113 protein-coding genes (1 of these 113 running past the window's edge) are annotated in these 115,343 nt (G+C 37.2%); 13 read left to right on the top strand and 100 right to left on the bottom strand.

The window, feature by feature from the left end:
• From smc to IGK21_RS00510, 12 genes are all read right to left on the bottom strand, one after another.
• Positions 1 to 2,981, bottom strand: partial view of a chromosome segregation protein SMC gene (gene smc, locus IGK21_RS00565; RefSeq protein ID WP_181914746.1) — the 5' portion only. 598 nt of this gene lie to the left of the window's left edge; 2,981 of the gene's 3,579 nt are visible here — the first part of the coding sequence; the start codon lies at positions 2,979 to 2,981; the stop codon falls past the left edge of the window.
• Positions 2,982 to 3,002: 21 nt separating this feature from the next.
• Positions 3,003 to 3,689, bottom strand: coding sequence for a ribonuclease III (gene rnc / locus IGK21_RS00560; RefSeq protein WP_010720414.1), 687 nt, complete (start codon positions 3,687 to 3,689; stop codon positions 3,003 to 3,005).
• A gap of 291 nt (positions 3,690 to 3,980) precedes the next feature.
• Complete coding sequence (locus IGK21_RS00555; RefSeq protein ID WP_010720415.1) at positions 3,981 to 5,759, bottom strand: oligopeptide ABC transporter substrate-binding protein; 1,779 nt, start codon at positions 5,757 to 5,759, stop codon at positions 3,981 to 3,983.
• A 27-nt stretch (positions 5,760 to 5,786) separates the two neighbouring features.
• Positions 5,787 to 6,701, bottom strand: coding sequence for an ABC transporter permease (locus IGK21_RS00550; RefSeq protein ID WP_010720416.1), 915 nt, complete (start codon positions 6,699 to 6,701; stop codon positions 5,787 to 5,789).
• A 27-nt stretch (positions 6,702 to 6,728) separates the two neighbouring features.
• Positions 6,729 to 7,691, bottom strand: a complete 963-nt coding sequence (opp4B, locus tag IGK21_RS00545; protein ID WP_010720417.1) for an oligopeptide ABC transporter permease — start codon at positions 7,689 to 7,691, stop codon at positions 6,729 to 6,731.
• Positions 7,691 to 8,635: an ABC transporter ATP-binding protein gene (locus IGK21_RS00540; RefSeq protein ID WP_010720418.1), complete on the bottom strand. Its 945-nt coding sequence runs from the start codon at positions 8,633 to 8,635 to the stop codon at positions 7,691 to 7,693. Before IGK21_RS00540 ends, opp4B begins: the two co-directional genes overlap by 1 nt.
• The gene (locus IGK21_RS00535; RefSeq protein ID WP_010736807.1) at positions 8,636 to 9,640 is read right to left on the bottom strand and encodes an ABC transporter ATP-binding protein; all 1,005 of its coding nucleotides are present in this window, start codon (positions 9,638 to 9,640) and stop codon (positions 8,636 to 8,638) included.
• A gap of 270 nt (positions 9,641 to 9,910) precedes the next feature.
• Positions 9,911 to 10,153, bottom strand: coding sequence for an acyl carrier protein (gene acpP, locus IGK21_RS00530; RefSeq protein WP_010720420.1), 243 nt, complete (start codon positions 10,151 to 10,153; stop codon positions 9,911 to 9,913).
• 121 nt (positions 10,154 to 10,274) lie between these two features.
• Positions 10,275 to 11,276 carry a phosphate acyltransferase PlsX gene (plsX, locus tag IGK21_RS00525; RefSeq protein WP_181918517.1) on the bottom strand — a complete coding sequence of 334 codons (1,002 nt, stop codon included), beginning with the start codon at positions 11,274 to 11,276 and terminating at the stop codon, positions 10,275 to 10,277.
• A gap of 47 nt (positions 11,277 to 11,323) precedes the next feature.
• The gene (gene recG, locus IGK21_RS00520) at positions 11,324 to 13,360 is read right to left on the bottom strand and encodes an ATP-dependent DNA helicase RecG (protein WP_034698627.1); all 2,037 of its coding nucleotides are present in this window, start codon (positions 13,358 to 13,360) and stop codon (positions 11,324 to 11,326) included.
• A gap of 123 nt (positions 13,361 to 13,483) precedes the next feature.
• Entirely contained in the window at positions 13,484 to 15,157 is a 1,674-nt protein-coding gene (locus IGK21_RS00515; RefSeq protein ID WP_034698624.1) for a DAK2 domain-containing protein, read from the bottom strand.
• A gap of 52 nt (positions 15,158 to 15,209) precedes the next feature.
• A complete protein-coding gene (locus IGK21_RS00510; protein WP_010720424.1) occupies positions 15,210 to 15,572 on the bottom strand; it encodes an Asp23/Gls24 family envelope stress response protein in 363 nt (120 codons plus the stop codon).
• A 270-nt stretch (positions 15,573 to 15,842) separates the two neighbouring features.
• Here IGK21_RS00510 and rpmB point away from each other — a divergent pair, with 270 nt between their 5' ends.
• Positions 15,843 to 16,031 (top strand): 50S ribosomal protein L28, encoded by a 189-nt coding sequence (gene rpmB / locus IGK21_RS00505; RefSeq protein WP_010720425.1) that lies wholly within the window; start codon positions 15,843 to 15,845, stop codon positions 16,029 to 16,031.
• A gap of 359 nt (positions 16,032 to 16,390) precedes the next feature.
• A complete protein-coding gene (locus tag IGK21_RS00500) occupies positions 16,391 to 19,015 on the top strand; it encodes a YfhO family protein (protein ID WP_181914744.1) in 2,625 nt (874 codons plus the stop codon).
• Between the two features lie 482 nt (positions 19,016 to 19,497).
• Here the strand turns inward: IGK21_RS00500 and IGK21_RS00495 are convergent, their stop codons facing one another.
• From IGK21_RS00495 to rpsL, 49 genes are all read right to left on the bottom strand, one after another.
• Complete coding sequence (locus IGK21_RS00495; protein WP_252703148.1) at positions 19,498 to 22,128, bottom strand: hypothetical protein; 2,631 nt, start codon at positions 22,126 to 22,128, stop codon at positions 19,498 to 19,500.
• A 345-nt stretch (positions 22,129 to 22,473) separates the two neighbouring features.
• On the bottom strand, positions 22,474 to 22,776 hold the full coding sequence (locus IGK21_RS00490; RefSeq protein WP_034698620.1) for a hypothetical protein: 303 nt from the start codon (positions 22,774 to 22,776) through the stop codon (positions 22,474 to 22,476).
• 348 nt (positions 22,777 to 23,124) lie between these two features.
• Positions 23,125 to 25,812, bottom strand: a complete 2,688-nt coding sequence (locus IGK21_RS00485; protein ID WP_181914743.1) for a hypothetical protein — start codon at positions 25,810 to 25,812, stop codon at positions 23,125 to 23,127.
• A 361-nt stretch (positions 25,813 to 26,173) separates the two neighbouring features.
• Complete coding sequence (locus tag IGK21_RS00480; protein ID WP_252703149.1) at positions 26,174 to 27,631, bottom strand: hypothetical protein; 1,458 nt, start codon at positions 27,629 to 27,631, stop codon at positions 26,174 to 26,176.
• Between the two features lie 285 nt (positions 27,632 to 27,916).
• Positions 27,917 to 28,663, bottom strand: coding sequence for a tRNA pseudouridine(38-40) synthase TruA (truA, locus tag IGK21_RS00475; protein WP_010720434.1), 747 nt, complete (start codon positions 28,661 to 28,663; stop codon positions 27,917 to 27,919).
• A gap of 15 nt (positions 28,664 to 28,678) precedes the next feature.
• Positions 28,679 to 29,476, bottom strand: coding sequence for an energy-coupling factor transporter transmembrane component T family protein (locus IGK21_RS00470; protein ID WP_010720435.1), 798 nt, complete (start codon positions 29,474 to 29,476; stop codon positions 28,679 to 28,681).
• The gene (locus IGK21_RS00465; RefSeq protein ID WP_034697740.1) at positions 29,466 to 30,335 is read right to left on the bottom strand and encodes an energy-coupling factor ABC transporter ATP-binding protein; all 870 of its coding nucleotides are present in this window, start codon (positions 30,333 to 30,335) and stop codon (positions 29,466 to 29,468) included. Before IGK21_RS00465 ends, IGK21_RS00470 begins: the two co-directional genes overlap by 11 nt.
• Positions 30,311 to 31,150 (bottom strand): energy-coupling factor ABC transporter ATP-binding protein, encoded by an 840-nt coding sequence (locus IGK21_RS00460; protein ID WP_034697737.1) that lies wholly within the window; start codon positions 31,148 to 31,150, stop codon positions 30,311 to 30,313. Before IGK21_RS00460 ends, IGK21_RS00465 begins: the two co-directional genes overlap by 25 nt.
• A 272-nt stretch (positions 31,151 to 31,422) precedes the next feature.
• On the bottom strand, positions 31,423 to 31,803 hold the full coding sequence (gene rplQ / locus IGK21_RS00455) for a 50S ribosomal protein L17 (protein ID WP_005880733.1): 381 nt from the start codon (positions 31,801 to 31,803) through the stop codon (positions 31,423 to 31,425).
• A 27-nt stretch (positions 31,804 to 31,830) separates the two neighbouring features.
• Complete coding sequence (locus IGK21_RS00450) at positions 31,831 to 32,769, bottom strand: DNA-directed RNA polymerase subunit alpha (RefSeq protein WP_005880735.1); 939 nt, start codon at positions 32,767 to 32,769, stop codon at positions 31,831 to 31,833.
• Between the two features lie 79 nt (positions 32,770 to 32,848).
• The gene (gene rpsK, locus IGK21_RS00445) at positions 32,849 to 33,238 is read right to left on the bottom strand and encodes a 30S ribosomal protein S11 (protein WP_002288714.1); all 390 of its coding nucleotides are present in this window, start codon (positions 33,236 to 33,238) and stop codon (positions 32,849 to 32,851) included.
• Between the two features lie 27 nt (positions 33,239 to 33,265).
• Positions 33,266 to 33,631 carry a 30S ribosomal protein S13 gene (rpsM, locus tag IGK21_RS00440; protein WP_002288713.1) on the bottom strand — a complete coding sequence of 122 codons (366 nt, stop codon included), beginning with the start codon at positions 33,629 to 33,631 and terminating at the stop codon, positions 33,266 to 33,268.
• A 17-nt stretch (positions 33,632 to 33,648) separates the two neighbouring features.
• Positions 33,649 to 33,765 carry a 50S ribosomal protein L36 gene (gene rpmJ / locus IGK21_RS00435; protein ID WP_002288710.1) on the bottom strand — a complete coding sequence of 39 codons (117 nt, stop codon included), beginning with the start codon at positions 33,763 to 33,765 and terminating at the stop codon, positions 33,649 to 33,651.
• A gap of 32 nt (positions 33,766 to 33,797) precedes the next feature.
• Positions 33,798 to 34,016 (bottom strand): translation initiation factor IF-1, encoded by a 219-nt coding sequence (gene infA, locus IGK21_RS00430; protein ID WP_002288695.1) that lies wholly within the window; start codon positions 34,014 to 34,016, stop codon positions 33,798 to 33,800.
• A 191-nt stretch (positions 34,017 to 34,207) separates the two neighbouring features.
• Positions 34,208 to 34,855, bottom strand: coding sequence for an adenylate kinase (locus IGK21_RS00425; RefSeq protein ID WP_010720438.1), 648 nt, complete (start codon positions 34,853 to 34,855; stop codon positions 34,208 to 34,210).
• Between the two features lie 59 nt (positions 34,856 to 34,914).
• Positions 34,915 to 36,210: a preprotein translocase subunit SecY gene (secY, locus tag IGK21_RS00420; protein ID WP_010720439.1), complete on the bottom strand. Its 1,296-nt coding sequence runs from the start codon at positions 36,208 to 36,210 to the stop codon at positions 34,915 to 34,917.
• The gene (gene rplO, locus IGK21_RS00415; RefSeq protein ID WP_010720440.1) at positions 36,210 to 36,650 is read right to left on the bottom strand and encodes a 50S ribosomal protein L15; all 441 of its coding nucleotides are present in this window, start codon (positions 36,648 to 36,650) and stop codon (positions 36,210 to 36,212) included. The genes secY and rplO overlap by 1 nt, the downstream gene beginning before the upstream one ends.
• Positions 36,651 to 36,711: 61 nt before the next feature.
• Complete coding sequence (gene rpmD, locus IGK21_RS00410; protein WP_010720441.1) at positions 36,712 to 36,891, bottom strand: 50S ribosomal protein L30; 180 nt, start codon at positions 36,889 to 36,891, stop codon at positions 36,712 to 36,714.
• 14 nt (positions 36,892 to 36,905) lie between these two features.
• Entirely contained in the window at positions 36,906 to 37,406 is a 501-nt protein-coding gene (gene rpsE / locus IGK21_RS00405; protein ID WP_002288681.1) for a 30S ribosomal protein S5, read from the bottom strand.
• Positions 37,407 to 37,426: 20 nt separating this feature from the next.
• Positions 37,427 to 37,783, bottom strand: coding sequence for a 50S ribosomal protein L18 (rplR, locus tag IGK21_RS00400; RefSeq protein WP_005880747.1), 357 nt, complete (start codon positions 37,781 to 37,783; stop codon positions 37,427 to 37,429).
• Between the two features lie 158 nt (positions 37,784 to 37,941).
• Positions 37,942 to 38,478 (bottom strand): 50S ribosomal protein L6, encoded by a 537-nt coding sequence (gene rplF, locus IGK21_RS00395; protein ID WP_010720442.1) that lies wholly within the window; start codon positions 38,476 to 38,478, stop codon positions 37,942 to 37,944.
• Positions 38,479 to 38,509: 31 nt separating this feature from the next.
• Positions 38,510 to 38,908, bottom strand: a complete 399-nt coding sequence (rpsH, locus tag IGK21_RS00390) for a 30S ribosomal protein S8 (RefSeq protein ID WP_002288675.1) — start codon at positions 38,906 to 38,908, stop codon at positions 38,510 to 38,512.
• Positions 38,909 to 38,944: 36 nt separating this feature from the next.
• Positions 38,945 to 39,130, bottom strand: a complete 186-nt coding sequence (locus IGK21_RS00385; RefSeq protein ID WP_002356214.1) for a type Z 30S ribosomal protein S14 — start codon at positions 39,128 to 39,130, stop codon at positions 38,945 to 38,947.
• Between the two features lie 18 nt (positions 39,131 to 39,148).
• Positions 39,149 to 39,688 carry a 50S ribosomal protein L5 gene (rplE, locus tag IGK21_RS00380; protein WP_002288671.1) on the bottom strand — a complete coding sequence of 180 codons (540 nt, stop codon included), beginning with the start codon at positions 39,686 to 39,688 and terminating at the stop codon, positions 39,149 to 39,151.
• Positions 39,689 to 39,713: 25 nt separating this feature from the next.
• A complete protein-coding gene (gene rplX / locus IGK21_RS00375; RefSeq protein ID WP_010720443.1) occupies positions 39,714 to 40,025 on the bottom strand; it encodes a 50S ribosomal protein L24 in 312 nt (103 codons plus the stop codon).
• A 36-nt stretch (positions 40,026 to 40,061) separates the two neighbouring features.
• Entirely contained in the window at positions 40,062 to 40,430 is a 369-nt protein-coding gene (rplN, locus tag IGK21_RS00370) for a 50S ribosomal protein L14 (RefSeq protein ID WP_002288669.1), read from the bottom strand.
• Between the two features lie 57 nt (positions 40,431 to 40,487).
• Positions 40,488 to 40,754 (bottom strand): 30S ribosomal protein S17, encoded by a 267-nt coding sequence (gene rpsQ / locus IGK21_RS00365; protein WP_010720444.1) that lies wholly within the window; start codon positions 40,752 to 40,754, stop codon positions 40,488 to 40,490.
• A 24-nt stretch (positions 40,755 to 40,778) separates the two neighbouring features.
• Positions 40,779 to 40,967: a 50S ribosomal protein L29 gene (gene rpmC, locus IGK21_RS00360; RefSeq protein ID WP_002288664.1), complete on the bottom strand. Its 189-nt coding sequence runs from the start codon at positions 40,965 to 40,967 to the stop codon at positions 40,779 to 40,781.
• Positions 40,957 to 41,391, bottom strand: a complete 435-nt coding sequence (gene rplP, locus IGK21_RS00355) for a 50S ribosomal protein L16 (RefSeq protein ID WP_010720445.1) — start codon at positions 41,389 to 41,391, stop codon at positions 40,957 to 40,959. Before rplP ends, rpmC begins: the two co-directional genes overlap by 11 nt.
• A 2-nt stretch (positions 41,392 to 41,393) precedes the next feature.
• Positions 41,394 to 42,050: a 30S ribosomal protein S3 gene (gene rpsC / locus IGK21_RS00350; protein WP_010720446.1), complete on the bottom strand. Its 657-nt coding sequence runs from the start codon at positions 42,048 to 42,050 to the stop codon at positions 41,394 to 41,396.
• Positions 42,051 to 42,063: 13 nt separating this feature from the next.
• The gene (rplV, locus tag IGK21_RS00345; RefSeq protein WP_002288657.1) at positions 42,064 to 42,411 is read right to left on the bottom strand and encodes a 50S ribosomal protein L22; all 348 of its coding nucleotides are present in this window, start codon (positions 42,409 to 42,411) and stop codon (positions 42,064 to 42,066) included.
• Positions 42,412 to 42,432: 21 nt separating this feature from the next.
• Positions 42,433 to 42,711, bottom strand: a complete 279-nt coding sequence (gene rpsS / locus IGK21_RS00340) for a 30S ribosomal protein S19 (protein WP_010720447.1) — start codon at positions 42,709 to 42,711, stop codon at positions 42,433 to 42,435.
• A 42-nt stretch (positions 42,712 to 42,753) separates the two neighbouring features.
• Positions 42,754 to 43,587 (bottom strand): 50S ribosomal protein L2, encoded by an 834-nt coding sequence (rplB, locus tag IGK21_RS00335; protein ID WP_010720448.1) that lies wholly within the window; start codon positions 43,585 to 43,587, stop codon positions 42,754 to 42,756.
• 39 nt (positions 43,588 to 43,626) lie between these two features.
• Complete coding sequence (rplW, locus tag IGK21_RS00330) at positions 43,627 to 43,917, bottom strand: 50S ribosomal protein L23 (protein WP_002290449.1); 291 nt, start codon at positions 43,915 to 43,917, stop codon at positions 43,627 to 43,629.
• Complete coding sequence (gene rplD, locus IGK21_RS00325) at positions 43,917 to 44,540, bottom strand: 50S ribosomal protein L4 (protein WP_010720449.1); 624 nt, start codon at positions 44,538 to 44,540, stop codon at positions 43,917 to 43,919. The genes rplW and rplD overlap by 1 nt, the downstream gene beginning before the upstream one ends.
• 27 nt (positions 44,541 to 44,567) lie before the next feature.
• Entirely contained in the window at positions 44,568 to 45,197 is a 630-nt protein-coding gene (gene rplC, locus IGK21_RS00320) for a 50S ribosomal protein L3 (protein ID WP_002290445.1), read from the bottom strand.
• A 30-nt stretch (positions 45,198 to 45,227) separates the two neighbouring features.
• Positions 45,228 to 45,536: a 30S ribosomal protein S10 gene (rpsJ, locus tag IGK21_RS00315; RefSeq protein ID WP_010720450.1), complete on the bottom strand. Its 309-nt coding sequence runs from the start codon at positions 45,534 to 45,536 to the stop codon at positions 45,228 to 45,230.
• 459 nt (positions 45,537 to 45,995) lie between these two features.
• A complete protein-coding gene (locus tag IGK21_RS00310) occupies positions 45,996 to 46,895 on the bottom strand; it encodes a ketose-bisphosphate aldolase (protein WP_010720451.1) in 900 nt (299 codons plus the stop codon).
• A gap of 18 nt (positions 46,896 to 46,913) precedes the next feature.
• Positions 46,914 to 47,765 carry a class II fructose-bisphosphate aldolase gene (locus IGK21_RS00305; RefSeq protein WP_010720452.1) on the bottom strand — a complete coding sequence of 284 codons (852 nt, stop codon included), beginning with the start codon at positions 47,763 to 47,765 and terminating at the stop codon, positions 46,914 to 46,916.
• Between the two features lie 24 nt (positions 47,766 to 47,789).
• A complete protein-coding gene (locus IGK21_RS00300; protein WP_010720453.1) occupies positions 47,790 to 48,872 on the bottom strand; it encodes a PTS fructose transporter subunit IIC in 1,083 nt (360 codons plus the stop codon).
• A gap of 15 nt (positions 48,873 to 48,887) precedes the next feature.
• Positions 48,888 to 49,202, bottom strand: a complete 315-nt coding sequence (locus IGK21_RS00295) for a PTS fructose transporter subunit IIB (protein WP_010736797.1) — start codon at positions 49,200 to 49,202, stop codon at positions 48,888 to 48,890.
• A 20-nt stretch (positions 49,203 to 49,222) separates the two neighbouring features.
• Positions 49,223 to 49,711: a PTS sugar transporter subunit IIA gene (locus tag IGK21_RS00290; RefSeq protein WP_010720455.1), complete on the bottom strand. Its 489-nt coding sequence runs from the start codon at positions 49,709 to 49,711 to the stop codon at positions 49,223 to 49,225.
• Position 49,712: 1 nt separating this feature from the next.
• Entirely contained in the window at positions 49,713 to 51,182 is a 1,470-nt protein-coding gene (locus IGK21_RS00285) for a BglG family transcription antiterminator (protein ID WP_063626396.1), read from the bottom strand.
• Between the two features lie 240 nt (positions 51,183 to 51,422).
• The gene (gene nagE, locus IGK21_RS00280) at positions 51,423 to 53,399 is read right to left on the bottom strand and encodes an N-acetylglucosamine-specific PTS transporter subunit IIBC (RefSeq protein WP_081128374.1); all 1,977 of its coding nucleotides are present in this window, start codon (positions 53,397 to 53,399) and stop codon (positions 51,423 to 51,425) included.
• 9 nt (positions 53,400 to 53,408) lie between these two features.
• Entirely contained in the window at positions 53,409 to 54,245 is an 837-nt protein-coding gene (locus IGK21_RS00275; protein WP_010736794.1) for a PRD domain-containing protein, read from the bottom strand.
• A 353-nt stretch (positions 54,246 to 54,598) separates the two neighbouring features.
• On the bottom strand, positions 54,599 to 55,786 hold the full coding sequence (tuf, locus tag IGK21_RS00270) for an elongation factor Tu (RefSeq protein WP_010720459.1): 1,188 nt from the start codon (positions 55,784 to 55,786) through the stop codon (positions 54,599 to 54,601).
• A 171-nt stretch (positions 55,787 to 55,957) separates the two neighbouring features.
• Positions 55,958 to 58,042, bottom strand: coding sequence for an elongation factor G (gene fusA, locus IGK21_RS00265; protein WP_010720460.1), 2,085 nt, complete (start codon positions 58,040 to 58,042; stop codon positions 55,958 to 55,960).
• A 78-nt stretch (positions 58,043 to 58,120) separates the two neighbouring features.
• Positions 58,121 to 58,591 (bottom strand): 30S ribosomal protein S7, encoded by a 471-nt coding sequence (rpsG, locus tag IGK21_RS00260; RefSeq protein ID WP_010720461.1) that lies wholly within the window; start codon positions 58,589 to 58,591, stop codon positions 58,121 to 58,123.
• 91 nt (positions 58,592 to 58,682) lie between these two features.
• Positions 58,683 to 59,096: a 30S ribosomal protein S12 gene (gene rpsL / locus IGK21_RS00255; protein WP_002294318.1), complete on the bottom strand. Its 414-nt coding sequence runs from the start codon at positions 59,094 to 59,096 to the stop codon at positions 58,683 to 58,685.
• A 308-nt stretch (positions 59,097 to 59,404) separates the two neighbouring features.
• Here rpsL and rpiA point away from each other — a divergent pair, with 308 nt between their 5' ends.
• The 3 genes from rpiA (at position 59,405) to gpmA (ending at position 61,801) form a co-directional block, all read left to right on the top strand.
• Positions 59,405 to 60,088, top strand: a complete 684-nt coding sequence (rpiA, locus tag IGK21_RS00250) for a ribose-5-phosphate isomerase RpiA (protein ID WP_010736793.1) — start codon at positions 59,405 to 59,407, stop codon at positions 60,086 to 60,088.
• 136 nt (positions 60,089 to 60,224) lie between these two features.
• Complete coding sequence (locus tag IGK21_RS00245) at positions 60,225 to 60,806, top strand: recombinase family protein (protein ID WP_010720463.1); 582 nt, start codon at positions 60,225 to 60,227, stop codon at positions 60,804 to 60,806.
• 308 nt (positions 60,807 to 61,114) lie between these two features.
• Positions 61,115 to 61,801: a 2,3-diphosphoglycerate-dependent phosphoglycerate mutase gene (gpmA, locus tag IGK21_RS00240; protein ID WP_010720464.1), complete on the top strand. Its 687-nt coding sequence runs from the start codon at positions 61,115 to 61,117 to the stop codon at positions 61,799 to 61,801.
• Between the two features lie 54 nt (positions 61,802 to 61,855).
• Here the strand turns inward: gpmA and deoD are convergent, their stop codons facing one another.
• From deoD to IGK21_RS00175, 13 genes are all read right to left on the bottom strand, one after another.
• On the bottom strand, positions 61,856 to 62,563 hold the full coding sequence (gene deoD / locus IGK21_RS00235; protein WP_181914742.1) for a purine-nucleoside phosphorylase: 708 nt from the start codon (positions 62,561 to 62,563) through the stop codon (positions 61,856 to 61,858).
• 21 nt (positions 62,564 to 62,584) lie between these two features.
• Positions 62,585 to 63,403, bottom strand: a complete 819-nt coding sequence (locus tag IGK21_RS00230; protein WP_010736792.1) for a purine-nucleoside phosphorylase — start codon at positions 63,401 to 63,403, stop codon at positions 62,585 to 62,587.
• 212 nt (positions 63,404 to 63,615) lie between these two features.
• Positions 63,616 to 64,782, bottom strand: coding sequence for a phosphopentomutase (gene deoB / locus IGK21_RS00225; protein WP_010720467.1), 1,167 nt, complete (start codon positions 64,780 to 64,782; stop codon positions 63,616 to 63,618).
• Positions 64,783 to 64,879: 97 nt separating this feature from the next.
• On the bottom strand, positions 64,880 to 65,836 hold the full coding sequence (locus IGK21_RS00220) for an ABC transporter permease (RefSeq protein ID WP_010720468.1): 957 nt from the start codon (positions 65,834 to 65,836) through the stop codon (positions 64,880 to 64,882).
• Positions 65,836 to 66,969, bottom strand: a complete 1,134-nt coding sequence (locus tag IGK21_RS00215; protein WP_010720469.1) for an ABC transporter permease — start codon at positions 66,967 to 66,969, stop codon at positions 65,836 to 65,838. The genes IGK21_RS00220 and IGK21_RS00215 overlap by 1 nt, the downstream gene beginning before the upstream one ends.
• Positions 66,962 to 68,524: an ABC transporter ATP-binding protein gene (locus IGK21_RS00210; RefSeq protein WP_010720470.1), complete on the bottom strand. Its 1,563-nt coding sequence runs from the start codon at positions 68,522 to 68,524 to the stop codon at positions 66,962 to 66,964. The genes IGK21_RS00215 and IGK21_RS00210 overlap by 8 nt, the downstream gene beginning before the upstream one ends.
• 259 nt (positions 68,525 to 68,783) lie before the next feature.
• Complete coding sequence (locus IGK21_RS00205) at positions 68,784 to 69,866, bottom strand: BMP family lipoprotein (protein WP_010720471.1); 1,083 nt, start codon at positions 69,864 to 69,866, stop codon at positions 68,784 to 68,786.
• A gap of 73 nt (positions 69,867 to 69,939) precedes the next feature.
• Positions 69,940 to 70,338, bottom strand: coding sequence for a cytidine deaminase (locus IGK21_RS00200; RefSeq protein ID WP_010720472.1), 399 nt, complete (start codon positions 70,336 to 70,338; stop codon positions 69,940 to 69,942).
• Positions 70,339 to 70,355: 17 nt separating this feature from the next.
• A complete protein-coding gene (gene deoC, locus IGK21_RS00195) occupies positions 70,356 to 71,018 on the bottom strand; it encodes a deoxyribose-phosphate aldolase (protein WP_010720473.1) in 663 nt (220 codons plus the stop codon).
• 14 nt (positions 71,019 to 71,032) lie between these two features.
• Entirely contained in the window at positions 71,033 to 72,334 is a 1,302-nt protein-coding gene (locus tag IGK21_RS00190) for a pyrimidine-nucleoside phosphorylase (RefSeq protein ID WP_034697695.1), read from the bottom strand.
• Between the two features lie 140 nt (positions 72,335 to 72,474).
• Complete coding sequence (locus tag IGK21_RS00185; RefSeq protein WP_010720475.1) at positions 72,475 to 73,491, bottom strand: LacI family DNA-binding transcriptional regulator; 1,017 nt, start codon at positions 73,489 to 73,491, stop codon at positions 72,475 to 72,477.
• A gap of 168 nt (positions 73,492 to 73,659) precedes the next feature.
• Positions 73,660 to 75,981, bottom strand: coding sequence for a hypothetical protein (locus IGK21_RS00180; protein ID WP_252703150.1), 2,322 nt, complete (start codon positions 75,979 to 75,981; stop codon positions 73,660 to 73,662).
• 353 nt (positions 75,982 to 76,334) lie between these two features.
• The gene (locus tag IGK21_RS00175; RefSeq protein WP_010736788.1) at positions 76,335 to 76,940 is read right to left on the bottom strand and encodes a class I SAM-dependent methyltransferase; all 606 of its coding nucleotides are present in this window, start codon (positions 76,938 to 76,940) and stop codon (positions 76,335 to 76,337) included.
• A gap of 265 nt (positions 76,941 to 77,205) precedes the next feature.
• Here IGK21_RS00175 and coaA point away from each other — a divergent pair, with 265 nt between their 5' ends.
• The gene (gene coaA, locus IGK21_RS00170; RefSeq protein WP_010720479.1) at positions 77,206 to 78,129 is read left to right on the top strand and encodes a type I pantothenate kinase; all 924 of its coding nucleotides are present in this window, start codon (positions 77,206 to 77,208) and stop codon (positions 78,127 to 78,129) included.
• Between the two features lie 59 nt (positions 78,130 to 78,188).
• Entirely contained in the window at positions 78,189 to 79,754 is a 1,566-nt protein-coding gene (guaA, locus tag IGK21_RS00165) for a glutamine-hydrolyzing GMP synthase (RefSeq protein ID WP_010720480.1), read from the top strand.
• A gap of 81 nt (positions 79,755 to 79,835) precedes the next feature.
• Here the strand turns inward: guaA and IGK21_RS00160 are convergent, their stop codons facing one another.
• The 5 genes from IGK21_RS00160 to IGK21_RS00140 all read right to left on the bottom strand — a co-directional run bounded on the left by IGK21_RS00160 (position 79,836) and on the right by IGK21_RS00140 (position 86,336).
• Entirely contained in the window at positions 79,836 to 80,966 is a 1,131-nt protein-coding gene (locus IGK21_RS00160) for a hypothetical protein (protein ID WP_181914741.1), read from the bottom strand.
• A gap of 484 nt (positions 80,967 to 81,450) precedes the next feature.
• The gene (locus IGK21_RS00155) at positions 81,451 to 82,617 is read right to left on the bottom strand and encodes a helix-turn-helix domain-containing protein (RefSeq protein WP_096708617.1); all 1,167 of its coding nucleotides are present in this window, start codon (positions 82,615 to 82,617) and stop codon (positions 81,451 to 81,453) included.
• Positions 82,618 to 82,653: 36 nt separating this feature from the next.
• The gene (locus tag IGK21_RS00150; protein WP_053766563.1) at positions 82,654 to 83,373 is read right to left on the bottom strand and encodes a hypothetical protein; all 720 of its coding nucleotides are present in this window, start codon (positions 83,371 to 83,373) and stop codon (positions 82,654 to 82,656) included.
• A gap of 587 nt (positions 83,374 to 83,960) precedes the next feature.
• Positions 83,961 to 84,512, bottom strand: coding sequence for a hypothetical protein (locus tag IGK21_RS00145; protein WP_181914740.1), 552 nt, complete (start codon positions 84,510 to 84,512; stop codon positions 83,961 to 83,963).
• 375 nt (positions 84,513 to 84,887) lie between these two features.
• On the bottom strand, positions 84,888 to 86,336 hold the full coding sequence (locus tag IGK21_RS00140) for a helix-turn-helix domain-containing protein (protein ID WP_034697678.1): 1,449 nt from the start codon (positions 86,334 to 86,336) through the stop codon (positions 84,888 to 84,890).
• 531 nt (positions 86,337 to 86,867) lie between these two features.
• Between IGK21_RS00140 and IGK21_RS00135 the strand changes: the two genes are divergently transcribed.
• Positions 86,868 to 87,317, top strand: a complete 450-nt coding sequence (locus IGK21_RS00135) for a hypothetical protein (RefSeq protein ID WP_010720483.1) — start codon at positions 86,868 to 86,870, stop codon at positions 87,315 to 87,317.
• 512 nt (positions 87,318 to 87,829) lie between these two features.
• On the opposite strand, the gene IGK21_RS00130 is transcribed toward IGK21_RS00135, so the two are convergent.
• Positions 87,830 to 87,970 carry a hypothetical protein gene (locus IGK21_RS00130; protein WP_164885437.1) on the bottom strand — a complete coding sequence of 47 codons (141 nt, stop codon included), beginning with the start codon at positions 87,968 to 87,970 and terminating at the stop codon, positions 87,830 to 87,832.
• A gap of 90 nt (positions 87,971 to 88,060) precedes the next feature.
• Positions 88,061 to 88,642, bottom strand: a complete 582-nt coding sequence (locus IGK21_RS00125; RefSeq protein ID WP_010720484.1) for a TMEM175 family protein — start codon at positions 88,640 to 88,642, stop codon at positions 88,061 to 88,063.
• Between the two features lie 217 nt (positions 88,643 to 88,859).
• Between IGK21_RS00125 and IGK21_RS00120 the strand changes: the two genes are divergently transcribed.
• Entirely contained in the window at positions 88,860 to 89,051 is a 192-nt protein-coding gene (locus IGK21_RS00120) for a hypothetical protein (RefSeq protein WP_063626391.1), read from the top strand.
• Between the two features lie 99 nt (positions 89,052 to 89,150).
• On the opposite strand, the gene IGK21_RS00115 is transcribed toward IGK21_RS00120, so the two are convergent.
• Positions 89,151 to 89,969: a ZIP family metal transporter gene (locus tag IGK21_RS00115; protein WP_010720486.1), complete on the bottom strand. Its 819-nt coding sequence runs from the start codon at positions 89,967 to 89,969 to the stop codon at positions 89,151 to 89,153.
• Positions 89,970 to 90,136: 167 nt separating this feature from the next.
• Between IGK21_RS00115 and spxB the strand changes: the two genes are divergently transcribed.
• Positions 90,137 to 91,867 carry a pyruvate oxidase gene (gene spxB, locus IGK21_RS00110; RefSeq protein WP_034697673.1) on the top strand — a complete coding sequence of 577 codons (1,731 nt, stop codon included), beginning with the start codon at positions 90,137 to 90,139 and terminating at the stop codon, positions 91,865 to 91,867.
• A 99-nt stretch (positions 91,868 to 91,966) separates the two neighbouring features.
• Here spxB and IGK21_RS00105 read toward each other — a convergent pair whose 3' ends face one another.
• A complete protein-coding gene (locus IGK21_RS00105) occupies positions 91,967 to 92,488 on the bottom strand; it encodes an HdeD family acid-resistance protein (RefSeq protein ID WP_010720488.1) in 522 nt (173 codons plus the stop codon).
• A 408-nt stretch (positions 92,489 to 92,896) separates the two neighbouring features.
• Between IGK21_RS00105 and IGK21_RS00100 the strand changes: the two genes are divergently transcribed.
• Positions 92,897 to 94,519 carry an ABC-F family ATP-binding cassette domain-containing protein gene (locus IGK21_RS00100; RefSeq protein ID WP_010720489.1) on the top strand — a complete coding sequence of 541 codons (1,623 nt, stop codon included), beginning with the start codon at positions 92,897 to 92,899 and terminating at the stop codon, positions 94,517 to 94,519.
• Positions 94,520 to 94,833: 314 nt separating this feature from the next.
• On the opposite strand, the gene IGK21_RS00095 is transcribed toward IGK21_RS00100, so the two are convergent.
• The 6 genes from IGK21_RS00095 to dnaB form a co-directional block, all read right to left on the bottom strand.
• On the bottom strand, positions 94,834 to 94,920 hold the full coding sequence (locus IGK21_RS00095; protein WP_223603319.1) for a putative holin-like toxin: 87 nt from the start codon (positions 94,918 to 94,920) through the stop codon (positions 94,834 to 94,836).
• A 371-nt stretch (positions 94,921 to 95,291) separates the two neighbouring features.
• Positions 95,292 to 95,378: a putative holin-like toxin gene (locus IGK21_RS00090; RefSeq protein ID WP_223603319.1), complete on the bottom strand. Its 87-nt coding sequence runs from the start codon at positions 95,376 to 95,378 to the stop codon at positions 95,292 to 95,294.
• A gap of 349 nt (positions 95,379 to 95,727) precedes the next feature.
• On the bottom strand, positions 95,728 to 95,832 hold the full coding sequence (locus IGK21_RS00085; protein WP_191984885.1) for a putative holin-like toxin: 105 nt from the start codon (positions 95,830 to 95,832) through the stop codon (positions 95,728 to 95,730).
• Between the two features lie 256 nt (positions 95,833 to 96,088).
• Positions 96,089 to 96,952, bottom strand: a complete 864-nt coding sequence (locus IGK21_RS00080; protein WP_010736781.1) for a DegV family protein — start codon at positions 96,950 to 96,952, stop codon at positions 96,089 to 96,091.
• A 336-nt stretch (positions 96,953 to 97,288) separates the two neighbouring features.
• Positions 97,289 to 98,581, bottom strand: coding sequence for an adenylosuccinate synthase (locus tag IGK21_RS00075; protein WP_010720491.1), 1,293 nt, complete (start codon positions 98,579 to 98,581; stop codon positions 97,289 to 97,291).
• Positions 98,582 to 99,018: 437 nt separating this feature from the next.
• Complete coding sequence (gene dnaB / locus IGK21_RS00070) at positions 99,019 to 100,386, bottom strand: replicative DNA helicase (RefSeq protein ID WP_010720492.1); 1,368 nt, start codon at positions 100,384 to 100,386, stop codon at positions 99,019 to 99,021.
• Between the two features lie 638 nt (positions 100,387 to 101,024).
• Here dnaB and IGK21_RS00065 point away from each other — a divergent pair.
• A complete protein-coding gene (locus IGK21_RS00065) occupies positions 101,025 to 101,516 on the top strand; it encodes a glycine zipper family protein (protein ID WP_053766579.1) in 492 nt (163 codons plus the stop codon).
• A gap of 393 nt (positions 101,517 to 101,909) precedes the next feature.
• On the opposite strand, the gene rplI is transcribed toward IGK21_RS00065, so the two are convergent.
• Entirely contained in the window at positions 101,910 to 102,362 is a 453-nt protein-coding gene (rplI, locus tag IGK21_RS00060) for a 50S ribosomal protein L9 (protein WP_010720494.1), read from the bottom strand.
• A 5-nt stretch (positions 102,363 to 102,367) separates the two neighbouring features.
• Positions 102,368 to 104,341 carry a DHH family phosphoesterase gene (locus tag IGK21_RS00055; RefSeq protein ID WP_063626389.1) on the bottom strand — a complete coding sequence of 658 codons (1,974 nt, stop codon included), beginning with the start codon at positions 104,339 to 104,341 and terminating at the stop codon, positions 102,368 to 102,370.
• 238 nt (positions 104,342 to 104,579) lie between these two features.
• Here IGK21_RS00055 and IGK21_RS00050 point away from each other — a divergent pair, with 238 nt between their 5' ends.
• Complete coding sequence (locus IGK21_RS00050; RefSeq protein WP_010736777.1) at positions 104,580 to 104,987, top strand: hypothetical protein; 408 nt, start codon at positions 104,580 to 104,582, stop codon at positions 104,985 to 104,987.
• Between the two features lie 149 nt (positions 104,988 to 105,136).
• Here the strand turns inward: IGK21_RS00050 and rpsR are convergent, their stop codons facing one another.
• From rpsR to dnaA, 9 genes are all read right to left on the bottom strand, one after another.
• Positions 105,137 to 105,373, bottom strand: a complete 237-nt coding sequence (gene rpsR, locus IGK21_RS00045) for a 30S ribosomal protein S18 (RefSeq protein ID WP_002288370.1) — start codon at positions 105,371 to 105,373, stop codon at positions 105,137 to 105,139.
• A gap of 25 nt (positions 105,374 to 105,398) precedes the next feature.
• Positions 105,399 to 105,911, bottom strand: coding sequence for a single-stranded DNA-binding protein (gene ssb, locus IGK21_RS00040; protein WP_010720497.1), 513 nt, complete (start codon positions 105,909 to 105,911; stop codon positions 105,399 to 105,401).
• Between the two features lie 51 nt (positions 105,912 to 105,962).
• A complete protein-coding gene (gene rpsF, locus IGK21_RS00035; protein ID WP_010720498.1) occupies positions 105,963 to 106,262 on the bottom strand; it encodes a 30S ribosomal protein S6 in 300 nt (99 codons plus the stop codon).
• A 399-nt stretch (positions 106,263 to 106,661) separates the two neighbouring features.
• Complete coding sequence (gene gyrA / locus IGK21_RS00030; RefSeq protein WP_181914738.1) at positions 106,662 to 109,160, bottom strand: DNA gyrase subunit A; 2,499 nt, start codon at positions 109,158 to 109,160, stop codon at positions 106,662 to 106,664.
• Positions 109,161 to 109,179: 19 nt separating this feature from the next.
• Complete coding sequence (gene gyrB / locus IGK21_RS00025) at positions 109,180 to 111,126, bottom strand: DNA topoisomerase (ATP-hydrolyzing) subunit B (protein WP_010736776.1); 1,947 nt, start codon at positions 111,124 to 111,126, stop codon at positions 109,180 to 109,182.
• Positions 111,127 to 112,248, bottom strand: a complete 1,122-nt coding sequence (gene recF, locus IGK21_RS00020; protein ID WP_034697664.1) for a DNA replication/repair protein RecF — start codon at positions 112,246 to 112,248, stop codon at positions 111,127 to 111,129.
• Entirely contained in the window at positions 112,235 to 112,477 is a 243-nt protein-coding gene (yaaA, locus tag IGK21_RS00015) for a S4 domain-containing protein YaaA (RefSeq protein ID WP_010720502.1), read from the bottom strand. The genes recF and yaaA overlap by 14 nt, the downstream gene beginning before the upstream one ends.
• Before the next feature lie 211 nt (positions 112,478 to 112,688).
• Positions 112,689 to 113,819 carry a DNA polymerase III subunit beta gene (gene dnaN / locus IGK21_RS00010; RefSeq protein ID WP_010720503.1) on the bottom strand — a complete coding sequence of 377 codons (1,131 nt, stop codon included), beginning with the start codon at positions 113,817 to 113,819 and terminating at the stop codon, positions 112,689 to 112,691.
• Between the two features lie 189 nt (positions 113,820 to 114,008).
• Positions 114,009 to 115,343: chromosomal replication initiator protein DnaA (gene dnaA, locus IGK21_RS00005; protein WP_010720504.1), on the bottom strand; the 1,335-nt coding region annotated here is incomplete at its 5' end.

Raw genomic sequence — 115,343 nt, 5'->3', positions numbered from 1 at the left:
TGCTCAATCGAACGGATATTCACTGGTCCAAGGTCTGCGATCTGCTCTTTTAAGACTGCTACTTTCGTGCGACTACTTACAATATCGGAAGTTGGCTGGTAATCAGTGACAGCTTTTTCAAAGCTGATTTGGTATTCCGTTTGCAAATAGCTCAGCTGATGATCCAACAACATTTCTGCACGGTCTTTTTGCACTTCCAGTTTCGATTGTTCTGTTAGCTGTTGCTTTTGTTGTTGGTTTTTTTCAGCAAGTACTGTTTCAAGCTGATCGATTTCTTTTTGCGTACGTTCTCGTTGTTCCTTCACTGCCACTAGTTCTGCTTGCAGTTCTTCACGCTGTTGCGCAAGTTCCGTGATTTGGCTCGCTAAACTTTCTTCAGTGATTTCATGATCAGAAAAATCTGCAGTCAATGTTGCTAATTGTTGCTCTAAACTTGTCTGACGTTCAAGTGCTTCATTTTTTTGAACACGTGCTCCACGTAATTGGATCTGTAAATGATTGAATTGCTCTTTCAAGACAGCTAAATCTGCTTGTTCCTGTGCTTTTCGTGCTTGGACTTGTGATCGTTTTTCTTCCATTTGATCACTTTCTTGGTTCAGTGATTTGATCTCTTCATCGATTTGTTGTCGTTGTTGTTCGATTTCCTTTTGTCTTGCCGTTAACTCTGCTTGTTGTTTTTGATATGTTTCGATGAATTGTTGCAATTCTCTCGTTTCAAAGTTTGAGAGTTGCTTTTCTTTTTCAAAGCGTGCTAAGTCATTCGTGATATTTTGCAGTTGATTCGTTATTTCCTGCTCTTCAAACCGCAATTGTTCATTTTGCGTACGCAACTTTTCTTGTTTTTGGCTCAAGTCAGCGACTTTGGTTTGTAGTTCTTGAACAATTTTTTCTTGATTTTGCAACTGCTGATCTGCTTGTTCATATTCTGCTGTCAGCTGTTTCAATTCTTGATTTTGAGAGAAGAGACTGCCTTGATTCCCCCGTTTATTTGCTCCACCCGTCATGGAACCACCAGCATTCATCACGTCTCCTTCCAGAGACACTACTCGGTATTGGTATCGTATGGTCTGAGCAATAGCATTGGCACTAGTTAGATCCTTCGCTAATAAGATCGTTCCCAATAAATTGTGGACCACGGTTTGAATTTCTGCAGGGAATGTCACTTGTTCACTTGCGATACCTAAAAACCCATCTACCGCTGCTGCTTGCGAAAGAACGTGCGCAGGTAACTGTCTAGGTTTAATCGTTGTTAACGGTAAAAAGGTCGCTCTACCCCCTCTTTGCTTTTTCAAATAAGTGATTGCTTGACGTGCATCGTGTTCGTTTTCAACAATGACGTGTTGCGCTGCTCCACCTAGAGCTGTTTCGATTGCAAGGGTAAAAGAGCTAGGTACATCAATCAACTCAGCGACTGCACCTACGATACCAGATAATTGTTGTTTATGTTGTAAAACTAACCGAACGCCCTGGTAGAAACCAAAATAGTTTTCTTGGATTTCTTGTAAACTTTTTTGGCGCGCCTTTAATTGTTGGACTTGGTTCATCAATTGGTACATTTTAGGTTGTTCATTGGTTAATTTAGTTTGTACTGTTTTCCCTTTTGTTTGAACTTCTTCCAACTCATGTTGGTTCTTAACTAAAGCTTGTTGAAGATTTGCTTGTTTTTCAGATAGTTCCTGTTTTTGAGCGGATAACGCCAAGACAGAGGCTTCTACTTCTGATTGCTTCGCTAATGTTTGTTTACTTTTGGACGTTTCTTGTAAATATTGACGTTCAAGATATTTCAATTCATTTCCGACATTCGCTTGTTCTTGCATCAAATCAACATATTGATCTCGTAATTCAGATAATAATTCCTTCGTTGATTTTTGATATTTTTCCAATTCTTGTTGTGTCTTCATCAACTGTTGTTGTGCTTCTTGGATTTCTGTTTCTTTTTCAGTTGTTTCTTTTGTCAATTTTTCCTGAAGTTCCTCAAAATGCGCTACTTTCTTTTGCGCCTCGGCCAAAGAAGCCTGATATTCTTGCGTACTCTTTTGTGTATGCTTTGTCCGCTCTATTAAGACATCTTTTTGCCCTTCTGCTTGTTTTAATCTTTCAGACAATGCCAACAGACTTTGTTGCCCTTTTTCAATTTGACGGTCTTTTTTGGCGTTTTGCTTTCTTTTTTCTGATAGTACGGCTTCTTGCGATTGGATATGTGTCGCTAATTTTGTCAGCTCTTGATTGAATTGTGTCAGCTGAGTTTGTTTTTCTTCCCACTCTTTTTTCGCTACGTTGATCTCTGTAATCATCAACGCTATATCCGTTTGGGTTAATTCTTCTTTTAACTGCAAAAATTTCTTAGCGATTTCACTTTGCTCAGCTAGAGGTGTTAATTGCTCTTGCAACTCGTAAATAATGTCTTGCACTCGACTAAGATTATCTTCTGTTTCAAATAACTTTTGTTCCGCTTTTTTCTTGCGTTGTTTATATTTTAATACACCTGCTGCTTCTTCAAATATTCCTCGACGGTCTTCTGGCTTACTACTAAAAATTGCTTCTACTTTCCCTTGTGAAATGATCGAAAACGATTCTTTTCCTAAACCTGAATCTAAGAACAGTTCTTGTATGTCTTTCAATCGACAAGGTTGTTTATTGATAAAAAAATCACTTTCGCCTGTTCGTCGATAGCGACGAGTCACGCTGATTTCTTGATAATCCAATGGTAAATAATGATCGGAATTATCCAAAAGTACTGTAACTTCTGCCACATTCAAAGGCTTACGAGAGTCTGAACCAGCGAAAATAATATCGGGCATTTTCCCACCTCGAAGGCTCTTAGCAGATTGCTCGCCTAAAACCCAGCGGATTGCTTCAGTGATATTACTTTTGCCACTCCCATTTGGTCCAACGACGGCTGTCACACTATTTTCAAAATCAATCACTGTTTTATCTGCAAAGGATTTAAATCCAGCTATTTCAATTCGTTTTAAATACACGAAGCGTTCCCTCACTTACTTTTACAGTGCTGCCAGTGCATTTTCTGCAGCAGCTTGTTCTGCTAGTTTTTTCGATTTTCCTTGCCCAGTCCCAATCAACTTGTCATCTACATAGACTTCGATCCAAAAAATCCGTTCATGTGCCGGACCTTCCTCTTTTATTAATCGGTATTCAATAAATACATCACCTGATTTTTGCAACACTTCTTGCAACTTCGTTTTATGATCCATCTCATGTGAAAAAGCACCTGCTTTGACTTTTGGAAAGACAACTGTTTGAAGAAAGGCATGGGCTGCTTCAAACCCTTGATCAAGGTACAAAGCACCTAGAAAGGCTTCAAATAAGTCACAAAGAAGAGCTGGTCTGGTTCTTCCCCCAGAATTTTCTTCTCCTTTACCTAACATGATATATTTATCAAATCCACATTCTTTGGCAAACTTGGATAAACTATCTTCACGAACGATCGCCGCACGTGTCTTTGTTAATTTACCTTCTGGGATATCTGGATATAAACGATATAAATATTCTGAAACCATTAATTCTAATACGGCATCTCCTAAAAATTCTAATCGTTCGTTATCTGATAGTTGAAGGTTGCGATGCTCATTCACATAGGATGAATGGGTAAAAGCTTGTTCAAGTAGATTGAGATCGTGAAAAACGATAGTATACTTTTCTTTTAATTCATTTGTCAGCTGATTGTCCATTTTTCACATTCCTTTATGGATATTTTTTCAATACTTCCTTATTATACTGGTTTTTGTCTAAATTTGAAATGGTTCCGACAAAAGGTAAGTAAAGGTTTAATAAACCTCAAGGATCCAATGATTTTTTCGATTAAAGAATTTATTAGCTGATTATTTGATTGATTTGATAAATAGTATTCAAAAGTTGCCAGCTATACGAAAAGACCTCCCAAACCGTTTCCGTGTTTGGGAGGTCTTTCTCATTGCCAGATTCATTCATTACTTTCGCTAAACGGCATGTATGTCCTTATTTTAAGAACGTGATTCTGCTGTTACCGTTACTTTCGCCCATGGATTTGGTGCATCATATGACCAATCCCAATCTTTAGTACGATCGCTTACTGGTAGTACTTCATTACGGAACAATGTTGGAATTGCGAAAGCTTCTTCAAATGCATATGCTTGCCATTTTTTATATGCTTCTTTTTGGTAATCTGCATCAAATGCTTCACTTGAATTGATATCATTGATCAATTTCGTATTTTCTTCTGATTCAAAACGAGTGTAGTTGAATGCTGCATTTGGTCCCCATAGTCCGTTTGGATTTGGATCAGTTCCTGTACTCCAAGCTGCTTGATATACATCAATTTCAGGATCGTCATTTTCTAATTTATCGTAGAATGAGTTAAATTCGATTAAACGTCCAGTCGTGTATTTCACATCTAAGCCGATTTTTTTCCATTGTTGCACATAGTAATCAGATAATGGTTGCGCTGTTTCGCCACCTGACATTGAAGCAAAGTTGATCGTTAATTTATTCCCGTCTTTATCTTCACGTAACCCATCACCATCTACATCTTTATAGCCAGCATCATCCAATAATTTGTTTGCTTTATCGATATCTTGCGTAAATCCTTTTAGATCGTCATCGTGGAATGATTCAAATACAGGAGGAATCAATGAAGTAGCATTGCTTCTTAACCCTGCATAGAAACGTTCCCCTACTGCATCGTTATCTAATGCATAACCCATTGCTTGTCGCAATGATTTATCTGCCATTTTAGAATTTGGATCGTATTCAACACTGCTCTTTTCAGCATTCCATTTACCTAATTTGAAGCCTAAGTAAGTGTATGATGTTTGTTCACGTCCTAAGTTTGTGTAACCTGAGACATCTTTATATGTGTCATACGTATCTGTAGGCATTTGGAAAATCATGTCATAAAGTTTTGAGTTCAAAGCTTCTGTTGCACTAGCAATCGGCAATGATTTCATCGTGATTTTTTTCAATTGTGGTTTGCCATTCCAGTAATATTCATTTGGTAGATACTCTACTGATTCTCCTGCAACGATATTACTCATGTAATATGGACCAAAAGTCACTGGATTTTTACGTACTTGATCACTTGATTCCATGTCTTTGATTGCTACACCTTCAAGTGTGTGTTTTGGAGCTGCATATGCCCAAATCCCACCACCTGATTGAAGCATACTTGGTTCCACTTTTTTATATTCGATTTCAACTGTCTTATTGTCCACTTTTTTGATACCTGAGATTGTCGGAGCGCTACCGCTATGGTATTCTTCCATCCCAACGATGTTTCGGAAGTTATCATCATAACGGATACCTGTATAATCCTTGTTACCGATAATTTCATAAGGGAAAATCACGTCATCTGCGGTTACATCTTTACCATCTGACCATTTTACATTGTCTTTTACTTTGATCGTTGCTTTTTTCGTCTCTTGGTCTAAATCTAAACTCGCTGCACCATCATTTGTGATCTTGAAGTCCGCATCATTTGTAAATAGTGCTTCATGAGAAGGTGCCATAAATGCTGCATCGTAAGAATCTTGATAAAATTCCCATTGGAACAATCCTTTGAATTGACTATCGGTTGCTACTGCAGCCTCCAATTCGCCATCTTTTATTGCATCTTTATCATTTTTCGTTGAGATTGGAAATGTTAATTCCTTCTTCTCACCGTTATTTGCTGAACTCCCAGAAGAGTTAGAACCTCCGCCGCTTCCACAAGCAGCTAATGCCATTACTGAAAAAAGTGTAACAACGCCTAAAATTGATTTCTTCATTCCTTATTTCCCCCTTTGCTTTCTTCTTTATCCTAATCGTTGGCGTGCATCGGCAGAACGCTTAAACGCTTGTCCAACATAGTTTATACTCAACATCAATACTAAAATTAGAATTGACGCAGGTAACCAGATCCATTGTCGATTCACTAAAACCTCACCGTTGCTGGCATAACCGATTAGTGTTCCTAAACTAGGAACATTTGCTGGTAAGCCAAACCCTAAGAAAGTCAAAGTGGTCTCGATCCCAATATTTGCTGCAAAGTTCATCGTTAAGTTGGTAATGATCAATGAACTTAAGTTAGGCATGATTTCACGGAACATGATTTTAAAATCACTTGTTCCCATTGTTTTTGAAGCACTCACATAATCACGCCTTGCTTCTGATAAAGTTTTACTTCTGAATAATCGAGCTTTAGCAACCCAATAAAATGCACTCATAATGAAGATGAACGACCAAACATTATATCTAGAGATAATCGATACAAATACGATAATAATCAACATAATCGGTAAAATCATAATGAAGTCAACGATACGCATCAAAATGTTATCGATGATCCCCCCATAAAACCCAGAAATGATCCCTAGTCCAACCCCGATAATCGAAGTGATGACTGTGATTGCAAAACCAATGGTGACGGAGTTTCTTGCACCGATAATCAGTTGTCCTAAAACATCCCGACCACCTTCATCTGCTCCTAAAATAAATTTTGTCCCCTCGGTAGAAATAGCACCTGGAGCTGCATATTTATCAAAGATGCTGACATACATTACTTTATCTTGGTCTGTAAATAACGCACCGATAAAGATAACTAACAATAAAATAACGAGTAAGCCTAATGAAAAAATAGCGATTTTATCTTTTTTAAATTCACGGGCAATCATTCGTAACCCCATTGGCGGGATACTTTCTTGCACAACGTCTTTCTTTTTATCACTCATTTGTCTTTTCTCCTTTCTGATTGAATTTTATTGGATACGGATACGTGGATCAACAATGCTCATGATGATATCTGAAAGCAAGGTTCCGATCAACGTCGCAATTCCTAAAATCAATACTAAGGAGGTAATAACTGTATAGTCACGTTGTCCAATCGAATCAATAAACAATTTACCGACTCCTGGGTAGCCAAAAATCTTTTCAATAACTACTGAACCAGCAATTAAGGAAGTAATTTCATAACCCATTTGTGAAGCCATCGGCAATGCCGCGTTTCGGAAAATATGACGACTAAATACTTTATTGGTTGGTACCCCTTTTGAACGAGCAGTTCGCACAAAGTCTAAAGATTTTGAATCAATGACTTCGCTACGTAAATACTGGATCGTTACAGCTGTAGCTAAAAAGGCTTGAGTGATCGATGGTAAAATGATGTATTTCATGCGATCAATCAACTGGGTGAAAAAGCCCCCTTGGATTCCTAACGTCTGGGAGCCGCTGGTTGGGAACCAACCTAGACGATAACCAAATACAAATAACATAATCAAACCAAAGATAAATAACGGAACAGCAAAACTAAAGAAATTGTAGATTACAACAGCTTTATCCAAAAATGAGTTTTGGTATCTGCCCGCCAACATACCTAGTGGTACAGCAATCAAATAAGTAATGATAACTGTTAAGATCGACAAGTAAAGAGTATTGACGATACGCTCACCAATCAAATCAGAAACTGAACGTTTGTATAAGAAACTTTGACCGAAGTCTCCTTGTAACGCATTCCCGATCCATCGGAAATACTGGACATACCAAGGATCATTCAAACCAGCTGCCTGTCTCATTTGCTCGATGACTGCTGGATCTTGGTTGGGGTTGATCAACCCGGTAAAAGGATCTCCAGGCATCGCTTTTGCCAACATAAAGATCAAAATACTAAGAATAATAACTTGTGGGATCATTAATAATACACGTCGTAATATCGTTTTCCACATTAGCTGGCACCTCCATCTTTCAACGCTACTTTATGCGTCGGTGTGATCGTACGGAGATCGTACACTCGACCAGTTGCATCGTAGTACTCCTTTTGATTTTGGATGTACTCACGTTCCACTCTTCGTCGATTCTCTTTGTGTAACTCCCGATTTTCGACATCAATCCGAGGGATAGCAGACAGTAAACGTTTCGTATAGATATGACGTGGATCATTATAAATATCTTCTCGTGTACCAATTTCAACGAATCGACCTTTATACATAATTGCGATATTATCACACATATGTTTCACGACTCCCAAGTCATGAGAAATAAATAAATAACTTAAACCAAATTCTTGTTGGATTCGTTTCATGAAATTTAATACTTGCGCCTGAACGGATAAATCCAATGCAGAAACTGGTTCATCTGCTACGATGAGCTTTGGGTTTGTCGCAACTGCACGTGCAACCCCTAAACGTTGACGCTGTCCACCTGAAAACTCATGCGGATATTTATACAGCGCATCTTCCGGCATCCCTACGATATCCAGTAGATTTTTCACTTTTTTCTTTTCCTCTTGATCACTCAAACGTTCAAAGTTACGGATCGGTTCTGCAATAATATCCAATACTCGCTTTTTAGGATTCAAGCTGGACATTGAGTCTTGGAAGATCATTTGAACATCTTTGTTATAGCCAATTTTTTGTCGGTTACTTTTTTTAGTGACATCTTTACCTTCATAAATGATTTGTCCTGAAGTCACTTTTTCTAATCCAACGACTGCTTTCCCTGTCGTTGATTTACCAGAACCAGATTCTCCGACTAAGCCATACGTTTTTCCTTTTTCAATAATGAAGTCGACACCATCTACTGCATATACATGATCCGTTACTCGATTAAAGAATCCACTACGAATAGGATAGTGTACTTTCAAATCGCTGATTGTAATTAATTCTGTCATCTACACCTCTCCTTTTTCGTCTCTAAAGTGGAAATGTTTGTAGCAAGAGCAACGAACCAAATGATTCGGAGCAATTTCATGAAGGACAGGGTTTTCTTCGTGATCACTGGCTGGAATCCAAGGAATCCGAGGAGCAAAACGACAACCAGTTCGTGGCATATTTTTCAAAGAAGGAACAACGCCTTCAATCACATGGAGCTCAGCTTCATGGTTCCCCTCTTGAGGAATAGAGTTCAACAATGAACGGGTATAAGGGTGTTTAGGATTTTCAAAAAGTTCTTTGACCCCAGCTACTTCAACAAATTGACCGCCATACATTACCGCTACCCGATCAGCCATTTCTGCCACGACACCTAAGTCATGCGTGATCAGAATGATTCCTGTTTTGGTTTCTTCTTGTAAGTCTTTTAATAAATCAAGGATTTGCGCTTGAATCGTTACATCTAGCGCTGTCGTTGGCTCATCCGCAATAACAATCGGTGGCTTACACGCAATCGCAATGGCGATGATTACCCGCTGTCTCATCCCCCCAGATAATTCATGGGGATATTGTCGTCCGACTCTGGCAGGATTAGGAATCCCAACTTGCTCCAACAATTCCAAAGCACGAGCTTGCCGTTGTTCAGCGTTCATTTTGGTATGATAAGATAACCCTTCCTTAATTTGATCTTCAATACGCATCAAAGGGTTTAACGCAGATAACGGATCTTGGAAAATCATCCCAATATCATTCCCGCGGATTTTGTTATACAAAGTTTCATTCAATTCAATCAAGTTTAAATCATTATATAAAATTTCGCCTGTGATCTTTGTGTTGTTTGGATCAAGTAACCCCATAATAGTAGTCGCTAATGTACTTTTCCCGCAACCAGATTCTCCAACGATTGCTAAGATCTCGTTTTTATCTAATGTAAAAGAAACGTCATCTACTGCATCGTAATACTCATCTTTAAGACGGAAGCCTGTATGTAGGTTCTGAACATCTAATAGTTGATTATCTGACAATCGAATACCCCTCTCTGCTCCCTGGTTGGAAGTTTTCTTAATAAAAAATGATATCCCACAGAATAAAACGTTTTATAATAAGCGTTATTCTAAGGATAGTGCAATATATTATTAATAATTATATATAAAACCCCTCTACAATGCAAGAAAATTTCAGTCAGTTGCCAGAATTGTCAGAAAAATCTATTTAAAATAAAGATAAATCACTTGAAAAATTAAAAAAAAGTGAGTAAAGATCCGATTGATCTTTACTCACTTTCATGCTGATGATTAGTTAAGATGATTGCTGATGTAGTCAACTGCCCCACCAACTGTTTCAATTTGTTCTGCATCTTCGTCAGAAATTTCTGTTCCAAACTCATCTTCAAGTTCCAAAACAAATTCCATGATGCTGATTGAGTCAGCTTTTAGGTCATCTTTGATATTTAATTCATCAGTTACTTTATCTGTATCAATTTCAAAATGATTTGAAATAATTTTCGCTACTTTATTAAATACTTCTTCACGTGACAATGTTTTCACCTCCAACAATTATCAAAATTGCCGATTTCCTTCACCAAGGCTAATTTTACTGACATTTTCTAAGATTGTCCACCTTTTTTTCTATAGGGTCGTCGACGAGCAACCAGAAACATTATTCTGCAGGTTTTTCGAATTGTTCAACTAACTGCCCTACCACATTGGTTTCCAACATAGTGTGGATTTGTCTGATGGTATGTCTCACTGCATCTGGTCCAGTCGCACCGTGAGTTTTGATGACTGGTGCCTTTAATCCAAAAAGAACTGCTCCGCCATGTTTTGAATAATCCATTTCTGATTTTAATGAACGTAACCCATCTTTCAACAATAGTGCGCCCATTTTTCCTTTAAATCCTTCATTTAAAATGGCAGCTTTCAAAAGGTCCATCAGATTCATTGCTGTTCCCTCAATGGATTTCAATACTGCATTGCCTGTAAATCCATCGGTTACAACAACATCTGCTACCCCGTTCAATAGTTCCCTCGCTTCAACGTTTCCAATAAAATTCAAACTGGTTTCATTTTGAAGTAATTCGAAAGCTTTTTTAGTTAATTCGCTTCCTTTTGTTGCTTCCGTCCCATTATTCAATAAAGCAACTCGAGGTCTACCGATTCCTCGGACTTTTCTTGCATAAAATGAGCCTAAGATTCCATATTGTAATAAATGTTCCGGTTTATTTTCAGCATTTGCACCTAGATCAAGCATATCAAACCCTGCATTGGATTGACCGACTACCGGTAAAGTAGACATCAGACCAGGGCGTTCGATGTTTTTGATACGACCAACAATAAAGAGTCCAGCTGCTAATAATGCGCCAGTGTTCCCCGCTGAAAAAATCGCGTCTGCTTCACCATTTTTGACAGCTTGTGCTGCCAAAACCATCGAAGCATTCTTCTTACGGCGAATGGCTTTAACTGGTTCATCATCACTATCTATTTTTTCATCTGTATGAATGATCGTCACATTGTGTTCTGTTGTTAGATATTTTCTTATTTCATTTTCCTTACCATAAAGGATAAATTCCACATCTGGGAAATCTTTTTGAGCTAAAGCCACACCTTCCACAATGGCTTGTGGTGCGTGATCTCCACCCATTGCATCTACGGCAATTTTCATTATTTCCACTCCTTTTTTATCATCACTATAAAGTATAGCACAGTCTATTAATCAAAATAACGATTATCTTGATTTTCCAAGTCTAAACTGCGGACCAAATGTTGGTATTCTGGCAATAGTTGCCAATCCTTTAACTGCCATAGCTTTTGTGCCTCATCACGAGCTACCTCTAATATATTACTATCTGTTACAAGATCAGCAATTGCAAATTGCGGTAAACCTGATTGGCGAAAACCAAATACTTCTCCTGGTCCACGCAACTCTAAATCTTTCTCACTTAGAATAAAGCCATTGTTCGTTTCTGTCATTATTTTCATTCGCTCAATCCCTAATTCATTTTTAGGATTAGCTACCAATACACAATAAGAAGCATCACTACCACGTCCAACACGTCCACGTAATTGATGTAACTGTGCTAATCCAAAACGATCAGCATCCATGATCAACATGACTGTAGCATTCGGAACATTTACACCCACTTCGATGACCGTCGTTGAAACCAAGATTTGCATCTTGTTTTCTTTAAATGTTTCCATAATTGCTTCTTTTTCCTGGTTCTTCATTTTACCATGTAACAATCCGACTTCATACTGAGGCGCAAAAAGCGCACTTAATTTTTCATAAATTTCAACAGCATTTTTAACGTCTAATGCTTCTGACTCTTCAATCAACGGGCAAATGACATACATTTGATGTCCTTTCGCCAGTTCCTTCCATGTCCAATCTAACACACTATTTAATTGTGGCGTACGAACCCATCTCGTCTCTATTGGAATCCGGCCAGCTGGAAGTTCGTCAATTACCGAAACATCCATTTCTCCGTATGCAGTAATCGCTAAAGTCCGAGGAATTGGTGTGGCTGTCATAAATAAAACATCTGGACGCCAGCCTTTTTCACGGAGTACTTTTCGCTGATTCACACCAAAACGATGTTGTTCATCCGTAATAACTAAACCTAAGTGTTGAAATTCGACTCCTTCTTGAATCAACGCATGGGTACCGACAACGATATCGATTTCTCCTTGTTCCAGCAATTCGAGTAGTTCTCTTCGTTCTTTGGCTTTCGTCGAACCCGTTAACAGAGCAAGTTTAACTTCTTGCGCATCAAATAATTGAAGAAGGCTTTCCATGTGTTGTTGTGCCAAAATTTCAGTTGGTACCATCAATGCGCCTTGAAACCCTGCAGTGACCGCCGCATATAAGGCAATTGCTGCAACAATCGTCTTTCCGCTACCTACATCACCTTGCAATAGGCGTTGCATATGTTGCGGACTTCTTAAGTCACGACAAATTTCATTCGTGACTCTTTTTTGGGCATCCGTCAATTCAAAAGGTAGTTTTTGAATAAATTGTTTCAAGCGCTGGATGTCATATAAAATTTCAATGCCATTTGTTTCTGCTTTTTCCGATTTTTTAAGCCCTTGAAGTCGCATTTGAAATAAAAAGAATTCTTCAAAGACAATTCTTCGTTTTGCTTGATGGTTTTCTTCATGATTTTTCGGAAAATGCATGCTCTTAACAGCTGTTGGCCGATCCAACAGTCGATATTTCTCAACTAATCCATTGGGAAGATTCTCTTCGATCAAATCACCATACTCTTCGAACCCTCTTCGAATCAAATCGACTAAAGTTGTTTGACGGATTGATTTATTGACATGATAGATTGGAGAAAAATCATCCACCGCTTGAGAACCCAAAATTTTCATACCATTTAATGACTTCCGTTTCGCATCCCATTTTCCATAGACAGCAATTTCTTCGGATAAGATCACTTTATCTTTCAAATATGGTTGATTGAAAAAAGAAACATTGAAAACAGCATGATCCTGCATCATACGAAATTGGAGTCGATTCTTTTTGTATCCAAAGCGACTCATTACTGGTGGTGAAACAACCAGGCCTTTTAAAGTCACTTTTTCTTGATCAAGTATTTCATTTAAATTTCTTTCTTGAATGTCTTCATAGCGAAAAGGATAATAGGTCAATAGGTCTTCGATGGTTTGGATTCCCAGACTAGCAAGACTATCCGCCCTTTTTGCTCCCACACCGGCTAACATCGTCACTGGATCATTTAAAGACCTCATATTTCACCCTCCTTTACCGTATGTTTCACTATCAATCCATTCCTTAGAAATAGGGCTGCACCAACAACCTGGTACAGCCCCCGTTCTTTTAACGTTCGTTCAGGCGAAAAGGATTGTCCTTTTCTATTCTGCAGAGAATAAATACGGATAAACCGGTTGATCGCCTTGATGAATTTCAATTTCTAAATCTGGATATTGTTCAACTAATTTAGCTGATAATTCTTCTGCTTGATGAACCGAACCACCTTCACCTGCTAAAATCGTCACAATTTCTGTTTCTTCAGTGATCATTTTTTCTAAGGTAGCGAATGAAGTTGCCATCATGTCAGAATCTGAGATAACGATTTTCCCATCAATCATCCCTAAGAAATCGCCCTCAGTAATTTTCACACCATCAATGGTTGTGTCACGAATCGCATGAGTAATTTGCCCACTAACGACACTTGCAAGCATTTCTGTCATAGTCGCTTTGTTTTCTTCCAACGATACTTGATCATTAAATGAAAGCATCGCAGTTAATCCTTGAGAGATCGTTTTTGATGGTACGACCGCTACTGGGATATCTGCTACTTCAGCCGCTTGATCCGCAGCCATGAAGATATTTTTATTGTTTGGTAATACGATGACTTTATCCGCATTGACTTCCTTGATCGCTTTAACGATATCTTCCGTACTTGGGTTCATCGTTTGTCCACCACTAATGACGTAGTTTGCTCCTAAACTTTCAAATAACTCTTGCACTCCTTTACCGGCTGCAATCGCTACGATCCCATAAGGTGTACGAGCTGCTTTTTGTGGCTTCGCTTGCTCATCGTGTTCTAAAATCGTTTCATGCTGTAAACGCATGTTGTCGACTTTGATTTTTACTAATGAACCAAATTTTTGTCCATAATTTAATACTTCACCTGGATTTTCGGTATGCACGTGGACCTTAATGATCTCATCATCATTAACAACCAATAATGAATCACCGATTCCATCTAAGTAATTACGAAATTCTTCATAGTCAAATTGGCTATCGACGGTTGGTCCTTCACCGATTTTTACCATGATTTCTGTACAGTAACCATAATGGATATCTTCTGTTGCTAATTGACCTTGGACACTGCGATGATGCTCAGCATTGACCATTTCATCCATTTCAGCTGGTGATGGTTCATAGACTTCTGTCATTTTGAACTCACCATTCAAGGCACTTAAGAAGCCTTCATATACAAATAGCAAACCTTGACCGCCACTATCGACGACACCGACTTCTTTTAACACTGGTAACAAATCAGGTGTTTTCGCTAAGGCACGTTTCCCACCTTTTACCACAGCCGTCATCACTTCAACAACGTCGTCACTTGTTTTAGCTTTCTTTTCTCCTGCTTTTGCAGCTTCACGGGCTACTGTCAAAATGGTTCCTTCAACAGGCTTCATGACTGCTTTATAAGCTGTCTCAACGCCATGCGTAAAAGCCGCAGCTAAATCTGCAGCGTTTAACACTGTCACGTCAGGTATTTGCTTTGAAAAGCCTCGGAATAATTGAGACAAAATAACTCCTGAATTTCCTCTGGCTCCCATTAGTAGGCCTTTTGATAACATTGCTGCTAACTCGCCTACTTTTTCAGAAGTAGAATCAGCAACTGCTTTAGCTCCACTTGTCATAGATAAATTCATATTGGTACCTGTATCTCCATCAGGAACTGGGAATACATTTAACGAATTGACATATTCTGCATTTACTTGCAGACGATTCGCGCCCGCCTGAACCATTTCCTGGAATTGGCTTGCACTGATTTCTGTTACACTCACCTAGATAATCCTCCTTCAGATCGACTGCTGAATCATTCAGCAAGCCTTCTGCCTAGTCTGGCAGTACACGAACACCTTGGACGAAAACATTAACAGAATTGGCTGTTACACCTAGTAATGTCTCCAAGTTGTATTTTACTTTTTCTTGGACATTGCGAGAAACTTCTGAAATTTTTGTACCATAACTAATGATCGTATAAACATCTACTGCGATCCCATTAGCTTCTTGGCGAACAACTACTCCTCGAGAATAATTTTCTTTTCGTAGAATTTCAGTAATATTATCTTTTATTTGGTTCTTGCTGGCCATTCCTACAACACCGAACACATCTGTTGCGGCGCCACCAACAACTGTTGCAATCACATCATTGGTAATTTCAATGGTTCCAGCTGACGTTTGAATTTTTACAGCCATGAATGAGCCTCCTTAACGGGCAAAATACTCCCATTTTTCTTCTATCATATTTTATCATAGCGTCACCCGAAATAAAAGGCAGTTACCCTAAAGTACTCAAAAACCGCTGAAAATTTTAAAATTAGTCCTGTATAATTTACAATTATTCCCATGGATTGTCAATTCTTGCTATGAAAAGACACTTGCATATTACCCCTTCATATGATATGTTATTCTGGTATGAGCTGAATTATTCTATCGCTCCAAATCGAGGTAAAGGGGGAAAATTACATGGCAAAAGTTTGTTACTTTACTGGTCGCAAGACAAAAAGTGGAAACAATCGTTCTCATGCGATGAACTCAACAAAACGTACTGTTAAACCTAACTTACAAAAAGTTCGCGTTATGATCGACGGAAAACCTAAAAAAGTTTGGGTGTCAACTCGTGCTTTGAAGTCAGGAAAAGTTGCACGCGTTTAATTGAATGAAGTTTGAACCGTTCGGTGCGTGAACGGTTTTTATTTTTATTATAATGCCTTACTTTTCATAAAAGAAGTTAGTTGAAAAGCCTACAAATGATCTGGATGAACGATCATTTGTAGGCTTTTTAGGTTTTGTCAAATCCTTAATATTAAACATGTATTCTTTTAAAAACTGGTATTTTATTATTTATAAAATCAGTTTATATAAGTTTTTTGCCTTTTATTTTCAAAATAAACGTTATTTATTATTGTTTTTTTATTTTTTTGGAAATGCCAAGTCTTTTCATGTAGTTAAAAATATGAATATGATAAACTAGAGATAACTTCATATTTCATAGAAATTTGGTGAATGAATCAATGAAAACAAAAATCAAACTTTTTTTAAAAGAAAATGGTCGTTATGCTTTTGCTAGTTTTCTGATCCCTTTTTTGATACTTGCGTTAGTTTACTTAAGTATCGGAATTTATCCAGGAAGTAGCCGAAGCATTCTTGCAAGTGATGCATTTTCTCAATTTTCAAATTTCCATGCAAGCTTTCGGAACATGTTATTAGGAAAGCAAAGTATTTTTTATACTTGGAACGCCTCATTAGGTCTGAATTATTTATCTTTAATTTCATATTACTTAGGCGGATTATTTACTCCGCTTGTTCTTTTGTTTCCTAATAATATGATGCCTGATGCTTTATATTTTCTAACTCTGCTTAAAGTTGGGTTTGCTGGATTATCTTTTTGGATCCTTGCGCGGACGTATAAAATTCCACGTTGGGGACAAGTGGCTTTAAGTGTTAGCTATGCTTCGATCTCTTTCATTACCGCTCATTCTGAAATCATTATGTGGTTGGATGCGTTTATTTATCTTCCACTTATTATTTTGGGTATCCATCGGGTCATGGATTATAAACGACCAACATTATTATTTGTTAGTTACTTATTGCTCTTTTTATCCAGTTTTTATATGGGCTTTATGATCGGTATTTTTTCTTTTCTTTATTTTATGGCAAGGCTGTTTACAAAATGGTCACTCTACAAAAAATCGATTGTACCTTATGGGATTACTTCCTTATTAGCTGGTGGAGCATCAATGATCATTATTCTTCCAGCAGTCTTGGATCTCCGATCAAATGGCGAAACATTAACACAGATCACTACACTAAAAACCGAAGCTACCTCATATTTGGATATCGTCATGAAAAACATGATCGGTGTCTATGACACAACCAAATATGGCTCCATTCCTTTTATTTATGCTGGTTTGTTTCCATTAGTTTTATGTCTATTTTATTTTGCTAGTCGAAAAATCAACTTAAAGAACAAACTTTTGTATGGTAGTTTATTTGCTTTATTGATTGCTAGTTTCTATCTTGTACCACTCAACCTCTTTTGGCATGGTATGCATGCGCCTAATATGTTTTTGTTCCGCTATTCCTATTTGTTTTCTTTTCTCGTCCTTTTGTTAGCGGCCAAAGGATGGGAACGAATAACTAAAGAGGATCAAGGCTTACTCCTAAGTATCATCATCATTTTAGCAGCAGTTTTTGCTATCGCATGGGGCCTTAAGCCTAATAATAGTTACTCTTATATTACAACGACATCGTTTGTCTTAACGATTGTTTTCTTGAGTCTTTACGCATTAACAATTGGCTTTTTCCAGCAACCAAAACAGCCCATTAAATACCTTAGCTTATTGTTACTGTTACTGATGACAGGAGAAGCAAGTGTCAATACGAATAGTATGATTCATGGGATATTAGACGATTGGAATTATGCTTCACGAAGCTTATATACTGATCCTGCTCCTAGCATCAAGTCACTTGTTGACCAGACAAAAAAAGAATCGGATACTTTTTATCGATTAGAAAATCTTGATCCGATTTCTCCTAATGATTCCATTAACTATGGCTATAGTGGTATCAGTTTGTTTTCTTCTATTAGAAACAGGAACTCTTCTGCTTATCTAGATTCGTTAGGCTTTCGTTCAAGAGGAACAAATCTTAATATCCGCTACGCAAACAATACGTTATTGATGGATGGGTTTACAGGAATAAAATATAATATTGCTAAAAACGACAGTAGCTTTAGCAAATATGGCTTTGTGAAAGAAAGTCAGAGCGGTGACTATACACTCTATAAAAACCTAAATGCTTTACCGCTAGCTTTTACAGCACCATTAGATATTAATCACGTGGAACAACCATTAACTGACAATCTCACGAGTCAAACCAATTTGATCAATCGGCTGGCTGATTTAAATGAGCGGTATTTTACTTTCTACACACCAACTTTGAAAAGCCAACAAAACGTCACAGTAAACAAGACGTCTACCGGGGTGACTTATTCTGAAACCACGAATAACCAGCCCAAAACGCTCACTTGGGAAGTGCGTGTACCAGCAAACACACAAGCTTATCTCAGTTTGTTCCCTACTAACTATGCCCAATTAGAAAGTTCTACCGCCACGATTACTGTCAACGGTGTGTCACGAAAGACTCAGATCAGTATTTCTGGACAATATTATGATCTAGGATATTATCCTCAAGACACAACAGTTACTTTCTCTGCTAGTTTTTATGGCACAAAAGAGGTTAGCTTTATGGAACCTAAAGTTCTTGGACTTGATGTTGTTGCTTATCAAGCAGCAATGAATCAAATCAAAGAAAATGGTGTTGCTATGAAAACGACCGGCCGAACAGCCACTGGTACTGTCAACACATCCGAAGAAAGAATGCTAGTCACAACGATCCCTTATGATGCTGGCTGGTCCGCAAAAATCGATGGAAAGGCAGTCAAAGTCGAAAACTTCAAAGATGCCTTTGTAATGATCAAACTACCTGCAGGCAAACATACCGTCACTTTTAGTTACTTACCTCAAGGTTTTATCATCGGATCGATTTTGTTCGTTCTTTGTATCGGACTTTTTATCCTATATGTGTGGTATCAAAAGAAAGAGCCCAAAGTAAATAAGCGATATAAACATAGTTAATGATCCACTCAGCGCCATCATTTCTAAAATTGAAATGATGGCGCTGATTTTTACGTTGATGACTCTTATAGTTCTGATTACTTATCTACTACCGTATTCAGTAATTTCATTATGTTCTGTTATCTTCCTTACAGGACTTGTGGAGCCTGCGATCCTTGACGTTGATTGCAGACTCGAACTTGATTCACGCCTTTTCTCCAAAAGCTCTCTTAAGCGTTGAACATCACCCTGTTGATTACATGAACTGCCCTTATTTAAATTCCCACCTCCGGAAAGAGAGTGTGAATTGTCAAGGACCCAACCGCTTATTTTTATTATTTCAACCTACAAAACATGTTCCGTCATGGCAAAACCTACCAAAAAAAGACAGAAAGAAACTTTTCTTCTTTCTGTCCCAATTATTCTATCTCTCATAACCAACATCAATTTCTTATCATTCCTCAACGAAGTTAAAAAGTTAAATGTTCTGGTTTATTGATTACTTATCTGTCGTACCCAACGGCGCCCTTAGGATTATTTATCCGGCTTACAAGATTTGGAGATGCTGTAGAATGCATTTTGACCTCCTGTGTGCCGCAGTTTCCTAAAATTCCTCTCAGTTCTTTTTTCTGACTATTACTCAACCTACCGTTATCTACCTTTCCATTCTCCACTTCTCCGTTATTAAACTTGCCATTATTCCCCACTTCATTACTTAATTGTCTAGCTTTTTTTTGATATATTGGGTTGTTTTGCAAGTCACCGATATTATTCAAATATGTAGGTCTAAACAAAGGCATGCCACCTGTTTTTTTGGTTTGAGAGGTATGTTGATCTAAACTGCCTGTTTTTCCTTCTATCTTGCTGACTAATATAGGATTTATCACTTCTAAATTTAAATTTGTTTCTTCTGGAGTTGCATCATCTTTTTTATCCAATAAACTACTTCTACTTGATTGTCCTTCTTCCACAGATAATCGTGGTTCCTGTAAGTGTTGATTTTCGGTTAACTTATCCGTTTCAAATACATTGTTTATTTTTGAAATAAGGGTGTTTATCTCCCTATTCGCTTTCTTCCAGTATTTTTTTTTATCATCCTGTTTTATGCTCTCGTAGCTCTCAGCAACAAATTTTAATTCTGACTTTGTTTCTTCAACATTTCCATTATACGTTTTTAATGTTTCTACTGCTTTTTTTTGAAACATATAATGTAATTTTCGTGGATCTTCCCCTACTCTTCGAGCATATTTTTCACAAAACTCTTGGAGGTCAATACCAACAAATCCGTTTATATCTCGCAATACACGATGATGAAGAGAAGTGTCCTCTATTTGAGCTGTTAATTCAGCTAATCCCACTTCCATTTGCTTTTTCAGCCGAGGATCTGTTTGTTCACTTGATTGTTTATCAAGTGTATTCTTCAGATTTTTCAAATCAGCTAATTCTTGTTCCAATTCTTGCTCATTTTTTGTAAGATATTCTTGATCTTGTTCATTTAATGTGTATTCATTTTCCTTACTGAGAATCATCTTACTATCTATGTTATGTATACCTGCTTTTTTTAACGTATTGCTTGTGCTGAGATCGTAATAATTATAGCTTTTTGTTGCGACTGAATTTTCCGCTTTTGTCATTAGGATAAAAACATTTCGTTTCAACCCTTTTTTCATTGCAATTTGGTAACGAACTTCTAGTAAATCTCGTAAATTTTCTTTAAAGCTTGGAGTGTCTATATACCCGTTTTGATACGCCGTAATAATCTCATCATATAATTTCTTTTTTGTTTTCCTCAAATCTTTTATTCCTAATTTTACATACTCACTTCGTTCTTTTGAAATTTCAGGAACAGCATTTTCTAAGTCATTTTTGTACTTATAGGCGTTAGCTTCTATCAAGCCATTATGTTCAAGTACCTGAAATATTTTAGAACAGAGTTCGGTTATCTTCTTCTTCGATTCATTCCAGGTTATTTCACTATCCGTTTTCTTTAATTCTTGATATTCTTTATCAATAGATTGCCGTTCACTGAAGTTAGTCCCCGACGTTTTTAAATGATCTGCCAGTGTCAATTGAAACGACCGATAGAGTCGTTGCGGATTTTCCCCTATTCTTGGAGCATATTTTTCACAAAACTCGCGCAGGTCAATACTAGAAACACGATCCACGTTTCTTACGACATAAAGATGAAGACGGACATCACGTAGTCGTCCTATAGTCCATTTAATAGACTCATTCAAACTAGAGGTTTCTTGCTTTCTTGATTGTTTAATCAACGAAGCAAGTGATTTATTGTACTTCTCTTCTAGTTGCTTTAGTTCCTTCTTATTTTTAGTATGAATGTCAAAGTCAAATGTTTTATGATTATAGCTTCTATGAGTTAAACGTTCTTTGCTATTTGTTATAAGTATATTTTTACTATCTATATCGTGTATCCTTGCTTTTTGTAAAGTTTTGCTTCGACTTAGATCGTAATAATCATAGCTATGTCGATCGTTTAGGTATTGTAATATTTTATACATTTCAGGTTGAAGTTTGTTATGCAAAATCTTAACTAAACTCCTTGCTTTTTCTAAATCTTTTGTTTCTAACTTCTTTATTTGCTTATAGAGCTTACCAATTTCTTTTAGATCTTTTTTTGATGGTTTAGCTAAATAATCTACTGATTGTTCTGGAGGGTCTGAGATTCCATTAGAAAGAGCAACTATTTTTTTTTTGTATGTTTGATTCAATGGTTGCCCTTCTACGCTTCGATCATCAAACAAATGATCTTTATGATACAAAGCGTGAACATCAATACCGAATTGTTTTTTAAGCTGATTTCTAGCAAGAATTTGGTATCGTATGTTTAACAAGTTACGTAATTTTTCTTTCGATTGATTGGTATCCAAATCCCCTTCTTCATAAGCTGGGATGATTTCTTTGTACAAATCTTCTTTCTCGTGTTTCAACTCTTTCATTGTTAGCTTACTATAGTCAACGATCATGGCTTGGTTTTCGTTAGCCCCAGCATTCTCCCATGGGTCTGCAGCTTGTTCAAACTCATCCTCAGAATCCGAACTATCGTCAAAAATTTGAGAGTAAGTAATAGGGTTATGGCTTGATGTTCCTAAATATGTATCTTCTTCAGTTTCCATAAAATAACTCTCCTTTCGTTAATAAACCTACTAAGTCCTTCACATTATATACTCAAAACAAGTGGTCCCTAGTCCATTTTTTTCTTTATTTTTAAAATTTAAGTTCTGTGATAGTAACAGAGGATTCAGTAAACTGATTGATCTATTTTAGAATTTACCCGTAGTACGCAAGCTTACCTGAGTCTTCCAATTAGGAACTCCAAAAATAAAATAACACAAATGATACATCCTGGCTGAATGCTTCTGTCACTCTTGATGCTTTATTTATCTATTAGTTAAAAAGAACGATCATTTCTAGTTACAGGTTTCGATCAACTATTAGAAAAACTATTTGTTGATGGTAAATTATACCGAAGGACCTTCTGATGATTGCTGGTTTTTTTGATAAAGTTCAGTCATTTTATTTTTGTAAATTTGATTTAAAGGTTGTATTGATTCTAAAGTTTGCTCCAAACTTGATTCTATAGCTGGTATAGAAAATAAAGACTCTTTTTGATAAAAAATGGAAATATCTACACCAATACTTTGTTCAAATTCTTTTTTTATTGCAAGTTGATATCTTATTTCCAACAAATTAGATAGATTTTCTTTAAATGTTTCGGTATTTACCTCCCCTTTTTTAGATAACGCAATAATAGTTTTATACAATTCTTTTTTTTGTTTGTTGCAATTGTTTTATTGTCATTTGATGATACTTGGTTCGGATCGCATTGCCTGCTCTTTAGGGATACCATCGTTTTTTTTATTTTCCATGGTGCTTACCTTGTCCTATTGATTGCTTATTTTCCATAAATTTTTTCTCCCTTCGCTCTTTCAGTCCCTATGTCATAGGTAAATTATAATGTTGTGGTGTCTTTTTTTTGTCCCTTACTTTTTTGTCTATTTATTCATAAAACTACCGACCCCCAGAAGTTAGTTTTTGAGCTAATCTTTAGGGATCGGTACAAAAATGATTTTAGATTCTTTAACTGTTTGTTTTACATGTTATAATTTAAATTAGACACTAGTCTCTCTTAATAAATCATTACTAGGCTTTCCTTTAGACGGATCAAATTGTTGATTTTGCGCATCCTGCTGTACTTTACTTTGTGCTCCATTTATTCTATTTAATAATCGTCCTTGGTCATTTTCTGGATTCATTCCCTTATTTTTATTCACTTCAGCGTAAAGGGGTTCTATTTTTTTCACAGGATCTGGTAAATACTCACGGCAATCTTTAATTCCTAAGTTCTTTAATGTAGGACACTCATTAATAGGGGTATTAATGTGATAAAATGGTTGTTCGATTAGCGTGTATTGATTAAGTAGCTTATCTATTTCTGGTAGTAGCTTTATGAACTCTTCATTCGCCCTTTTATATGATCCCTCTTTATCCAATCGTTTTATATAATTGACCTTATTAATAATCCAAGCTCTATCTTGAGCATAATCAACCTTTTTGGATTCTAAATAGTTCTTCGCTATTCTAGCCTTATATTGATCCATATTAAAAAATTCATTCAACTTCCCAACTGATACCGGGTCAGCACTCCTTGTCACATCCTGAAATCTTTTGCTAACCTCCTGTGTAAAATCATCCACCAGATCAGGACTTTTATCTTTTAATTGCGTTGCTGCTGTCTCCTGCCATGCATGAATAATTTTTTGGGGATCAACGTTGTTTCGCTCAGCAAATTTGTGACAAAATTTCTCATAGTCCATCCCAAGCATGTGTTCGATCGTTTTTCTAGTCTCAAGTTGATGATGGATGTCACGTAAGTTGCTTAGATTAGTGATGAATTCTTTTTCATGCACATCCTTATTTAGTGAAGTTTTAGCATTTTTAAAAAGCTTATAAAATTTAGTAACTTGTTTATTGAAAACCAATTCAAGTTCCTTTAACTCTTTTTTGCTTTGTTTAACGTACTGCAAGTTTTTAGTATCAGGTGACGGATAATTAAACTTTAATCGATTCGAAGCATCCAATATCTTCTCAACATTTCCCCATTTATGAAGACCGGCCTTTTTCAACGTTTTACTTTTACTCAAATCGTAATAATCATAGGTCGATAGGTTATTAGGTATATTTTTGTTCAATACTTCTACTATAAGTGGATAAATCTGTGCAGCTGATTCTCTTCCAGACAATGTTTGATTGGTATTAAATTGATGTTTCATTTTCTGATATAATTTAGCTCTTTTTTTCTTATTCTCATCTTTAGTATTGTCAGTTGTTACTTGTGGTATATTAGTTTTCGTTTGGTTTATAAAATTACTGATTGCATCATCATATTTGTTTATCATGTCTGGATTGTCTCTACCTAAAAATTTAGAATTATTTAAAATTTTTGTGAAATCAAAACCAACCTTTTGAATCAGTTCTTTTTTTATGGCGATTTTATAGCGAATATCTAGTAATCTCTCTACTTTTTCAGAAAATTCTTTTGTACCTACTTTATGTTCTTTAGATAACTGAATGATCTCTTTATATAGTTTTTGCTTTTCATTTCTTAAAGAGTTCATGGATTGCCAAAGTTCCGGTTTTGGACCTTGATCCCGGTTATTATCTACGACTTCATAATCATTATTAATATCCGCAACTTCATCATAGATGCTAAAAGATATTGAAGACGTGGTAGAAGCATTACTTGGACGAGGAGTTCGCCCCTCAGGATTCCCGTTCTTCCTATAACTGTCTACTTCATAATATTCAACTGGTTCGTCATACCCATTATCCTCAACAGCACTTGAACGAGAAGTTCGCTCCTCAGGATTCTCGTTCTCCCTATTGCCTACTTCACCATATTCAACTGATTCGCCATACACATGAGCAGCAACAGCACTTGAACGAGAAGTTCGCTCCTCAGGATTCTCGTTCTTCCCATAAATGCCTACTTCATCATATTCAACTGGTTCGTCATACCCATTATCCTCAACAGCATGATTTCCGTTTTGTCCTTGACTCGTAAGTTGGGAACTATGTATTGTGTTGTCCTCTGAACTGTTTTTTAGACTCTCTTGTTGTTTCTTTTGGAATTCTTTAAATTTCATTTTAACCACTTCTGCTAAACTAACCGAAGAGTTTTGGCTATTAGCACCAACACTTAAATCTTGCCTTCGAATTTGTTTTAAACCAAGTTGTTCCCTTACTTGATGTATCATGTGATATGTATTTAAAAAATTCTTTCTCTGAAATAATCGAGATTCTATTACTGCAGTGTCAGTCATTCCATCAGGAGCAATACCCTCGTCTTTTTTTAATAGGTTCAAATTGTTCTTAGTAGCTTCCCAACCTTCTTCAATTGAACTAATTAGCTGTTCTCTTTCATGCGGTCTAGCTTTCTTCAGTGATTCCACTCCATCACTAATACTTTTGTTATATGCTAGTATATCTTGTAAAATACCATCTGAATCTTGCTTTTTTTCGCTTACAGCACGTGTAAATAAACGTGCGCTTTTACTTGCTACTAGCCTTTCATCTGCCTTTAGTTTAGTTTTTATAGTATTCGGTATCATTTCAGTTAAGTTCATCACTGCTACTTCTAGTTTTTCTTTGGTTAATTGCTTATTGTCTTTCGATAACGTTTTCTTTGTTTCTTCACTTATTTTTTTATGAAATGTTTCGCTATCATAAAATCCTAGATTGTTAGCTATCGCTATAAGGTCTCCATGTATAGTCTCCAATGTTTCCTGATTATTTTCCATTAAAAAATCTCCCTCCGTTAAGTTAGTCCATATTGTATACTAAAATCCAATCATTCCTTTACCTATTTTTTCTTTTTTTTAAAATTTATGTTTCGCTTAGTAAAAATGTTCGACATTCGTACACATCGTCTAACTTAATATCTAGTCATTATTTTTCATATCTACTCTTCCAATATTTAGCTGAGTACTGAACTCGATTCGCATATTCATAAAACAAAATCATGAATTGAAGCATTCTATCCTACAAAAATGGCTCACCTTGAGTAGCTATGGTACGTTCTCAAATAATTAAACAACAGGTGTACTCACTAGCCGTATAAAATCCATCTGACTTCTTTATTTAAGGGTTGATTATCAGCTATTACCTAGATAAAGATTGTCCATTTGTCACAGTATTTTGGGAAATTCTATTTTTTTCTAACTCCGCACCTTGTTTTGCTCTATCACAAGCTTCGTTTATAGAACTCTTTGTTTCAAAAAACTTAGTTAACGCTTTGACATTTGTTTTTGGTACCAGTTGATTGGTTTTATTGTTATGTTTTTCTTGATCAACTTCTAGTTTCGAAGAAGTGTTTTCCGTAAGATCTGTTCTTGTTGGCTCAGGTTGCTCTAGCTTCTCCTTACTCGGTAATGTCAAACGGATGTTTTCTGTAAATTCTTTTTTTGCTGGCTCGGGTTGTTTTGGTTTCTCTCCGCTCAATAATTTCGAAGGATGATCGTCTGACGAGTTTTCTACTGTTTGTCCTACTGATATTTTCTGTGCCGTTAGTTTATTTAACATTAACTGGTTTAATACATTATCAAAGATTGATCGTTGCAGTTTTTGATCACCTTGTAGTTTTGAAGAATTATTTTCCGTAAGATCTGTTCTTGTTGGCATGGGTTGTTCTGGCTTCTCTCCGCTCAATAGTTTCGAAGGAGTGTTTTCCGTAAGATCTGTTCTTGTTGACTCGGGTTGTCCTGACTTCTCCTCACTCGGTAATATCAAAGAGGTGTTTTCTGTAAATTCTTTTTTTGCAGACTCTGCTGTTCTTTCTTGTGCTACTGGATTATTTAACTTTATTTGGTTTAATACATCAACGAATTTTCTTCTATGCTCTCCTTGATCAGAAGGTTTAGTTTCTGACGATTCCTTTGTTATTGGCACTGGTATTACTGTTGTTTGCTGTATGGGCAGGTTCTGTTGGAATATATTACCCATAGCATTTTTAAAATCTTTTTTCTCAGCTGCTGTCATAGCCATATACGATTTTGAACCGGTTGTTTCTCCCAATATGCTAGTTGAATTTCCCATCTTCGCACTCGATAGTATGGATGGATTATTGTTTGCCGAATTTTTTGCTGGGTCTGGTGTTACTATTTTTTGTTGTATGGGTAGTTTTTGTTGGAATATATTACCCATAGCGTTTTTAAAATTTTCTTTCTCAGCTGCTGTCATAGCCATAAACGATTTTGAACCGGTTGTTTCTCCTAATATGCTAGTTGGATTTTCCATCTTCGCACTCGATGGTATTGATGGATTATTGTTTGCCGAATTTTTTGCTGGATCTGGTGTTACTATTTTTGGCTGTATGGTTAGGGTTTGTTGGAATATATTACCCATAGCGTTTTTAAAAATTTTTTTCTCAGCTGCTGTCATAGCCATAAACGATTTTGAACCGGTTGTTTCTCCCAATATGCTAGTTGAATTTTCCATCTTCGCACTCGATAGTACTGATGGATTATTGTTTGCCGAATTTTTTGCTGGGTCTGGTGTTGCCTCATTTACTTCTCCCAGTATGCTGATTAAAGTATTCTGATCTAATTTTTCATTGCTCATATCATTTATTCTCCTTTCGCTCATTAGGTTCTATTATAAAGAAAAGAATCCTCTCTTTAGCAACAACTTTTTCTTTTTTATATACTTTATATTATTTCGATTGTTATTTTAAATAATAGTTATTTTATATTTCTATAAAATTGATCATTTAGCTACTTAGATACTAGTAATATCTTGTTACTGTTATTATTTTTTAGAGAGTTAAAACTCATAAAAAAATAAAAAAACGTTTCGTTTAGAGAAATATTTTTTCTCTAAACGAAACGTGTGAATGAAAGGTCTTTATTAATCATACACCACTTCATACAGATATAACCCTTCTGGATGAGCTGTGGGTCCTGCAGCATTTCGATCTTTTTTCGCAATGATTTCGGGTATACTATCCTCTGAAAGTCGTCCGTTCCCAATCTTCAGCAACGTACCGACAAGGATCCGAATCATCTTGTACAAGAAACCATTCCCACGAAAAGTAAATAACAACTCATCCCCGGCCTCATTGACTTCCATCTTTGCTTCATAGATCGTTCTTACTTTGTCCTCGATTGAACTTCCAGAAGCACAAAAAGAAGTGAAATCATGGGTACCTATTAAGTCAGGCAATGCTCGTTGAATTTTCGATAAATCAAGTGGATAGGGGAAATAACTTGCGTAATGCCGACGAAACGGACTGCGTGGTTTTCCAATATCGACCCGAAACTGGTAAGTTTTTTCTTTTACTAAATAGCGCGCGTGAAAATCATCTGAAACGATCTCAACGGCTTTAACTGCGATATCTTCTGGCGATTGCGTATCTAATGCAAAACGCATACGTTCTAAAGGTCGTTCTTCAGGGTAATCAAAATGGATCACTTGCCCCATCGCATGGACCCCTGCATCAGTACGGCCAGAACCAAAGACAGTGATCTCTTTTCCATTAGCCATTTTCTTTAGCGTTTTTTCCATTTCCTCTTGGACAGTACGACCATTTGGTTGCTTCTGAAAACCATTAAAATGGGTACCATCATAGGCAATAATTGCTTTATAACGTGTCATACTTTCACCTACTCATCAACTTCTTAAAAAGACTAATGCAATGGTCATCAAGACAAAAACAACAAGGACCATCGTATCTCGTTGATGCCAATGCAGTATGCGGTACTTTGTTCTTCCTTCACCACCTTGGTATCCTCTTGCTTCCATGGCAGTCGCTAAATCTTCTGCCCGGTTAAAACTGCTAACAAACAAAGGAATCAGTAAAGGAATAACTGCTTTCATTTTTTGGACTAGACTTCCTTCACCAAAATCAACCCCACGAGCTCGTTGTGCATTCATGATTTTCTCTGTTTCATCCATCAACGTTGGTACGAATCGTAGAGCAATCGAAAGCATCAACGAAATTTCATGCACCGGAAAGCGAACTGCTTTTAATGGGCGAAGTAAATACTCAATCGCATCAGATAATTCCAAAGGTGGAGTCGTTAATGTTAATAAGGTAGACATAAAAATGATTAGTACAAATCGGCAAAAAATAAACAGCCCATTCATTACACCGAACTCCGTAATATTGAAGATTCCCCAACTCCAGTAGGTAGCACCACCGCTAGTAAATAATACTTGGAGTGCCACTGTAAATAAAATCAACCAGATCAAAGGACGGATGCCTCGGATGAAAAATTTGAAATCTACCTTTGAGAGAAAGACAGCAAGTAAAGTGAAAACAGCTAATAACGCATAAGTCTGCCAATTATTTGCCAAAAAAATAATTCCAATAAAGTAGAAACTTGCTAATAACTTTGCTCGAGGGTCTAATCGATGGATCAAAGAATCTCCAGGCATGTATCGACCAAAAATTAATTTATTCATCATCAGGTTGTCCCCCTACTAATGCTACGAGCTGATCTGCTAATTCATCTGCAGTGATTGGAAGTTCGGAAAAAAGCGCTGTTCGACTATTCAGCTTTTCCGCAAATTCTGTCGCAGTCGGAACACCTAATTGCTTTTCTTTGAGCCAAGATAGATTTTGAAAAACTGCATGAGGTTGACCGCTATTTACAATCCTACCTTTTTCTAAGACATAAACATAATCAGCGTAATTTGCCACATCATCCATTAAATGAGTGACCAATACGATCGTAATTTTTTGTTCTTTGTGCAGTCGCCAGAACATATCCATCATTTCTTTTCGACCTTGAGGATCAAGTCCAGCCGTTGGTTCGTCTAATACTAGTACTTCCGGCTTCATAGCAAGTACACCTGCAATCGCTACTCGACGCATTTGTCCTCCTGATAATTCAAAAGGAGAACGCTCTAAGTAAGTTTCATCTAAACCAACTTGTGCTAATGTTTCTTTAGCTAAATCTCGTGCATCTTCCTCACTGACACCAAAGTTCTTTGGTCCAAAAGCAATATCTTTTGCTACCGTTTCTTCAAATAATTGGGCTTCAGGAAACTGAAAAACAATACCTACTTTTTTACGAATGGGTTTTAAGTTTTTATTATTCGTATCGGGCTTGATTTGTCGATCGCCAATATGTACGATCCCGCTGGTAGGTTTAATCAACGCATTCAAATGTTGCAGTAAGGTTGATTTCCCACTTCCAGTATGCCCGACTAAGGCTGTGTAGCTATTTTCTTTAATCATTAAATCAATATCAAATAATGCACGTTGTTCGAATGGTGTGTTTGGTTGATAGGTGAAATCTACTTTTTCAAAACGGATGTCCATAACCATTCCACCATCCTTTCTTCTGTCATATATTCACTAGGAACATCAATTCCTCGTTGCTTCAAGGCGCTTTTCAATTTTTCAGGAAAAGGAAGATCTAACCCTAAATTGATCAATTCTGGGCCAGCAGAAAAGATTTGTTCTGGTGTGCCTTCATTGACTAATTCTCCTTGTTTCATCACTAATATCCGATTGGCATTTGCTGCCTCATCGATATCATGAGTGATAGATATGACGGTCAAATTACTTTCATCCTTGATTTTTTTAATCGTGGAAATCACTTCTTCACGACCTTCTGGATCAAGCATACTAGTAGCTTCATCTAAGATAATAATATCTGGACGTAGAGCTACGACTCCAGCAATGGCTACTCGTTGTTTTTGTCCACCAGAAAGTCTTGCTGGTTCACGTTTGGCAAAATCGATCATACGTACCTTTTCTAGCGCATCTTGTACACGGATCACCATTTCTTCTCTAGGTATACCTTGGTTCTCAAGACCAAAAGCAACATCATCTTCAACAGTAGATCCAACAAATTGGTTGTCTGGATTTTGGAAAACCATTCCAACCATTCGACGGATCGACCAGATATTTTCTTCATTAAGTGTTTGATTGCCAACTTTCACAATACCAGACTCTGGTAGAAGCAACCCATTGATTGTTTTTGCAAGTGTTGATTTCCCTGATCCATTATGTCCGATGATTGCGATCCACTCACCTTGCTTGATGGTAAATGAAATGTCTTTTAATGCTGGACGAGGGTCATCAGGTTGATATTTGTAATTAATCTTTCCTAATTCAATTATTGGCTCCATAATTACTCCTTCTCCATCCTAAGTTCCTACTAACACTATCAAAAAACACCTGATTTTTCAATTGTTTCCGTTTTAATTAAAGTGTTTTTTTACACCTTCAATTAGATGTCTTGACAGGTAATTGAAGGTACAAAAAAACACTTTATGATGAGTGCATACTCCCCAAACCGATAGATTTGGGGAGTAGCGCTGAGCTAGACTCGGAAGAGTTAACTTCCAACATCATAACACTCTAAAAGAATCATCTATAAAGTGATGTTATTAGTGTGATTTTAGACAAGTTCTAAGACAACCATTGGTGCACCATCACCGCGTCTTGGTTCTGTCTTCAAGATACGAGTGTAGCCACCTTGACGTTCAGCATAACGAGGTGCAATATCATTAAATAGTTTTTGTAAAGCTGATTCAATGACGATGTCCTCATTTTCTTCACGTACGCTAGCAACTTCATTACGTACAAAAGCCGCAGCTTGACGACGTGCATGTAAGTCTCCACGTTTGCCTAAAGTGATCATTTTTTCTGTAGTTGAGCGAACTTCTTTCGCACGAGCTTCAGTAGTCACAATACGTTCGTTAATTAATAAGTCAGTTGTTAAATCACGCAACATCGCTTTACGTTGGCTAGATGTGCGTCCTAGTTTACGATAACTCACGTTGGTTTCCCTCCTTCGTAAAAGGTTTTAATCTTCCTTACGTAAACCTAAACCTAAGTCGTGTAATTTAGCTTTCACTTCTTCTAATGATTTACGTCCTAAGTTACGGACTTTGATCATTTCTGGCTCAGATTTATTTGTAAGTTCTTGTACAGTATTGATTCCTGCACGTTTCAAACAATTATAAGAGCGAACAGACAAGTCTAATTCTTCAATTGTCATTTCTAACATTTTTTCTTTTTGTGTTTCTTCTTTTTCGACCATGATTTCAGCATTTTTAGCTTCATCAGTTAGGTTTACAAAGATGTCTAAATGTTCTGTCATGATTTTTGCAGATAAACTCATTGCTTCCAACGGTTCGATTGAACCATCTGTCCAAATCTCCATCGTCAATTTATCAAAATCTTCACGGTGTCCAACACGAGTGTTTTCTACTTGGTAGTTCACACGACGAACTGGCGTGTAGATTGAATCGACTGGAAGTACACCAATTGGCATATCTTCTTTTTTGTTTTCATCTGCTTGAACATAACCACGTCCTGGCTTCACTGTTAAGCGAGCGTGGAACGTAGCTCCTTCAGAGACGCTACAGATGTACATATCTTTGTTAAGAATTTCTACCTCACTATCAACGATAATATCGCCAGCAGTTACTGTAGCAGGTCCGGTAATATCGATTTCAAGGGTTTTTTCTTCTTGACCATACATTTTAAGTGCTAAGCCTTTAATGTTCAAGATGATTTGAGTGACGTCTTCTCTTACCCCTTTAATGGTAGAGAATTCATGCAGTACACCATCGATTTGAATATTAGTGATGGCAGCACCTGGCAAAGAAGATAATAAAATACGACGTAGGGAATTCCCTAAAGTAGTCCCATATCCTCTTTCAAGAGGTTCAACGATGAACTTGCCATAATCTTTTTCTTCATCAATTTTTGCGATTCTTGGTTTTTCGAACTCAATCATTCTTATCTTTACCCCTTTCAAAACGAAAAGTGTCTTGTTCAATGACGTTACTAATAGAACTCAAAATGAGCGGCACTCATTAAACACGACGGCGTTTTGGAGGGCGGGCACCATTATGAGGAACTGGAGTCACGTCACGAATTGCAGTCACTTCTAAACCTGTAGCTTGTAATGAACGAATTGCTGCTTCACGTCCAGAACCAGGTCCTTTAACTGTTACTTCAACAGTTTTTAATCCGTGTTCCATTGCTGCTTTTGTAGCTGTTTCTGCTGCCATTTGAGCGGCAAAAGGAGTTGATTTTTTGCTTCCTTTGAAGCCTAATGAACCAGCTGATGACCACGCTAATGCATTCCCGTGAGTATCAGTGATCATGATGATAGTGTTGTTGAATGTAGAATGGATATGTGCAATACCTGCTTCTATATTCTTTTTCACACGGCGTTTACGATTCACTTTTTTTGCTGCCATGAAGTTCTAACCTCCTTCACTTAAGAATTATTTTTTCTTGCCAGCGATAGCGCGAGCTGGACCTTTACGAGTACGTGCATTGTTTTTCGTGTTTTGTCCACGAACAGGCAATCCACGACGATGACGGATTCCACGGTATGAACCGATTTCCATCAAACGTTTGATGTTTAAGTTCACTTCACGACGAAGGTCACCTTCAACTTTTAATTTATCTACTTCTGCACGGATAGCATCTGTTTGTTCATTCGTTAATTCACGAACACGAACATCTTCAGATACACCAGCATCAGCTAAGATTTTTTTAGCAGTAGTGTTACCAATACCATAGATATAAGTAAGAGAAACTACTACACGTTTATCACGAGGAATATCTACTCCTGCAATACGAGCCATATTTATTGCACCTCCAATTATCCTTGACGTTGTTTATGTTTTGGATTTGCTGGGCAAATCACCATAACGCGTCCTTTACGACGAATTACTTTACAATGTTCGCACATTGGTTTTACTGATGGTCTTACTTTCATGATAATACCTCCTGTAGTTTTACGGAGTACAATTATTTAAAGCGATAAGTAATACGGCCACGGTTTAAATCATACGGAGACAATTCAACCGTCACTTTGTCACCAGGTAAGATACGGATGTAATGCATACGGATTTTACCTGAAACAGTAGCAAGAACTTGGTGTCCGTTTTCTAGTTCAACTTTAAACATTGCATTCGGCAAAGTTTCGACGACTGTACCTTCGACTTCAATCATATCTTCTTTTGCCACGCACAGTACCTCCTTGTACTTGTTTCGCATTTTCACACGATAAAATGGCGGAAACTGCAGTTCCCACCTCAAAATTCTCAAAATGGATCATCTAGAGGATTTCTCTAGAAGTCGGACTGACATATTCTATCATAATTTATTGAACTTGACAAGAGTAACTGCTTAATGCAAGTCGGCTACGGGCAATCGTGCTATTTTTCAATAATTTTTTGGACATCAGTAAATACAGCATCGATTTCACGATCACCATCGATAGTGTTTAGCAAACCTTGTTCTTTGTAATAGGCCAAGATTGGTTCACTATTTTTGATGTTGATAGCCAGACGATTTTTAACCGTCTCAGGTTTATCATCTTCTCTTTGATAGAATTCATGCCCACCACAACGATCACATGTATCTTCAACTTTTGTAGGGTTAAAAATTTTATGATAAGTTGCTCCACAATTGCTGCAAATGAATCGGCCAGCTAAACGCTCAACCAATACATCTTCACCAACATGGATATCGATGACTGCATCAATTTTTTTGTCTAAGTCTTTTAACATTGCATCTAGCGCTTCCGCTTGCTCAAGTGTACGGGGAAAACCATCTAATAAGAAGCCTTTTTCCGTATCAGGTTCAGCTAAGCGCTCTTTCACGATTCCATTTGTTACTTCATCAGGAACTAATTCACCTTTATCAATATAAGACTTTGCTTCCAAGCCAAGAGCTGTTTCATTTTGCATTGCTGCACGGAACATGTCTCCTGTTGAGATGTGAGGAATATGATAAGCATCAATGATTTTTTCTGCTTGTGTTCCTTTACCTGCGCCTGGTAGCCCCATTAAAATGAGGTTCATTGTTTTCCCTCCTAATAAATGTGAGAACGTGTGTTGAGGAAAAACCTCAACACGCTTTCTTACTCGATAAATCCAACGTACTTACGTTTCAGCATTAAGCCTTCTAACTGTTTCGCAGTTTCTAAAGCTACACCGATGACGATCAGTAAGCTAGTACCACCTAACCCAATGGACTGAGGCAGATTCCAAATCATTTGAGCAATGATCGGTAATAAAGCCACTAAACCAAGGAAAATCGCACCGACTGTACTTAAACGCATCAATAAGCTTGAGACATACTCTTCAGTTCCTTTACCAGGACGTACGCTTGGTATATAGCTTCCTTGTTTTTGTAAGTTTTCCGCTAATTTCTCAGGGTTTACTTGAACAAAAGCATAGAAGAATGTGAATGCGACGATCAAGATCGTATAAATAGTTGCACCAGGTGCAGTATTATAGTTAAAGATCTGCATCATTATTTTATACCAGTTTTCAGCCCCAAATCTTCCACTCAATGCTTGTAAAACCGCATTAGGTGTCGCAATAAACGAACTTGCAAAGATAACCGGGATAACCCCAGCCGCATTGACTTTCAACGGTAGATAACTACTTGTTGGTGCCCCTGCTACACGTTTCGTATATTGAATTGGGATTTTGCGTTCAGCTTGTTGGAAAAATGTAACGCACGTTACGATCAATAAGATTGCAACGATTAAAATAGCAATGAAAATTGCAGATTTCCAGATATCTGATTGATTGATATTTACGAAATAGTCTTCATAAATTTCTTTTACACTTTCAGGAAGTCGAGAAATGATCCCTGCAAAGATGATCATTGATACTCCGTTACCGATTCCTTTTTCTGTGATTTGTTCTCCTAACCAAGTGACAAACATTGTACCCGCAGTCAAAATCAGACCGATAGTAACATAGGTTGAAACGTTAGGGTTATTCACAAAACCTAGTTGAGCATATTGGTTAAATCCAGCAGTGATCCCAACAGATTGGACAAATGCCAATACTAATGTCAGGTATCGAGTTGCTTGATTCAACTTCTTACGACCAACCTCCCCTTGTTTTGACCATTCAACAAAACGTGGCACGATATCCATTTGTAACAATTGGATAACGATCGAAGCTGTAATGTAAGGCGAAACCCCCATTGAGAAGATGGAGAAGTTTTGCATCGCACTACCACTCACCAAGTTCAACATGTTGAAAAAAGGCAAAGAAGAAAGGTTTTGCAATGAACTAGCATTTACTCCGGGCACAGTGATATGTGCACCTAAGCGAAATACAAATAGAACAAAAACAGTAAATAGGATTTTGGATCTAATGTCTTTTACTTTAAAAGCATCTTTTAACAGTTTGAACATTAGATCACCTCAATTGACCCACCAGCAGCAACGATTGCTTCTTCAGCTGCCTTAGAGAATTTTGCGGCTTTCACAGTCAATTTCTTAGTTAACTCACCGTTAGCTAATACTTTGATTCCAGATTTTTCGTTTTTCACGATTCCAGCTTCTACTAAAGCAACTGGAGTTACTTCAGCACCATCTTCAAAACGATTTAGGACATCAAGGTTGATGACTGCATAATCTTTGCGGTTCACGTTTGTGAAACCACGTTTTGGTAAACGACGGAATAATGGAGTTTGACCCCCTTCAAATCCTAGACGTACACCACCGCCTGAACGAGCTTTTTGACCTTTTTGACCACGTCCAGCAGTTTTTCCGTTACCAGAAGAAGTACCACGTCCAACACGGTTACGTACTTGTCGTGAACCTTCTGCAGGTTTTAATTCATGAAGTTTCATAGGTTTGGCACCTCCTTAATATTCTAGTTCATATTTCTTACTATATACTAGGTTTGTTTAATTAGATTTCTTCAACGTCCACCAAGTGAGAAACAGTGTTGATCATGCCTTTGATTGCTTCATTAGCAGGTTTAACCACTGAGCTGTTAATCTTTGTAAGACCTAACGCTTTTACTGTATCACGTTGGTTTTGAGGACGTCCGATAATACTGCGTTTTAAAGTAACTTTTAATTCAGCCATTATTTTTGTCCTCCTTATCCGATTAATTCTTCAACTGATTTGCCGCGAAGTTCTGCAACTTCTTCTGCACGTTTCAATTGTTTCAAACCTTCAACAGTTGCACGAACAACGTTGATTGGTGTATTTGAACCTAAAGATTTAGAAGTGATATCTGCTACCCCTGCTAATTCCAATACGGCACGAACTGGTCCACCAGCAGCAACCCCAGAACCTTCAACAGCAGGTTTCATTAGGATTCTACCACCACTAAAAGCACCGATGACTTCGTGTGGGATTGTTGAACCAACCATAGGTACTTCAACTAAGTTTTTCTTCGCATCTTCAATTGCTTTACGGATTGCTTCAGGTACTTCTTGTGCTTTACCAGTACCAAATCCTACATGTCCGTTTTTGTCACCGACAACAACTAAAGCAGCAAAACGTAGACGACGTCCACCTTTAACAACTTTTGTTACACGGTTAATTGCAACAACGCGGTCTTCTAATTCCAAATGTTTTGGATCGATATAAACCATGAATGGTATTCCTCCTTTTCCTAAAATTCTAGTCCATTTTCGCGAGCAGCTTCAGCTAAAGCTTGCACACGGCCATGGTAAAGGTATCCACCACGGTCAAAGACTACTACTTTAATGCCTTTTTCAGTTGCACGTTCAGCAACTAATTTACCGACAGCTTGTGCTGCTTCTGTTTTTGTTCCACCTGAAATTTCTTTATCCAAGGTAGAGGCACTTGCTAGCGTTACACCCGCTACGTCATCAATAATTTGAGCGTAGATGTTTTTGTTAGAACGAAAAACGTTCAAGCGTGGGCGCTCAGCAGTACCAGAGATATTGTTACGTACACGACGATGTCTTTTCTGACGTGTTTTGTTCTTATCTGGTTTTGTAATCACAATTGTCACCTCTTTAATTTTATTGTACTGCACTTAGGCAGAAACACCAAAGTCTCGAAAAATAGAAGCTGCGGCACAAGTTAAATTTCTTTTGAATGAAGGTAAACTTCTGCAAAATCCTTTTTTCCTGCTGCTGGCTTCTATGCAATTTTTCTAAACTATTTACCAGTTTTACCTTCTTTACGGCGTACATATTCGCCAACATAACGAATACCTTTACCTTTATAAGGTTCTGGAGGACGAGTTCCGCGAATGTTCGCAGCTAATTCGCCAACTTCTTCTTTGTTCGCACCTTTAACAATTACTTGTGTGTTAGCTGGTACTTCAACAGTTACGCCAGCTGGTGGTGTGATTTCTACTGGATGTGAGTAACCTACGTTCAAGACAAGTTTTGATCCTTGTAATTGCGCACGGTACCCAACCCCGATCAATTCTAATGCTTTTTGGAATCCTTCACTAACACCTACAACCATGTTGTTGAAGTTAGCACGAGTTGTTCCATGGATTGTTTTCATTTCTTTACTGTCATTTGGACGAGTGAAAGTCACTTCGTTTCCTTCGATATTCATTTTGATATCAGAAGAGAAAGTACGTGTTAATTCACCTTTAGGTCCTTTAACTGTAATGTTGTTTCCATCTTGAGTAACTGTTACTCCTTCAGGGATCACAACAACTTTATTTCCAATACGGCTCACTTAAAGACACCTCCTTGTAAATTCTAGTTGATTACCATACGTAAGCGATAACTTCGCCGCCGATATTTTTTTCACGAGCTTCTTTATCAGTAACAACACCTTCAGAAGTCGAAATGATTGCGATACCTAAACCGTTCAATACTTTTGGTACTTCGTCAGCTTTGACATAAGCACGCAAACCTGGTTTAGAGATACGTTTTAAGTTAGTGATAACACGTTCGCCGTTTTTACCAAATTTTAGGAAAACACGGATCACGCCTTGTTTGTCATCTTCGATATATTCAACATCACGAACGAAACCTTCACGTTTTAAGATTTCAGCGATGTCACGTTTAATTTTTGATGCAGGAACTTCTAAAGACTCATGTTTAACCATGTTTGCGTTACGGATACGAGTTAGAAAATCTGCAATTGGATCTGTCATGACCATTGATCTTTTACCTCCTTCTTATGCGAATTTACTTTTTTACCAGCTAGCTTTCTTCACGCCGGGAATTTGACCTTTATAGGCAAGTTCGCGGAAGCAAATACGGCAAAGATGGAACTTACGATAAACTGAATGTGGACGTCCGCAACGTTCGCAACGAGTGTAAGCTTGTGTTGAATGTTTTGCAGGGCGTTTGTTTTTAGCAATCATTGATTTTTTAGCCACGTAGTTCGCCTCCTTTAATTATTTTTGGAATGGCATGCCTAATTGTGTCAACAACTCACGAGATTCTTCATCTGAGTTAGCTGTCGTTACAATAACGATGTCCATACCACGTACTTTATCTACTAAATCGTAATCTACTTCTGGGAAGATCAATTGTTCTTTAATACCTAAAGTATAGTTTCCACGACCGTCAAAGGCTTTTTTACTTACACCATGGAAGTCACGTACACGTGGTAGAGAAACTGAAACCAATTTGTCTAGAAATTCGTACATTCTTTCTCCGCGCAAGGTAACTTTTGCCCCAATTGGCATTCCTTCACGTAAACGGAATCCAGCGATTGATTTTTTAGCTTTAGTAATCATTGGTTTTTGTCCAGTGATCAAAGTTAATTCTTCAACTGCTTTATCTAAGTTTTTAGCGTTTGATACCGCATCACCAACACCCATGTTGATGACGATTTTTTCAACTTTAGGTGTTTGCATAACAGAGCTATAGTTAAATTTTTCCATCAATGATGGAGTTACTTCTTTAAGATATTTTTCTTTTAGGCGGTTCATTCAGTAAGCCCCTCCTTCCTTAAACTTATTTATTATCTAAAACTTCACCGGTTTTTTTAGAAACGCGGACTTTTTTGCCATCTACTTCTTTGTAGCCAACTCGGCCAGCTACGCCAGTAGAGTCGATCACCATCACGTTAGAAACATGAATTGGTGCTTCCATCTCAACAATTCCACCTTGAGGAGCAGCTTGAGAAGGTTTTTGGTGTTTTTTAACAACATTCACACCTTCGACAATGACTTTATCTTTTTTCGGAAACGCTGCTAATACAACGCCTTCTTTATTTTTGTCTTTTCCAGTGATAACTTTAACTTTATCGCCTTTTTTAACAAACATAACTGTTTCGCACCTCCTTTGATAAGTGTCTCAAGATTATAAAACTTCTGGTGCTAGTGAAACGATCTTCATGAAGTTGTTTTCACGTAGTTCACGTGCAACCGGCCCAAAGATACGCGTTCCACGAGGGCTTTTATCATCACGAATAATCACTGCAGCATTTTCATCAAATTTAATATATGAACCGTCTGTACGACGAGCTCCTGATTTTGTTCGAACGATAACGGCTTTTACGACGTCACCTTTTTTGACAACCCCACCTGGCGTTGCTTGTTTAACCGTAGCAACGATCACATCACCGATGTTAGCAGTTTTACGACCAGAACCACCAAGGACTTTGATCGTCAAAATTTCACGTGCGCCTGAATTATCAGCGACTTTTAAACGACTTTCTGCTTGGATCACGTTGTGTATCCTCCTTTCAGATTTTGCATTCAATCTATATAGGAAAATCTCGTGTTATTAGATAATAACTGCTTCTTCGACTACTTCCAACAAACGGAAACGTTTTGTAGCTGATAATGGACGAGTTTCCATAATTTTCACGATGTCGCCAACTTTAGCTGTGTTGTTTTCATCATGCACTTTGTATTTCTTAGAATAGTTCATGCGTTTGCCATAGATAGGGTGGTTTTTCTTTGTTTCAACAGAAACTGTAATGGTTTTATCCATTTTGTCAGATACCACGCGACCTTGATAAACTTTGCGTTGATTTCTTTCTTCAGTCATACGCTTAATGGCCTCCTTCCATAATTACTTAGCTTGTTCACGCAATACAGTTTTGATGCGTGCAATCGATTTACGTACTTCTTTAATACGTGCAGTGTTTTCTAATTGACCTGTTGCTAATTGGAATCTAAGATTAAACAATTCTTCTTTTAATTGTTTTTCTTGATCAAGCATTTCGGCAGTGGTTAATTCTCTGATTTCTTTAACCTTCATTCGATTCACCACCCATTTCCTCACGTTTTACGATCTTAGTTTTCATTGGTAATTTGTGAGAAGCTAGACGTAACGCTTCACGAGCCACTTCTTCAGACACGCCTGCAATTTCAAACATGATTTTACCACGTTTTACTGGTGCAACCCATCCTTCAGGTGCCCCTTTACCAGAACCCATACGTACCCCAATTGCTTTGGCAGTATAAGATTTGTGAGGGAAAATTTTAATCCATACTTTCCCACCACGTTTCATGTAACGAGTCATTGCGATACGAGCAGCTTCGATTTGGCGGTTAGTGATCCAATGTGAATCAACAGCTTGCAAACCGTATTCACCGAATGCTACTTCTTTACCACCTTTGGCTTCCCCGCGCATTTTTCCGCGGAATTCACGACGGTGTTTTACACGTTTAGGTACTAACATGATTATTTCCCTCCTTTCTCAGTGTTTTTTTTAGTTGGAAGAATTTCTCCACGATAGATCCACACTTTAACTCCTAGTTTTCCGTATGTTGTATCTGCTTCTTCCCATGCGTAATCAATATCCGCACGTAATGTGTGAAGAGGAACAGTTCCTTCTGAGTATCCTTCTGAACGAGCGATGTCCGCACCGTTTAGACGTCCAGATACTTGAGTTTTGATCCCTTTAGCGCCAGCACGCATTGAACGTTGGATGGCTTGTTTTTGAGCGCGACGGAAAGCAACACGATTTTCTAATTGACGTGCGATTCCTTCACCTACTAATTTTGCATCTAGATCTGGTTTTTTGATTTCCACGATGTTGATATGGATTCTTTTACCAGTTAATTTATTTAATTCTTTTCTTAGGTTTTCGACTTCAGATCCGCCTTTACCAATAACCATACCTGGTTTTGCTGTGTGAATTGAAATGTTAACACGGCCTGTAGCACGTTCGATTTCAATTGTTGATACAGCAGCATCAGCAAGTTTAGTTGAAATAAATTTACGGATTCTTAAATCTTCGTGTAAGAACTCTGCATACTCTTTTTCAGCATACCATTTAGCATCCCAGTCGCGGATGATGCCTACACGCATTCCAATTGGATGTACTTTTTGACCCACTGATTATCCCTCCTTATTTTTCTGATACGACTACCGTGATATGACTTGTACGTTTGTTGATTGGAGAAGCTGATCCTTTTGCACGTGGACGGAAACGTTTCATTGTTGGTCCTTCGTTAACAAATGCTTCAGATACTACCAAGTTTTCAACATCTAAGTCAAAATTGTTTTCTGCATTCGCAACTGCTGACATCAATACTTTTTCAATGATTCCAGCAGATTTGTTTGGTGTGAATTTCAAGATTGAAATTGCATCCGCAACACTTTTACCTCTGATAAGGTCAATTACTAAACGGGCTTTTCGAGGTGAAGTGCGAACTGTTTTTGCAGTTGCTTTAGCTGATGTGATTTGTTCTGCCATTTGGTTTTATCCTCCCCTCAATTAGCGTTTCGTTTTCTTATCGTCTGCAGCATGGCCACGATAAGTTCTTGTTGGTGCGAATTCACCTAGTTTGTGTCCTACCATATCTTCTTGGATGTAAACTGGTACGTGTTTACGTCCATCGTATACTGCGATGGTATATCCAACAAAACTTGGGAAAATGGTCGAACGACGAGACCAAGTTTTGATAACTTTTTTCTTTTCAACCCCTGCTTGAGCTTCAACTTTGTTCATTAAATGCTCATCAACGAAAGGTCCTTTCTTTAAACTACGACCCATGGTGAACCTCCTCTCAAAATGTGCGACACATGGTCAAAGAAATTATTTATTTTTACGACGACGAACAATAAGTTTGTCTGATTTAGCTTTTTTATCACGAGTTTTGTAACCAAGTGCTGGTTGTCCCCAAGGAGAAACTGGTGCTTTACGTCCGATAGGAGCTTTACCTTCACCACCACCGTGTGGGTGATCGTTAGGGTTCATTACGCTACCACGTACAGTTGGGCGTTTACGCATCCAACGAGAGCGTCCAGCTTTACCGATGTTGATCAATTCGTGTTGTTCGTTACCTACTGAACCGATTGTTGCACGGCAAGCAGCTAAGATCATACGAACTTCACCAGAGTTTAAGCGGATCAATACGTATTTGCCTTCTTTACCAAGTACTTGAGCACTTGTACCAGCAGAACGGATTAATTGTCCACCTTTACCAGGTTTCATTTCAATATTGTGGATAACAGTACCAACTGGAATGTTTTCTAAAGGAAGAGCATTTCCGACTTTGATATCTGCATCTGGACCTGAAACAAGTTTCATTCCAACTTGTAGTCCTTTTGGTGCTAAGATGTAAGCTTTCACTCCATCTTCATAGTGTACTAACGCGATGTTAGCTGAACGGTTTGGATCGTATTCGATCGTTTGAACAGTTGCAACAACGTTATCTTTGTTACGTTTGAAGTCGATCACGCGATATTGGCGTTTGTGTCCGCCGCCTTGGTGACGTACAGTGATGCGGCCGTTATTGTTACGTCCAGCATGGTTTTTCAATGGTTGTAACAATGATTTTTCAGGTGTTGATGTTGTGATTTCAGCAAAATCAGAACCTGTCATGTTACGACGACCATTTGAGGTAGGTTTGTACTTTTTAATCGCCACGTTTTTCCCTCCTAATTTAATGAGTTATCTAGTAAGTGCTTATTCAGCAGCTTCGAATAATTGGATTTCTTTTGAATCTTCAGTCAATGTAACGATCGCTTTGCGACGTTTTTTTGTATATCCTGCATATTTGCCCATACGTTTGAATTTCGCACGTACGTTCACGATGTTCACGTTTTTAACTTTTACGTCAAAAGCAGCTTCAACCGCTTGTTTTACTAAAGTTTTGTTTGCACGAGTGTCCACTTCAAAAGTATATTTCTTGTCATCCATGGCAAGCATTGATTTTTCAGTGATCACTGGGCGTTTGATTACGTCTAGTAAGTTCATTATGCAAGCACCTCCTCAATTTGAGTAAGAGCAGTTTGTGTTGCTAACACTTTTGTATTTGAAACAACATCTAGAACACTTACGTTATCAGAAGTTACTACAGTTACGTTTGGTAAGTTACGTGCTGATAAAGCAGCAAAGTCGTTACCATTCTCTAGAACAACCAATACTTTAGAGTCAATAGATAAGTTAGCAAGAACTTGTTTAAATTCTTTTGTTTTTGGTGCATCGAAGCTTAATCCTTCGATTGCTACCAAGTTGTTTTCAGCAACTTTTTCTGACAATACAGATTTCATTGCTAAACGACGAACTTTTTTAGGAAGTTTGTAGCTGTAAGAACGTGGTGTTGGTCCAAAGACTACGCCACCTCCACGCCATTGTGGTGAGCGGATTGATCCTTGACGAGCACGACCAGTTCCTTTTTGACGCCATGGTTTACGTCCACCGCCTCGAACAGCACTACGGTTTTTAACCGCATGTGTTCCTTGTCTTAATGACGCACGTTGCATAACGATTGCATCGTAAACAACACTTTCATTTGGTTCAATTCCGAAGATTTCTTCGTTAAGTGTGATTTCACCGTTTTGGCTTCCATCTTGTTTGAATAATGCTACATTCGGCATTCCTTAGTTCCTCCTTTCTTCCTACTATTATTTAGCTTTCACAGCTGATTTGATAGTGATTAATGATTTTTTAGCTCCAGGAACATTTCCTTTAATTAAGATAACGTTTCTTTCTGCATCAACGCGAACAACTTCCAAGTTTTGGATTGTTACGCGGTTGCCACCCATACGGCCAGCAAGACGTTTGTTTTTGAATACACGGTTAGGTGCAACTGGACCCATTGACCCAGGACGACGATGGTAGCGAGAACCGTGAGCCATTGGTCCGCGGCTTTGGCCGTGACGTTTGATAACCCCTTGGAATCCTTTACCTTTCGTAGTACCTGTTACATCAATAATGTCTCCTGCTTGGAAAACATCTACTGTAATTTCTTTTCCTACTTCATATTCTCCTAGCTCAACATTTTTGAATTCACGAATGAAGCGCTTAGGAGCCGTGTTTGCTTTTGCAACATGACCTTTCGCAGGTTTGTTTGATAAAACTTCACGCATATCTTGGTAACCAACTTGAATAGCTTCGTAGCCATCAGTTTCCATTGTTTTCACTTGTAGCACTACGTTTGGAGTAGCTTCTACAACAGTTACTGGAATTAATTCGCCAGATTCAGTGAAGATTTGTGTCATTCCCACTTTTTTCCCTAAGATTCCTTTGGTCATGAGTACACCTCCATTAATTTTATTTTAATATTATAGTTTGATTTCGATGTTAACACCAGATGGTAAGTCTAGCTTCATCAAAGCATCAACAGTTTTTGGTGTTGGGTTCACAATGTCGATAAGACGTTTGTGTGTACGCATTTCGAATTGTTCGCGTGAATCTTTGTATTTGTGAGTCGCACGAATAACTGTGTAAAGACTGCGTTCAGTTGGTAATGGAATTGGACCAGACACGCTAGCTCCAGTTCTTTTTGCAGTTTCCACGATTTTATCCGCCGCTTGATCTAAAATACGGTGTTCATACGCTTTTAAACGGATACGAATTTTTTGTTTTGCCATCTTGTTCCCTCCTTCGCCTATTTTGAAAAGTAGACATAGCTCCACGAAAATTTCCGTCACGCTCGTTCGTGGCAAAGCGTCCGGGCGTGTCGCAACCTCTCGTTTCTTAGCCGACGAAATCCTATAGATCACGTCTGTGACATTTACGTTTAGGTAAACGCACCTTTGTAATTATAATATATCTAAATCCACAAAGCAAGGCTTTTTTCCTGTAAAAAACAATTTGTTTTCATAAGTTTTCATTTAGATAACTTTAGATGCCTCTTATCCTTAAATGTCACATTTTATTTCTACTAAACTTCCTTCCTATAGTAGTTCGCCTATCTTCAGTTATTCAAAAAAACCGCAGAACCCCCAATCATGTTGGTTTCTACGGTTTTTTATTCTATTAACTATCGGAAGTGATAGACGATCTAAGCCATACACTTTTCTTGAAAAACAAAGTTTGGATTATTATTTTTAGTTCTGTTCTTGTCGCCAAGGTTGAATATTCGCTTGACGATAGACTTTTGCTTGGTTGATTGAATGGAAGAGTTCCATCTTTTGCTTCACCACTTCTTTTGCTGCTGCGATACATTCAGGATAAATGGCATTTGGGTCCCATAGCTCTGTTGTAGCTAAGATCTCACGACACTTTTTATAAAAAGCATATTTATAGTCGGATGAAATATTGACTTTCTGAATACCGATTTGCACTGCTTTTGCAATTTCTTCGTCTGGGTTAGCAGATCCTCCATGTAAAACTAGCGGAATGGCTACTTTTTCTTTAATACTTGTTAAAACATCCATTTTCAATGCTGGCTTGACATCTTTTGGATAGATACCATGAGCGGTTCCGATTGCCACCGCTAACGAATCGATTCCTGTACGTTCCACAAATTCCTGTGCATCTTCCGGCTTCGTATAAATGACTTCCGATACACCGCCTTCTACTGAAGTACCCGTGTTACCAATCGTTCCTAGTTCGCCTTCAACCGAAACCCCGATCTTATGGCAAACATCTACCACTTCTTTTGTTAGTGCAATATTTTCTTCAAATGGCAACAAGGAGCCGTCGATCATAACTGAACTAAACCCACAATGAATCCCTCGCATGATACTTGCTAAGCTATCGCCATGATCCATATGGATAACGAAAGGCACAGCGCTGTTTTTCGCTCGGCTCACTGCATATTGGAAAAACTCATCTTTGGTAAAGTCTAATTCTGTCGGATGGACTGCAATGATTGCGGGTGCATCATTTTCTTCTGCCGCCTCAATGACTACTCGTAAAAAGTTGCTGTCAGCAACGTTAAACGCCCCTACTGCAAAATGATTTTCCTTGGCAATTTCTAACATTTGATTCATATTGATTAACATCGTCTATTTTCTCCATTTCTATGATTTATTGGTTGAACCTGATAGTTGAATGTATTGCTGAACTAACTCTTTTCCTGCTATGACTGTTTGTTGGATGAGAGTTGGGTATTCGATCGTTGGCTCCTGTTGTAGAAGCTGTTGGCATCTTTGTTGTTGCGCCTTCATAAAATCAGAACCAACATTAATCTTATTGATCCCTAACTCAATGGATTGGCGAATGTTGTCTTTTCCCGCTCCTGACCCCCCATGTAAAACTAACGGAAGTTGAGTCTTCTCTTTTATTTCTTGGACAATATCGAAACGAAAACGTGGTTTGTACCCTTTAGGATAATCTCCGTGACTGGAGCCATAGGAAATCGCTAAGCAGTCCACACCCGTTTCATTGATCAATCGGATTGCTTCTGCTGGGTCCGTACACATGGCATCATCTGTAAAATGGTCGCCTGTGACTGCCCCCATATTTCCTACTTCTGCTTCTACGCTCGCATCATACGTTTGGGCAAATTGAACCATCGCTCTCGTTATTTCGATATTCTGATCCAAGGGATACATCGAAGCATCCATCATGACGCTGGAAAATCCTTCTTGTAAGCACTGTTTGACAAATGCGATGTCTTGACCATGATCTAGATTAATCGCTACTTCGACTTTGGCATCCTGTGCCATACGGATGATGGGCTTCGTTAAATAATGATAATTGATGTGTTGCTTTAAGTGATCTTGCAATAAATCTATGATGATCGGCGCATGTAATTCCTCAGCAGCTTGGATCGTTGCTTTTGCTGTTTCTAGATTAAAACAATTGATCGCCATGACAGCATAGTTTTCTTGATTTGCTTTTTTGAGCATCTCTTTCATTGACACATACATATCAAATCCTTCTCCCTACAGTTTTTAAGATAATTTAATAGAAGAAAAATCTACTTCTTCCTCTTCTTCCTCTACGACAGGGTGTTCAGCTGGCGCCTTTTTCAAAACAAACAATAGAATGCCGGTAACTGCAGAACCAATCAATAAGGCAAAGGTAAACTTCAACGGATCCGTCATTGCTGGGATAATAAAGACCCCACCAGAAGGAACTGGTGACCCAATTCCCCACGACATACTCAAACCTCCGCCAATCGCTGCACCAGCTGTACACGAAATGATCACACGAAGCGGATCAACTGCCGCTAAGGGGATAACGCCTTCCGTAATCATGCAAAGTCCCATCGGAAAAGCAATCTTAATGTTGTTTTCTTCTTCTTTTGAATATTTTGTTTGCCGAAATAACTTAGATAAAACCCATGAAATGGTGACACCGAAAGGCGGAACCATTGACGCTAACACTTTCACAGCTTCTGGTTCTTGCACACCTTCCAAAAGCATCCCATCAGCAAACAATGAGGCTACCTTATTGACTGGTCCACCAAAATCAAAGGCAGCCATCCCACCGACAATTGACCCAAAGAGGAATTTTCCAGAACCTTGTAGTCCTTGTAAAAAATCGGTCATCGCTTCTGTTGCCCAAACAATCGGCACACCTACCACGAAAAACATCAATAAACCGATACTAAGGGTCGCTAACAGTGGGATGATCATCATCGGCATCAATCCTTGTGCCCACTTAGGAACTTTGAGATATTTCACCAATAATAGGACAAAGAACCCCACCAAGTAACCGCCTAACATACCACCTAAAAAACCTGCGCCAATGGCATTGGCAATTAACCCCATAAACAAACCTGGACCAATCCCTGGGCGATCGGCAATGGAATAGGCAATCGCTGCAGAAATCACTGGAGCCAATAATCCCATGCCCAAAACCCCTAGAGAAACTAAGGCATCGGGTACAGAATAAGACGCTTGATAATCATTGATGACTTGCCCACCTGTTAAATTCCCAATAGCGATCAAGAGTCCAGCGGTCACAACAACTGGTAACATGTATGAAATAGCTGTCAGTGCATGCTTTTTTAATTGTAGTTGACGAAGCATCCAATTCCTCTCCTTTTATGTTTTACTGAGTTCTTCTTCAATTTTAGTAATCAACCCTTTCGGTGCTTTAATGACCATGTTCGTAGGAATCTCAATCACTTTTTTTCCTTCGAACCGCTCCTTGCCACCAATTTTGATATCTGCTGCAATAATGACGACATCTGCCTGCTTGATCTCCTCCTTCGATAACTCGTCTTCTGTACCAATTGTTCCTTGTGTTTCGATGTGCACTTCATGTCCTAATGCTTTTGCTGCTTTTTCTAATTTTTGTTTGGCAATATACGTATGTGCAATTCCTGAAGTACAGGCTGCTACTCCGACGATCTTCATTTTTCCTTCCTCCTTTTCTTTTAGACAGTTGGTTCTTTTGCTAATAGTTCCATTAATTCTGTTTTACTAGTTGCCTGATTCATTTTTTCGATAATGGTATCTTCTGCTAATAACATTGCTACTTTTTGTAACAATTTGATATGAACGGTATTGGCATCTGTATCTTTTACTGCAAATAAGATAATGACCTTTACAGGCTGCTCATCTAATGATTCCCAAGGGATCGGGGTCTCGACTTTACCCACAACCAAAGAAGTCTGAATGACACTCGCTGATTTTCCGTGGGGAATCGCCACACCGTTTCCAATCCCTGTGATTCCTTCTTTCTCCCGTTGAAAGACATCTGATGAAAAATCATCAACATCTTTGATAATGCCGTTTTCTTTTAGTAATTCACTTAATTCGAGAATCGCTTCTTTTTTTGTTTTCGCTTTCATTTCTAAACGTATCAGTTTTTCTGTAATCACATTTGCGATACTAAATTCTGACATTACCTGTTTTGTAACCATTTCACATCTCTCCTAACATTTGCTTCACACGTTTTTCGTCTTGCTTGGTAAATACTGAGTTTACTAATATCGTGGGAATCTTCGGTGGCTCATTCAAACAAACCGTTGTTAAAATCAAATCGATCTTACTAAATTCCGCTTGGTTTTTCTGGTACTGCCGAGAAGATAAAACAGCAATAATCTCTAATTCAGGAAAGGCTTTTTTTACTTTGACTTTCAATAGTTCTGAAGTTCCAACACCACTACTACACATGATCAATACACGTTTTTTTATTGGGGCTAACTCTTTGTATCTCACAAAGTATAATGTTAAAAATCCAATTTCATCTTTGGATATATGGTTTGTATGAAATTTTTTTTGGACCATTTTACTGACAAATTCTACCAATTGAAACGTTTCCTGGTACTCTAATTCAATGTCGTGCAATAAATCATTTTTGATTGTGATCTCATGTTTTAATCGATACAATAGCGGCTGAATGTGACTATACAAATCATGTCGGTTTCGTTCTTGATCAATCGCCACTCCCATGAGCCGGCTCATCGTAGCAGAAAAAAAACGGGTGATTTCTTCAGCTTCATTTGAAATATTTTGATGTTTAATCGAACCATTTTCGATCCTGGAGGAAATCAAGTATTGAAAAAGATAAAAAGTTTCACTTTCAGGGAGAGTCGTATTTAAATATTGACCTAATTTGAGCATGACTTGCTTTGATAGTTGGTACAGTTCCTGGTTATAATGGATCAGCGCCTGATCTTCTTCATCTAAATCCCACGTATCTTCTTCTAAATACACGACCCCTTCACGGAAGCGTTTGACTAAGATATAAATATGAGAAAAAATATTCATTGCATATGGATAGGCAATTCGACTGACTAGTTTTTGTTCGATAAACTCAACGATCGAAGTAATAAAATTGATATCAAATGAGCTGATCATTGGGTGACTAGGAACCACTTTTTTATCTTCCAATAAATGGATACTTAATAGCATATTCACTACTTTACGAATATGTTTTTCTGTTCCTTCGATACCAATTCGGGTACCTTGTCGTTTAAGTTGGAGGTGGTTTTTCATTAAAAATAAACTGATCTTAGCCAAATCATTACTAATTACCGGATCACTCACATAATACGGATGGAACAATTCATTGATTAATAACTTCTTGGGTGCCTTAAACAACAAATTAAGCAAAATCGCATTTCTTCTTTCCAAAGGTCCTTGACTCGTTCGACTTTCATTATGCGTTGCACTCACATTTAAATATTTATCGTAGTCTAACCGAAATCCTTTGCCTGCCTCTGCCAAAATGATTTCCCCGTTTTCAGACACATCATTTATCTTTTTAATCGTACGGTAGACCGTTTTCGTAGAAACATGGGCAAATTCAGCTAACTCCTGAGCTGTAAGGGATAAGCCATGTTTAACAAAGTATTCGACCATTTCTTTCTCTCTTTTGCTTAGCTGCATTTGTTCAACCTCCTTGTTTATACTATAACGGAATTTTCTGACAACTCATTTTTTGTTCTGTCCATTACTCTGGACATTTTTAAAAGCGTTTACAAAAAGTGGCAAAAAAGACAAAAAACACCGAAGCAGGCAAAAACCTGTCTTCGATGTTTTACACGATACATCAGAGTGCATAAAAGTAATGAATAGACGAAACGATGAAAATAAGCAACTATTGATTGGTGTCAGTAGTTTTCTTCCTTAATTACTCTTAACATGACCAATCACAGCATTTGCTTTAACTACCCCACTAGCATCCATCGTTAGCTTCGCCACTTTTTCACCATTGGTAAAAGCAACGATCAGATCTGATTGTTTGTTTGCCGATTGTAGTGCCACCAAGTCCATGGTTGCAATTAATTGACCACGTGCGACTTTTTGTCCCTCTTCAACGTAGATCGTAAAAGGCGCTCCTTTTAAGTTCACGGTATCGATCCCCATATGCAAGAGAACTTCAATTCCTGATTCCGTTTTGATACCAACTGCATGTTTCGTTGGAAAAATATTGATAATCGTACCAGCGATTGGAGCAAACACTTCGCCATTCGTTGGTAGAACCGCAAACCCGTCTCCCATCATTTTTTGTGAAAAGACATCATCTGCCACTTCTGTGATTGGCATTAGCTTCCCATTTGCTACCGCAAAAATATCTTGGTTTTGTGGATCAACGACTGTTTTGGTTGTCACAGTAGGCGTGGACTGAACAGTTCCTTTGCCGCTACTTCCATGAATTTTTTTCATTTCATCTGCAACAAATTGGACTTCCGTTCCAACGATCACTTGAATATTTTTGGCATCAATTACTTTCAGACCTGGAACGCCAGTCGCTTTGATTTTCCCTTGATCAACTTTTGCCGTATCTTTTACATACAAGCGTAAACGTGTCGTGCAATTGTCAATGGAAACAACGTTCGCTGCACCACCTAATGCTTGATAAAGTTGATTAGCTAGCGTGGCAAATCGATTGTCACCAGTTGGCACTGTTCCTACTTCCCCATTTTCTGCAACTCCAGTATCTTCTTCACGCCCCGGCGTCATCAAATTGAATTTTTTGATGACAAATAAAAATGTAAAGTAATAAATCACACCCATCGCCAAGCCTAATACCAATAGCATTAATGGTTGATTGGCAATAGGTACACGTAAGCTTAAGAAGAAATCAATAAAGCCGGCGCTAAAATTAAAGCCCGCTGTCCAATGGAAGGTTGCTGCGATAAACATCGAAATCCCTGTTAAAGCAGCATGAACGACATACAATGGCCAAGCGACAAACATAAATGAAAATTCTAACGGTTCAGTCACTCCTGTAAAGAAAGAAGCGAAAGCGGCAGCTAACATCAAAGACGCAGTCACTTTTTTCTTTTCTGGTCGCGCACATTGATAGATAGCAAGTGCACCAGCAGGTAACCCAAACATCATGACCGGGAAGAAACCAGCTTGATACATACCAGTGACTCCTTTTACCCCTTCACTTGCCCAGAATTTACCAATATCATCAATTCCAGCCAAATTGAACCAAAAAACATTGTTAAGTGCATGGTGTAAACCAGTTGGAATCAGCAAACGGTTGAAGAAGCCATATAGACCAGCACCTAACGCGCCCATTCCAGAGATCAATTCACCGAAACTAACCAATGTATCATAAACTGGTGGCCAAACAAAAATCAATAAAGCAGAAATAATTGCCATTAAACCAGCTGTTACGATCGGTACTGCTCGTTTTCCACTAAAGAAAGACAACGCCATTGGCAATTTAACTCCGCTGAAGCGATTATACATCGCACCAGCGACTAATCCTGCCAAAATTCCAATAAATACATTTTTATTATTGATTGCATCAAAAGCGATATTCACTTTTTCAACATCCACTTTAGTAAACAATGCAACAGAAGCACTATTGACTAATGTGACTGGTGCTAAAAAGGCGATCAATCCTGCCAATGCTGATGAACCATCTTTGTCTTTAGACATCCCCAATGCTAACCCAACAGCAAAAATGATTCCTAAATTATCTAAGACTGTTCCTCCAGCTTTGATCATAAAAGCGGCAAAAATGTTATTGCCACCCCAACCAGTCGGATCGATCCAATAACCAATCCCCATGAATAAAGCAGCTACTGGTAGGGTTGCTACTGGTAACATCAAGGAACGTCCCATTCGTTGTAAGTATGTTTTCATTTTGTTCTCCTATTCTGTTGTCCCTCGCAAGCGTTCGATATGAATAACTAAATAACCAAGTTCTTCGCTTGTAATAGACATTTGATATTGTTTAGTTAAAAGTACTCGAATTTTTTTTGCGACTGCATAACTTCCTGAATATTTTCGTTTGACTATCTCAATAATCTCCTCGTCTAAGACCGCATACTGCTGATTGTGATACCGTTGGATCAACAACCGAAGATGGTTTGCTAAACGAGAATAATTCAGTGCCATTTGTTCGGAATGGATATCGATCCTCAGCTCTTTTTCAATCAACTGGATAATTTCCGACACGATCGTGACTTCGCGAATGCTACGATGATTACTAGTTTGTCCGCTATGACCACTATGGATATGTATCGCTATATAACCCGCTTCATCATATGTATAAGGAATAGCTAAAGTGTGATTCAAATAATCAACTGCCCATTGCGCAATACTAAATTCTTCGTGGTACAGCGCCTCGATTTCTCGCAGTAATTTATTTCGAATAACAATTCCATTACGAATATTTTCAGCAGCAAAAGCAATATGATCCGTTAATGCAATCAACACATGCTCATTCAGCTTTTTCATTAAAACTGTTTCTGCATGATCAATAATGTGTTCAGCGGCAAAAAGAAACTTTTCGTCAATTTGATTCAGCAAACTTTGTAGTTTCATTTGACTTTCTGGCTCCATCACAAACATCCGCTCAATTTCTCGATGAAAAATCAAGTCATTGCGCTTTTTATCGAATCCAACACCTTTACCAATTGCGACCTTTTCTTGTCCATCGTCATCGACTAAGACCGCATTTTGATTAAAAATCTTTTTGATTTTCATAATAATAACCCTTTTTCTGCAGAATTAAAGTTACTTCATGGACCAATCATCCTTTATCAATCTTAAGCTTGACAACAAAAAAAGCATAGAAAAATTCCACCAAAGTCTCCTTATCGACGGAATCTTCCCATGCCTAGTATGATCTAGTCACATGAAAAATAAATATGTTAACGCTTTAATTTTATCGAGGGAACGTTTTTTTGTCAACATCTTTTTTTCCTTTTGTCAAACAAAATGCTTTCATTTACTCAATAAAGTTTAAAATAAGCCATAAAAAAAGCCATGATGTCTAATGACACCATGACTTTTTATTGTCCGAATACAATGTTGCTTACAATTCAGTTGATCAAAGATTAAGCTTTGATTTCAGTAACGACACCGGCACCAACTGTACGTCCGCCTTCACGGATTGAGAATTTAGTACCGTTTTCGATAGCGATTGGGTGGATTAATTCAACTTCCATTGTTACGTTGTCGCCAGGCATAACCATTTCAGTTCCTTCTGGTAATTCAACAACACCTGTTACGTCAGTTGTACGGAAGTAGAATTGTGGACGGTAGTTAGTGAAGAATGGAGTATGACGTCCACCTTCTTCTTTTGTCAACACGTATACTTCTGCAGAGAATTTTGTATGAGGTGTGATTGTACCTGGTTTAGCTAAAACTTGTCCACGTTGGATGTCTTCACGTGCAACACCACGTAGTAAAGCACCAATGTTGTCTCCAGCTTCAGCGTAGTCTAATAATTTACGGAACATTTCAACACCAGTAACTGTTGTTTGAGCTGTTTCTTCTGCGATACCAACGATATCTACAACGTCACCAACGCGAACTTGTCCACGTTCAACACGACCTGTAGCAACAGTACCACGACCAGTGATTGAGAATACGTCTTCGACTGGCATCATGAATGGTTTGTCGTTGTCACGTTCTGGAGTTGGGATATATTCGTCAACTGCAGCCATCAATTCAAGGATTTTTTCTTCGTATGAAGCGTCGCCTTCTAAAGCTTTCAAAGCTGAACCAGCAACTACAGGAACATCGTCACCAGGGAATTCGTATTCTGTCAATAAGTCACGAACTTCCATTTCAACTAATTCTAGTAATTCTTCGTCGTCAACCATATCTACTTTGTTCAAGAATACAACGATGTATGGAACACCAACTTGACGAGATAATAGGATATGTTCACGAGTTTGAGGCATAGGACCATCAGCAGCAGATACTACTAAGATAGCTCCGTCCATTTGAGCAGCACCAGTGATCATGTTTTTAACGTAGTCCGCGTGTCCTGGGCAGTCAACGTGAGCGTAGTGACGAGTGTCAGTTTCGTACTCAACGTGAGCTGTTGAAATTGTGATTCCGCGTTCGCGTTCTTCTGGAGCACCATCGATTTGATCGTAAGCCATAGCTTGGCCGCCGTTTTTCTTAGATAGTACAGTTGTGATTGCTGCTGTTAAAGTTGTTTTACCGTGGTCAACGTGTCCGATTGTACCAATGTTAACGTGTGGTTTAGAACGGTCAAATTTTTCTTTTGCCATTTTAAAATGTCCTCCTAAAAATACAATATATTTTTTATTTGTCTGATAGGTATGTGATAAACCAAAAGTCTATCACATGCCCATATCATCGATAATTATTTTACACGAAACTATATTAAAAATACAGTCTCTTTAGATAATCTGTCAAACAGACGATCTTGTTTTAAGAAATTATTCAGCTTTACCGCCGTTTTTCTTAATGATTTCTTCTTGGACTGATTTAGGAACATCTTCATAGTGGTCAAATACCATCATAAATGTACCGCGTCCTTGAGTTGCTGAACGCAATGTTGTTGCGTAACCGAACATTTCAGCCAATGGAACAATCGCATTAACGATTTGTGAGTTACCATGTGCTTCCATACCTTCAACGCGACCGCGTCGGCTAGTTACGTGTCCCATGATATCACCTAAGTAATCTTCTGGAACAGTAATCGTTACTTTCATCATTGGTTCTAAAATAACAGGACGTGCGTGTTTTGCAGCAGCTCTTAAAGCCATAGATGCAGCAACACGGAAGGCTGTTTCATTTGAATCGACGTCATGGTATGAACCATCGTAAAGTTTTGCTTTGATATCCACTAATGGATAGCCAGCAAGAACACCGTTATTCATAGATTCTTCTAGTCCTTTTTCAACAGCAGGGATGTATTCACGAGGAACGACCCCACCGACGATTGCATTTTCAAATTCGAAGCCTTTACCTTCTTCGTTTGGTGTAAATTCAACCCATACGTGACCGTATTGACCTTTACCACCAGACTGACGTACGAATTTACCTTCAGCTTTTGTTGCTTCACGGAATGTTTCACGGTATGAAACTTGTGGAGCACCAACGTTTGCTTCAACTTTAAATTCACGTTTCATACGGTCTACTAAAACGTCTAAGTGCAACTCACCCATACCTGAGATAACAGTTTCACCAGTTTCAACGTTTGTTTCAACTCGGAATGAAGGATCTTCTTCAGCAAGTTTTTGCAACGCAACACCCATTTTATCTTGGTCTGCTTTTGATTTAGGTTCAACAGCAACTTGGATAACTGGGTCAGGGAATTCGATTGACTCAAGAATAACCGGTGAGTCTAATGCACATAATGTATCCCCAGTTGTTGTATCTTTCAATCCAACAGCAGCGGCGATATCACCTGAGTACACTTTATCAATTTCTTGACGAGTGTTGGCGTGCATTTGTAGAATACGTCCGATACGTTCTTTTTTGCCTTTAGAAGCGTTCAATACATATGAACCACTTTCAAGGACACCAGAATAAACACGGAAGAAAGTTAGACGACCTACGAATGGGTCAGTCATTACTTTAAACGCTAATGAAGCAAAAGGAGCTTCATCGTCAGCTGGTCGTGTTGTTTCTTCGTCTGTTTTTGTATCGATCCCTTTGATTGCTTCGATATCAACTGGAGAAGGCAAGTAATCAAGAACGGCATCCAACATTAATTGAACCCCTTTGTTCTTGAACGCTGAACCAGCTAATACAGGGAAGAATTCAACATTAATTGTTGCACGGCGGATACCAGCAATCAATTCTTCTTGTGTGATTTCTTCACCTTCAAGATATTTCATCATTAGTTCTTCGTCTGTTTCAGCAACAGCTTCGACTAATTTTTCGCGCCATTCTTGAGCTTGTTCTAAATATTCTTCAGGAATTTCAGTTTCTTGAATATCTGTTCCTAAGTCATTTGTATAGATTTCAGCTTTCATTTTAACCAAGTCGATGATACCAGTGAAGTTTTCTTCAGCACCGATTGGCAATTGGATTGGATGCGCGTTTGCTTGCAAACGATCATGCAATGATTTTACTGAGTACAAGAAGTCCGCACCGATTTTATCCATTTTGTTACAGAATACGATACGAGGCACTCGGTACTCAGTTGCTTGACGCCAAACTGTTTCAGTTTGAGGTTCAACACCTGACTGTGAGTCAAGTACAGTTACCGCACCATCTAATACACGTAGAGAACGTTGAACTTCAATTGTGAAGTCTACGTGTCCTGGTGTGTCGATGATGTTTACACGGTAACCTTTCCACTGCGCTGTAGTCGCAGCAGATGTAATTGTGATACCACGTTCTTGTTCTTGTTCCATCCAGTCCATTTGTGAAGCTCCTTCGTGGGTTTCACCAATTTTATGGATTTTACCAGTATAGTACAAGATACGCTCTGTTGTTGTAGTTTTACCTGCATCAACGTGAGCCATGATACCAATATTACGAGTTTTTTCTAGCGAAAATTCTCTTGCCATTTTCTTACTCCTCTCTTTATTTAAATCGATTGTAAATTGACTTTCTGCTGTCGTTTAACCCAACAGGCAGAGAGGATCTTACCAACGATAATGAGCAAATGCACGGTTGGCATCAGCCATTTTATGAGTGTCTTCACGTTTTTTAACAGAAGCACCAGTGTTGTTTGCAGCATCCATGATTTCTTTTGCTAAGCGTTCTTCCATTGTGTGTTCACCGCGCAGGCGAGCGTAGTTTACTACCCAACGAAGAGCTAAAGTTGTACGACGTTCAGGGCGAACTTCAACTGGTACTTGATAGTTTGAACCCCCAACACGACGTGCTTTAACTTCAAGAACAGGCATAACATTTTTCATAGCTTGTTCAAACACTTCTAATGGATCATTACCTGTAGATTCTTTAATCAAATCAAAGGCGTTATAAATAATACTAGCTGCAACACCGCGTTTTCCGTCAACCATTACACGGTTGATCAAGCGAGTTACTAATTTTGAGTTATAAATAGGATCTGGTAAAACATCACGTTTTGCAACAGGACCTTTACGTGGCATCCGTAACTCCTCCTTCCGAAATATTCTTCATAGTAATTGCCTTACTCTCTTAACATAGTAAGAACAAGTTTCATTTGTTTAATAATTAAAATTAAGCTTTAGGTTTTTTAGTACCGTATTTAGAACGGCTTTGTTTACGGTCGTTTACACCAGCTGTATCAAGTGCACCACGAACGATATGGTAACGTACCCCTGGTAAGTCTTTTACACGTCCACCACGTAGTAATACTACGCTATGTTCTTGTAAGTTGTGACCAATCCCTGGGATATAAGCAGTAACTTCAATTAAGTTTGACAAACGAACACGAGCATATTTACGTAAAGCTGAGTTCGGTTTTTTAGGTGTCATTGTACCCACACGTGTTGCTACCCCACGTTTTTGAGGAGAGTTCACGTTTGTTTGAGTTTTCTTAAAGCTGTTATATCCTTTGTTCAAAGCAGGTGAATTAGATTTTTCCACCTTTGATTTACGAGGTTTACGTACTAATTGGTTAATTGTAGGCATTCCTTGTTTCCTCCTTCCCACGATTCGCGTCTAGTTCCACACATCCAGGTGGTTCTTTTTTTGCGATAAAAAATAAATGCAATTCTGCATCTTTATCAAATATGCTTTGATAAACAGTCAGCACGTCTCTTTACCAGAGACCTGTAGATAAAGCACCTTGGTTAGGATATCATGAATAAAGTACTCTGTCAACCAGTGTTATGTATTTTTTTTAGCCATTTGAAATTAAAAAAAGGACGCTATCTTTTTCCAATCATTCAATATAAAATAGCTATGAATAGAGACGAAAGAAAAGGTGGGAACAACAGATGAATTTGAAACAAGCAGCTGGAATTGAAGCAGCTAAATTTGTGAAGGACGGAATGATCGTTGGTTTGGGTACCGGTTCTACAGCCTATTATATGGTAGAAGAAATCGGTAGAAGAATGCGTGAAGAAGGATTAAACATCACTGGTGTCACTACATCGAATGCCACTAAAGAACAAGCAGAAAAATTAGGTATCCCTCTTAAGAGTATTGATGAAGTACCCGTAGTTGATCTCACGATCGATGGTGCTGATGAAATCAGTAAAGCATTTCAAGGAATTAAAGGTGGTGGCGCAGCATTACTTTTTGAAAAAATTGTTGCTACGTATTCAAAACAAGTCATCTGGATCGTTGATGAATCAAAATTAGTGGAGCAACTTGGGCAGTTCCCTCTTCCAGTAGAAGTGATTCCTTATGGCGCTCAACAATTGATGCGGATCTTTGATGAGAAAGGTTACCAACCTGTTTTACGTCAAACCGAAACAGGTCAGATAGTCAAAACAGACAGTGGTCATTACATTATTGACTTACATTTAGAAGTGATCAATGACCCTGAAGCTTTAGCAACGTACCTTGATCAACTGGTTGGTGTCGTTGAACATGGACTGTTTTTAAATATGGTTTCAAAAGTCGTTGTCGGCTCCGCACAAGGCGTATCAATTATCGACTCACCTCATCAAAAATAACAACCCTGATATTAGTTATAAAAATTAGCAAAAATAGTTCATTTTAAAAACATAAAAAACTATCTTTTCAATGGACTTTATGCTACATTTTTACTGTTATCTATAGACAGAAAATCATTGCTAGAAAGGAATCACCATGAAGATTATTGGTTATGCACGCACAACCATAAATGATGTTGATCTTACAACACAAGTGGAGCAACTCTCTAATTTTGGTTGTCAGGAGATTTTTCACGAGACATACAAGTCTAAAGATGCGGTGTCTAATAATATTTGTTTAGAAAAAGTAATCAAGGAAATGCGACAAGGCGATACTTTAGTTATCTGTCAACTTCATCGTCTAGGGAAGTCTACTCGTCAGCTAACAGAACTCACACAATTATTCAAAGATCGTGGCTTACACCTAGTTAGTATCCAAGAAGAGATCGATACGCGTACACCGATGGGGAAAATCTATTTTCAACTAATGGAAGGATTAGCCATTATGGAGTGCTCTTTAATCAAGGAACGGACACTTGTCGGGTTAGATGAAGCACGTAAAAAAGGTAAAATCGGGGGTCGTCCAAAAATCGATCCAAAAACAATTAAAAAAATTCGTCGGCTTTATTATGAAAAAAAAGAAACGATCCAATTAATTTCTACTAAATGTGGTGTATCAGTCGGAACCTGTTATAAATATATCAATCTTCCAGAAAAAGAGATTCAGCAATTATCTTAAACGACTGCCTACATCTTGATATTCTTTCATTTAAAAATGGATTGGCGCAACAAACGCAGACTGTCTGCTAAAGACGAATCAACTGTATATAATGAATAGGTAGGTGGATCAATGACAGTGCAGCCATTGATCCACCTACCTCTGTTTATCTGTCACTGTAAGAATTATTTTTGTTTTTTTATCTGTCTATCTTCTGATTTTCCCTTTCATTAACTTCATTTTTCAATGGAAATCTAGTCAAAAAAATTGTACAATAAAGCAGAACTGAAATTTTCAGAAATATAACCTATTTTAAAGGAGAGCTAAACATGCCAAAATTAGTTTTTTCTCGTCATGGTCTTAGTGAATGGAATGCATTAAACCAATTTACTGGTTGGGCTGACGTAAACTTAGCACCAGAAGGAATCGAAGAAGCCAAAGAAGGCGGACGCAAAATCAAAGAAGCTGGAATTGAATTTGATGTTGCTTACACTTCAGTTTTAACTCGTGCCATCAAAACATGTAATTTGATTTTAGAACACTCAGATCAACTTTGGGTTCCTCAAATCAAATCATGGCGCTTAAACGAACGTCATTATGGTAAATTACAAGGATTGAACAAAAAAGAAACAGCTGAAAAATATGGAGATGACCAAGTACACATTTGGCGTCGTTCATACGACACTCTTCCTCCATTGATGGACGAAAGTGACGAAGGTTCTGCTGCAAACGATCGTCGTTATGCAATGTTAGACAAACGCGATATTCCTGGTGGCGAAAACTTGAAAGTTACTTTAGAACGTGCTTTACCATTCTGGCAAGACGAAATTGCTCCAGCTTTACTAGACAACAAAACTGTTTTAGTAGCTGCACATGGTAACTCTCTACGTGCTTTAGCAAAACACATCGAAGGAATTTCTGATGAAGATATCATGGATCTTGAAATTCCAACTGGTCAACCACTTGTTTATGAATTAAACGATGACTTGACAGTTGCTAAAAAATACTATTTATAATAAATAAAAAAAGTGGGCAAGCGATTCAATTGAATCACTCGCTCACTTCTTTTATTAATCTGCGATTTCTGTTTCTAATCCGACTTCGATCATTTCGTTAAATGTCGTTTGTCGTTCTTCTGCAGTTGTTTCTTCTCCGGTAAGCAAATGGTCACTCACTGTCATGATTGCTAATGTTTGGACATGATATTTTGCTCCCAAATAGTATAAAGCAGCTGCTTCCATTTCCACACCTAGCACACCTAATTCAGCTAATTTAAACGTTTCTGTTGAATCATCTTTATAAAATGAATCTTCCGAGAGAACATTTCCTACATGTGTGGTAAATCCTTTTTCTTTTGAAATTTCATACGCCTTCAACAATAAATTAAAATCACTGATCGGCGGAAAATGAAAGGCTTGGAAATTTTTCTCGATCATCGAAGAACTAGTAGCTGCTCCTTGAGCTAAAACAAGATCACGAACATGGACATCTTTAGATAATGCACCACATGTACCCACTCGTATCAATTTTTTCACACCGTATGAATGAATCAATTCATGGGCATAGATCGTCGCTGACGGCATCCCCATCCCCGTTCCTTGTACCGAAACACGTTCGCCTTTGTAGGTTCCAGTAAAACCTAACATCCCACGAACTTGGTTGTAACATACTGGATCTTCTAAAAATGTTTCAGCAATATATTTTGCTCGTAAAGGATCGCCTGGAAGTAGTATTTTATCAGCGATCTCTCCTTGTTTTGCTTCAATGTGTACGCTCATCTGACACTCTCCTTGATTCAGTTATAGTAATACTAATACTTCTTTAATCAATGCCTTAAATGATTGTTTGACACGTTGCGTTGTTTCCACCACTTCTTCATGGTTAAGGTTCGCTTGCATGCCTGCTGCTAAATTAGTGATACATGAAATGCCGAGAACTTTCAATCCGCTATGTGCTGCAACGATCACTTCTGGCACAGTGGACATTCCGACTGCATCTGCTCCCATCGTACGTGACATCCGAATCTCTGCAGGTGTTTCGTATGTTGGTCCAGAATAGCCCATATATACCCCTTCTTTAAGAGTCAAATCTAATTGGCTCGCAGCCTCTTTGGCTACTTCACGGTAAGTTAAGGTATACGCCTCGCTCATATCAGGGAAGCGTGGACCGATCTCATCTTCGTTAGGACCAATCAATGGGTTTTGACCTGTGAAGTTGATATGATCAGTAATCAACATCAAATCGCCAGGAACAAATGATTCATTTACCCCACCACTTGCATTCGTGACAATCACCGAATGAGCCTTTAATGCTGCCATTACCCGCACAGGATAAGTGACAGTTTGCATTGAATGACCTTCATAAAAATGGAATCGTCCTTGCATTGCCAGAACTTTTTTACCAGACAAGGTACCATAGACTAATTGACCAGCATGGCCGACAACTGTTGATGTTGGGAAAAATGGGATTTGGTCATAAGGAATCACGATTGCTTCCTCGATTTCTTCCGCTAACTCTCCTAAACCTGAACCTAAGATCAAACCAAAATCAATTTCTTTTACGCCTTTTTCTAGAATAAATTGAGTCGTTTCTTGTAACATTTCGCTTAATTGGGTCATTTACTTTCTCCTATTAACTATTTTTTTCTACAGAAGTCAAGAGGTTAGAAGCCCTGTCGTTCGACTAGCTAAAAAAACAGGTATGCCTGATTAACAAGGCTTTTTCACCTCTTGATTGATACTGTTAAAGCAAGATGGCTCTTTGAACAAAATGATTGACCTATCTTAGTTACGCTTTTTCAGGTCAAATTTTCAAACGCGGTCTGTCATTCCTATTTCAAAAGTTTTAAGAAACTTTCGCCGTTTTCGGTAGCAGGAACATCGAAGTTTTCAGCAATCGTTGCTGCGATATCTGAATAGTAGCCTTGTGGCAAGCTTCCTTGTCCTTGCATTTTTTTGCTGAAAACTAATAATGGTACATATTCACGTGTATGATCTGTTCCAGGGAATGTTGGATCATTTCCATGGTCAGCAGTAATCATCAGTAAGTCGTCCTCTGCCATTGCCTCTAATATTTCAGGAATACGTAAATCAAAATCTTCAATTGCGTGGGCATAACCTACAACATCCCGACGATGTCCAAATAATGCATCAAAATCAACTAAATTAGTAAAACTGATCCCTGTAAACTCTTTTTTCATCACATTTAATAATTGGTCAACGCCATCCATATTGCTTTTCGTACGGACGAACTCTGTAATTCCTTGACCGTTGAAGATATCGTTGATTTTTCCAACAGCGATAACGTCTTTTCCTGCTTCTTTTAATGAATCTAAAACCGTATGCCCGAATGGATCCAATGCGTAATCATGTCGGTTGCTCGTACGAGTAAAATTACCAGGTTCTCCAACGTAAGGTCGCGCAATAATTCGACCAATCATGTATGGGTCGTCTTTAGTAATGTCACGAACGAACTGACAAATCCGATAAAGTTCTTCTAAAGGAATAATTTCTTCATGCGCAGCAATTTGTAGAACCGGATCTGCGGACGTATAGACGATCAAATCACCAGTTTTCATTTGATGTTCACCATAGTCATCTATAACAGCGGTTCCACTATATGGTTGATTGCAAACAATTTTGCGTCCTGAGAAGTCTTCGATTTGTTTGAGTAATTCATCAGGGAAACCGTTAGGAAATACTCGAAATGGTGTCTTGATGTTCAGACCCATGATTTCCCAGTGACCGGTCATTGTATCTTTTCCTACAGATACTTCCTCCAATTTAGTGGCATAGCCTTGGTGGTTTTTAACCGCTTCGACACCTTCTAATGGGCGAATCGTTCCTAATCCTAACTGTTCTAAATGAGGAATTGTCAAACCAGCTTCTTTTGCGATATGCCCTAGTGTATCTGAACCTTTATCACCAAATTTTTCAGCATCTGGCGCTTCACCGATTCCTACTGAATCCATGACAATCAAATGTACGCGTTTAAACATGATTATTCCTTCTTTCTTTTTTATTATTGCTATTAAATCAAAAAGGGCGAGTCGAAAAAACATTTCCCGTAACCCACCCTTTTTATTCACTAAAAGTTTATTTTGATTTTATATAATTTTTACCGTTTGCTTTAGGTCCAGATGCTTTTCCTAAGAACGCTACTAACACAATAACGGTTAATAGGTAAGGTGCAATCTGCAACAATACTGGCGGTATCGAAGAAATCACTGGTAATTGAGCCCCGATGATACTTAAACTTTGCGCAAAGCCAAAGAATAAAGAAGCGCCCATTGCCCCTAGTGGATTCCATTTACCGAAGATCATAGCAGCCATTGAGATAAACCCTTGACCTACGATCGTTCCGGCAGAGAAATTCCCTGAAATCGATTGAGCGAATACTGCGCCACCCATTCCGCCAAGTAAACCAGAGATCAATACCCCAGAATAACGCATCGCGTAAACATTGATTCCCAATGTATCCGCTGCTTGAGGATTTTCACCCACTGAGCGTAAGCGAAGTCCAAACTTTGTCTTAAAGATAATAAACCAAGCAAGAATCGCAATTAAAATGGCACAATAAGCTGGTAAAAATGTATTTTTAAAGAAAATTGGTCCAATCACAGGGATTTTTGATAATCCAGGAAATGAGAAATATCCTAAGTTAACTGAAATATTATCAGTTTGTCCTTTTCCATACCATGTTTTGATCAAAAATACACCCAAAGCTGGTGCCATCAAGTTGATAACTGTCCCGCTGATGATATGGTCTGCACGTAAACTAACAGTTGCTACTGCATGTAATAAAGAGAATAACACACCAACTATCCCACCGACTAAAATAGCAATCCATGGTGTCATGTCTCCTAAGGTAGGACTCATGGTTAGATTAAATACTACCGCACTGAAAGCACCCATAACCATGATGCCTTCTAAACCTACATTGACAATCCCACTTCGTTCAGAAAAAGTTCCACCTAAAGATGTAAGAATTAATGGTGTTGAATAAACCAACGTTGAAGTGAGGATTAAAGCAATTAACTCAGTTGTTGACATTATAATTCTCCTCCTTCTTGACTCTGATTTGTTGGTTTCGATTCAACAGTCTCCACGATCGCTTCTTGTTTTTTACCTTGGAAGAATTTCGCCATAATGAAACGAATCAAGAAGTTGATCCCAACAAAGAAAATAATCAATGCAATCGATACATTTACGATTTCAAATGGTATACCGGCACCTGTTTGCATCCCCAAACCACCGATTTTCAAGATACTGAACAAGAGTGCTGAAAGTAAAATTCCAATCGCTGAACCAGAACCTAACAGTGACACAGCCATTCCGTCAAATCCGATGGCTAATGAAGTTGTTTGGACGAAAAAGTTTTGATACGTTCCTAATCCTTCGACTACTCCACCAAGTCCTGCTAAAGCGCCTGAAATCATCATGGAGAAGACGATCGTACGTTTACTACTCATTCCAGCATACTCAGAAGCAAAAGGATTTAGACCTACCGAACGAATTTCAAAGCCTAACGTCGTTTTCTTCATCAATAGCCAAACAACAACCAGTGCAATCAATGCTAAAAACAAACCAGCATTTACACGAGAACCGCCAAACATTTGTGTCAGCCAAGGTAATCTAAGAGAAGCATTTTGCCCAATCAAATTTGAAGAATCTAAGCTTGAACGATACGTATCTGGCATGATGTCATGTAAAGCAAAAGTACTTAAATAAAGTAAAATATAGTTCATCATAATAGTGACGATTACTTCACTTGTACCGAAAAAGGCTCTTAACACCCCTGGGATAGCCGCAGCCAAGGCTCCTGCCAAAGCACCTAAAATCACACAAGTCGGTAATAAAATGACTTTTGGCAGATCAGGAAAGGCAAGTGCTACCCACACACTAACGATCCAACCACAGAGTGCTTGTCCCGAAAGCCCGATATTGAAGAATCCTGCTGAGTTTGCAACAGAAAAACCTAATGCAGTAAAAATCAACGGTGTTGCTTGCCGTAATGTTTCACCAATACTTCTTTGAGAACCAAGGGACGCATTTAACATTGAAGAGTAACCTTGGCCTGGGTTATAACCAAAAGCTGCCATCAAGATAGCACCTAAAACTAAACCTAGAATTACCGAAAAAATAGGAACTAGGAGATTACGTATCTTTTCATTGCGATCATTCATGTGCGCCACCAACCTTTTCTAACTCTTTTCTTGCTTCTTCTAAAGAATAGCCCGCCATAAGTAATCCTAGTTCATTTTCAGAAGTTTCTTTTGGATCAACGATTCCCACGATTTTTCCTTCGTGGAGTACCGCAATACGATCAGAAACATTCAAAATTTCTTCTAATTCAAAACTAATCAATAAGACCGCTTTGTATTTGTCTCTTTGTTCAATCAAACGTTTATGAATAAACTCGATTGCTCCAACATCTAGCCCACGTGTCGGATTAGCAACGATCAACAAGTCAGGATCACGATCGATTTCCCGAGCAATAATTGCTTTTTGTTGATTCCCACCTGATAATGCTTTCGCTGGCACAAGTTCATTCGTTGTTCGAACATCATACTCTTCGATTAATTCTCGTGCATGTTCATTGATCAACGAATAATTCAATAAGCCATTTCTACTGTAAGGTTTTTGGTAATAATTTTGTAAAGCAATATTCTCCGCTAACGTCATATCCAGCACTAAGCCATACTTATGACGGTCTTCGGGCACATGTCCTACACCAGCCTCCGTAATTTTTCTTGGCTTTTTATTCGTGATATCTTCATCTTTTAAGCGAATCGTTCCACTTTCTGCTTTACGTAAACCGGTTAACGCCTGGATCAATTCTGACTGTCCGTTACCATCAATACCAGCAATTCCTAAAACTTCTCCTGCTCGTACTTCTAAACTTAGGTCTTTGACTGCGTCCAATCCTCGGTTTTCTTTAACCACTAGATTTTCAATCGATAACACAACTTCTTGAGGCTGACTTTCTTTCTTCATTGTCTTAAATGAAACCGTACGTCCAACCATCATATCTGCCAATTGTTGTGAAGAGACATCTTTTACATTTACTGTACCAATCCCTTTACCACGACGGATAACTGTACAACGATCTGCTACAGCTTTAATCTCATCTAACTTATGGGTGATCAAAATGATCGATTTCCCTTCTTTGACCAACTCTTTCATGATTACAATCAGTTCGTCAATCTCTTGTGGCGTTAATACTGCTGTAGGTTCGTCAAAAATCAAGACATCTGCCCCACGATAAAGTGTTTTTAAGATTTCTACCCGTTGTTCCATTCCAACAGAGATATCTCGGACATACGCATCAGGATTGACCGATAAACCATATTGTTCAGAAAGCTTTTGGATTTCTTCACGTGCTTGGCGACGATCAAGTACCCCTGCTCGACTTGGCTCACTTCCCAAAACAATATTTTCAGTAACAGTAAATGCATCCACAAGCATAAAGTGCTGATGGACCATTCCGATACCTAGCTGGTTCGCTTTTGTCGGACTTGTAATTTTCACTTCTTTCCCATGCATCAGTATTTCACCTGATGTTGGCTCTAAAAGGCCTGAGAGCACATTCATCAAGGTTGATTTTCCGGCACCATTTTCCCCAAGTAAAGCGTGGATCTCTCCTGCTTTCACTTGCAAGTTGATGTTGTCATTTGCTTTGAACGTACCAAACTGTTTGGTGATATTCCGCATTTCGATGACAATATTTTCTTGAACCACAATTTTTCACATCCTAACGATTTCTATCTAGGCAACGATTAACAAAGATTTTTCATAAAATCTCAAATTGAAGCAAAAACTTCAGGGGATTATTCCCTTATCAAGAGGCTGTGAGCAGCATGTTCTACTTCAAGAATTAAGAACAAAAAAACGAAAATAGCTTTTCAGCAACATCTTGATAAAGAAACAATCGTTAGTTATTTACTAAACCATAGCCTTGTCAAACAATTGTCCAACAAGGCTATAGAAATTCGTTTGATTATTTTTCAGGAGTTTCTGGTACTTTGATATCTCCTGAGATGATTTTTTCTTTTGCTTCATTCACAGCTTTTTCTGCTTTTTCTGAAAGTTGACCTTTTGTGATACCAACACCGTCTTCTTTCAATCCGTAAACGGTATGTTCTCCACCAGGGAAATCACCGTCAGCTGATTTTTGAGCTAAGTCTTCAACAACAGTTCCTACACCTTTTAGAGTTGATGTCAAAGTAAAGTTTTTCTTTTCACCGTTTAAAGTGTATTCGCCTTCGTCCGATTGGTCACGGTCAACCCCGATAACCCAAACTTTTTTGTCGCCTGATTCGTTTAATGATTTCGCTTCTTGGAATACACCGTTACCAGTACCACCAGATGCGTGGAAAATGATATCTGCATTTTGTGCATACATTCCTTGAGCAATTGAACGTCCTTTATCTGGCGCTGAGAAGTCTCCTGCATATTGATTCAAGACTTTAATTTCTTTGTTTAATGCTTTTGCACCAGCATCTACACCAGCTTTGAATCCTGCGTCAAAACGATCGATTACTTCACCTTTTACCCCACCAATGAAACCAACAGTGTTTGTTTCAGTTGTGTAAGCTGCGGCAATCCCAGCAAGATAAGAAGCTTCGTTATCTTTAAATGTTGCTGAAACCACGTTGTCTTTGCCGTCGATAACGTCATCAATAATAGCAAAGTTTGTTTCAGGATTTGATGCAGCTTGCTCTTCAATAGCTGGCTTCAATTTATAACCAATACCAAAGATTGTTTTAAAACCTGCATTCAAAGCTTGGTCAATATTAGGGATATAATCTGATTCATTTGCTGATTGGAAATATTGGAACCCATCATTTCCACGTGATAGATCATGATCTTTCCCCCAAGCTTGTAGTCCTTCCCAAGCTGACTGGTTGAATGAACGGTCATCAACACCGCCCGTATCTGTGATCAATGCTGCAGTTGCTGTTTTTGAACCGCTGTTTCCACCGGTTGAATCAGTTGAATCTGATCCGCTGCCACATGCGCCCAATAATAACCCAGCAGATAACGCTACAGCACTTAAACCAAATAATTTTGCTTTTTTCATTTCTGTAAAGCCCCCTAAAATAATTGTTTTATTTTTCAACAGTCAGCTGACTGAATGAACATGAGTGATAATTCTATAGATCTTTTTCTGTAAAGGCGTAAGGTAATAGTTCTTTAACCGTCATTGCCTTAGTCACACCGTTATCCCCTACTAAAGTTACCGGCATGTCTGGTACACAAAACTCAGCCATTACTTGACGACAAGCACCACAAGGAGAAATTGGCTCTGGCGTATGACCAGCCACTACTAAATGAGTAAACTCTTTTTCTCCTTCAGAAACAGCTTTGAAAAAAGCCGTGCGCTCCGCACAATTGGTTAAACCAAACGAGGCATTTTCGATGTTGACCCCTTGATACGTTTTTCCAGATTCAGTGACTAAACATGCACCTACTGGAAAATGTGAATATGGTACATATGCTTTATCCAATGCTTCTACTGCAATGTTGATCCATTCTTGCTTCACTTCTGTCATAAGCTTCCCCTTACTACTTAATAGCCTTCGCCAGTAGATCCTGACATAATCGAAACTCCTGCACTGGTGCCAATTCTTGTCGCACCAGCTTCAATCATTGCCAAAGCTTCAGCTTCGTTATGGATACCACCAGATGCTTTCACACCCATTTCAGGTCCAACAGTTTCACGCATTAAACGAACATCTTCGACTTTTGCTCCGCCAGTTGAAAATCCTGTAGAAGTTTTAACAAAGTCTGCCCCAGCAGCTTTTGCCAGCTCACAAGCTTTTACAATTTCCTCATGATTTAATAAAGCTGTTTCGATGATGACTTTGACTAAAGCACGATCTTTGGCCGCTGCAACCACTGCTTCAATATCTTTTTGGACTTTATCAAACTGTTGAGACTTCATTGCCCCAATATTGATGACCATATCCACTTCATCTGCGCCATTTTCAATCGCATTTGTAGTTTCAAAAGCCTTAGTTTCAGCAGTATTAGCTCCTAAAGGAAAGCCAATTACTGTACATACTGCCACTGGTTCGCCTTTTAATTGTTCTTTTGCTAGTGCGACCCATGTTGGGTTGATACAAACAGAATAGAAATGGTATTTCTTTGCTTCTTCAATAATTCGCATAACGTCTTCTTGAGAAGCATCTGCTTTTAAGATGGTGTGATCGATCATTCGGTTCAATTCCATTTTTTTCTCTCCTTTTATTCGGTGATGATATCATGTATCAATGTAGGCTTTTCAGCCGAGTCACTAATTTGGATATTTTGATAGAGCAATTCTTGAACAGAAGAAATCTCTTTTGTATTACTATAGATTGTCAACAATGATTCTCCCTCTTTTACAGGATCACCAATTTTTTTATTTAATTTAAGACCAACTGCGTGATCAATATCATCTTCTTTAGTTTTGCGTCCTGCACCTAACATCATAGCTGCAATCCCCAACTCATTCGCAACGAGTTTTGAGACAATACCACTCGATTTGGCTGGCAACTCAACAACATACTTAGCTGTCAGTAATCGTTCTGGTTGGTCTACGATAGAGTCATCTCCACCTTGATTACGGATCATTTCCTTAAATTTGTCTAAGGCTTTGCCAGATTCTAGTGCTTCTTGCAGTAAACTTCTAGCTTCTTCGATTGTTGCTGCTTGATTGGCTAAGACCACCATCTGACTCCCTAATGCATAACACATTTCCAGCAAGTCTTCTGGTCCATTGCCGTTTAACGTTTCAATTGCTTCCACAACTTCAAGACTATTACCAATTGCTTCACCAAGAGGTTCAGACATATCAGAAATTACGGCTACTGTCTGACGATGAGCTAATTTTCCAATACTAGTCATTGTTTTTGCTAAACGTCTAGCATCTTCAATATTCTTCATAAAGGCGCCATCACCTGTCGTCACGTCTAAAACGATCGCATCTGCTCCTGCGGCAATTTTCTTACTCATGATCGAACTGGCAATCAAAGGAATCGAATCCACTGTCGCAGTCACATCCCGCAAAGCATAAAGTTTTTTATCTGCTGGTGCAAGATTTCCTGATTGTCCAATAACAGCCACTTTACTCTCATTGACAATTCGGATAAACGCTTCATCAGAAAGCTCGATTTGAAATCCAGGAATTGCTTCTAGTTTATCCAGCGTACCACCTGTATACCCCAAACCTCTACCAGACATTTTGGCAACTGTAACACCCACACTTGCGACTAAAGGTGCTAAGATCAACGTTGTCGTATCTCCCACACCACCTGTAGAGTGTTTATCCACTTTGATCCCATCTAAAGGACTTAAATCAATGACATCTCCTGAGTGGGCAATGGCAAGTGTTAAATCCGTGATTTCTCTATCGGTCATATCTTGATAAAAGATCGCCATCAACAATGCGCTGATTTGATAATCTGGAATTTCACCATTCGTGTATTTTGTAATAATATACTCGATTTCTTTTGTCGATAATTCATTTCCGTCTCGCTTTTTTTCAATCAGATCCACCATTCGCATTGCTTGATCCTCCTCGTCTTCATTCGGTATTATACAGGAATTTTCCAAAAGGTAAACCACTTTAGTAAACCAGTTTACTAAGAATACAAAGAGCTACTCACCGCCTTTGTAAACACTTACATAAGCAATATAACGCTGAGTTATCCCTTTGTCAATGTTTTTATGCTCTCACGAATAATTAATTTTGTTTCAAAGACTTTGTTCGGAACTTTGCGTTGTGGGAACTCGATCGTGTCGATCAAAAATCTTGCGGCATAAAATCCAATATCAGAACTTGGCTGTTTCACTGTTGTCAATTGAGGGATCATATACTCGGATAACTTCAACCCATCGAAACCAATAACTGAAATATCATCGGGGATTTTTTTGCCTAATTCATCAATCGCTTGGTAACAACCAATCGCCATTGCATCATTTCCACAAAAAATTGCTGTAAGATCTTTGTGCTTTAAGAGCCGTTTAGACGCCTCGTATCCACCTTGGACCGTCAACTCCCCTTGTTCTACATACTTTCCATTGAAAGGGATTCCATGATCCTTTAGTGCATGACGATACCCGTTGAACCGTTCTTCTAACTGGTAATAGCCTGTTGTTTCTTTGAGCATACCGATTTTGGTATGACCGTTCTTAATAAACAAAGAAACTGCTTGATAAGCCCCCTCATACTCTTTTACGATCAACCGACCATTATCTCTGGTATTCAATCCACGATCAATCAAAATAATCGGCATATTTTTATAAAAACCACTATCTAAAGAATAGTCATCTGGCAAAACATTGGGCGTAGCCAATAAGATTCCATCCACTGAGCGATGAGCCAATTCTTTTAAATACTTGATTTCATTTTCTTGACTATGACGAGAGTTGCAAAGCATGATCACATACCCCAGTGGATTCAAGTAACTCTCGACCCCTTCAATCAATTTAGAAAAGAAGAAGTCAGTGACATCTGGCACGATCATACCAATCGTTTTAGAATGACGATTGATCACATTCGAGGCAAAGTAATCTGGTTTATAATGGTGCTCGTTAACAATATTCAGGACTTTTTTTCGTGTTTTATCACTAAAGCGGCTCCCTTTATTATTTAAAATTTGTGATACAGTGGTGACTGAAACACCTGCCATTTCTGCAATGTCTCGGATCGTTAGTTTCACTTCTTCTCCTCCTTTATGATGTAAATTCTTTTTTAGTTTACCAAAAGCATATAAAAAAGAATAGATAGAAAAAAATAAGAAAAAATCTTTTATTCACTAATAAAAATAAATAGCTTGGAAAGTGCCAATTTCCTAAACTGACTTCTTAAAAACTTCTGTAACTGCCGATCATCTGTCATTGTTCTTCTCTTTCATAGGAGTTTTTTCATTGGCTTGAGTAACTAGCGATTGATCTTTTCTATTATTGATTGCACTAGTTACTTTCTCACTCAAAGAAGACTTCTGACTTTGGGTTACTAAATGATCAGCAGCTATATGTTCAGAATCCCGTTTTTCAATCGCTCCTACCATTCTATCTACCTGCTTGAGAAGTATTTTTTTCTCATCATGAGCTATCTCCTGATCGTTTAAGATTTCATTATGGAGTTCTAGAATCTTTTCTCGAACAGATGAAAAAAGTTGAAGCTCTTTTTGATAACCTGCCGTTCGATCCGTGGCGATCATCGTTGTTAGCTGTTCAAGGAAAGGTTTTTTATTTTCAATAGGAATCTTTGGATCTTGCCTTACTTGTTGCCTAAGATTTAAAAAGTTTAAATCATGTTTATCGACTGCCTGAAAATAGTCTGCCGTATTTCCTTTCATAAGAAGCTCTCCGATATCCATAGCTAGCCTCTGCTCTTCATTCTCTTGCAAATCTTTTTTAGTCAGCGTAGCTTGTTGACTGCCTTTTTCTTGTTCATCCTTGGGAACAGAAATCTTTCCCCCATCCCCTATCAGTTGTTTCTCCTGGCTCTCAAATCTATTTATGGCATCAAAGAGTCCTGTTCTTATCTTTAGAATTTTTTGTAACTTTTGTTCGTATTTAATCATGCGATGATCAATTTGTTGCTCCTTCTTCGTCTTTTGAGAAACCTCTTGTTGGTATCCTAGTTGTATATTTTGAACGTGAGACTTTAGAACAAGAGCAACAAGCGTGGAATCTTGCCGATTTTCTCCACCAACTCGTTGATTTTTTGCTGTTGATTCCTTTAACTCAGATAAAACGATTACTTTCAAATGTGGAGGGATTCGTTCCTCTTGATTGATTCTTTTAATCATTTCCTCTTCCCATTTATTTTCACTTATAAACTTTTGGCACTCTTTGATATCGCTTTGAGCAGTTACATGTTCCTTTTGTTTTTCATTACTATTCGTGACTTTTTCTATTTGTTCAAAAAGCGGCTGATAGGTTTTATCCATTGCCACTCGTTCTTTTAGTACTTCTAACAGTTGCTTTCTAATGAAAAATTCCTGTTTGATAACTGATATTTTTTTGATGTTGTTCTTTTTCGCTTCCTCTGAGGGATTAATTTCAGAAATGAGAGCTTTTTTTATTTCTTCTGAATACTCTTTGCTTTGTTTGATGCTAGCTATCACTTCTCGGGTCAATTGTTTGTCACTCATCAGTGCTTTATATGTATCTAGTTTTTCTTGAGCCACTTGTTTTCTTACTAATTCTTCGGTCAACACATTCTTTGTTAGCCAATCCAAATTTGACTCATCTTTGATTCGTTTGAGCAAGTCAATTCGCTCTTGTGGTACATCTTTTTTGAACATCTTATGTAAATCCTTATTTTTTTCACTTAGATCCGCGACTGCTTCTTCAAACAGTATAGCTTGACTATTAAATTTGGCGATACGTGCATCTAAATCGTTATGAAGTGCCTGTTTTTCTTCTGGAGTCAATCCATCTTGATGATCAATTTGTTCTTTCACATGTTTTACTTTAGAATAATCTGCCACACTTCTAATACTAACAAACTCCCAATAGACTGTTTTATTTCTCTGTGAAAGCTTGTCAAGCGTTGCCGCAGGACGATTTTGAATTTCTTGATTTAAGTTGTCTCGTCGCTGATCGTTGGGAATCGTATGGGTTAGAAATTCTTTTACCAGTTGTTCCCTCTCTGAGCGAGAAAAATCAAGTAGTTCAAACAGCAGCATGTTTCCAACAAATAGGACATCGTTGTTTTTTTGAGAATGGTAGCCTTTTTTGATCTGAGCAAATTTCTTTGGCTTTTTTTGGTAAAGCTTAATCATAGGCTTGTCGTTCATGATTTGAGTGAACCCGTTCTTAGCATCTCGATTCTTAAGTAAGAAATCAAATTTTTCTTGATCTTTCCATATCAATAGATTTTTATACTTAGACACCAGCGTGGGACGATACTGATGCAAACCATGATGTACTAATCCATCTAAGAGATCTAAAAGTTCATTTGTTAAAGCAACATGTTGATCATCTGGCTGAATTTCACTTTTTTCTCTTTTGCTATTTAATTTTTCTCTTTTCGTTTTATTGTTCTGGACGATCCCCTTCGCCTTTTCTTCCCATGCTTTAAATGTTGTAGCCATTTCGATATGGTCTTTTTCTAAATACCTTAATACGTTTTCCTGGTTATACATGGGTAATTCTAAAATAGATTTAGTATCTACTATCATTCTGGTTTGTGTCATCTTTTTATTCTCCTTTCAAGTCACTCAAATTTTTCAATACCATGCTAGTTTTGTTTTCTAAAAAAGGAAGAAACGTTATTCAATTATTAGCTCCTTGAAATACGCCACTTTTCAATAGGAAAAAGTTCCACTAGTTAGCGAAGTGTCTCACTCCTTTCATCAACTTTTTTACGATCTCCATATTCCCATGACCTAGAGTACCTATCGCCTGTTTTTTAATAGAAAGAAAGGGACAAAAATAAACCGAAGGACCCGCAAATAGTTACTTCTATTTTAGGATTCTTCGGTTGCTTTTAGAGTGTGTTATTTTATCATAGCTTTTTATTTAGTCTCAAACACCCACAATCAAACAGTTATTCTTTGATACTTTTGATGATATAGTACCCTTTCTCTTTATGGACGATTTCAGCATTCCCAAAGGTCTCTGCCATTTTGCTTTTTGCACTAGGAGCCCCTTGTTTTTTTTGAATGACAATGGTTAGTGTTCCACCCGATTTTAACCTTGGATATGCTTCGGTTAAAATTTCGTGTACCACTTTTTTACCGGCACGAATTGGCGGATTGCTGACGATTGCTGCATAAGTTTCTTCATGAACTGCTTCATAGATATTCGATTGATGAATATCCACCTGTTTGATCCCATTGCGGTTCGCATTTCCTTGAGCTAATTCTACTGCCCGAGAGTTAATATCGACCATCTCAACAAATCGCTGACTAGCAAAAGCGATCGCCAATCCAATCGGGCCATAGCCACAACCAACATCCAAAATTTTGCCATCAGCTGGCAACTCTTCCCAATTAAAGGTATCAATTAACACTCGTGAACCAAAGTCGACTGTTTCACGTGAAAATACTCCTGAATCTGTTACAAATTGGAAGTTTTTTCCTTTTAATTCAAATGACCATTGTTCAAAGTCATGTTCTGTCGTTGGCTCTTGCGAATAATAATGATTCGTCATATCGTTCATCCTTTTTATATTGTTTCTTGTTTCTTAGTCTATCCTTTTATCAATTGGCATGCAATGTCTATTTTTCCTAGTTTAAATAAATAGTTGATCAGAAACACGAACAGAATGAATTTTGATATGTCATCCTTTTTATTTATTCAGTTAACAGTTATTCACTTAAAAATAAGAGACTTATAACCATTCTCGTTTAGTGGTGGGGTTTAGCCGTGTTTTATGTTAAAATGATTCCATTGATGGGAGAATGCAGGAGGCTATTATGAATGATCCAATGAACTACTACCGTGTGGCAAGAGAAGAATGGCGTGAATTTTATCGTAATGGACAAGCACCTTTGACCCAAGACGAGCTAGATAACATCAAAAGTTTAAATGACCGTATTTCAATGCAAGATGTTCGAGATATCTATGTTCCTCTTGCTCATTTGATTTATCTATATATGAAAGAATTTGAATCTCTTTCATTAAGTAAAGGTCTATTTCTTCATAAATATGTCGAAGTACCGCCATTTATTATTGGAATTGCTGGGAGTGTTGCCGTTGGAAAAAGCACAACAGCTCGCCTGTTACAAACGATCTTATCACGTACATTTAAACGCAGGAATGTTCAGTTGATTACAACTGATGGTTTTTTGTATCCTAATGAAACGTTAAAAGAACGAGGGATCATGAATCGTAAAGGATTCCCAGAAAGTTATGATATGGAGATGTTGATCGATTTTCTTAATCGAGTAAAATCCGGTCAGGAAGAAATAAAAGTACCTGTTTATTCACATGACATTTACAATATCATTCCTGGCGAATATGAATTGATCCAACAACCTGATATTCTGATTGTTGAAGGAATCAACACGCTACAACTGCCTGCTAATCAACAAATCTATGTCAGTGATTTTTTTGATTTTTCTGTTTATGTTGATGCTGATTCATCATTAATTGAAAAATGGTATTTAGATCGATTCGGTGCCTTACTCGACACCGCTTTTCAAAATCCACAAAATTATTACTATCAATTTGCTATTGGCGATCGTGACGATGCATTTAAAATGGCGCAAGAAGTATGGAAAAATGTGAATTTGAAAAATTTAAACGAATATATCTTGCCTACTCGTGGCAGAGCAGATATAATTCTCCATAAAACTGAAAATCATATTATTGATTCGATTTTCATGCGAAAATATTAGCATTTTAAAATAGTTTATTCTATTTTGAGATAAAATTTAAAGGGATAGGGGTAATAAATGTGACAAACGTTGCCGACATGACAAACGTTGAAAAGATTATCGTATTAGACTACGGTAGCCAGTATAACCAATTGATTACACGACGCATCCGTGATTTAGGAGTTTTTTCTGAATTATTGAGCCATCGGGTTTCTGCTGAAGAAGTAAAAGCAATGAATCCAAAAGGAATCATTCTTTCCGGTGGTCCTAACAGTGTGTATGATGAAAATGCTTTTGGAATCGATCCAGAAATCTTTAACTTAGGGATTCCTGTATTGGGTATTTGCTACGGTATGCAATTGATTACGTATAAGCTAGGTGGGAAAGTTGAACCAGCTAAAAACCGTGAATACGGAAAAGCTCAGTTAGAAGTAACCAGTGACGATGCAGTATTGTTCAATGACACACCTAAACAACAAACCGTTTGGATGAGCCACGGGGACTTAGTAACCCAAGTTCCTGAAGGATTTGAAATCGTTGGTACAAGTAAAGACTGCCCGATCGCATCCATCCAAGACACAAAACGTAATTTCTATGGTATCCAATTCCATGCAGAAGTTCGTCATTCTGAATACGGAATCGAATTACTCCGTCATTTTGCTTTTGATGTTTGTCATTGTGAAGGAAACTGGACAATGAATAACTTCATTGATATGCAAATCGAAAAAATTCGTGAACAAGTTGGCGATAAAAAAGTATTGCTTGGACTTTCTGGCGGCGTGGATTCTAGTGTCGTTGGTGTTCTTTTACAAAAAGCAATCGGTGATCAGCTAACTTCCATCTTTGTTGACCATGGTTTATTGCGTAAAGGTGAAGCAGACCAAGTAATGGAAAGTTTAGGCGGGAAATTTGGTCTAAATATTATCAAAGTGGATGCAAGAAAACGTTTCTTAGACAAGTTAGCCGGCGTTTCTGATCCTGAGCAAAAACGTAAAATCATTGGTAATGAATTTGTGTATGTTTTTGATGATGAAGCAACAAAATTAGCGGGAGAAGAAGGAATTGCTTTCTTAGCCCAAGGAACACTTTATACTGATGTGATCGAAAGTGGAACGGAAACTGCTCAAACGATCAAATCTCACCATAACGTGGGTGGTCTACCAGAAGACATGCAATTCCAATTGATCGAACCTTTGAACACATTATTCAAAGATGAAGTCCGTGAATTAGGAACACAACTAGGAATGCCAGATTCAATCGTTTGGCGTCAACCTTTCCCAGGTCCTGGTCTAGGTATCCGTGTCTTGGGAGAAATCAGTGAAGAAAAACTAGAAATCGTCCGTGAATCAGATGCGATCTTACGTGAAGAAATCGCAGCAGCTGGCTTAGACCGTGACATTTGGCAATATTTCACTGTTCTACCAGGAATCCGCTCTGTCGGTGTAATGGGCGATGGCCGTACTTACGACTATACAGTAGGTATCCGTGCAGTCACTTCTATTGATGGGATGACAGCAGACTTTGCCCGTATCCCATGGGATGTTTTACAAAAAATCTCTGTCCGCATCGTAAACGAAGTCGCTCACGTCAACCGTATCGTGTACGACATCACTTCTAAACCACCTGCAACTGTGGAGTGGGAATAGATATTATTTAAGCCTATAAGTTGATTTTTCAACGTTTATAGGCTTTTTTCTTCACTTTGGTACCTTGAATGTACCTGTTACCTAAACCAATGCAGTTATTTCATCCAATATTTCGATCAATTTATTCATATCTCTTTCTATGTTACCAAAAACGCAATTGAAATCTTGTCTAGTTTGAAATTCTATCATGCTGATAAAATAATCATTCTTCATTACCATATGAACATTATCATCAGAAAAGCGATAATGGTATATATTGTTTCTTAAATTGTTGTCCGAAAAAATATTATTAAAGTTAATGAGCAATTTATCTAAGATTTCCATTTTGGTGCTGCTTAGTAGGAGTTTCCCTTTTTTTATTAAGAAATCTATCGTTTTCATGGATTGATAATATACTATAAACTCTACTCTAAATCTTAATGCATGATTCCTATCGATAATTTTGGGTGCTAGTTTTAATGCAAAAGACATTTGACATTTGATATTAAATAGATATAAGGAAAGATTTTTATTTTCAGAATGTAAAAATATATTTCTTTTCCTTTCATCTATAAAAATGAAATCTTTCTCTGAAAAATCATTATCACTAATATCAAGTTTACATTTTTTAGAGTCAATCTTAGGCAAAACTTTCCCTTCAATAGCAGATGCAAAAGTACTAATGCTGTTAGCTTGGCTAGCACTAAAATCTCTGATAATAAAACCTAGTGTATTATTGCCAAGATTATCTATGGCAATTTGCCTAAACATATCTTGATAAATTGATAGTTGACTTGTATTTGAAAAAGCAACGTTTTCAAAAAAATATATCCCCAAATCTGGCTGCCCAAACATTGAAATATAAGCTCTTTGTAATAAATTGTAGTCTCTAACCGAATCTTGATTAAATACTATAAGTTGCTTATCAATTGTTTTTATAGCTCTTGTAATTTTTTTGTCTGTTAGCAACTTTACACTAGCTCGATTTTGATTCATTAGTTTTGTAAAACTCATTCCATAAATTAACCCGTAATTTTCTGAAAACTTAACATCATCCTCACTAAACAAGTTGTCAATTCCTTCACATAAAAGTGAAAGAAATGGCGAAATGGACATAGAAATCAAACTCTGAGATTCAGTGGGCAAATTCAATATTCTATATAGCATTTTCTTAGCTTCATAAATCTCAGTAAGAAGCTGTATTCTAGAAGCCTCTAATATACTTGTTATCATAATATCCCTCCGCAGTTTGACAATTAATTTCTTAAGGTATTATATCATCCTACACTATTTTCTGAATTGACTCCCATTCCAATTTATCAAACTTTTATCCACTATTAATATTAATAATTCCACCCAAGTTTTCTACAACCTCTCTGTCAATAGTTGGATAAAGATGCTAGTAGCCCCTAAAGACATGTCAATTATAATTTGGTACCCTTGATAGTACCAAACCACTATTTTTAACAATAATTCAACTGTTCCGATTCAACCTTAACCCTTCTAAAATAAGATAAATCATCTTAAACATATCTATACAAAAGTCGAGTGGGAATAAGAAACAACCCGCTAGAAAAGCCTATGTCATAGGTTTTCTAGCGGGTTTCTTTTAGTGTGATCACAGTTGGGACACACTTGTGTTTATTATTCTTTTTTTCTGTCACTAAGTGATCCTTAGTTTCTAAAATCAAATCTATCCTTTGATAAAACTTGTAAACTATACAGAACCAAAATTAAGTTTCAAAACATTATTTAAATCTGTAAAATTTTCTTCTTTTGCAAAGGGAACGAAGAAATCAGGTTCAATCGAAAACATTTTTTCTAACAAGCTTCTATTCATCCTAAAATTATTTTCAATGCTTGATAAATCAGTTAACTTATTCGTTAGAACCAAGTTGAAAATACTTCGGATTTTTCCAGGACGCTTAAATACAATTTCCCTATCCAAGGGTTCTTCTAATCTGTAATTTTTTATAGCAATTTGTCGATAAAAATAGCTATGTTGTTTTGGTGTAAGAAATCCTAATTTATAAGCTCGCATTTCAAGAGCTTGAATGGATACATTGTATTTGGCCTTTAAAGAGATATAACTATCTGGATTTGATATCTTCTTTATTTTTTCTAAGTCTTTTTGAATAATTTCTGACGGCAATAAAAAACATGAAGCAAAATAATCTGCTTCTCTTTCTACTTGTTGTCGTTCATTTTTATCTAACAGAGAAAAGTCAACATACGGGTGTAGTAACAAATGTCCTAATTCATGAGCTAAATCAAAATTTCTTCTCACTGCCGATTTTTTTATACCTAATACAATGATTGGGACATCTTCTGTTGACCACGCACTATAAGCATCTGCCTTCCCACCAACATTTTTTTCTAAAACATAAATTCCTGACTTTTCTAATGATAATAATAGGTTACCATTATCAGATTGAATTTCTAAAAACTTTCTAGAAAGAGTAGCAATCTTTTCTATTTTCTCATTTGTTATTTCATCAAATAAAATTTCAGAACTTTTTTGTCTAAAATCTAATAACTTATTAGGTGGTACATTTAGAAAGCTTTCTAAATAATTAATCACTTTAGAAGCCACATTTAAATAGACTATCTCACTATTAGTTTTTTTTCTAGAAGAAATATCTGCTTTTCTATACGCAACATTATTTTCAAAAAAGGTCTTTTCAACACGGAATTCTTCAAAGAAAAAAGTGGATTTCACTTGCAAAATTTCTTTCATTTGTAAGATATTTTCAAATGATGGTTCTATCATTTGTTTTTCAAATTGCCATATCGATTGTTCAGATACTCGTAGTTTTTCTCCAAGTTCCTTACGTGAAAGACCATGCAACATCCTAATTATTTGCAGATTTTTCCCATAAAACATTGTGCTCTTCCTTTCTTAATACACTGCACTGGGAAACTAATTGGAGATTTCTTTTTCCTCTTTAGGAATTGTATAATCATAATCATAGAGATCACCAATTTCTTCTTTTTCACCAACTACAGCAGAATATTCTTCATCTTCTATAATTATAGACGTAGTTTGCAAATACGGTGTTAAATTTTGAATTATATGTAGTTCTTTTGTTTCGTCATCAGGTAAAACAAGTGAAACTGATTCTATCACTTTTGCCGTATTCGTTTTATAAACCACTATGTAAAAATTTTCATATTTTGATAACTCTTGTTCTGAAATCATTGGTTCTTCCAATGGAAGCTCTAATTGAATTGAGGTATTAGGCACTTTCTTTTGACCTTTACGAACTGAATTAAGGATAGGTTTATTTATCTTAGCATAATCAGACAAATATTTACTTACTTTTTTCTTTTTTTCTTTTGAGAAAGTTTGATTTAATCTATAGTCATTTTTTACGATAAAAAGAGAAGGTTTTTCTCCACCAAAGGAAAACTCTAAATATTCCCAACTTTCGCCTGCTTTTTCGCGTTTATTTTCTGCAAAATTAAAAGTTTTTCTAGCAACACCGTCATCAATAAAGTTCCCTTTTGTAAAAGCAAATCCAGCAGAAACTTTCAATCTTCCTTTCATCTCTTTACGAATATCTAGATATTCTTTGTAACCAAGTAATAACCCATCAACAACCAATTGTGCTTCTTCCGCATTTAGAACTTCATTTGCCATCTGTCCAACTCCAATCTACTTATATTTGAAGTAATTATATCCTATATTTTTTTAAAATTAAACAAAAGAATACAAAAAAGCTGATTTTTTTAAAGCGAGATTTAAAAATTAAAAAAATAGAAGTCATTATCAACATGTACTTCTATTCTTATAGTTCTAGACTGAAACAAATACAACAAGGAATTGTTGAAGAAAGAAAAAAGTTTATGGATTAAGTTGCAAGAAACAGCAACAAGTGGCATTAGATAGATTAATTTTAAATAGAAATAAATTTAAAAAGAACCGTGAAGCCTTTGACATCAAAGGTGCTCACGGTTCTTTTTTTCAAACAATGAATCTTTGTAACTCTCTAGCAAAGACAATCTACTTCCTATTTTTTATAAATACTATCAAAGAGTATCATATCGTTCATGTGAAGCCACCCAATCAACAAAATAATGGTAGGCTGCATGTATTTTCTTTATAAAAATTACCTGCAGCCTTTTGATAAAATTCTTTCTATCTCCATTTCCAGTCAATCGTTCTAATTTCTTGCCCCTCTTATCTTTGACAATCAATTGATTATTCGTATAAAACCGGTGTTCTTGCTAAAAATAAAGAACGTAAAAAATCAGAAAAGCTAACTCGATGACCATAAAATTAATAACTTGTTTTTTTCTTATTGCAGTTATCTTTTCGATATCTTCCCTGTCCAACAGAACGATTTTCAATGGATTATCGGGATGTTCATTTAGATAATTCTCCCAAAACTGCGCTTGGTTCTGACTTGACGGAGCGATTATACTAAGAAGTAAAATACAAAAGGTTAATGCAATGATAAATAGGAAACTAGTCGAAAAATCTTGATAAAGCATACTAGTGACCAAAGCGCCTATAATACTTGCAAGTAATGCAACAGTCAATAACATTTGAATACCTCCTTTAAAAGTGGTATTCAAATACATATTTTGATAATTTATAATTGCTGTTTTTCTCAGCTTTAAGTCCTCTTTACTAAGTTCAGGGAATATTTCACTCACTTTATTTTTTTTCTTCTTTTCCATAGCCCTTCTTTGATTACGTAATCTAAAACCACAAAAAATAAAGACGGGTATCGCTATAATTGCATAAAATTGACTAACTAATCTCAGTACTTCCATTGAGAACCTCCATCTGTTTCCTAATTAATTAGTCCATAATAGCAAAGTACATTAAACTTTTCATTAATATTAAATGAGTAATTTTTACTGTAAACTTACTTGAATTACTACCAAAACAATGAGGAAATATTTGCCTTCTCTAAAAGAACAGAAAGAAGCTTTTCTTCTTTCTGTCCAAATGATTCTAAGATTTCTCTTTACCAATATCATATCATTTAACAAAGAGCCCATAAAATTAGGTTAACTTTTAACCTATCTCTTCTTTTTGTTTCTTTGTATCTGTGGAATATTCATTCACCATTGATCAGCGTTTCCCCTTATTGACCACCTATGTTCAAACTAACAATTTCTCAAAGTTAATAAATATCAAACACGCTATGTAATTTCTGTTCTTGTTTGTTGATAAAAGAAAATCAAGTTTTGAATTTCTCTTGATTTGGGATAAATAGAAATACCAAATATAGGGATATTAAACTGTCTGTTCAGCATCGTATTGGAAACAATACAATCATAGTTTTCCTTATGTAGCATCTGATCTGTAACTACCGGGGTTTTGCTGGCTACAAAACGATATCGTCCTCCTAGATAAAGCTCAAGCTTTGCAATAATGTAGCTAGCATATTGTTCAGAATTGGTTACAATCAAAGCCCTAATTTGTTTACTCGTTTCAATCTTTTTTAGCAGATCATGCCAGTAGACAAGTAACAAAGCGACTAATTTTCTGGTAAATTCGTCATTTTTCATATACTTTAATAACTCTTTTTGATCCTTGTTAATTAAATAATTCTTTAGTCCTACTTGAATACTTTCGATTTCTGGAAGTATCTGTTTTAAAAACTGATGATGTTTATCATATAAAATAAAAGAAAGATTTTCCATATAGTCGCCATCATTAATTATTTTATAGCAGATTTCTTGTCGTTCTTCACATTTGATCTGATATTTTATTTCCAAATAATCAAGCAATATCCCAACCATCTTTGTTAAATAAGGTTTTTGTTGGTAGTCATCGCTGCTGTTCTGTATATCCAGTAGCGAACAAACAAACGGCTGTTCAAAGATGTATTTTATCAGATCCTGATCCTCTTCAAGAGATAACCATAAAGAAGTATTTTGCTTCTCATTTGATTCTAGGCATAAAAGATTATTCTGCTCTTTTTCAATAAATTGTTTTTCGTTTTTTACTTGGTAAATTTTCATAGCAATATAAAATAAAAGCTGATTATGTTTTCGGTGTTCCAGTTTACGAATTATATCTTGAAGTTGATTATTCGTTATGTATTTTAAGTATAATTGACGACTTTTTTGACAAATTTCTTCATTGAAGGCCTCTTCTAAACACACATATTTTTCTAAAAGTAACTGGATCGTCAACTTTTCAATTAATTGTGTATTTCCCGTTAATCGAATCAATCCTCGAATTCTTAAGTGATATTGCTCTAAGGAAAGGTTGATGCGCTTCACCATTCGTCTTAAAGTGCTCTCTGAAATAAATAGTTGTTCCGTTACTTCCAAGTAGTTCGTATATTTATTTAACACGATTGCTTCTAAAAATTGATACTCAATCGATTCATTCATAATAATTCGGTAAATATATTCTTCTGTGACATGAGGAGCAATTTCTGCAAATATCCCATTCTCACGATCAGTATGTATATTAATTTCTTTTGCATAAGAATCGATATCCATCAAGTCATTTCTCAATGTTTTTGAAGAACACTTTAATTGAGATTCTAAATCTTGAAAGCGATAGGTTTCTCCTTCAAAAAGCAATTCCAGTAGAAGTAACTGTCGTTTCATTTTTTTCGATAAAATATTTAACATTTACTTCCTCCCCTCTTTTTACCAACTATAAAAAAGCATTCACTTTTTTCTATTTGAATGTTCCTATTTATATTTTAAAGAAAATTTTTAACGAATTAGAATTTTTTTTTCAAAAAAATAGTAAAAATGGGTATAAAAAATATGAAAAATAAGCAATCCTATCTACCTATTTTATAAATAGATCATTTATGGCCTTTTTTTGCCCTTAGACCTTGCAAATAAACAGAATGCTGATCTTGCCAACAGAAAATAGTATCATTCGCCTTCTCATTTTAAAAAATAACTAAATAAATTATTTTAGCGAAATAAATTATTTGATTGAAACATTTATTCAGTAAAATAAACTGCTAAAATTAAGTATTTTATGCTTTATTTTTTTTATATTTAAATTTATACTGTTTTTAAAGCAATTAATTAATAACAAAAATTAATAAAAAAAGGCATATATTATACCATTTTAAATGATTAAAAAACTATTTTTATCATAAATGTACTTTTTTACATCATAACTGTTAGATGGGAGTGTCCAAGGTGAAGAAAACAATTATTATAGTTAGTAGTTTTTTAGGTTTAATTGCTTTATTTTTTATGATTGAATACTTTGCTTCTCCTGTAAAAGATGTTACTTCAAAAGCTGAAATGAAAATGACTACTGGAGCCAAGATGGAATATGTGCCAACAAAAGATGAACTAGTAAAAATTGAAGGAGATCAACTTCAATTACTGGGCATTTACACAGTAGTTGGTATCCATTTCGACAGACATTCTTATGTGACGTTAGCAAATGCCGAACAAGAAGAAATCAACTTTTCTATTTCAATTATAGACAAACAAAAACAGACATTTTCAATCCCCGCCATACAATTCTCACCTCAAAATTTACAGCTCTCTGATTCTTTTGGCTTAGCAAAAAAAGAAGCACGCTACTTTGCTTATAAAAAAAATTATCCTGTCGCAAGTGCCACTCATACAACAGACTGACCAATTAAATATACCTTGTAGGGGTATATTTAATTGGCTTTTATTTTTTTCAATGGAAAGAACCTCGAATAACTTTTCTGTTTATTCTTTTTTCTTCTCCCACTCGACCATTGATCTTTTATACTAACTATTTAATTCGAGACGGCTTGTTTCCTTTGTTTTTCGTCATTTTTCCTAATTTATTCGATCCTTCCTGTGAAGAAAATAAACAAATTATTAAATCCGTTATTTTAAAAAGATAAAATAACGCTATACTCAAAAACTAAAAGTTATTTAATCAGATGGATTAATCTATATAAATTGTTATCTGCCTATTCATTTAATATTTATACAAAAATATTGTATAACTGCTTTTATCAATAGGTTGGAACTTTTCGTTTTCGTTATACCCTGTGGAAAACTTTCGGAACAGATTACCTCTCTGATACGTATCTGTGTATAATTAGATACAACGAATCCCTGATCTTTCAATTCTTTAGACTGAAAGATCAGGGATCAAAAATAAACGCTACTTACTTCTTTAATGCTACAACAAATGGAATCATCATAGATAACAAAATAACCGATAAACTACATTGCCGATGATCTATATAGATAAGGATCGTTATCATGCTCGTAGTTAGACCGATATTCAATTTTTTTTGATTGATCATAAGCATCCCTCTTCAAGGAAGATTTTCCTCTAGAAGTTCGACCATTTTTTTATCTTTTTGTTATATTTCTCTTAATTTTTTTGTACATCTTTAATTACTATATTGAGATTCGATTTTACGGCTAGGAATCAACCAACCAAGTAAAATCACAGCATTCGTTACTAAAACAGCTATTGGTGTAATGACATAGCCTAAAATAATTCCTAAAATATTTAACCCAATTGACCAGTAGGATTTTCGATAGTTATCTAGTAATTCTTTGATATTCTTTTTATTTTTAGGATCAGACTGAACCAACTCTCTTGCTAAAATATAGTAAGCAATATTAGCTCCTAAAGTTACTACACCATATGTGATTTCTGGCGCTAAACTATGACTATACTCGCTGATCCAAGACGTAACAAAGGGAAAAAATGATAAAGCAAAGATAAAAAAGCTATTCGCCCATAAAACTCGCCAATTTACTTTATGAACGACTTGAAACATATGATGATGATTATTCCAATAGATGACCAATGTAAAAAAGCTGACAATATAGATCATAAAACGATATCCTAAGGCACTTAGCGCTTGCCAAGTGTCAGTGTTTGGCTGGTGAAGCTCTAAGACCAAGATAGTCATAATGATTGCGATAACTGCATCGGTAAAAGCTTCTAAACGATTTTTTGGCATATTTTTGCCTCCTTTTCTGACTTATTGTAGTAAAGATAGCTAGAAAAAAGCAACTAAATCAGTCTATAGTTGGAGGTAACGCTCACTCTATACTGCTATACTCAATGAAACAAGAGGATTTAACTATCGTAGTTCTCTAATAACTAAGCTAAGTTCTTAAGTATATTCTTATTAAATTTAACTTATTTTGGGAACTAGCAAGAAATGAGGGGTTTGTATGGGACAAAGAAATACTTTTTCAACTATTTTCATGCTAATAATGGTATTGATTATAGGTAGTTTTGTAATTAGCCTTTTTACTAGTATTTTATGGTTTGCAATTAAATTACTCATTCCTATTGCAATCATTATTTGGCTAATTCGTGTAATTTCTGGAACAAATCGTCGACATCATCGAAAATATTACTAATATTGAAAAAAGCAGCACACGACAGATTCCCCAGTCTTGTGCTGCTTTTTTCGTTGTATTTTTTGTCAGTTGTTCAAAATGATATATCATTTGATGGTATTACCCTAAAGCTACATCTAGTACCATCATAATGATAAAACCTAACATCACCCCAAAAACGGCAAAATGTCGTTTACTTGATAATGTTTGTTGGGCTTCGGGAATTAATTCCTCAACAACCACATAGATCATCGCACCTGCTGCAAATGCCAGTGCATAAGGTAAAAGGATGGTTACTCGTGTCACTAGCACCGCGCCAATCACACCTGCGATCGGTTCAACAATACCTGAAGCTTGTCCATATATAAATGCCTTTGTTCGACTCAAGCCTTCTTGTCTTAAAGGAATCGAAACAGCTGCACCTTCCGGAAAATTCTGAATTCCAATACCCAATGCAACCGAAATGGCTGCCAAAACGGCCGCTGTTGGATTATCGGCTGTACTGGCAGCCCCAAATGCCACCCCTACAGCCAAACCTTCAGGGATATTGTGCAAGGTGATCGAAAAGACTAATAAGATTGTTCGTTTTAAATGCGTAGGTAGGCCTTCTTTTTCGTGCTGTGGGCCAAAGTGCATATGGGGAAGCGTTTTATCAGCGATATAAAGAAAGACACCACCTAATCCAAAACCAATACTAACGACCAGCCAAGCGATATCGCCATTTTCTTCAGCTTTTGTAATCGCTGGATCAAGCAATGACCAAAAACTAGCAGCAATCATGACCCCCGAAGCAAAACCAAGCATGAGATTCAATACTTCTTTTTTGATTTCTTTAAAGAAAAATACCAACCCAGCCCCCAGAGCTGTCATAAAATACGTAAATGCTGTCCCCGCTAATGCTTGTTGCCACGGGGCTAAGCTTAGTAGCCATTCTGTCATTTTATTCTCCTTTCGTGCCTTTACTTATTACTCTAGCATATTCAAAAAATCATGACTACTGTTTGTGTGAAAAAGCGAATCAGTTGGGCTTTTATTCTTAAAGCACTATACTTTAATTAATAAAGTTACGAAATTTTATCATTCATTTGATAAAGGAGTGGGAGAATATGGCAACAATCAATGCTGGTATCGCAATGGTCAAAGTAATGGAAAGTTGGGGAATCGAGCATATTTATGGGATTCCTGGTGGTTCGTTTAATTCAATCATGGATGCTCTTTATCATGAAAAAGATCAAATAAAATATATCCAAGTACGTCACGAAGAAGTAGGAGCGCTAGCCGCAGCAGCCGATGCGAAACTAACAGGAAAAGTTGGGGCTGTTTTTGGTTCTGCTGGACCAGGTGCCACGCATTTGATCAATGGTTTGTATGATGCACAAATGGATCATGTTCCAGTTGTTGCGTTGCTTGGACAAGTTGCAACTACTGCTATGAACTATAACTCTTTCCAAGAATTAAATGAAAATCCAATTTTTGCAGATGTTAGTGTCTATAATCGGACAGTTATGACACCTGAAAGTTTACCTCATGTAGTGGACGAAGCAATCAAAGCAGCCTATGAAAATAAAGGAGTAGCTATTGTAACTATCCCTGTTGATTTAGGTTTTGCAGACATTGAAGAAGAGAAAATATCTAACGCAGCTACTCATAAAACAGGTACTGTCCTTCCTGATGAAAAAGATGTAATTGCTGCTCTTCCTTTTATTGAAAAAGCTAAAAAGCCTGTACTTTACATTGGACAAGGTACTCGTAATGGCTTTTCACAAATCAAAGATTTTACAGAACACTTTTCCATGCCAGTTGTTGCTTCTGTTTTAGCGAAAGGCATCATTCCAGATAACTATAAAAACTTTCTAGGCTTTGCTGGACGTGTGGCCACAAAACCTGCAAATGAAGCATTAGCAGAGGCCGACTTGATTTTATTTATGGGTAGTGACTTTCCTTTTGGTCGTGCGTTCTTTAACCCAGAGGCTGAATTTATCCAAGTGGACATCGATGCTTCAAAGTTTGGTCGAAGACATGCTACCTCCCATACCATTTTAGGGGATGCCAATACCACATTAGCGAGATTAACACAGCTGGGCGAACCACGTCCTGAAGATCGCTGGTATCTAGCCAACCAAGAGAACAAAGCGAATTGGGTAAACTGGTTAAACTCATTCGCTGACCTTGAAGACCAACCGATTCGTCCTGAAGCTGTTTATAAAGAAATCAATCGGATCGCTGAAGAAGATGCGATTTTTGTAACAGATGTTGGGAATACGACGATCCATTCCATTCGATTATTAGACATGAACGGCAAACAAAAACACACGACCTCTGGTTGGTTCGCTACAATGGGGAATGGGGTTCCAGGTGGCATTGCCGCACAATTAAGTTATCCTGATCGACAAGTCTTTACTTTAAGCGGTGATGGTGGTTTTGCAATGGTGATGCAAGATATCATTACACAAGTGAAATACCAACTACCGATTATTAATGTGGTTTTATCGAATACATCGTTTGGGTTTATTGAAGCAGAACAAGAAGATACTGAACAGAAAAAATTTGGTGTGTTTTTAGAAGAGGCTGACTTCGGAAAAGCGAGTGAAGCACTGGGAGCTGATGGTTTCACGATTACTGAGTATCACCAATTAAGACCTGCATTTGATGCCGCTAAAAAATCCCAACGACCAGTAGTAATTGATGTAAAAATCAATAACAAACGTCCTTTACCGGTTGAAGATCTTCATCTTGATCCAAGAAAATATACAGAAGAAGAAATCAAACAATTCAAAGAAAAATACGAAGTGCATGATTTACCTGTATTGAATGAATTATATGAAAAAAGGAAATAATTGAACCTCTACTCTTTGAGAGATTCAGACATATCAACTATAAAAAAGAAGCAACCAGGAAAATTCAGCCTGATTGCTTCTTTATATACTTTACTTTGTTTATCTGAACGCATATACGATATGGTTGATCCCAAAGAGCATAAAATAAAAACCGACAAGAAAACTTAAAGTCAAAGCGGAGGAAATAGGATTAAACAATAGTATACATCCTAATACCACACCCAAAATATTGATGATTACTGTAAACCAATAGTAGCCTGTGCTATAACCTTTCGCTAAATCAGCTGTAAATAAAGCTAAGATAGAGTCGGCAATAAACCAAATGGCAAAAACAAACGGTAAAGCAACTACTCCTGCACCAATATTGAACAAGAAGAAAATCCCGACTAAAATATCAATGATACCAATAACCAACGGCATTTTCCCTTTATATCCTGTCAATTCTTTCATGCGATTTCGTACAAATAATTCAAAAATTCCTTTTAAAAAGGCAAAAATAGCAAAAACAACGACAATCGCCACTAAATTACCAACAGGATCTTGAAAAGAGATTAATGAAACAAGGACAAATAAAATCCCTAAAATTAATGATCCCCAGTCTAGTGTTTTTCTTTCATTCATTTTCATTCCAACTTTCATTTTAATCTATTATTATACTAACGCTCTCTTTAAATAACGTCAAAACATATGCTGGTGATGAAAAGCAAAAGTAATTTCTTTTCTGATCAGCTTTTGCTGCTATTATTTTTAGTAAAAGCTACTACTTCTTATAATTTGCGTATATTCACTACCAACTTATTCTTCTACTAAATAAACGAGCATTTTGCCTTTCTATCTTAGATATCTTCGAACCTCATTATTGCTTCATACGTACAAATTTTTTCACTCTTTCATAATTTTTTAGTATTTTTTATTCCCATGTTCCACGTGAAACACAAAGAATAATTGATTACCTTGAAACTTTCTCTTTTCCCCTATATAATTCTAGGAGGCTCGTTAAATATTATAAAGATAAAGTGAGGAAAAAAATTGATTACTGTAAATGATGTAAGTTTGCACTTTTCAGACCGCAAACTATTTGATGATGTTAATATTAAATTTACTCCAGGAAATTGCTATGGCTTAATAGGTGCAAATGGTGCAGGTAAATCAACGTTCCTTAAAGTATTATCAGGAGACTTACAACCTTCTACGGGGACCGTTTCCATGGGACCAGATGAGCGAATGGCTGTATTGAAACAAAACCATTATGACTATGAAGAATATACAGTTTTAGAAACAGTTATTATGGGACATAAACGTTTATACGAAGTTATGAAAGAAAAAGACGCTATCTATATGAAGGAAGATTTCACTGATGAAGATGGTATCCGAGCAGCTGAATTAGAAGGTGAGTTTGCTGAATTAAATGGTTGGGAAGCTGAACCTGAAGCTGCTGTTTTACTACAAGGACTGAATATTCCAGAAGAATTGCACCATCAATTGATGAGTGAACTTACTGGTGGTCAAAAAGTCAAAGTACTTTTAGCTCAAACATTGTTTGGTAAACCGGATGTGTTACTCCTTGATGAGCCTACGAATGGATTAGATATCCAATCCATCAACTGGTTAGAAGAATTTTTAATTGAATTTGAAAATACGGTTATCGTTGTTTCTCATGACCGTCATTTCTTAAATAAAGTATGTACCCATATGGCAGATTTAGATTTTGGAAAAATCAAATTATACGTTGGTAACTATGATTTTTGGCTAGAATCAAGTCAACTTGCTGCAAAATTACAAGCAAATGCCAATGCCAAAAAAGAGGAACAAATCAAAGAACTACAAGAATTTATTGCTCGTTTTAGTGCGAATGCTTCAAAATCTAAACAGGCAACTTCTCGTAAGAAAATGTTAGAAAAAATTACTCTTGACGATATTCAACCTTCTTCACGTCGTTATCCATTCGTTGGATTTAAACCAGAACGTGAAATCGGTAATGATCTTTTACAGGTCGAAAATGTGAGTGTAACGATCGACGGTAAGAAAATATTAAATGATATATCATTTAATTTAAGCAAAGAAGATAAAGTTGCGTTTGTTGCTGAAAATGATATTACAACTACAACTTTGTTTAAAGTAATCATGGGTGAGATCACTCCTGATACTGGAACTGTAAGATGGGGCGTAACAACGAGCAATTCTTATCTACCAAAAGATACAACGAAAGAATTTGATAATGAATTGACGATCTTAGATTGGTTACGTCAGTATGCAAGTAAAGAAGAAGACGATAATACGTTCTTACGAAGCTTTTTAGGACGCATGCTATTTTCTGGGGAAGAAGTATTAAAACCTGTCAATGTCCTTTCTGGTGGTGAAAAAGTGCGTTGCATGCTTTCTAAAATGATGCTTTCTAAAGCAAATGTCCTAGTTTTAGATGATCCTACAAACCATTTAGACCTAGAATCGATTACAGCACTAAACGATGGCTTGATGGCCTTTACTGGCTCTATCCTTTTCGCTTCACATGACCATCAATTTATCCAAACGTTGGCTAATCGTATCATTGCCGTTTCTGATAAAGGCGTTATCGATCGAGCAGATACAACCTATGATGAATTTTTAGAAAATAAAGATATCCAAAAACAATTGGATGAGCTTTGGAAATAAGACAACAATCATTGTAGAGTTAAGAAAATAGCCTATCGGGGGCATCTCATCAGTCGGTGAGATGTCCTTTTCTTCTACGATAAACACTGTCTTTCACAACTACCAAGACACCTTCCATTTACTTTCTATATTCATCATTTTTTCTTATTTCGCTTAATCAACCGCTTTATTTTTTCTGATGTGTAAGCTATAATAGAAAATGAAAAAGGGATTGCGCAAACAATCCCTTCATCAGTAACTCGTGCCGTTAAAAAGACGGTAGCCTTTTTAGAATGGTGACCATCTAAAACTTCTGCTAAAAGTGATTTAGATGGTTATTTTTTTTGGTCTTTTTTGTCAATTAACAACAACACAAATGTCGCAAATGCGAGCATGAGTTGTATTGCTTCATATACTGACAACTTTATTCCTTTCTAGGGACAAAGCTCTTAACCATAAGCATCACCCCTTATCTAAGAGATTAGCTACCATCTTTTACACTCCACGAATTACTGGTTTTATTGTAGCAAACTTATCGAAAACTTGCTATCCTCATTAACTTTATTTTTAAATAATAATGTTATTTTTTACCTGACATGTATTTGATTCGTGTGCCTTCATTTTTTTTAATCAACAGCTTTACTTTTTTCCAATTGATAAGCTATAATGGATAGTGAAAAAGGGATTGCTCTAACAACCCCTTCATCAGTAATTCGTGCCGTTAAAAAGACGGTAGCTTTATTTTTTGGGTATATATACCATCTAAAAACTCTGCCAAAAGTGATTTAGATGGTTATTTTTTTTGGTCTTTTTTGTCAATTAGCAACAGCACAAATGTCGCAAATGCGAGCATGAGTTGTATTGCTTCATATACTGACAACTTTATTCCTTTCCAGGGACAAAGCTCTTAACCATAAGCATCACCCCTTGTTCAAGAGATTAGCTACCATCTTTTACACTCCACGAATTACTGGTTTTATTGTAGCAAATTTAGTACAAACTTACTATCCTCATTAACTTTATTTTTAAATAATAATGTTATTTTTTACCTGACATGTATTTGATTCGTGTGCCTTCATTTTTTTAATCAACCGCTTTACTTTTTTCCAATTGATAAGCTATAATGGATAGTGAAAAAGGGATTGCTCTAACAACCCCTTCATCAGTAATTCGCGCCGTTAAAAAGACGGTAGCTTTGTTTTTAATGTGATAACCATCTAAAAACTCTGCTAAAAGTGATTTAGATGGTTATTTTTTTGGTCTTTTTTGTCAATTAACAACAGCACAAATGTCGCAAATGCGAGCATGAGTTGTATTGCTTCATATACTGACAACTTTATTCCTTTCCAGGGACAAAGCTTTTAACCATAAGCATCACCCCTTGTTCAAGAGATTAACTACCATCTTTTACACTCCACGAATTACTGGCTTTATTATAGCAAATTTAGGAAGTACTTACTATCGACAAAAGATTTAACTTAATAGAAATCAGTTATTTTATATTCTAAAAAAGAACCACTCGAAGAATATTCTTTTTCTTCTGAATGGTTCTTTTTTTGGTGCGTTTCTTCTACAACGACTACTCATTTTCTATCGAGTGATTCCCATTGAGAATATGGCAATACATCCATATCCTGTATGGCTTGCGATGGTAGGGCCAAGTGGATATAACTTAACTTCTTTCATCTTAATATTCTCTTCAAGTAATTGTTTTGTTTTTTCAGCACTTTCTAAATCGCCAGCATAAGCAATATAAACAGTTTGTTCTAATGGAGCGACAATGGTTTTAACAGTTTCTTCAACAATTTTTTGTATCGATTTATTTCGTCCTCGTACTTTGCTGATATTCGTCAAACGTCCTTCCTGATCGACTGTGATAATTGGCTTCACGTTTAGAATACTACCTAGTGTAGCACTAGTTTTAGAGATACGCCCCCCACGTTCAAGGTGTTTGAGATCATCAACGGTTACCCAAGAATGTACTTTTAAGTAATTGTTTTCTAACCATTCTAAGTTCTCTTCTAATGTTTTCCCCTCGTTTTTCAATCGAACAGCTTCCAATACTAATAACCCTTCCCCAACGCTTGCGGCTTTTGTATCAAAGACCTTTACTTGTGGATCTGGATATTCTTCTTTTAATAATTCTACTGCTTGTAACGCACTACTATAGGATCCACTTAAAGCACTGGAAAAAGCAACATAAAGGATAGGAATATTTTGTTCAACATAAGGACGGAAAAATTCTAAGTATTGACCCACATTGATTTGTGAGGTCGTTGGGGTAGCCCCATTTCTTAATTGTTCCATATAATGATCATAATTAAACGTTTTTCCCAGATCATCTACTAATTCTTCTTCATCTAACTGGATCTTCATTGATAAATAATCAACCTTGGCTGCTTGTAGCACTTGATAAGGCAGATCACAACATGAATCGGTTACGATTTGATACACACCCTTCAACTCCTTCAACTTTTCATTTTACCCTTAACTCCTATTATAGCAAATCTCTTGCATGGAAAATAACGTTAACTATGTTTGTAAAAAGGAAAACCATTGTCTTCGTAAAATTTTAATGGATGATTAAAAAGAAGAACAACGCTCACCTCTAAACCAACTTTGATTACTTATTGAAAAAAAACGCCAAAATCTACAAAAATGTTAAAAACAAATTTCGCAGTTTCGACGTTTTCTTTCTTTACCGCATGAGCATTCTTACCTATACTTCTGCTATTTCGTTCATTCTTAAGGAACAAGAATGTCCTGTCTCAACGAACTTAGCTGAATGGCTTAAATTTGTGCCCAGACGCTTTCTAAGATATTTGTTTGTGTTCTATCAGGTCCAACAGAAAATGTTGAAATACGCACACCTACGAGTTCAGAAATACGTCTGACATAGTTACGTGCATTTTCTGGTAATTCAGCAAGTGTTTTGCATGCTGTAATATCTTCAGACCAACCTGGAAGTTCTTCATAAACAGGTTTACAACGTTTCAATTCTTTCAAACTTGCTGGATAATGATAAATCAATTCTCCATCTAGCTCATAAGCTGTACAAATTTTTACTGTATCAAGTCCACTTAAGACATCAATTGAATTAAGGGATAGATTAGTAATTCCTGAAACACGTTTTGAGTGACGCATCACAACTGAATCAAACCATCCCACACGTCGTGGACGACCTGTAGTCGTTCCGTATTCGCGACCAACTTCACGAATTTGTTGTCCCGTCTCATCAAACAATTCAGTTGGGAATGGACCATCTCCTACACGAGAAGTATAAGCTTTACATACACCAACAACTTTATTGATTTTAGATGGACCTACGCCACTACCGATCGTTACGCCACCTGCGACTGGGTTTGAAGAAGTAACAAATGGATAGGTTCCTTGGTCGATATCCAGCATAACCCCTTGTGCGCCTTCAAATAATACTCGTTTTCCTGCATCTAGGGCATCATTTAAAATGACAGATGTATCAGTAACATACTGTTTGATTTGTTGACCATATTCATAATATTCTTCAAATATCGAGTCAAAATCAATTGGCTCAGAATCAAACATTTTTACAAATTGACGGTTTTTATCTTCTAAGTTTAAACGTAAGCGTTCTTCAAAAATTTCTTTGTCTAGTAAGTCAGCGATGCGGATCCCTACACGAGCTGCTTTGTCCATGTATGCTGGTCCGATCCCTTTGATTGTTGTACCGATTTTATTTTCACCTTTTGCATCTTCTTGTAATTGATCCAACTTGATGTGATAAGGCAAAATAACATGTGCTCGGTCAGAAATACGTAAGTTATCAGTAGTTACACCTTTTTCATGTAAATAAGCTAACTCTTTGACTAATGATTTAGGATTGACTACCACACCATTCCCGATCACACTGATTTTATCTTTATAAAAAATCCCCGAAGGAATCAAATGCAGTTTATAAGTAACACCGTTGAATTTGATCGTGTGTCCTGCATTATCGCCACCTTGGTACCGTGCGATCACTTCAGCATTTTCACTAAGAAAGTCAGTAATTTTTCCTTTCCCTTCGTCGCCCCATTGTGTACCTACCACTACTACAGATGACATTTGAACACCTCGTTTTATTTTATTTAATCCTGAATTATTGTAACAATAACTCATTACTTATTCAACTAAAATCGAATGATTCTTTTATTTATTTTATAAAAACGCTTGAAAAACGAACGATGATAAATTTTAAATAGAAACTAGTGTAAACCAAACTATTCAGAGAAGAAAGTTCCTTTAGTACAAAGCAAATAAGATAGTTTTTTAGGGTTTATTACTCGTTGCCACTGACAGAATCGTAATCTAAACACCTTTGCTTATTAGAAATAATGATTACTAGGGTAGACTGCTTCCTAATTTACTATACTATTATTTCCCAAATATGATTCTGCTGCGTTTTCTTTTGATAAAGAACAGTTGGAATGATCGATAGCTAAAAAAGCACCTCCAAATTAACGAGATAATTTGGAGGTGCTTTTTTATAGTCAATATTATAATCAATATTCTTCTCTCGGGGATAACGACGAAAATTTGTTGTATTCTTTGATAAACAGTAATTCTACTGTACCACGGGCACCACTACGGTTTTTTTCGATGATGACTTCAATGACATTGTCGTTTTTTGGTTCGTTATCCTCATTGTCTTCGCCACCTTCTCTTTCATAGTAATCATCTCGATATAAGAAGGCTACGATATCAGCATCTTGCTCAATGGAACCCGATTCACGGATATCACTTAATACAGGACGTTTATCTTGACGTTGTTCTACTCCACGGGAAAGCTGGGACAACGCAATAACTGGTACTTTTAATTCTTTGGCTAGCTTTTTTAATTGACGTGAAATATCAGATACTTCTTGTTGACGATTTTCTCTCCCGTTTCCTTCAATCAATTGCAAGTAGTCGATCAAGATCAATCCAAGATTTCCTTTTTCCTGCGCTAATTTTCTGCATTTGGCACGAATCTCAGAAATTTTTATTCCTGGAGTATCATCAATAAAGATATTTGCCCGTGACAAACTACCCATTGCAACAATCAAATTGGACCACTCTTCTTCAGAAAGTTGACCGGTACGCAAATGGCTTGCTTCGATCGACCCTTCCGCACAAAGCATCCGATTAACAAGTGACTCAGCCCCCATTTCCAAACTAAAAATAGCAACTGAACGATCGGTTTTTGTCCCGACATTTTGAGCTATATTTAATGCGAAAGCTGTTTTCCCTACCGCAGGCCGAGCTGCTAGGATGATCAATTCCTCAGGTTGAAAACCTGCTGTCATTTTATCAAGTCCTTGATATCCAGTCGGTAATCCTGTGATTTCTTCATTATTTTGGGCCAGTTGGTCAATATTTTCAATGGTTGAGTTCAAGACTTCTGCAATAGATAGAAAGCCACTGCGGTTTCTTTTTTCGGATACTTCTAAAATACTGCGCTCGGCATCATCCAGAATCGATTGGACTTCTTCCCCTTGTTCAAACCCTTTTGTCACGATCCCAGTAGCTGTTTGGATCAGTGTGCGAAGCAATGATTTTTCTTCAACGATTTTCGCATAGTAGACGATATTTGCTGCAGTAGGTACTGCTAACGCTAAATCTGAAAGGTAGCTTAACCCACCAGCATCTTCTAATAAGTTCGCTTGCTCCAACCGATCTTTTACAGTCACTACATCTATTGCTTCATTACGGTCATTTAATTCGATCATTGTTTCAAAAATGATTTGATGTCCCCGACGATAAAAGTCTTTCGGTTCTATGTACTCCATGGCATCAATGATCGTTTCAGCATCTAAAAAAACCGATCCTAAAACCGCTTGTTCAGCTTCAATATTTTGCGGTGGAATTCGATCCTGCCACACTTCATTCATACATATCGCTCCTTGTCTTCAATTGCTTTATTTTACAAGAAAATCGTAAAAAAGTCACTTTAAAAAAGTGAGTGTAATGGTTGCTTATCTTTCGAAATCAATAAAAGAGACAGTCAATACCAAGAATAAGTACAAAAAATACATATGTAGATTCATCAAAATCTTAAACTAGCAAAAACTTTGAGAACGAAGACCCCTTGATAAAGTTAACAACTATAAAAAGTATATCAGTCAAGTAATCCTTTACGCTAGTACCAAACTAGCTATATGTTCAATAGGTTTTGTCATAATCGAAAAAGAAAAAAAAGGAAACTTTTTTTATTTTTTCCTATTTTTTCATTTTTGACAAAAAATAGATCACTTATGATTATTTAATACTATATACTATTGATTGTGCTAGAATTCATTACAGAAAACGTTTTCTAGTCCGCACAAAAAATTTTAGGAGGAAATGTGTTACGAAAAAAATGAAACTCGTTGCTATTTTATTGTCTTGTCTGTCTTTATTTGGATCTGTAGTACCATGAGTAACACAAATCGTTGATGCAGCTGAGAAAACCGCTAGTGTACCAGCTGAAAACCATTTTCAACTAGATAAAGTCACGATTGTCGAATCCAATGAATTATACAAAAATTTTGTGCAAGAAGTGAATCGTCCAGAGATCAAACAACAGTTAATGAATCAGCCCGACTCAGCAGAAACAAAAGCTTTGATCCAGTCTCTTATCTTAAAATATGATGGCGCTGAAGTCCACTATGCTTATGGTGACAATACGTTCGCACGAGGACTTTACGATACTACCGGGTGGTCAGAAAAATTTGTTAATGGTGGTATCAACGATTATGCCACTAGTAAGACAGGATTAGCTAATTTAAGAGACTATTTAGGTTTTTGTTCTGTTGGTTTAGCAGTAAATGGTGCGGGTTATGGTGCTGTAATTGGTGGTGTGATTGGAGCTGTAGTTGGGACAATTATTGGTGCTGCAGTATTAGCCAAACGTTGCGATCAAGGTCAAAGTGATGTAAAAACAATGATTAGTAAAAATAGATCAAATGGAGGAGTGCGGATGACTTTAACAGCAGAATTTCCGATTTGCAGTTTAACGTCACAAACGCAGTGTAGTATATGAGACTGGGAACTTTATTAATTTATTCAACAATCCTTGTGATGATATTACTATTTTTGAAATATCGCAAGAAAAAATAATCTAAGCTTAAAGAGTCTAGGGCATGAACAAAAAAATCTGGTTAATGTCCCACTTTTTTGATCTAGGGTATTAAAAAGCACATAATCTTGTAAGAATAAAGTAGCTAAAATCAATCGAAAAGAAAGTATGCTTTCTATACCATCCTATCAAATATCTTTACCATTAAATGAAGAAAATCAGCCGGATTTTGACATGATTCATCAAAATCCGGCTGATTTTCTTTTTGAAAAGAACTCTCAATCTCTGCGATCATTTCTCAACAAGTCCTATTACAGAACCTGAAGAGACTGCTAACAGAAATGATTGGTGAGGTAGCTATTCTGCTACCACATGCACTTTGATCGTTGCAGTCACTTCATGATGCAATTTGACTGGTACGTTCGTGTAACCTAACGTACGGATTGGATTATTCAATTCGATTTTTCGTTTATCTAGTTTTACTTTGTATTGCTTGTTCAATCCTTCAGCAATTTGTTTTGAAGGGATTGAACCGAATAAACGTCCATCTTCACCAGCTTTGGCTTTCAGTTCGACAACCGTTTCTTCTTTTTCTAAAAATCCTTTTAGTTCTTTTGCTTCTTCTAAAATTTCAGCTTCTTGTTTTTCTTGTGCCTTTTTTTGTCCAGCTAATTGGCTAATACTACTTTTATTTGCTTCTTTTGCCAGATTATTTTTTAATAAGAAATTTTGTGCGTAACCATTCGGTACTTCTTTAACATCACCTTTTTTTCCTTTACCTTTTACATCTTGTAAGAAAATGACTTTCATATCCATTACTCCTTATCATATAATTGATTCCTATTTTCTTTGATTGCAGCAAGTAAACGCTGTTTGGTTTCTTCTACTGTGACACCTTCCAATTGGGTCGCTGCATTGGTGAAATGACCGCCGCCGCCAAGAGACTCCATGATCACTTGAACATTGATCGTGCCCGAACTACGAGCACTGATCCCGACTAGCCCGTCCGTTCGTTTCGTGATGACAAAAGCCCCATTGATATTGATCATTGATAAGAGGGTGTCTGCCGTTTTCGCAGCGATCACACTATTATATTCCTTTTCATCTGTCCCAGCTGCTACGACAATATCTGAAGTTACATATTCGCTCTGTGCAATCAAATGACTGATTTCCAAATAGGTTGCTAAATCTGAACTCAATAAATATTGTACTAGGGAAGCATCCGCACTACAAGACCTTAAATAACTTGCTACATCAAAAGTTCGTGCCGTTGTGCGTACATTAAAACTGTTCGTATCAACAGTCATGCCTGCCAATAACAACGTCGCTTCAAAACGATCTAAGCGATTCGTGCGATTGCTTTGATACTGAATTAGTTCTGTCACTAACTCTGAAGCAGAAGAAGCAGAAGATTCGATATACGTCAACAGCGGCTTACTTGGGAACTCCTCCCCACGTCGATGATGATCAATAATAACGATCTTATCAAATTGCTCATATAGGCTCTGAGAGATCGATAGCGAGGGTTTGTGGTAATCTACCATAACTAGCAGGTCTTCTTCTTTTTTAAGCTCCATCGCTTTTTTGGGCGAAATCAGCTGTGCTTCTAGTTCAGGGTGTTTATGAATTTCCTCTAAACATCGTTCTACGTCTGGAATAATCTCGTTTTCATCAAGTACGATATACGCTTTTTTTTGATTGAAACGAGCTAAGCAACTTACCCCAAATGCTGAACCAATGGCATCCATATCGGGGAATTTATGCCCCATGATAAATACATCGCCAGTTTCAGTAAAAATCTTACGAAGTGCAGTACTCATCGCTCGTGAACGTACACGGGTTCGTTTGACTGACTTAGCTGATTTTCCTCCATAGTAAACAGGTTTTGCTCCCTCACGTAGTTCTTTCACGACAACTTGGTCGCCACCTCGAACTAGAGCAATATCCAAATTATTTTGGGCTTCTCCCCCAATTTCATCTAACGAATCTTGACCGTAAGCAATCCCCATACTTAGAGTAATTGGCAAATTTTGTCGCTCTGCTTCTGCACGTAAACGATCCAACAGATCAAATTTTTTGTCCATCATTTTTTTCAAATCAATCATTTGTGCGACAAAGAAAAAGCGTTCTGCAGTGATCCGCTTAAAAAAGACATGGTATTCGTTCATCCAATCAGACACCATTGTAGTCACAAACGAATTGAGATAAGAGATTTCTTTGTCATCTAACTTATCGATAGCATCTGCATAATTATCAATTGATAAGATACCAATCACTGGCTGACTGTTGGTTTGGTGGAGCTTCAACAATTGATTTTGGGTGATATCGTTGAAATAAACGACTCCTTTTACTGTATCCATTTCAAATTGAAAGGTTCGATCTGCTAAATATACTTGTTTTTTCTTTTTCTCTTTTGCCGTAAAGAAAGCATCTAATAGTTCTTCTTCTGTTAAGCTGCTTTGATCTTTGATTTTTAAGGCGAGTGGGTTCAACCATTCAATTTTTTGGCTTGTTGGTTGGTACGCAATCACTCCTACTGGCATCACTTCGGAGACATAAGCAAGATTGTTCTCAGCCACCGTTGAGGCTTGTTGGATTTTTTCACGATTTTTTATCATTAGCCATCGTTTTAATTTCAACCAATAACGTAAGCCAAAAAGGTTCATCAAAAGCACAACCAAAGCGCTAACAAAACGAAATGGCATAAATAATACAACCAGTACTTCAAGCAATAGAAATAAAAAAATGAAGAGAGGTCTAGGGGTTAAGTTTTCTTTTTCTTTTTCCATCTTCTTCCTCCCATAGTTGATTAGTTTAATTTTACCATAACTTCCCGTATTCAAGCGACTAAACAAATGCTTGATTATTTAACTGAAAATACTTTTCACTGTATTAAAAAAAATGGTAGAATAACTTGTTTTCAACCTTGAAATGACAGTTATCATCTAACCTCAAACCGAAATAAAGCAAATTATTACTACTTTGAATGTTCAAATGAGCAATTTATAAAAGGCAAAGGAGCATTATATGAATAAAATGAACAAATTAAGCTTCCATCATATCGGTAAACCAATCGATCTGGAAGAAATCAAAGATCATCCAGAAACAAAGTATAGTCCTTTATTCGATATGTACTCACTGGATGTGAAAAATTCTTTATCTATGCCAATCGAACTCCATGCCTTTGGTCCCGATTGTCGTCTTGATCCAATCATTCAAAAAGAAGCTCATGTTGCTTTTACAGTCGATAACATTGAGCTAGCATTGAAAGGACAAGAAATCATCATGCCTCTTTATCAACCTTTCGCTGGCTACCGTTGTGCGATGATCCTAGTCAATCAGCAACCGATCGAGTTGATTGAGAGCAGCTTGTCGGAAAGTCAGATTTGGGGAGATGGAATTTTTAAAGATAGTATTCTTTATCCCCAATCCTAAACGAAAATCGTGGATGCTTTTCTCTATGATTCTTCTAAGTATAGATGACACTCTTTTTTTTTTGATAATAAAACATCTAAACATTCATTCTCAAAAAGTAAAAAACGAGGGAACGGTAGTAAAACCATTTCCTCGTTTCATTATTTCAATTAATCTTCACTTACGAAAGGTAGTAAGCCCATGATACGTGCGCGTTTGATAGCAACAGTAATTTTACGTTGGTTTTTAGCGCCTGTACCTGTTACACGACGTGGCAAGATTTTTCCACGTTCTGAGATAAATCTTTTTAGTAATTCAATATCTTTATAATCGATATATTCAATATGGTTAGCAGCAATATAGTCTACTTTACGACGTTTACGTCCGCCTCTTCTTTGTTGTGCCATTCTATTTCCCTCCTATCAAATTCGTTTAGAATGGTAAATCATCGTCTGAAATGTCGATCGTTGAACTTGAACCAAATGGATCAGAATTGTCACGATCAAAATCAGGCATACCGTTGGATGATTGAGATGTTTGATTATAGTTATTACTTCCGCCAAAATCATTTGTCGATTGACCAGAGCTTTGGTAACCGCCAGTTTGTTGACGATTTTCAGATGCAGCACGACTTTCCAATAATTGGAAGTTTTCAGCAACTACTTCTGTTACGTATACACGTTGTCCTTGCTGATTATCATAAGAACGAGTTTGGATACGTCCAGTAACTCCTAAAAGAGTCCCCTTACGAGCATAGTTTGCTAATGTCTCTGCTGATTTACGCCAAATCACACAATTAATAAAGTCAGCCTCACGATTGCCGTTTTGGCTAGTAAAATTACGATTAACAGCTAAAGTAAACGTTGCTACTGCAGTGCCACTTGATGTATATCGTAAATCCGGATCTTTAGTTAGACGTCCAACTAGTACAACATTATTAATCAAAAGATTCATCTCCTCTCATCGTTGTTCTATTGTTCCACATGAAACAATAAATTATGCTTCTTCTTTCACGATCATGTGACGAATGATATCGTCGTTGATTTTAGCAAGACGGTCAAATTCATTGACAGCAGTTGCTGATGATGGAGAAGACACTTTAACGATGTGATAGATACCTTCACGGTAACCGTTCATTTCATACGCTAAACGGCGTTTTTCCCAATCTTTAGATTCGATAACTTCAGCTCCGTTATCTTTCAAGATTGCATCGAAACGTTCGATTAAAGCAGTTTTTGCTTCTTCATCAATGTTTGGACGAATAATGTACATGATTTCATATTTCGTATTTTCCATTGATTTTCACCTCCCTATGGACTTTCGGCTCTTAGATTCCCAAGAGCAAGGAGAGTTTTCTAATAAATTAGACTACTCACAATCTTTAATTATACACGTATAGAGTGAAAAAAGCAATAAGCTGAAGGGAAAATAGTGTAGAAAGAAGTTTTTAATAAAATGCTTTACTAAATGACTGCCGAAAGTTCTCTTTTTGAATCTCTTGAAAAACACGATCTCCTACAATAACAAAGTATAAAAACTACAAGAGCTATTCGTAGGTGGATTCTTTTTTATGTTGCAAAAGAATCCATAAACATAAAACAATAATAAGCCACAACCTCCGACAATCATTGTGTATCGGAGGTTGTGGCTTATTTTTACAAGCTTCCCATCGCTGAGACAAGCCCTGTTTTTTGACTATTCTTCTGTTTTATCTATTGTGGTATTTTCCACGTTCTCTGTTGGTGTCTCAGTTTCTTCTGTGCTTTCTGGCTCGACGGCCGCCATTGTCACAACCTTCGTATCAGCTTCCATTTTGATCAAACGTACGCCAAGTGTAGCACGTCCAGTTTGAGAAACAGTTGAGACATTGAAACGAATAATAACGCCTTTATCTGTGATCAGCATGATATCTTCTGTTCCAACAATCGTGGCTAGTCCAGCTAATGGACCATTTTTTTCAGTGATATTGGCTGTTTTGATCCCTTTACCGCCGCGACCTTTCACTGGATACTCTTTCACTTTCGTTCGTTTACCATAGCCTTTTTCAGTAATGATCAAGACTTCATGATTTTCATTCATCAAGGCAGCACCAATCACATAATCGTCTTCTCTTAAACGAATACCTCGAACTCCTGACGCTGTCCGTCCCATATCCCGAACAGCTCCTTCCGCAAACGTTACCGAATAACCATCATGTGTACCAATGATAATGTTTGATTGACCATCTGTTAACAACACGTTGACTAATTCATCGTCTTCTTTTAAGCCAATCGCAATCAATCCATTACTGCGGATATTCGCAAAAGCAGTTACGGTGGTCCGTTTCACCGTTCCTTGACGAGTAGTGAAGAAGAGGTAATGTCCTTCTTGAGCTTCACCGGTGACTGCAATAATTGCTTGAATTTTTTCACTTGAATCGATCCCTAACAAGTTAATGATCGGGATTCCTTTCGCAGTTCGACCATATTCTGGAATTTCATATCCTTTGGCACGATAGACTTTCCCGTTATTGGTAAAGAACAGCAAGGTGTCATGTGTCGAACAAGAGACAAGGTTTTTGACGAAGTCATCGTTATGCACGCCCATTCCTTGTACACCACGTCCACCACGACGTTGTGCTCTAAATTCATTGTTCGCTAAACGTTTGATATACCCATTGTTCGTGAGTGTAATAACGATTTCTTCTTCTTCGATCAAGTCTTCATCTTCAAGACTTAAAACTTCACCCACTAGTAATTCTGTACGACGTTTGTCACCAAAACGTTGGTTTAATTCTGCTAACTCTGTTTTGATGATTTCGGTCACACGTTCTGGACGAGCAAGAATATCCGTTAAATCTTCGATCAATCGTAATAATTCTTGGTATTCATTTTCGATTTTCTCACGTTCTAAACCAGTTAGACGACGTAAACGCATATCTAAGATCGCTTGCGCTTGTCGATCAGATAATTCAAAACGATCAATCATCGTTGTTTTTGCTTCATCGTCAGATTTAGACCCACGGATAATTGCAATGATTTCATCAATATGGTCCAATGCGATCCGTAAACCTTCTAAAATGTGAGCTCGTGCTTCTGCCTTTTCTTTTTCAAAAATCGTTCGGCGAGTGATCACTTCACGCTGATGCTCTACATAGTTTTCAAGTATTTGTTTAAGACTCAGTACTTTAGGAACGCCTTTTTCAATGGCCAGCATATTGAAACCAAATGAATTTTGTAATGAAGTCAACTTATACAGGTTATTTAAAATAACCGAAGCACTTGCATCACGGCGGATATCGATAACGATCCGCATTCCTTCACGAGAAGACTCATCACGCAAATCCGTAATTCCTTCAATCCGTTTATCACGGTGTAATTCAGAGATTCGTTCGATCAATTTTGCTTTATTGACCATATAAGGAAGTTCCGTTACGATAATTCGTTCTTTGCCATTAGGCATCTCCGTGATTTCTACTTTTGCTCGAACAGTTATTGACCCTTTCCCCGTTTCGTAAGCACGGCGAATACCTGATTTACCCATTACGAGACCACCGGTTGGAAAATCGGGACCAGGTAAAACTTCCATCAATTCATTGGTTGTTACTTCTGGATTTTCCATCAATAGATCGATCGCTGCTACTACCTCAGATAAATTATGAGGGGGAATATTCGTCGCCATACCAACTGCGATCCCTGTTGTTCCGTTAACTAGCAGATTAGGAAAGCGTGCTGGAAGTACGACTGGTTCCCTTTCTGTATCGTCATAGTTACTTTGGAAATCTACAGTATTTTTATTGATATCCCGTAGCATCTCCGTGGCAATTTTACTCATACGTGCTTCGGTGTACCGCATCGCAGCTGCTCCATCACCATCGACAGAACCAAAGTTACCATGTCCATCCACTAGCATGTACCGATAACTAAATGGTTGTGCCATCCGTACCATGGATTCATAAATAGCACTGTCTCCATGGGGGTGATACTTACCCATAACATCCCCAACGATTCTGGCAGATTTTTTATGGGCTTTATCTGGGGTCACACCCAATTCGTTCATCCCGTATAAAATACGGCGATGAACAGGTTTTAACCCATCTCGAACATCCGGTAGTGCACGAGCAACAATAACACTCATCGCATAATCGATGAAGGAGTCTTTCATTTCGCTAGTTAGATTGACATCATGGATGTTCTCTCTGATTTCTTCACTCATCTTTTTTCCTCCTTCATGACTAAATATCTAAGTTTTTCACATAATGGGCATTTTCTTCAATGAATGCACGACGAGGTTCCACTCGATCACCCATTAACATTTCAAAAATTTGATCAGCTGCGATAGCATCATCCACACTAACACGAGCCATCATACGATTGCTAGGGTCCATCGTTGTTTCCCATAGTTGATGGTCATCCATTTCACCTAACCCTTTGTATCGTTGAACACTTGGTTTTGGTGTAGCTGGTAGAGAAGCAACTACTTGTTTCAAATCTTCTTCAGCGTTTTTACCGGGTTGTACATACGTGATTTTTTTCCCTTGTTTTACCCCGTATAGCGGCGGTTGTGCAATATAAACATATCCCGCTTCAACAATTGGGCGCATATAACGATAAAACAAGGTTAAGAGCAATGTTCGAATATGGGCACCATCGACATCGGCATCCGTCATAATCACTAATTTGTGGTAACGAGCTTTGGAAACATCGAAGTCTTCACCGAATCCTGTTCCCATAGCGGTAAATAAAGAGCGGATTTCTTCATTGGCTAGAATTTTATCCATACTTGCTTTTTCAACATTTAAGATTTTCCCACGAATCGGTAAAATTGCTTGAAATTCACGATTTCGCCCTTGTTTTGCTGAACCGCCGGCAGAATCTCCTTCGACGATGAACAATTCGCATTTTTCTGGATCATTACTTGAGCAATCCGCCAGTTTACCAGGCAAATTACTGATTTCTAATGCGCCTTTTCTTCTGGTTACTTCACGGGCACGTTTCGCTGCTAGACGTGCTTTAGAAGCCAACAATCCTTTTTCAATGATTTGTCGTCCAACACTTGGATTTTCTAACAAGAATTTCATGAAATGCTCGCTAAACAGACGATCTGTTACTGTCCGAACTTCAGAATTACCTAATTTTGTTTTGGTTTGCCCTTCAAATTGTGGATCTGGGTGTTTGATCGAAATTACTGCGGTCAGTCCTTCCCGCACATCTTCACCAGTTAAGTTATCATCATTTTCTTTCATCAATTTTTGTTTACGTGCATAGTCATTGATCACACGTGTCAACGCTGTCTTGAAGCCAGATTCATGCGTACCACCTTCATAAGTATGGATATTATTTGCAAAACTCATGATGTTGGAGTGGTAACCATCGGTATATTGCATGGAAACTTCTACCGTGATGTCTTGTTGTTCTCCTTCTAAATAAACTGGCTCTGGAAAAATGACCGTTTTATTTGCATTCAAATATTCCACATAGCTCTTGATCCCACCGTCATAATGGTACTCTTTTACTACTGGAGATTCTTCTCTCTTATCTTCAATCGAGATCTTCATTCCCCGGTTCAAGAATGCTAATTCGCGGATACGGGTCGCTAGCTTATTAAAATCAAAAACTGTTGTTTCCGTAAAGATTTCTGGATCTGGTATAAAATGAACAGTTGTCCCGTTTCGATCGGTTTGTTCAATAATCTTCAGATCATCGACAACAGCACCACGACGATATTCCTGATAGTACACATTTCCATCTTTGTAGACTTTTACATCAAGCTGAGTGGAGAGCGCATTTACAACCGAAGAACCTACCCCGTGAAGACCACCAGATACTTTATAACCGCCTCCGCCGAATTTCCCACCAGCATGGAGTACCGTAAACACCGTTTCTACCGCTGGACGACCAGTTTTGGCTTGGATATCAACGGGGATACCTCGGCCATCATCGATGACAGTAATACTGTTATCTTTTTCAATTATTACTTGGATTTTCGTCGCAAATCCTGCTAGGACTTCATCGATAGAGTTATCAACGATTTCCCATACCAAGTGATGTAATCCTTCCGAACTTGTGGAGCCGATATACATACCAGGACGTTTTCGAACGGCTTCAAGTCCTTCAAGAACTTGGATCTGACTGGCATCATATTCTTTTGCACGTTCTACTAAACTTTTTTCATCTGTCATTTAGCCTTCTTCTCCTTTTATTTCCCCTTGCTGAACATAAAAAATCTCTGGTTCAACAGTCATTTTGTTTTTTACATGATCAAGTGTCGTTGTTGTTAAGAAAGTCTGTACCTTTCCTTCAATCGTTTCTAGTAAATGTAGTTGGCGATTATCATCTAGCTCACTCATTACATCATCAAGTAAAAGAATTGGATACTCCCCAGTTTCTTCTTTGATCAAATCAATTTCAGCCAACTTGACACTTAAAGCAGTGGTCCGCTGCTGTCCTTGAGAACCATACGTTTGCACGTTTTTTTGATTGACGAAAAAAGAAAGATCATCACGATGTGGTCCAATTGTCGTTGTTCCGCGAAACATATCTTTCTTTTTGTTTTGATTCAACAATTCTAAAAATTGTGTTTGGATCTCTTCTTGTGTTTGTGTACTTAAAGAAGAAAACGAGGTGACATATTCAATCTCTAATTGCTCTTTTTGATGGGTGATTTGTTGGTGCAATGTATTTGCCCAAAATTCCAGTCGTCGAACAAACTGTGCACGTGCTTTCAATACTTTACTTCCAAATTCAGCTAACTGTTCAGATAAAATATCTAAATAAAGTAAATCTGTTTGTTTTTTTTCATTCAGTTGTTTCAAATATTGATTTCTTTGTTTTAGGATACCTTGATATTGAACCAAATCGTAAAGATAGATCGGATTGATCTGTCCTAACTCCATATCAAGAAATTTTCGCCTGATCTGCGGACTACCCTTTACTAATGAAAGGTCTTCAGGTGCAAATAAAATGACATTTAATTGACCAACATAGCTACTTAATTTTTTTTGTTCGATATGATTGATCTTTGTTTTGCGTCCCTTTTTTGAAAGAAGGATCTCCAAAGGAATCTTAGAGGTTCCTTTTGTCACTTCGCCCTGGATCAGTGCTTGCTCGCCTTGCCATCCGATCAATTCTTGCTCACTGCTGGTACGGTGACTTCTCGTCATAGCCAAAACATAAATACTTTCCAAAAGATTCGTCTTACCTTGGGCATTTTCTCCTAAAAAAATGACAAGGTTTTTAGTAAACGTAATCTTTAATTCCTGATAGTTTCGATAATTTTTTAGATACAGCTTATTCAGCCTCATTATCGTTTATTCCTTTTTTTACCATAAAAAAAGTTCCCACTTCTGGAACTTCAACCATCATGCCGGGATAAAGTTTTCGTCCACGACGATTCTCTGGTTCGCCGTCTACCAAGACAGTGTTTTCAGCTAAATACCATTTTGCTTGTCCACCACTGCTAATTACTGTGACTTCTTTTAGCATTTGACCCAACGTCATAAATTCTGTTTTTAGAATGACTTGTTGTTTCAATGTTCATCCCTCATTTTCATTAATAAATGTATACTCTATTATACCTTTTTTTAGGCAATAAAACAAATTTATCCATATATTTTTCCATATAAGACGATTTAAGCGAAAAAAGGTGTTTTAAACAAAAATAAACAAAAAGCCTTAAAAGTGATTTTATGGCTTTTTGTTTATTTTTTGTTTTTTTCATTACTTTTTCAAAATGATATACAGATTAGTTCGTACGTACTGGTGTGATTAACTGGATAAATTGAACACCATCTTCTGTTGGTTCTAATGTAAACGGACGAATAGAAGAAATAAATTTCACTTTGATACTCATATCACCAAACGCACGTAACGCAGCTTTCATGTAATCAGGGTTAAAGGAAATATCCAAAGGATCCCCACTACTTGCCACATAATTCAGACTTTCTTCTACTTTTCCGATTTCAGGTGAGTTTCCATATAGAATCACCGCATCTGATTGGATAGATAAACGAACGATATTATTACGTCCTTCATGAGAAAGTAATGAGGCACGTTCAATCGCTGCAAGGAAACTTGGAACAGAAAATTCTACTTCTGTGTTGAAGCTTGAAGGAATCAACCGATTCGTATCGGGGTAGTTTCCTTCCAACAGACGGGAATAAAAATACATGTTTTCTGTTTTAAAGAGTACTTGGTTTTCCATGATACTGATCTCAACGATTTCTTCTTCATTTGTCAATGAACGAGATAATTCAGTCAGACTTTTACCAGGAATCACGATATCAAAATGATCAGCTGCTTGTTCAACTGGAATCACTCGTTGGCTTAGACGATGGGAATCAGTTGCGACAGCCAAAAGAGAATTTCCTTCTAAAATAAAATGGACCCCTGTTAGAATTGGACGACTTTCATGTTGTGAGACAGCGAATACTGTTTCATTGATCAATTTCGTTAAGACATGTACCGGTAATTTCATTTGATTATGGCTTTCAACGACAGGTAAATGAGGGTAATTGTCTGCATCTAACCCATTGACTAAGAAGTTGGCTTTTCCTGAAGTAATGGCTACTTGTTTATTCTCTAAGACTTCAAGAGTAAAGGTGTCTTCTGGTAAGCGACGGATAATTTCACTAAAGAAACGAGCTTGTAACACAATTGCTCCAGTTGATTCAATTTGCATTTGGGCTTTTTCATTTTCAACAGATAAAAAAGTTTCAATAGAAATATCTGCATTACTCCCAGTTAGCGTTAATCCTTCTTGAGTCAAAGTAATTTTGACCCCAGTCAAGATTGGAATAGTGGTTTTACTTGAAATAGCACGTTGAACAGTTTGCAATTCTTGCATAAAACTTGCTCGATTTAAAGTTACTTTCATGTTGTGTCTCCTTTAAGCGTTTATTTATTATTAGTTAATATATAAATAATAAAAGTATTAGGTACTGTTGATTCTGTGGAAAACTAAAAAAATGCAAGAAATAAAAGAAAAAACAGCTGTGGAAAATCTGTGTATAACTTTTAGGCTTTTTTTGATTTTATCCACAAAGCGTTTTTTCGTTTTTCAAAGTTAATTTAATAAGAAATTTTTGATTTCGGATACTTCATTTTGCATGCTGACACTTGATTCCATTAATTGCTGGATTTTTTCGTGAGCATGAATCACTGTTGTATGGTCTTTCCCACCAAATTCAGCACCAATTTTTGGTAAAGAGCTATCCGTTAGCTCTCTTGCTAAGTACATAGCGATTTGTCTCGGTACAACGATTGATTTGACACGTTTTTTTCCTTTTAGGTCTTTTAACTGAATATGATAATATTTCGCGACTTCTTCTTGGATCTGTAAGATAGATAATTGCGGATGACCTTTACCAGATTTTAGTGTTTTCAGTGCATCTGCAGCTAAACTAGTTGAGATATCTTCACTATTCATCGCAGCAAATGCTTGAACGCGAACGAGTGCTCCTTCTAATTCACGGATGTTTGAATCAATTTGTCCGGCAATGTAACTCAAGGTATCATCGGGTATTTCCAAACGTTCGGCTGCTGCTTTTTTACGTAAAATCGCAGTTCTCGTTTCTAAATCGGGTGGTGTGATATCAACTGACAATCCCCACGCAAAACGTGAAACCAAACGTTCTTGTAATTTTGGAATCTCATTTGGTAAACGATCACTCGTCAATACAATTTGTTTTCCTTCATTGTAGAGTGCATTGAAAGTATGGAAAAATTCTTCCTGTGTTGCTTCTTTTTCAGCAAAGAATTGAATATCATCGACCAACAAAAGATCGACGTTTCGGTATTCTTGGCGAAATTCCTCTGCAGTTTTGTTTTGGATCGAGTTAATAAAGTCATTGGCAAATGTTTCACTACTAACGTATTTGACCTTTGCATCAGGCTCGCTTAACAACATTTGATGTCCGATAGCATGCATCAAATGGGTTTTACCGAGGCCGACACCACCATAAAAGAACAAAGGATTATAAATGGAACCAGGGTCTTCTGCAACGACTAAAGCTGCCGCATGAGCCATTTGGTTTCCTTTACCGATAACGAAGGTATCAAATGTATATTTCGGGTTCAACATCGCCTTCTTTATTGGATTTGCAACAGGTATTTTAGGACTTTTGATTTCTTCGACGACTTCTTGCTCCACCTCTTCACCAGTTACAAACCTTGGAATGATCTCTTTTCCAGTTAGCATGTAACCAACTTCAACAATTTTGGTTGTTAGATTCTTTTCCCAATATTCTTTATGAATTTTACTTGGTACTTCGACGACTAATTGACTCTGATCCAATGAACGTGGATGAGCGGTTTCGATCCAAGTATTATAGCTCGCAGGTGAGAGATCCTTTTGATAAGTTGTTTTTAATTCGTTCCATAAAGCATCGAGGGATACCAT

It is taken from the genome of Enterococcus sp. DIV1421a (genome assembly GCF_051711025.1).
GTDB classification, from domain to species: Bacteria; Bacillota; Bacilli; order Lactobacillales; family Enterococcaceae; genus Enterococcus_B; species Enterococcus_B hirae.
Note: the sequence above shows the minus strand (reverse complement) of the source record. Positions and strands in the feature narration are given on the sequence as shown.

Excerpts from the sequence above, each read along its gene's own strand:
- rnc (WP_010720414.1), bottom strand. The coding sequence starts at position 3,689 with ATGGACAATCAGCTGACAAATGAATTAAAAGAAAAGTATACTATCGTT.
- IGK21_RS00555 (WP_010720415.1), bottom strand. The coding sequence starts at position 5,759 with ATGAAGAAATCAATTTTAGGCGTTGTTACACTTTTTTCAGTAATGGCA.
- IGK21_RS00550 (WP_010720416.1), bottom strand. The coding sequence starts at position 6,701 with ATGAGTGATAAAAAGAAAGACGTTGTGCAAGAAAGTATCCCGCCAATG.
- opp4B (WP_010720417.1), bottom strand. The coding sequence starts at position 7,691 with ATGTGGAAAACGATATTACGACGTGTATTATTAATGATCCCACAAGTT.
- IGK21_RS00540 (WP_010720418.1), bottom strand. The coding sequence starts at position 8,635 with ATGACAGAATTAATTACAATCAGCGATTTGAAAGTACACTATCCTATT.
- plsX (WP_181918517.1), bottom strand. The coding sequence starts at position 11,276 with ATGAAAATTGCCGTAGATGCAATGGGTGGAGATCACGCACCACAAGCC.
- recG (WP_034698627.1), bottom strand. The coding sequence starts at position 13,360 with ATGAGGTCTTTAAATGATCCAGTGACGATGTTAGCCGGTGTGGGAGCA.
- IGK21_RS00510 (WP_010720424.1), bottom strand. The coding sequence starts at position 15,572 with ATGGCTGTAAAAATTCAAACGTCAGCTGGAACCATTGAAATTACCAAT.
- rpmB (WP_010720425.1), top strand. The coding sequence starts at position 15,843 with ATGGCAAAAGTTTGTTACTTTACTGGTCGCAAGACAAAAAGTGGAAAC.
- IGK21_RS00500 (WP_181914744.1), top strand. The coding sequence starts at position 16,391 with ATGAAAACAAAAATCAAACTTTTTTTAAAAGAAAATGGTCGTTATGCT.
- IGK21_RS00495 (WP_252703148.1), bottom strand. The coding sequence starts at position 22,128 with ATGGAAACTGAAGAAGATACATATTTAGGAACATCAAGCCATAACCCT.
- IGK21_RS00485 (WP_181914743.1), bottom strand. The coding sequence starts at position 25,812 with ATGGAAAATAATCAGGAAACATTGGAGACTATACATGGAGACCTTATA.
- IGK21_RS00480 (WP_252703149.1), bottom strand. The coding sequence starts at position 27,631 with ATGAGCAATGAAAAATTAGATCAGAATACTTTAATCAGCATACTGGGA.
- truA (WP_010720434.1), bottom strand. The coding sequence starts at position 28,663 with ATGACACGTTATAAAGCAATTATTGCCTATGATGGTACCCATTTTAAT.
- IGK21_RS00470 (WP_010720435.1), bottom strand. The coding sequence starts at position 29,476 with ATGATGAATAAATTAATTTTTGGTCGATACATGCCTGGAGATTCTTTG.
- IGK21_RS00465 (WP_034697740.1), bottom strand. The coding sequence starts at position 30,335 with ATGGACATCCGTTTTGAAAAAGTAGATTTCACCTATCAACCAAACACA.
- IGK21_RS00460 (WP_034697737.1), bottom strand. The coding sequence starts at position 31,150 with ATGGAGCCAATAATTGAATTAGGAAAGATTAATTACAAATATCAACCT.
- IGK21_RS00450 (WP_005880735.1), bottom strand. The coding sequence starts at position 32,769 with ATGATTGAGTTCGAAAAACCAAGAATCGCAAAAATTGATGAAGAAAAA.
- rpsK (WP_002288714.1), bottom strand. The coding sequence starts at position 33,238 with ATGGCAGCAAAAAAAGTGAATCGTAAACGCCGTGTGAAAAAGAATATA.
- rpsM (WP_002288713.1), bottom strand. The coding sequence starts at position 33,631 with ATGGCTCGTATTGCAGGAGTAGATATTCCTCGTGATAAACGTGTAGTA.
- rpmJ (WP_002288710.1), bottom strand. The coding sequence starts at position 33,765 with ATGAAAGTAAGACCATCAGTAAAACCAATGTGCGAACATTGTAAAGTA.
- IGK21_RS00425 (WP_010720438.1), bottom strand. The coding sequence starts at position 34,855 with ATGAACCTCATTTTAATGGGGCTACCAGGCGCAGGTAAAGGAACACAA.
- secY (WP_010720439.1), bottom strand. The coding sequence starts at position 36,210 with ATGTTCAAACTGTTAAAAGATGCTTTTAAAGTAAAAGACATTAGATCC.
- rplO (WP_010720440.1), bottom strand. The coding sequence starts at position 36,650 with ATGAAACTTCATGAATTAAAACCTGCAGAAGGTTCACGACAAGTACGT.
- rpmD (WP_010720441.1), bottom strand. The coding sequence starts at position 36,891 with ATGGCTGAATTAAAAGTTACTTTAAAACGCAGTATTATCGGACGTCCT.
- rpsE (WP_002288681.1), bottom strand. The coding sequence starts at position 37,406 with ATGGTTTATATCGATCCAAAACATTTGGAATTAGAAGACCGCGTTGTT.
- rpsH (WP_002288675.1), bottom strand. The coding sequence starts at position 38,908 with ATGGTCATGACAGATCCAATTGCAGATTTTCTAACTCGTATCCGTAAC.
- rplE (WP_002288671.1), bottom strand. The coding sequence starts at position 39,688 with ATGAACCGCCTAAAAGAAAAATATCTTAAAGAAGTAACTCCATCATTG.
- rplX (WP_010720443.1), bottom strand. The coding sequence starts at position 40,025 with ATGTTTGTTAAAAAAGGCGATAAAGTTAAAGTTATCACTGGAAAAGAC.
- rpsQ (WP_010720444.1), bottom strand. The coding sequence starts at position 40,754 with ATGACTGAAGAAAGAAATCAACGCAAAGTTTATCAAGGTCGCGTGGTA.
- rpmC (WP_002288664.1), bottom strand. The coding sequence starts at position 40,967 with ATGAAGGTTAAAGAAATCAGAGAATTAACCACTGCCGAAATGCTTGAT.
- rplP (WP_010720445.1), bottom strand. The coding sequence starts at position 41,391 with ATGTTAGTACCTAAACGTGTAAAACACCGTCGTGAATTCCGCGGAAAA.
- rplV (WP_002288657.1), bottom strand. The coding sequence starts at position 42,411 with ATGGCAGAACAAATCACATCAGCTAAAGCAACTGCAAAAACAGTTCGC.
- rpsS (WP_010720447.1), bottom strand. The coding sequence starts at position 42,711 with ATGGGTCGTAGTTTAAAGAAAGGACCTTTCGTTGATGAGCATTTAATG.
- rplW (WP_002290449.1), bottom strand. The coding sequence starts at position 43,917 with ATGAACTTACTAGACGTAATCAAACGCCCAGTGATCACTGAAAAATCA.
- rplD (WP_010720449.1), bottom strand. The coding sequence starts at position 44,540 with ATGCCGAATGTAGCATTATTCAAACAAGATGGAAGCCAAAACGGTGAA.
- rplC (WP_002290445.1), bottom strand. The coding sequence starts at position 45,197 with ATGACCAAAGGAATCTTAGGGAAAAAAGTGGGAATGACACAAATCTTC.
- rpsJ (WP_010720450.1), bottom strand. The coding sequence starts at position 45,536 with ATGGCAAAACAAAAAATTCGTATCCGTTTAAAAGCGTATGAACACCGT.
- IGK21_RS00310 (WP_010720451.1), bottom strand. The coding sequence starts at position 46,895 with ATGTTAATCAATATGAATCAAATGTTAGAAATTGCCAAGGAAAATCAT.
- IGK21_RS00305 (WP_010720452.1), bottom strand. The coding sequence starts at position 47,765 with ATGTATGTGTCAATGAAAGAGATGCTCAAAAAAGCAAATCAAGAAAAC.
- IGK21_RS00300 (WP_010720453.1), bottom strand. The coding sequence starts at position 48,872 with ATGCTTCGTCAACTACAATTAAAAAAGCATGCACTGACAGCTATTTCA.
- IGK21_RS00295 (WP_010736797.1), bottom strand. The coding sequence starts at position 49,202 with ATGAAGATCGTCGGAGTAGCAGCCTGTACTTCAGGAATTGCACATACG.
- IGK21_RS00290 (WP_010720455.1), bottom strand. The coding sequence starts at position 49,711 with ATGGTTACAAAACAGGTAATGTCAGAATTTAGTATCGCAAATGTGATT.
- IGK21_RS00285 (WP_063626396.1), bottom strand. The coding sequence starts at position 51,182 with ATGCAGCTAAGCAAAAGAGAGAAAGAAATGGTCGAATACTTTGTTAAA.
- nagE (WP_081128374.1), bottom strand. The coding sequence starts at position 53,399 with ATGAAAACATACTTACAACGAATGGGACGTTCCTTGATGTTACCAGTA.
- IGK21_RS00275 (WP_010736794.1), bottom strand. The coding sequence starts at position 54,245 with ATGAAAATCAAAAAGATTTTTAATCAAAATGCGGTCTTAGTCGATGAC.
- tuf (WP_010720459.1), bottom strand. The coding sequence starts at position 55,786 with ATGGCAAAAGAAAAATTTGACCGTTCTAAACCACACGTTAACATTGGT.
- fusA (WP_010720460.1), bottom strand. The coding sequence starts at position 58,042 with ATGGCAAGAGAATTTTCGCTAGAAAAAACTCGTAATATTGGTATCATG.
- rpsG (WP_010720461.1), bottom strand. The coding sequence starts at position 58,591 with ATGCCACGTAAAGGTCCTGTTGCAAAACGTGATGTTTTACCAGATCCT.
- rpsL (WP_002294318.1), bottom strand. The coding sequence starts at position 59,096 with ATGCCTACAATTAACCAATTAGTACGTAAACCTCGTAAATCAAAGGTG.
- rpiA (WP_010736793.1), top strand. The coding sequence starts at position 59,405 with ATGAATTTGAAACAAGCAGCTGGAATTGAAGCAGCTAAATTTGTGAAG.
- IGK21_RS00245 (WP_010720463.1), top strand. The coding sequence starts at position 60,225 with ATGAAGATTATTGGTTATGCACGCACAACCATAAATGATGTTGATCTT.
- gpmA (WP_010720464.1), top strand. The coding sequence starts at position 61,115 with ATGCCAAAATTAGTTTTTTCTCGTCATGGTCTTAGTGAATGGAATGCA.
- deoD (WP_181914742.1), bottom strand. The coding sequence starts at position 62,563 with ATGAGCGTACACATTGAAGCAAAACAAGGAGAGATCGCTGATAAAATA.
- IGK21_RS00230 (WP_010736792.1), bottom strand. The coding sequence starts at position 63,403 with ATGACCCAATTAAGCGAAATGTTACAAGAAACGACTCAATTTATTCTA.
- deoB (WP_010720467.1), bottom strand. The coding sequence starts at position 64,782 with ATGTTTAAACGCGTACATTTGATTGTCATGGATTCAGTAGGAATCGGT.
- IGK21_RS00220 (WP_010720468.1), bottom strand. The coding sequence starts at position 65,836 with ATGTCAACAACTGAGTTAATTGCTTTAATCCTCACTTCAACGTTGGTT.
- IGK21_RS00215 (WP_010720469.1), bottom strand. The coding sequence starts at position 66,969 with ATGAATGATCGCAATGAAAAGATACGTAATCTCCTAGTTCCTATTTTT.
- IGK21_RS00205 (WP_010720471.1), bottom strand. The coding sequence starts at position 69,866 with ATGAAAAAAGCAAAATTATTTGGTTTAAGTGCTGTAGCGTTATCTGCT.
- IGK21_RS00200 (WP_010720472.1), bottom strand. The coding sequence starts at position 70,338 with ATGACAGAAGTGAAGCAAGAATGGATCAACATTGCAGTAGAAGCATTG.
- deoC (WP_010720473.1), bottom strand. The coding sequence starts at position 71,018 with ATGGAATTGAACCGAATGATCGATCACACCATCTTAAAAGCAGATGCT.
- IGK21_RS00190 (WP_034697695.1), bottom strand. The coding sequence starts at position 72,334 with ATGCGAATGGTGGATCTGATTGAAAAAAAGCGAGACGGAAATGAATTA.
- IGK21_RS00180 (WP_252703150.1), bottom strand. The coding sequence starts at position 75,981 with ATGACACAAACCAGAATGATAGTAGATACTAAATCTATTTTAGAATTA.
- IGK21_RS00175 (WP_010736788.1), bottom strand. The coding sequence starts at position 76,940 with ATGACGAATCATTATTATTCGCAAGAGCCAACGACAGAACATGACTTT.
- coaA (WP_010720479.1), top strand. The coding sequence starts at position 77,206 with ATGAATGATCCAATGAACTACTACCGTGTGGCAAGAGAAGAATGGCGT.
- IGK21_RS00160 (WP_181914741.1), bottom strand. The coding sequence starts at position 80,966 with ATGATAACAAGTATATTAGAGGCTTCTAGAATACAGCTTCTTACTGAG.
- IGK21_RS00155 (WP_096708617.1), bottom strand. The coding sequence starts at position 82,617 with ATGTTTTATGGGAAAAATCTGCAAATAATTAGGATGTTGCATGGTCTT.
- IGK21_RS00150 (WP_053766563.1), bottom strand. The coding sequence starts at position 83,373 with ATGGCAAATGAAGTTCTAAATGCGGAAGAAGCACAATTGGTTGTTGAT.
- IGK21_RS00145 (WP_181914740.1), bottom strand. The coding sequence starts at position 84,512 with ATGGAAGTACTGAGATTAGTTAGTCAATTTTATGCAATTATAGCGATA.
- IGK21_RS00140 (WP_034697678.1), bottom strand. The coding sequence starts at position 86,336 with ATGTTAAATATTTTATCGAAAAAAATGAAACGACAGTTACTTCTACTG.
- IGK21_RS00130 (WP_164885437.1), bottom strand. The coding sequence starts at position 87,970 with ATGATCAATCAAAAAAAATTGAATATCGGTCTAACTACGAGCATGATA.
- IGK21_RS00125 (WP_010720484.1), bottom strand. The coding sequence starts at position 88,642 with ATGCCAAAAAATCGTTTAGAAGCTTTTACCGATGCAGTTATCGCAATC.
- IGK21_RS00120 (WP_063626391.1), top strand. The coding sequence starts at position 88,860 with ATGGGACAAAGAAATACTTTTTCAACTATTTTCATGCTAATAATGGTA.
- IGK21_RS00115 (WP_010720486.1), bottom strand. The coding sequence starts at position 89,969 with ATGACAGAATGGCTACTAAGCTTAGCCCCGTGGCAACAAGCATTAGCG.
- spxB (WP_034697673.1), top strand. The coding sequence starts at position 90,137 with ATGGCAACAATCAATGCTGGTATCGCAATGGTCAAAGTAATGGAAAGT.
- IGK21_RS00105 (WP_010720488.1), bottom strand. The coding sequence starts at position 92,488 with ATGAATGAAAGAAAAACACTAGACTGGGGATCATTAATTTTAGGGATT.
- IGK21_RS00075 (WP_010720491.1), bottom strand. The coding sequence starts at position 98,581 with ATGTCATCTGTAGTAGTGGTAGGTACACAATGGGGCGACGAAGGGAAA.
- dnaB (WP_010720492.1), bottom strand. The coding sequence starts at position 100,386 with ATGAATGAAGTGTGGCAGGATCGAATTCCACCGCAAAATATTGAAGCT.
- rplI (WP_010720494.1), bottom strand. The coding sequence starts at position 102,362 with ATGAAAGTCATTTTCTTACAAGATGTAAAAGGTAAAGGAAAAAAAGGT.
- IGK21_RS00055 (WP_063626389.1), bottom strand. The coding sequence starts at position 104,341 with ATGGAAAAAGAAAAAGAAAACTTAACCCCTAGACCTCTCTTCATTTTT.
- IGK21_RS00050 (WP_010736777.1), top strand. The coding sequence starts at position 104,580 with ATGAATAAAATGAACAAATTAAGCTTCCATCATATCGGTAAACCAATC.
- rpsR (WP_002288370.1), bottom strand. The coding sequence starts at position 105,373 with ATGGCACAACAAAGAAGAGGCGGACGTAAACGTCGTAAAGTAGACTAT.
- rpsF (WP_010720498.1), bottom strand. The coding sequence starts at position 106,262 with ATGGAAAATACGAAATATGAAATCATGTACATTATTCGTCCAAACATT.
- gyrA (WP_181914738.1), bottom strand. The coding sequence starts at position 109,160 with ATGAGTGAAGAAATCAGAGAGAACATCCATGATGTCAATCTAACTAGC.
- gyrB (WP_010736776.1), bottom strand. The coding sequence starts at position 111,126 with ATGACAGATGAAAAAAGTTTAGTAGAACGTGCAAAAGAATATGATGCC.
- recF (WP_034697664.1), bottom strand. The coding sequence starts at position 112,248 with ATGAGGCTGAATAAGCTGTATCTAAAAAATTATCGAAACTATCAGGAA.
- dnaN (WP_010720503.1), bottom strand. The coding sequence starts at position 113,819 with ATGAAAGTAACTTTAAATCGAGCAAGTTTTATGCAAGAATTGCAAACT.